The organism is Oxalobacteraceae sp. CFBP 8761, from assembly GCA_014841595.1.
Classification (GTDB): Bacteria; Pseudomonadota; Gammaproteobacteria; order Burkholderiales; family Burkholderiaceae_D; genus Telluria.
On the sequence record JACYUE010000001.1, the window covers coordinates 1,835,984 to 1,951,326 of the forward strand.

The 115,343-nt window shown below is 64.3% G+C and carries 97 protein-coding genes, 1 tRNA gene and 2 riboswitches (2 of these 100 running past the window's edge); of the genes, 75 read left to right on the top strand and 23 right to left on the bottom strand.

Features of this window, described 5'->3' with window-relative positions; all coding sequences use genetic code 11:
• From IFU00_08130 to IFU00_08145, 4 genes are all read left to right on the top strand, one after another.
• On the top strand, positions 1-1,139 hold the 3' portion of the coding sequence (locus IFU00_08130) for a bifunctional (p)ppGpp synthetase/guanosine-3',5'-bis(diphosphate) 3'-pyrophosphohydrolase (GenBank protein MBD8542245.1). Its footprint begins 1,102 nt before the window's first position; the window shows 1,139 of its 2,241 coding nt (coding positions 1,103-2,241); its start codon lies beyond the left edge, outside the window; the stop codon is at positions 1,137-1,139.
• Between the two features lie 89 nt (positions 1,140-1,228).
• Positions 1,229-2,035, top strand: a complete 807-nt coding sequence (locus IFU00_08135) for an ABC transporter permease (protein MBD8542246.1) — start codon at positions 1,229-1,231, stop codon at positions 2,033-2,035.
• A 19-nt stretch (positions 2,036-2,054) separates the two neighbouring features.
• Positions 2,055-3,002, top strand: a complete 948-nt coding sequence (locus tag IFU00_08140; protein ID MBD8542247.1) for an MCE family protein — start codon at positions 2,055-2,057, stop codon at positions 3,000-3,002.
• Positions 2,999-3,628 (top strand): hypothetical protein, encoded by a 630-nt coding sequence (locus tag IFU00_08145; GenBank protein MBD8542248.1) that lies wholly within the window; start codon positions 2,999-3,001, stop codon positions 3,626-3,628. Before IFU00_08140 ends, IFU00_08145 begins: the two co-directional genes overlap by 4 nt.
• Positions 3,629-3,639: 11 nt before the next feature.
• Here IFU00_08145 and IFU00_08150 read toward each other — a convergent pair whose 3' ends face one another.
• Both IFU00_08150 and IFU00_08155 read right to left on the bottom strand, forming a co-directional pair.
• Positions 3,640-4,569, bottom strand: a complete 930-nt coding sequence (locus IFU00_08150; protein ID MBD8542249.1) for an NAD(P)/FAD-dependent oxidoreductase — start codon at positions 4,567-4,569, stop codon at positions 3,640-3,642.
• Between the two features lie 107 nt (positions 4,570-4,676).
• On the bottom strand, positions 4,677-5,600 hold the full coding sequence (locus IFU00_08155) for a cation transporter (GenBank protein ID MBD8542250.1): 924 nt from the start codon (positions 5,598-5,600) through the stop codon (positions 4,677-4,679).
• A gap of 134 nt (positions 5,601-5,734) precedes the next feature.
• Between IFU00_08155 and IFU00_08160 the strand changes: the two genes are divergently transcribed.
• The 11 genes from IFU00_08160 to IFU00_08210 all read left to right on the top strand — a co-directional run bounded on the left by IFU00_08160 (position 5,735) and on the right by IFU00_08210 (position 16,460).
• Positions 5,735-5,811 (top strand) — tRNA-Val (locus tag IFU00_08160).
• Between the two features lie 205 nt (positions 5,812-6,016).
• Positions 6,017-7,927, top strand: a complete 1,911-nt coding sequence (gene thrS / locus IFU00_08165) for a threonine--tRNA ligase (GenBank protein ID MBD8542251.1) — start codon at positions 6,017-6,019, stop codon at positions 7,925-7,927.
• Between the two features lie 36 nt (positions 7,928-7,963).
• Positions 7,964-8,485, top strand: a complete 522-nt coding sequence (gene infC, locus IFU00_08170; protein ID MBD8542252.1) for a translation initiation factor IF-3 — start codon at positions 7,964-7,966, stop codon at positions 8,483-8,485.
• Between the two features lie 289 nt (positions 8,486-8,774).
• Positions 8,775-8,972 carry a 50S ribosomal protein L35 gene (gene rpmI / locus IFU00_08175; protein MBD8542253.1) on the top strand — a complete coding sequence of 66 codons (198 nt, stop codon included), beginning with the start codon at positions 8,775-8,777 and terminating at the stop codon, positions 8,970-8,972.
• A 20-nt stretch (positions 8,973-8,992) separates the two neighbouring features.
• The gene (rplT, locus tag IFU00_08180) at positions 8,993-9,352 is read left to right on the top strand and encodes a 50S ribosomal protein L20 (GenBank protein ID MBD8542254.1); all 360 of its coding nucleotides are present in this window, start codon (positions 8,993-8,995) and stop codon (positions 9,350-9,352) included.
• A gap of 137 nt (positions 9,353-9,489) precedes the next feature.
• Positions 9,490-10,503: a phenylalanine--tRNA ligase subunit alpha gene (pheS, locus tag IFU00_08185; protein MBD8542255.1), complete on the top strand. Its 1,014-nt coding sequence runs from the start codon at positions 9,490-9,492 to the stop codon at positions 10,501-10,503.
• Between the two features lie 23 nt (positions 10,504-10,526).
• Complete coding sequence (locus tag IFU00_08190; protein ID MBD8542256.1) at positions 10,527-12,953, top strand: phenylalanine--tRNA ligase subunit beta; 2,427 nt, start codon at positions 10,527-10,529, stop codon at positions 12,951-12,953.
• Between the two features lie 152 nt (positions 12,954-13,105).
• On the top strand, positions 13,106-13,474 hold the full coding sequence (locus IFU00_08195) for an integration host factor subunit alpha (protein MBD8542257.1): 369 nt from the start codon (positions 13,106-13,108) through the stop codon (positions 13,472-13,474).
• A gap of 7 nt (positions 13,475-13,481) precedes the next feature.
• Positions 13,482-13,889 (top strand): MerR family transcriptional regulator, encoded by a 408-nt coding sequence (locus tag IFU00_08200; GenBank protein MBD8542258.1) that lies wholly within the window; start codon positions 13,482-13,484, stop codon positions 13,887-13,889.
• 246 nt (positions 13,890-14,135) lie between these two features.
• The gene (locus IFU00_08205) at positions 14,136-14,768 is read left to right on the top strand and encodes a response regulator transcription factor (GenBank protein MBD8542259.1); all 633 of its coding nucleotides are present in this window, start codon (positions 14,136-14,138) and stop codon (positions 14,766-14,768) included.
• A gap of 201 nt (positions 14,769-14,969) precedes the next feature.
• Positions 14,970-16,460, top strand: coding sequence for a CHASE3 domain-containing protein (locus IFU00_08210; protein MBD8542260.1), 1,491 nt, complete (start codon positions 14,970-14,972; stop codon positions 16,458-16,460).
• A 4-nt stretch (positions 16,461-16,464) separates the two neighbouring features.
• Here the strand turns inward: IFU00_08210 and IFU00_08215 are convergent, their stop codons facing one another.
• Positions 16,465-17,268 (bottom strand): Crp/Fnr family transcriptional regulator, encoded by an 804-nt coding sequence (locus tag IFU00_08215; protein MBD8542261.1) that lies wholly within the window; start codon positions 17,266-17,268, stop codon positions 16,465-16,467.
• Positions 17,269-17,557: 289 nt separating this feature from the next.
• On the opposite strand from IFU00_08215, the gene IFU00_08220 reads away from it, so the two are divergent.
• The 9 genes from IFU00_08220 (at position 17,558) to IFU00_08260 (ending at position 29,504) form a co-directional block, all read left to right on the top strand.
• Positions 17,558-18,253, top strand: a complete 696-nt coding sequence (locus IFU00_08220) for a response regulator transcription factor (protein ID MBD8542262.1) — start codon at positions 17,558-17,560, stop codon at positions 18,251-18,253.
• A gap of 13 nt (positions 18,254-18,266) precedes the next feature.
• Complete coding sequence (locus IFU00_08225) at positions 18,267-19,583, top strand: sensor histidine kinase (protein ID MBD8542263.1); 1,317 nt, start codon at positions 18,267-18,269, stop codon at positions 19,581-19,583.
• A 206-nt stretch (positions 19,584-19,789) separates the two neighbouring features.
• Positions 19,790-20,206 (top strand): prepilin-type N-terminal cleavage/methylation domain-containing protein, encoded by a 417-nt coding sequence (locus IFU00_08230; protein MBD8542264.1) that lies wholly within the window; start codon positions 19,790-19,792, stop codon positions 20,204-20,206.
• Entirely contained in the window at positions 20,194-20,829 is a 636-nt protein-coding gene (locus tag IFU00_08235) for a prepilin-type N-terminal cleavage/methylation domain-containing protein (GenBank protein MBD8542265.1), read from the top strand. The genes IFU00_08230 and IFU00_08235 overlap by 13 nt, the downstream gene beginning before the upstream one ends.
• Positions 20,826-21,278, top strand: coding sequence for a hypothetical protein (locus IFU00_08240; protein ID MBD8542266.1), 453 nt, complete (start codon positions 20,826-20,828; stop codon positions 21,276-21,278). Before IFU00_08235 ends, IFU00_08240 begins: the two co-directional genes overlap by 4 nt.
• Complete coding sequence (locus IFU00_08245) at positions 21,275-22,444, top strand: PilW family protein (protein MBD8542267.1); 1,170 nt, start codon at positions 21,275-21,277, stop codon at positions 22,442-22,444. Before IFU00_08240 ends, IFU00_08245 begins: the two co-directional genes overlap by 4 nt.
• Complete coding sequence (locus IFU00_08250; protein MBD8542268.1) at positions 22,444-23,043, top strand: hypothetical protein; 600 nt, start codon at positions 22,444-22,446, stop codon at positions 23,041-23,043. The genes IFU00_08245 and IFU00_08250 overlap by 1 nt, the downstream gene beginning before the upstream one ends.
• Positions 23,044-23,071: 28 nt before the next feature.
• Positions 23,072-27,724 (top strand): PQQ-binding-like beta-propeller repeat protein, encoded by a 4,653-nt coding sequence (locus IFU00_08255; GenBank protein MBD8542269.1) that lies wholly within the window; start codon positions 23,072-23,074, stop codon positions 27,722-27,724.
• 94 nt (positions 27,725-27,818) lie between these two features.
• Complete coding sequence (locus IFU00_08260; protein MBD8542270.1) at positions 27,819-29,504, top strand: peptide chain release factor 3; 1,686 nt, start codon at positions 27,819-27,821, stop codon at positions 29,502-29,504.
• A gap of 38 nt (positions 29,505-29,542) precedes the next feature.
• Here IFU00_08260 and IFU00_08265 read toward each other — a convergent pair whose 3' ends face one another.
• Positions 29,543-30,583, bottom strand: a complete 1,041-nt coding sequence (locus IFU00_08265) for a hypothetical protein (GenBank protein MBD8542271.1) — start codon at positions 30,581-30,583, stop codon at positions 29,543-29,545.
• 162 nt (positions 30,584-30,745) lie between these two features.
• On the opposite strand from IFU00_08265, the gene IFU00_08270 reads away from it, so the two are divergent.
• Positions 30,746-32,458 carry a methyl-accepting chemotaxis protein gene (locus IFU00_08270; protein MBD8542272.1) on the top strand — a complete coding sequence of 571 codons (1,713 nt, stop codon included), beginning with the start codon at positions 30,746-30,748 and terminating at the stop codon, positions 32,456-32,458.
• A gap of 25 nt (positions 32,459-32,483) precedes the next feature.
• Here IFU00_08270 and gcvP read toward each other — a convergent pair whose 3' ends face one another.
• The 3 genes from gcvP to gcvT form a co-directional block, all read right to left on the bottom strand.
• Complete coding sequence (gcvP, locus tag IFU00_08275; protein MBD8542273.1) at positions 32,484-35,366, bottom strand: aminomethyl-transferring glycine dehydrogenase; 2,883 nt, start codon at positions 35,364-35,366, stop codon at positions 32,484-32,486.
• 95 nt (positions 35,367-35,461) lie between these two features.
• Positions 35,462-35,842: a glycine cleavage system protein GcvH gene (gene gcvH, locus IFU00_08280; GenBank protein ID MBD8542274.1), complete on the bottom strand. Its 381-nt coding sequence runs from the start codon at positions 35,840-35,842 to the stop codon at positions 35,462-35,464.
• Between the two features lie 58 nt (positions 35,843-35,900).
• Positions 35,901-37,019 (bottom strand): glycine cleavage system aminomethyltransferase GcvT, encoded by a 1,119-nt coding sequence (gene gcvT / locus IFU00_08285; protein ID MBD8542275.1) that lies wholly within the window; start codon positions 37,017-37,019, stop codon positions 35,901-35,903.
• Between the two features lie 46 nt (positions 37,020-37,065).
• Positions 37,066-37,162: riboswitch (glycine riboswitch) on the bottom strand.
• A gap of 17 nt (positions 37,163-37,179) precedes the next feature.
• Positions 37,180-37,264: riboswitch (glycine riboswitch) on the bottom strand.
• 407 nt (positions 37,265-37,671) lie between these two features.
• On the opposite strand from gcvT, the gene IFU00_08290 reads away from it, so the two are divergent.
• Positions 37,672-38,232 carry an ATP-dependent Clp protease proteolytic subunit gene (locus IFU00_08290; protein MBD8542276.1) on the top strand — a complete coding sequence of 187 codons (561 nt, stop codon included), beginning with the start codon at positions 37,672-37,674 and terminating at the stop codon, positions 38,230-38,232.
• Positions 38,233-38,283: 51 nt separating this feature from the next.
• Here the strand turns inward: IFU00_08290 and IFU00_08295 are convergent, their stop codons facing one another.
• Positions 38,284-38,583, bottom strand: coding sequence for a hypothetical protein (locus tag IFU00_08295; GenBank protein MBD8542277.1), 300 nt, complete (start codon positions 38,581-38,583; stop codon positions 38,284-38,286).
• 287 nt (positions 38,584-38,870) lie between these two features.
• Here IFU00_08295 and IFU00_08300 point away from each other — a divergent pair, with 287 nt between their 5' ends.
• The 7 genes from IFU00_08300 (at position 38,871) to IFU00_08330 (ending at position 50,795) form a co-directional block, all read left to right on the top strand.
• Positions 38,871-41,276, top strand: coding sequence for a DUF1631 family protein (locus tag IFU00_08300; protein ID MBD8542278.1), 2,406 nt, complete (start codon positions 38,871-38,873; stop codon positions 41,274-41,276).
• 91 nt (positions 41,277-41,367) lie between these two features.
• On the top strand, positions 41,368-44,880 hold the full coding sequence (smc, locus tag IFU00_08305) for a chromosome segregation protein SMC (GenBank protein ID MBD8542279.1): 3,513 nt from the start codon (positions 41,368-41,370) through the stop codon (positions 44,878-44,880).
• A gap of 207 nt (positions 44,881-45,087) precedes the next feature.
• Positions 45,088-46,506 (top strand): cell division protein, encoded by a 1,419-nt coding sequence (locus IFU00_08310; GenBank protein MBD8542280.1) that lies wholly within the window; start codon positions 45,088-45,090, stop codon positions 46,504-46,506.
• 40 nt (positions 46,507-46,546) lie between these two features.
• Positions 46,547-48,874 carry an NAD-dependent DNA ligase LigA gene (gene ligA, locus IFU00_08315; GenBank protein MBD8542281.1) on the top strand — a complete coding sequence of 776 codons (2,328 nt, stop codon included), beginning with the start codon at positions 46,547-46,549 and terminating at the stop codon, positions 48,872-48,874.
• A gap of 9 nt (positions 48,875-48,883) precedes the next feature.
• On the top strand, positions 48,884-49,777 hold the full coding sequence (gene galU, locus IFU00_08320) for a UTP--glucose-1-phosphate uridylyltransferase GalU (protein ID MBD8542282.1): 894 nt from the start codon (positions 48,884-48,886) through the stop codon (positions 49,775-49,777).
• Complete coding sequence (locus IFU00_08325) at positions 49,774-50,310, top strand: peptide deformylase (GenBank protein ID MBD8542283.1); 537 nt, start codon at positions 49,774-49,776, stop codon at positions 50,308-50,310. The genes galU and IFU00_08325 overlap by 4 nt, the downstream gene beginning before the upstream one ends.
• Positions 50,307-50,795, top strand: coding sequence for a hypothetical protein (locus tag IFU00_08330; GenBank protein MBD8542284.1), 489 nt, complete (start codon positions 50,307-50,309; stop codon positions 50,793-50,795). The genes IFU00_08325 and IFU00_08330 overlap by 4 nt, the downstream gene beginning before the upstream one ends.
• 310 nt (positions 50,796-51,105) lie before the next feature.
• On the opposite strand, the gene IFU00_08335 is transcribed toward IFU00_08330, so the two are convergent.
• Positions 51,106-52,902: a DUF885 family protein gene (locus IFU00_08335; GenBank protein MBD8542285.1), complete on the bottom strand. Its 1,797-nt coding sequence runs from the start codon at positions 52,900-52,902 to the stop codon at positions 51,106-51,108.
• 318 nt (positions 52,903-53,220) lie between these two features.
• Here IFU00_08335 and IFU00_08340 point away from each other — a divergent pair, with 318 nt between their 5' ends.
• The 5 genes from IFU00_08340 (at position 53,221) to IFU00_08360 (ending at position 58,156) form a co-directional block, all read left to right on the top strand.
• On the top strand, positions 53,221-53,604 hold the full coding sequence (locus IFU00_08340; protein MBD8542286.1) for a hypothetical protein: 384 nt from the start codon (positions 53,221-53,223) through the stop codon (positions 53,602-53,604).
• Positions 53,604-55,070, top strand: coding sequence for an AAA family ATPase (locus tag IFU00_08345; GenBank protein ID MBD8542287.1), 1,467 nt, complete (start codon positions 53,604-53,606; stop codon positions 55,068-55,070). The genes IFU00_08340 and IFU00_08345 overlap by 1 nt, the downstream gene beginning before the upstream one ends.
• Positions 55,071-56,375 carry a response regulator gene (locus IFU00_08350; protein ID MBD8542288.1) on the top strand — a complete coding sequence of 435 codons (1,305 nt, stop codon included), beginning with the start codon at positions 55,071-55,073 and terminating at the stop codon, positions 56,373-56,375.
• An 88-nt stretch (positions 56,376-56,463) separates the two neighbouring features.
• A complete protein-coding gene (locus tag IFU00_08355; protein ID MBD8542289.1) occupies positions 56,464-57,015 on the top strand; it encodes a TetR/AcrR family transcriptional regulator in 552 nt (183 codons plus the stop codon).
• A complete protein-coding gene (locus tag IFU00_08360; GenBank protein ID MBD8542290.1) occupies positions 56,990-58,156 on the top strand; it encodes an MFS transporter in 1,167 nt (388 codons plus the stop codon). The genes IFU00_08355 and IFU00_08360 overlap by 26 nt, the downstream gene beginning before the upstream one ends.
• 55 nt (positions 58,157-58,211) lie before the next feature.
• Here the strand turns inward: IFU00_08360 and IFU00_08365 are convergent, their stop codons facing one another.
• Complete coding sequence (locus IFU00_08365) at positions 58,212-59,585, bottom strand: beta-lactamase family protein (protein MBD8542291.1); 1,374 nt, start codon at positions 59,583-59,585, stop codon at positions 58,212-58,214.
• On the opposite strand from IFU00_08365, the gene IFU00_08370 reads away from it, so the two are divergent.
• Positions 59,585-59,989, top strand: a complete 405-nt coding sequence (locus IFU00_08370; protein ID MBD8542292.1) for a hypothetical protein — start codon at positions 59,585-59,587, stop codon at positions 59,987-59,989. The two genes, IFU00_08365 and IFU00_08370, sit on opposite strands and share 1 nt — an antisense overlap.
• Before the next feature lie 81 nt (positions 59,990-60,070).
• On the opposite strand, the gene IFU00_08375 is transcribed toward IFU00_08370, so the two are convergent.
• On the bottom strand, positions 60,071-60,586 hold the full coding sequence (locus IFU00_08375; GenBank protein ID MBD8542293.1) for a VOC family protein: 516 nt from the start codon (positions 60,584-60,586) through the stop codon (positions 60,071-60,073).
• Positions 60,587-60,768: 182 nt separating this feature from the next.
• Here IFU00_08375 and IFU00_08380 point away from each other — a divergent pair, with 182 nt between their 5' ends.
• A complete protein-coding gene (locus IFU00_08380; protein ID MBD8542294.1) occupies positions 60,769-61,686 on the top strand; it encodes a LysR family transcriptional regulator in 918 nt (305 codons plus the stop codon).
• 13 nt (positions 61,687-61,699) lie between these two features.
• Here the strand turns inward: IFU00_08380 and IFU00_08385 are convergent, their stop codons facing one another.
• Together IFU00_08385 and IFU00_08390 are read right to left on the bottom strand one after the other, a co-directional pair.
• The gene (locus IFU00_08385) at positions 61,700-62,896 is read right to left on the bottom strand and encodes a pyridoxal phosphate-dependent aminotransferase (GenBank protein MBD8542295.1); all 1,197 of its coding nucleotides are present in this window, start codon (positions 62,894-62,896) and stop codon (positions 61,700-61,702) included.
• A 45-nt stretch (positions 62,897-62,941) separates the two neighbouring features.
• Positions 62,942-64,444, bottom strand: coding sequence for an MFS transporter (locus tag IFU00_08390; GenBank protein MBD8542296.1), 1,503 nt, complete (start codon positions 64,442-64,444; stop codon positions 62,942-62,944).
• Positions 64,445-64,647: 203 nt separating this feature from the next.
• Between IFU00_08390 and IFU00_08395 the strand changes: the two genes are divergently transcribed.
• The 3 genes from IFU00_08395 (at position 64,648) to IFU00_08405 (ending at position 69,573) form a co-directional block, all read left to right on the top strand.
• Complete coding sequence (locus IFU00_08395) at positions 64,648-65,880, top strand: hypothetical protein (protein ID MBD8542297.1); 1,233 nt, start codon at positions 64,648-64,650, stop codon at positions 65,878-65,880.
• 107 nt (positions 65,881-65,987) lie between these two features.
• A complete protein-coding gene (locus IFU00_08400) occupies positions 65,988-68,408 on the top strand; it encodes a DUF4968 domain-containing protein (protein ID MBD8542298.1) in 2,421 nt (806 codons plus the stop codon).
• 85 nt (positions 68,409-68,493) lie between these two features.
• Positions 68,494-69,573, top strand: a complete 1,080-nt coding sequence (locus IFU00_08405) for a catalase family protein (protein MBD8542299.1) — start codon at positions 68,494-68,496, stop codon at positions 69,571-69,573.
• 11 nt (positions 69,574-69,584) lie between these two features.
• Here IFU00_08405 and IFU00_08410 read toward each other — a convergent pair whose 3' ends face one another.
• The 3 genes from IFU00_08410 to xth all read right to left on the bottom strand — a co-directional run bounded on the left by IFU00_08410 (position 69,585) and on the right by xth (position 71,715).
• On the bottom strand, positions 69,585-70,211 hold the full coding sequence (locus IFU00_08410) for a LysE family translocator (GenBank protein ID MBD8542300.1): 627 nt from the start codon (positions 70,209-70,211) through the stop codon (positions 69,585-69,587).
• A gap of 86 nt (positions 70,212-70,297) precedes the next feature.
• On the bottom strand, positions 70,298-70,873 hold the full coding sequence (locus IFU00_08415; GenBank protein MBD8542301.1) for a hypothetical protein: 576 nt from the start codon (positions 70,871-70,873) through the stop codon (positions 70,298-70,300).
• A gap of 59 nt (positions 70,874-70,932) precedes the next feature.
• Positions 70,933-71,715, bottom strand: a complete 783-nt coding sequence (gene xth / locus IFU00_08420) for an exodeoxyribonuclease III (GenBank protein MBD8542302.1) — start codon at positions 71,713-71,715, stop codon at positions 70,933-70,935.
• Positions 71,716-71,898: 183 nt separating this feature from the next.
• On the opposite strand from xth, the gene IFU00_08425 reads away from it, so the two are divergent.
• The 6 genes from IFU00_08425 (at position 71,899) to IFU00_08450 (ending at position 77,767) form a co-directional block, all read left to right on the top strand.
• A complete protein-coding gene (locus IFU00_08425) occupies positions 71,899-72,729 on the top strand; it encodes a transporter substrate-binding domain-containing protein (GenBank protein ID MBD8542303.1) in 831 nt (276 codons plus the stop codon).
• 2 nt (positions 72,730-72,731) lie between these two features.
• Positions 72,732-73,430 (top strand): amino acid ABC transporter permease, encoded by a 699-nt coding sequence (locus IFU00_08430; protein MBD8542304.1) that lies wholly within the window; start codon positions 72,732-72,734, stop codon positions 73,428-73,430.
• 16 nt (positions 73,431-73,446) lie between these two features.
• Positions 73,447-74,139, top strand: coding sequence for an amino acid ABC transporter permease (locus tag IFU00_08435; GenBank protein ID MBD8542305.1), 693 nt, complete (start codon positions 73,447-73,449; stop codon positions 74,137-74,139).
• A gap of 20 nt (positions 74,140-74,159) precedes the next feature.
• Positions 74,160-74,888, top strand: coding sequence for an amino acid ABC transporter ATP-binding protein (locus tag IFU00_08440; protein ID MBD8542306.1), 729 nt, complete (start codon positions 74,160-74,162; stop codon positions 74,886-74,888).
• Positions 74,889-75,067: 179 nt separating this feature from the next.
• The gene (locus IFU00_08445; GenBank protein ID MBD8542307.1) at positions 75,068-76,717 is read left to right on the top strand and encodes a response regulator; all 1,650 of its coding nucleotides are present in this window, start codon (positions 75,068-75,070) and stop codon (positions 76,715-76,717) included.
• Positions 76,718-76,786: 69 nt separating this feature from the next.
• Positions 76,787-77,767: an aldo/keto reductase gene (locus IFU00_08450; GenBank protein ID MBD8542308.1), complete on the top strand. Its 981-nt coding sequence runs from the start codon at positions 76,787-76,789 to the stop codon at positions 77,765-77,767.
• 269 nt (positions 77,768-78,036) lie between these two features.
• Here the strand turns inward: IFU00_08450 and IFU00_08455 are convergent, their stop codons facing one another.
• Genes IFU00_08455 through map form a run of 3 tightly spaced genes read right to left on the bottom strand, consistent with a single transcriptional unit; the run spans position 78,037 to position 82,267 of the window.
• Entirely contained in the window at positions 78,037-78,783 is a 747-nt protein-coding gene (locus IFU00_08455; GenBank protein MBD8542309.1) for an rRNA pseudouridine synthase, read from the bottom strand.
• 30 nt (positions 78,784-78,813) lie between these two features.
• Complete coding sequence (locus IFU00_08460) at positions 78,814-81,396, bottom strand: [protein-PII] uridylyltransferase (GenBank protein MBD8542310.1); 2,583 nt, start codon at positions 81,394-81,396, stop codon at positions 78,814-78,816.
• A gap of 10 nt (positions 81,397-81,406) precedes the next feature.
• Positions 81,407-82,267: a type I methionyl aminopeptidase gene (map, locus tag IFU00_08465; protein ID MBD8542311.1), complete on the bottom strand. Its 861-nt coding sequence runs from the start codon at positions 82,265-82,267 to the stop codon at positions 81,407-81,409.
• Between the two features lie 312 nt (positions 82,268-82,579).
• Between map and rpsB the strand changes: the two genes are divergently transcribed.
• The 17 genes from rpsB to IFU00_08550 all read left to right on the top strand — a co-directional run bounded on the left by rpsB (position 82,580) and on the right by IFU00_08550 (position 99,623).
• Positions 82,580-83,332, top strand: a complete 753-nt coding sequence (gene rpsB, locus IFU00_08470; protein ID MBD8542312.1) for a 30S ribosomal protein S2 — start codon at positions 82,580-82,582, stop codon at positions 83,330-83,332.
• 139 nt (positions 83,333-83,471) lie between these two features.
• Positions 83,472-84,380 (top strand): elongation factor Ts, encoded by a 909-nt coding sequence (locus tag IFU00_08475; protein MBD8542313.1) that lies wholly within the window; start codon positions 83,472-83,474, stop codon positions 84,378-84,380.
• A gap of 328 nt (positions 84,381-84,708) precedes the next feature.
• A complete protein-coding gene (locus tag IFU00_08480; GenBank protein ID MBD8542314.1) occupies positions 84,709-85,425 on the top strand; it encodes a UMP kinase in 717 nt (238 codons plus the stop codon).
• A gap of 25 nt (positions 85,426-85,450) precedes the next feature.
• A complete protein-coding gene (frr, locus tag IFU00_08485; protein ID MBD8542315.1) occupies positions 85,451-86,011 on the top strand; it encodes a ribosome recycling factor in 561 nt (186 codons plus the stop codon).
• A gap of 175 nt (positions 86,012-86,186) precedes the next feature.
• The gene (uppS, locus tag IFU00_08490; protein MBD8542316.1) at positions 86,187-86,939 is read left to right on the top strand and encodes a di-trans,poly-cis-decaprenylcistransferase; all 753 of its coding nucleotides are present in this window, start codon (positions 86,187-86,189) and stop codon (positions 86,937-86,939) included.
• Entirely contained in the window at positions 86,940-87,770 is an 831-nt protein-coding gene (locus tag IFU00_08495; protein MBD8542317.1) for a phosphatidate cytidylyltransferase, read from the top strand.
• 12 nt (positions 87,771-87,782) lie between these two features.
• On the top strand, positions 87,783-88,955 hold the full coding sequence (locus tag IFU00_08500; protein ID MBD8542318.1) for a 1-deoxy-D-xylulose-5-phosphate reductoisomerase: 1,173 nt from the start codon (positions 87,783-87,785) through the stop codon (positions 88,953-88,955).
• A gap of 17 nt (positions 88,956-88,972) precedes the next feature.
• On the top strand, positions 88,973-90,310 hold the full coding sequence (gene rseP / locus IFU00_08505) for an RIP metalloprotease RseP (protein MBD8542319.1): 1,338 nt from the start codon (positions 88,973-88,975) through the stop codon (positions 90,308-90,310).
• A gap of 81 nt (positions 90,311-90,391) precedes the next feature.
• Positions 90,392-92,740: an outer membrane protein assembly factor BamA gene (gene bamA, locus IFU00_08510; GenBank protein MBD8542320.1), complete on the top strand. Its 2,349-nt coding sequence runs from the start codon at positions 90,392-90,394 to the stop codon at positions 92,738-92,740.
• Positions 92,741-92,780: 40 nt separating this feature from the next.
• Positions 92,781-93,326 (top strand): OmpH family outer membrane protein, encoded by a 546-nt coding sequence (locus IFU00_08515; GenBank protein MBD8542321.1) that lies wholly within the window; start codon positions 92,781-92,783, stop codon positions 93,324-93,326.
• 57 nt (positions 93,327-93,383) lie between these two features.
• Positions 93,384-94,436, top strand: coding sequence for a UDP-3-O-(3-hydroxymyristoyl)glucosamine N-acyltransferase (lpxD, locus tag IFU00_08520; GenBank protein ID MBD8542322.1), 1,053 nt, complete (start codon positions 93,384-93,386; stop codon positions 94,434-94,436).
• Complete coding sequence (gene fabZ / locus IFU00_08525) at positions 94,433-94,945, top strand: 3-hydroxyacyl-ACP dehydratase FabZ (GenBank protein ID MBD8542323.1); 513 nt, start codon at positions 94,433-94,435, stop codon at positions 94,943-94,945. The genes lpxD and fabZ overlap by 4 nt, the downstream gene beginning before the upstream one ends.
• Before the next feature lie 9 nt (positions 94,946-94,954).
• A complete protein-coding gene (lpxA, locus tag IFU00_08530; protein ID MBD8542324.1) occupies positions 94,955-95,743 on the top strand; it encodes an acyl-ACP--UDP-N-acetylglucosamine O-acyltransferase in 789 nt (262 codons plus the stop codon).
• Positions 95,744-95,783: 40 nt separating this feature from the next.
• Positions 95,784-96,917: a lipid-A-disaccharide synthase gene (gene lpxB, locus IFU00_08535; GenBank protein MBD8542325.1), complete on the top strand. Its 1,134-nt coding sequence runs from the start codon at positions 95,784-95,786 to the stop codon at positions 96,915-96,917.
• Positions 96,918-96,925: 8 nt separating this feature from the next.
• Positions 96,926-97,594 carry a ribonuclease HII gene (rnhB, locus tag IFU00_08540; protein ID MBD8542326.1) on the top strand — a complete coding sequence of 223 codons (669 nt, stop codon included), beginning with the start codon at positions 96,926-96,928 and terminating at the stop codon, positions 97,592-97,594.
• Positions 97,591-98,376, top strand: coding sequence for an RNA methyltransferase (locus IFU00_08545; GenBank protein ID MBD8542327.1), 786 nt, complete (start codon positions 97,591-97,593; stop codon positions 98,374-98,376). Before rnhB ends, IFU00_08545 begins: the two co-directional genes overlap by 4 nt.
• 50 nt (positions 98,377-98,426) lie before the next feature.
• Complete coding sequence (locus IFU00_08550) at positions 98,427-99,623, top strand: EAL domain-containing response regulator (protein ID MBD8542328.1); 1,197 nt, start codon at positions 98,427-98,429, stop codon at positions 99,621-99,623.
• A 547-nt stretch (positions 99,624-100,170) separates the two neighbouring features.
• Here the strand turns inward: IFU00_08550 and IFU00_08555 are convergent.
• Positions 100,171-101,028, bottom strand: coding sequence for a kinase/pyrophosphorylase (locus tag IFU00_08555; protein MBD8542329.1), 858 nt, complete (start codon positions 101,026-101,028; stop codon positions 100,171-100,173).
• 197 nt (positions 101,029-101,225) lie between these two features.
• Between IFU00_08555 and ppsA the strand changes: the two genes are divergently transcribed.
• The 3 genes from ppsA (at position 101,226) to IFU00_08570 (ending at position 105,145) form a co-directional block, all read left to right on the top strand.
• Positions 101,226-103,658 (top strand): phosphoenolpyruvate synthase, encoded by a 2,433-nt coding sequence (ppsA, locus tag IFU00_08560; protein ID MBD8542330.1) that lies wholly within the window; start codon positions 101,226-101,228, stop codon positions 103,656-103,658.
• A 91-nt stretch (positions 103,659-103,749) separates the two neighbouring features.
• A complete protein-coding gene (locus tag IFU00_08565; protein MBD8542331.1) occupies positions 103,750-104,172 on the top strand; it encodes an NfeD family protein in 423 nt (140 codons plus the stop codon).
• A 52-nt stretch (positions 104,173-104,224) separates the two neighbouring features.
• Positions 104,225-105,145: a paraslipin gene (locus IFU00_08570; GenBank protein MBD8542332.1), complete on the top strand. Its 921-nt coding sequence runs from the start codon at positions 104,225-104,227 to the stop codon at positions 105,143-105,145.
• A gap of 6 nt (positions 105,146-105,151) precedes the next feature.
• Here IFU00_08570 and IFU00_08575 read toward each other — a convergent pair whose 3' ends face one another.
• Complete coding sequence (locus IFU00_08575) at positions 105,152-107,335, bottom strand: TonB-dependent receptor (protein MBD8542333.1); 2,184 nt, start codon at positions 107,333-107,335, stop codon at positions 105,152-105,154.
• A gap of 118 nt (positions 107,336-107,453) precedes the next feature.
• Between IFU00_08575 and IFU00_08580 the strand changes: the two genes are divergently transcribed.
• The 3 genes from IFU00_08580 (at position 107,454) to IFU00_08590 (ending at position 110,358) form a co-directional block, all read left to right on the top strand.
• A complete protein-coding gene (locus IFU00_08580) occupies positions 107,454-108,620 on the top strand; it encodes a PepSY domain-containing protein (GenBank protein MBD8542334.1) in 1,167 nt (388 codons plus the stop codon).
• Positions 108,617-108,808, top strand: a complete 192-nt coding sequence (locus IFU00_08585; protein MBD8542335.1) for a hypothetical protein — start codon at positions 108,617-108,619, stop codon at positions 108,806-108,808. Before IFU00_08580 ends, IFU00_08585 begins: the two co-directional genes overlap by 4 nt.
• 95 nt (positions 108,809-108,903) lie before the next feature.
• Positions 108,904-110,358 carry a Ppx/GppA family phosphatase gene (locus tag IFU00_08590; protein ID MBD8542336.1) on the top strand — a complete coding sequence of 485 codons (1,455 nt, stop codon included), beginning with the start codon at positions 108,904-108,906 and terminating at the stop codon, positions 110,356-110,358.
• On the opposite strand, the gene IFU00_08595 is transcribed toward IFU00_08590, so the two are convergent.
• Positions 110,355-110,822, bottom strand: coding sequence for a histidine phosphatase family protein (locus IFU00_08595; protein MBD8542337.1), 468 nt, complete (start codon positions 110,820-110,822; stop codon positions 110,355-110,357). The two genes, IFU00_08590 and IFU00_08595, sit on opposite strands and share 4 nt — an antisense overlap.
• A complete protein-coding gene (gene ppk1, locus IFU00_08600; GenBank protein ID MBD8542338.1) occupies positions 110,794-112,944 on the bottom strand; it encodes a polyphosphate kinase 1 in 2,151 nt (716 codons plus the stop codon). The genes IFU00_08595 and ppk1 overlap by 29 nt, the downstream gene beginning before the upstream one ends.
• A 156-nt stretch (positions 112,945-113,100) precedes the next feature.
• Between ppk1 and lepB the strand changes: the two genes are divergently transcribed.
• The 3 genes from lepB to IFU00_08615 all read left to right on the top strand — a co-directional run.
• Positions 113,101-113,772 carry a signal peptidase I gene (gene lepB, locus IFU00_08605; GenBank protein MBD8542339.1) on the top strand — a complete coding sequence of 224 codons (672 nt, stop codon included), beginning with the start codon at positions 113,101-113,103 and terminating at the stop codon, positions 113,770-113,772.
• Between the two features lie 131 nt (positions 113,773-113,903).
• Positions 113,904-115,097, top strand: a complete 1,194-nt coding sequence (locus IFU00_08610; protein ID MBD8542340.1) for a multidrug effflux MFS transporter — start codon at positions 113,904-113,906, stop codon at positions 115,095-115,097.
• Between the two features lie 30 nt (positions 115,098-115,127).
• Positions 115,128-115,343 carry the 5' portion of a hypothetical protein gene (locus tag IFU00_08615; protein ID MBD8542341.1) on the top strand. Its footprint extends 864 nt past the window's final position, so only the first 216 of its 1,080 coding nucleotides appear in the window; its start codon is at positions 115,128-115,130; its stop codon lies off the right edge, out of view.

Here is a 115,343-nt window from a genome sequence, read left to right on the forward strand (position 1 = left end):
TCAAGAGCCAGCAATACGACGAAAAGATCGCCTGGCTGCGCCAGCTGCTGGCGTGGAAGACCGACGTGTCCGATGCGGTCTCGGGTCAGGAAGAACTGCAGCGCGAATGGGTCGAAAAGCTCAAGGCCACGACGCTCGACGACCGCATCTTCGTGCTGACGCCGCAGGCGCGGGTGCTCGAACTGCCGGTGGGCGCCACGCCGATCGACTTCGCGTACCACCTGCACAGCGATGTCGGCCACCGCTGCCGCGGCGCGCGCATCGATGGCGTGATGGTGCCGCTCAATACGCAACTGAAAAACGGCCAGACCTGCGAAATCATCACGGCCAAGGGATCGAGCGGCAACCAGGGCCCGTCGCGCGACTGGCTCAGCCCCGGCTACGCGGTCAGCAGCCGCACGCGCTCGAAGATCCGCGCCTGGTTCCACGCGTTGGACCAGGCCGAAACGCTGGCCCACGGCCGCGCGCTCGTTGAAAAATCGCTCCAGCGTGAAGGCAAGACCGCCGTCAACCTGGAACTGCTCGCGCAGAAGCTGGGCTTTGCCAAGGTGGACGAACTGTTCATCGAAGTGGGCAAGGACAAATTCAGCCTGCGCCACGTGGAAGCGGCGCTGCACGATGGCGACGAACCGGCGCCCGTTGAGGAGCCGAAGTTCGACAACAAGAGCCGCGCCTCGAGCGTGGAGCAGGGCGCCAAGTCGGGTGTGCTGGTGCTGGGCACCGAAGGGCTGATGACGCTCTTGGCCAAGTGCTGCAAGCCGGCCCCGCCGGACCCGATCATCGGCTTCGTCACGCGCGGCAAGGGCGTGTCGATCCACCGGCTGACGTGCAAGAACTTCTCCGAGATGCAAGCCAAGTCGCCGGAGCGCGTCATCCAGACCGAATGGGGTTCAGCCGGGAACGAGACCGTCTACCCGGTCGACCTGTTTATCCTGGCGCAGGACCGGCAGGGACTGCTGCGCGATATCTCCGAAGTCTTCTCGCGCGAGAAGATCAATGTGATCGGGGTGAACACGCAAAGCGCCAAAGGGCAGGCGCGCATGATCTTCACGGCCGAAATCGGCTCCACGGCGCAGGCGCAGAAGGCGCTGGCGGCGATCATGGAAGTGGGCGGCGTGATGGAGGCGAAGCGGCAGTAGCAGTAGCATCATCCCCCTGTGCGGCGAGGTGACGTAATCATTTGTCACCGGGCCGCGCAGCCTGCCGCAACCGCAGTATCATTCAGCCCATGCCGCGCTCGCTTCCTTCCATTGCCCATCCCGAACTCTGGTTCGCGCACGTCAAACGCTACCTGCGCAGCTGGTGGTACATGATCCATCTGGGTGCGGTGGCCATCGTGCTGGCATTCTCGCCGTCCACCTGGCAGCGCGAGCGCTTCCACGCCACCGCGCGCCACATCCATGCCAGCACCTGGCAGGTGCTGCCCTGGTTCACGCTGGCCGCGTGCCTGGTGAGCCTCGTCATCATCCGCATCGTGCTGGTCACGGCCAAGAGCTACGGCTTGTCGGGCTTTGCGCTCGAGATGGTGGTGCGGGTGCTGGTGCTCGAACTGATTCCCCTGTGCGCGGCGCTGTTCGTCGCGCTGCGCGCCAGCATGGCGTTCGACGCGTCGGCGCTGGGTTTGGCCCGCCGCGCGCTGCCGGCACGTGGCGCCAGCGACGATGCGCTGCGCCGCATGCGCAGCGACCTGGTGCCGCAGTTGATCGCGAATGCGGTGTCGGTGCTGACGCTGGCGCTGGTTACATCCATCGTCGTGCTGCTGCTGGCCTATCTGAACGTGTACGGCATCTCGCCATGGGGCCTGGGCGACTATACCCGCACCGTGGGGCGCGTATTCGCGCCAACCGTCACGGCCGGCTTCGTGCTCAAGACGGTGCTGTTCGGCCTGGCCGTGGCGCTGATTCCGACGGCGGCCATTCTCGAATTGCAGCGTTATCCACGGCGCCTGGTCTCGACCGTGCAGCCGGGCGCACTGCGCCTGCTGTTCGTGCTGATCGTGATCGAAGCGGCCTCGCTTGCACTGAAATACATCTGATTGACAGGACCCACATTACATGACGGACCAGATTCCCGATAACGCGCTTCCCGACGAGCCGAAGCATGTCGAAACCAAGGCCGTGATCCTCCTCGTTTTTCTGGGGCTGATGATCTGCGGTTTCGTGTTCTATGTGATGTACGCGCGCGGCGTGTTCGAGCCGACCCAGCGCCTGACGCTCGTGGCCGACGATTCGACTGGCGTCATTCCCGGCATGGACATGACGTTTGCCGGCTTTCCGATCGGGCGCGTGCGCCAGGTCGAACTGGCCGATACCGGCAAGGTGAATATCCTGGTCGATGTCCAGAGCAAGGACGCCAAGTGGCTGCGCGCCTCGAGCGTGTTTACGCTGGAGTCGAGCATCGTCGGCGAAACGCGCCTGCGCGCCTACACGGGCGTGCTGACCGATGCGCCGCTGCCGGCCGACTCGACCCGCACCGTGCTGCGCGGCGACGCGACCGCGGAAATCCCGCGCATCGTCGCTACGGCGCGCGGGCTGCTGGAAAATCTGGAAACGATGACCTCGTCCGGCTCGGACGTGAACACCAGCCTGTCGAACCTGTCGGCCGTGACGGGCCGCATGTCGGGGCGCTATGGCGTGCTCGGTGGTGCACTCGGTGGCGACGAAGAAGCGAAGAAGCTGATGGAAGCGCTGGACCGCGTCAACGTGATCCTGGCCAAGGCCGACCAGCGCGTGTTCGGCCAGGCCGGCGTGATGGACGACGCCCAGACGGCCGTGCGTCAGCTCGATGTCGTGCTCAAGGACGCGAGCGCCACACTGAAAAAGGTCGACGCGGTGCTGGTCGAGGCGCAAGCCGTCGGCGCCAACACGCGCGAAGCGACCGAAGACCTGAGCGCATTGCGCGGCGACGTCGACGCCAGCCTGCGCAAGGTGAATCGCCTGGTCGAGGAAATCAACCGCAAGTGGCCGTTCGCGCGCACCAATCCGGAGATCAAGCTGCCATGAAGACCATTCCATTGTTGATCGCTGCCTTGCTGGCCGGCTGCGCGAGCAAACCGTTGCCGCCCGACTGGCAGGCGAACGCCAAGGGCGCGCTCGACGCGTCGGTGGACGACTACCTGAAAGGGCACACGGCCGCGTCGAATGCCGAGTTTCGCGAAGCGCGCGCCGAGACGACTGCCACTGGCCGAGCCGACCATGTGGCCCAGGTTGAGCTGGTGCGCTGCGCGGCGCAGGTAGCCAGTCTGGTGTTCGAGGATTGTCCGGGTTACGCGGCGCTGGCGCCGGATGCGACACCGGCGCAGCGTGCCTACGCAGCGTATCTGGCGGGGCAGTGGGATGGACTGGAGGTGGCGCTGCTGCCCGAGCAGCATCGGGCTGTGGTTGGCGGCGGCGCGCTGGAGAGCATTGCCGATCCACTGGCGCGGCTGGTTGCTGCTGGCGCGCAGTTCAAGGCGCGCCGCATCACGCCAGTGGGAATCGCACTGGCAGTCGACACGGCGTCGACCCAAGGCTGGCGCCGGCCGCTGCTGGCGTGGCTGGGTGTGCAGGCGCAACGCGCCGAGGCGGCGGGCGACACGGCCGCGCAGGCGGCGATCGAGCGGCGCCGCAAGCTGGCCGGCGGCCAGTAACGCTTAACCCGTCAGCGCAGCGCCCACGGCAGCGTGTTGTGGATCGTCGTTGCGGCAATCGCTGCCTGGCCGGTTGCCACCGTGATCTGGTTCAGCCCGCGCGTGACATCCCCAATGGCGTACAGCCCCGGCACCGCCGTGCGGCAATGGTCATCCACGGTCAGCGTGTCGCATTCAACCGTTTCGGCGCCCAGGTTGGCCGCCAGGGCCGAGCGCGCATTCTCGCCCAGCATCGGGTAGAACACATCGCATTCATAGGATTGCCCGTCGCGCGTGTGCAGGACGGGTTTCAGATCGTCGGTCAGTGTGACCCCGGCCAGCGGTGATGCGATGTGCTGCACGTTCGCCGCCTGCAGCTGGGCATGCTGGTCGGCGTCGACCACCGACTCGTCGGCCCGCTCGAACAGCAGCACGTCGCGGCTGAAGCTGCGCATGAAGAGGGCGTGGCCGACCGGATTGACTTCGGCCGTGGCCACGGCGATGCGCTTGTCGATCACATCGTAGCCGTCGCACACGGGGCACAGGCGCACCGCACCGCTGGCCACCGCTTCGTCCCAGCGCTCGACCGGCATGCCGACGTCGGCCACGCCCGTGGCCAGCAGCACCGTGTAGGCGCGCATTTCGGTGACGTCGCCCTCCGGGCTCGTGCAGTCGGCGATGAACAGGCCGTCGTCGATGCGCAGGTTGCTGATTTCACCGGGAATCACGTGGCCGCCATACTTGCCGAGCTGGCAGCGCAATTGGTCGAGCAGCAGCTTGCCGTTGATCCCGTCCGGGAAGCCCGGGTAATTGTGCGAGACGGGAATCCAGGCCAGACGGCTGTTGCCCTTGTCGACCAGGGCGACATTGCGGGTGAACCGGCGCAGGTAGATGGCGGCGGTCAGGCCACCCGGCCCGCCGCCGATGATGAGGGTATCAAATACGTTTGGTGTAAGGTCCATCGCTGCATTATGTCGCTGAATGCAGGATGGAGGTATCAGCGCACGCGCCCGTGCTGAGTCGGCCTGTGCTTACACGATTGGTTAGTTGACGATTGTCACGATCGGTTTCACAGCGATTTGCCGCCGGCCGCCTCCGGCTGCAGCGTCACGTGGTCGATGCCATGGCGCTCACGCAGCATCGCGCGCACGGCTTCCAGCACGGCTGGCCATTGCTCCAGGCTGCGGATCTCGATGTGGCCAATCAGCGCCGGGTGGCCGGGCGACATGTCCCAGACGTGCATGTCGTGCACGCCCAGCACGCCATCGACGGTGGCCATGTCCGCGCCGACCCGGACGAAGTCGATCTTGTGCGGCACACCTTCCATCAGGAAGTGATATGACTCGCGCAGGATGCCGCTCGTCGAGCGCAGGATCAGCAGGGCAACGAAAATCGACAGGATCGGGTCGGCCCGCAACCACCCGGTGAAATAGATGATGGCGCCGGACGCGATCGCGGCCAGCGAGCCGAGCAGGTCGCCCATCACATTGACGAGCGCGGCGCGCGTGTTGATGCTGTCGTTGTTGCGCGACAGGATCCAGGCAACGAGCAGGTTGATCGAGGCGCCCAGGGCAGCCACGACCAGCACGATGCCGCCCTTGACGGGCTCCGGATGGATCAGGCGCTGGATGGCTTCCCAGCCGATCCAGCCCACCAAGGCAAGCATCACCAGGCAGTTGACGAATGCGGCCAGGGCTTCGGCGCGCACGAAGCCGAACGAGTGGCGGGCCGAGGGTGGGCGCTTGGCGATCATCTGTGCGAGCAGGGCCAGGCCGAGGGCCGCGGCGTCGGTGACCATATGGCCGGCGTCCGAGATCAGTGCCAGCGAGTTCGACACGAAGCCGGTGATCACCTCGATCAGTGCGAACAGCAATGTCAGGCCCATTGCGAACGCCAGTGCCTTCTGGCTGCGCGCTTCGATGGAATGGGAATGGCTTGCGTCACCGTCGAGGTGGGCATGCAGGTGGGAAGGGTCGTGCGGCTTGTACGTCATCGCCAATGCATTCAATATGGGGCAGGATCAGCAGTGTAAATCATCTGGTGCATCCGCAGCATGACGGCCTGGTCAGCAATAAATTTGGTGCGAGGGTTGCGGTTCCCGCATCAGGTCCCTATAATGGCGGCATCGGGCGGTTAGTTCAGCTGGTTAGAATACTTGGTCGACATCCAAGGGGTCGCAGATTCGAATTCTGCACCGCCCACCAGAACATCAGTAAGAGCGAGAAAGGCACCACGGTTATGACACCGCGAACTACAACGACGTTGTGGGGGAATCGCTAGACGCGAAGGGGTGTGCTTTTGCTTAACACAACGAATCAACGCGGCTAGCCCGCGTTTTTTTTCGTCCAGATTTTACTATCCTTGATTCTTGTTATTTAACGGCGCGCGGCGCCACGATTGGAGTACAGCATGTTGAACGTCCGACTTCCCGATGGTTCCAGCCGCCAGTTTGACGGTCCCGTGACGGTGGCGCAGGTAGCGCAGAGCATTGCCCCGAGCCTGGGCAAGTCCGCGCTGGCCGGCAAGGTCAACGGCAAAGTGGTCGACACGTCGTTTCTGATTGATGCCGATGCCGATCTCGCGATCGTCACCGACCGCGATCCGGAAGGCCTGGACGTGATCCGTCACTCGACCGCCCACCTGCTCGCGCACGCGGTCAAGGAGCTGTTCCCTGAGGCGCAGGTGACGATCGGCCCGGTCATCGAAAACGGCTTCTACTACGATTTCTCGTACAAGCGCCCGTTCACCCCGGACGACCTGACCGCCATCGAAAAGAAGATGACCGAGCTGGCCAAGAAGGACGAGCCGGTCACCCGCAAGGTGCTGCCGCGTGACGAGGCCGTCGATTACTTCAAATCGATCGGCGAGCACTACAAGGCGGAAATCATTGCCTCGATCCCGGCGAACGAGGATGTCTCGCTGTACACCGAAGGCAGCTTCACCGATCTGTGCCGCGGCCCGCACGTGCCATCGTCCGGCAAGCTCAAAGTCTTCAAGCTGATGAAGCTGGCGGGCGCCTACTGGCGCGGCGACTCGAAGAACGAGATGCTGCAGCGCGTGTACGGCACCGCCTGGACCAAGAAGGAAGACCAGGAGCAGTACCTGCACATGCTCGAAGAAGCCGAAAAGCGGGATCACCGCAAACTCGGCAAGTCGCTCGATCTGTTCCACTTCCAGGAAGAAGCCCCAGGCCTCGTGTTCTGGCATCCGAAAGGCTGGACCATCTGGCAGCAGGTGGAGCAGTACATGCGCCACAAGTACCAGGTCGCCGGCTACAGCGAAGTGAAGGCGCCGCAGATTCTCGACCGCACGCTGTGGGAAAAGACCGGTCACTGGGAAAACTACCGCGACAATATGTTTACGACCGAGTCGGAGAACCGTTCGTACGCATTGAAGCCAATGAATTGCCCGGGCCACGTGCAGATCTACAATTCGGGCATGCGCTCGTACCGCGACCTGCCGCTGCGCTTCGGCGAATTCGGCCAGTGCCACCGCAACGAGCCGTCCGGCGCGCTGCACGGACTGATGCGCGTGCGCGGCTTTACCCAGGATGACGGCCACATCTTCTGTACCGAAGAGCAGGTCGAGCGCGAAGTCACGTCGTTCCATGCCCAGGCGATGGCCGTGTATGACGACTTCGGCTTTGCCAACATTGACGTCAAGCTGGCGCTGCGTCCCGACAGTCGCATCGGTTCGGACGAGGTCTGGGACCAGGCCGAAGAATCGCTGCGCTCGGCGCTGCGTGCCTGCGGCGTGACCTGGACCGAATTGCCGGGCGAGGGCGCGTTCTATGGTCCGAAGATCGAATACCACCTGAAGGATAGCCTCGGCCGTCCATGGCAGGTCGGCACCGTGCAGGTCGACTTCTCGATGCCGGGCCGCCTCGGTTCCGAGTATGTCGCAGAAGACAACACCCGTCGCGTGCCGGTGATGCTGCACCGTGCGATCGTCGGTTCGATGGAGCGTTTCATCGGCATCCTGATCGAAAACTACGCCGGTGCGCTGCCGCTCTGGCTGGCGCCGGTGCAGGTGGCGGTGCTCAACATCTCGGATGCGCAAGGCGATTACGTGAAAGAAGTCGAGGCCAAGCTGCGTGCGGCAGGCCTGCGCGTTCACGCTGATTTGCGCAATGAGAAGATCACCTATAAAATACGTGAACATTCCGTCCAAAAACTGCCGTACATCCTCGTTGTTGGGGATAAAGAAAAAGACGCGAATACCGTGGCTGTGCGAGCCCGAGGCAATGTCGATCTGGGCGTGATGTCCGTCGATGCACTCGTGGAACGTCTGGTGGGCGAAGTCGCCGCCAAGACCAAGTAATCCCGGCCAAATTTCAATACGTTCAAAGGAAACAACATAGCTACTGACAAGAATAATCGCATCAATGGCGAGATCACCCATCCCGAAATGCGTTTGAACGGTGTAGAGAACGAGCCATTGGGCATCGTTAGTCTGGCCGACGCGTTTCGCATGGCCGAAGAACTGAACGTCGACCTGGTCGAGATCGCGCCAAACGCGGTCCCGCCGGTCTGCCGCCTGATGGACTACGGCAAGTTCAAGTATTCGGAGCAAAAAAAGGCGCATGAGGCGAAGCTCAAGCAGAAGATCATCCAGGTCAAGGAAGTCAAATTCCGTCCGGGTACCGATGATGGCGACTACAACATCAAGTTGCGTAACCTCATCAAGTTCCTGGAAGAAGGCGACAAAGCCAAGATCACGCTGCGCTTCCGCGGTCGTGAAATGGCCCACCAGGATATCGGTATGCGTGTGCTCGAGCGTCTGCGCACGGATCTCGATGCAGTCGGTCAGGTGGAGCAGTTCCCGAAACTCGAAGGTCGCCAGATGATCATGGTGGTCGCGCCGAGGAAGAAGAAGTAATTCTTCGCCGGGAGCATCCAGAGCCGGGTCCGCGTTGCAGGCAGTGTCTGCAGCCCGGCCCGGCTTTATTGCGTCTGTACGCCCGGTGTCGCCTGCTAGCAGTGTTTCTTTCTGTCGGCTATCGCAGCGTGTAGAAGCTGTGCTACAATCTTCGATTCCTGTTTGCGACAAGCAGGTTGTAGCAGGCTCTGCGTCTGCTGCAAAACAAGTGAAAGTAGGCATCTAAGAGCAGCGTCGCTGCCACCTGCAATCCTGTTACATATGAGACTGTCCGCGAGGGCAGATGACTATGCCAAAAATGAAAACCAAAAGCAGCGCGAAGAAACGTTTTCGCGTGCGTCCAGGTGGTACTGTGAAATCGGGTATGGCGTTCAAGCGTCACATCCTGACCAAGAAGACCACCAAGAACAAGCGCCAACTGCGCGGCACCCGCAACATCAATGCAGCAGACGTCACGTCCGTCTACCGCATGATGCCATCTGCTTAATCTCACACTAAGGAGCTACTATGCCTAGAGTTAAACGTGGGGTTACAGCACGTGCCCGTCATAAGAAGGTTCTTGACCTTGCCAAAGGTTACCGCGGTCGTCGCAGCAAGGTATATCGTGTTGCCAAGCAAGCAGTCATGCGCGCTGGCCAATACGCGTACCGTGACCGTCGCAACAAGAAGCGCGTCTTCCGCGCACTGTGGATCACCCGTATCAACGCGGCATCGCGTTCGCACGGCATGACCTACAGCGTGTTCATGAACGGCCTGAAGAAGTCCGCGATTGAACTGGACCGTAAAGTCCTGGCCGACATGGCTGTGCATGACAAGCCGGCATTCGCCGCGATTGTCAGCGCCGTCAAGGCCAAGCTGGCTGCTTGATTCGTTAAGCTGCTAAGCAAGTTGGTGCCGCGCCCTTTATCGGGCGTGGCGCACAAAGAAGCGGGGCAAGGTTCACACCTGTGCCCCGTTTTTGATTCTGGCGTCTCCCGCCAACGAAAAACAGGAAAAGAACAAGCATGAACCTGGAAGAACTCGTCGTCGCGGCCTGTGCCGATTTCGCGGAGGCACCAGACGCTGCCGCGCTTGAAAATGCGAAAGCCAAATACCTGGGCAAGACCGGCCAGGTGACCGACCTGATGAAGGGTCTGGGCAAGCTCGACCCCGATGCGCGCAAGGCGCAGGGCGCCCTGATCAATGCCGCCAAAGAACAAATCGAACAGGCATTGACCGCGCGCCGCGATGCGCTCGCCGAGGCGCAGCTGCAGGCGCGCCTGTCCATGGAAGCCATTGACGTGACGCTGCCCGGCCGTGGCCGCTCGAAGGGTGGCATCCACCCGGTGATGCGCACCTGGGAACGCGTCGAGCAGATCTTCCGCTCAATCGGTTTCGACGTGGCCGACGGCCCCGAGATCGAAAACGACTGGACCAATTTCACGGCACTGAACAGCCCCGAGAATCACCCGGCGCGTTCGATGCAGGACACCTTCTACATCGACGGCAACGACAGCACCGGCAAGCCGCTGCTGCTGCGCACGCACACGAGCCCGATGCAGGTGCGCTACGCCCGCACCCACACGCCGCCGATCAAGGTCATCGCGCCCGGTCGCACCTACCGTGTCGACAGCGACGCCACCCACTCGCCGATGTTCCACCAGGTCGAAGGCCTGTGGATTGGCGAAAACATCAGCTTCGCCGACCTCAAGGGCGTGTACCTGAACTTCGTCCAGGCCTTCTTCGAGACCGACGACCTGCAAGTGCGCTTCCGCCCGTCGTATTTCCCGTTTACCGAACCGTCGGCCGAGATCGACATCGCGTTCGGCTCCGGGCCGCTCAAGGGCCGCTGGCTCGAGGTGTCGGGCGCCGGTCAGGTGCACCCGACGGTGGTGCGCAACTTCGGGCTCGACCCGGAAAAATTCATCGGCTTCGCGTTCGGCTCCGGCCTCGAGCGCCTGACGATGCTGCGTTATGGAATCAGCGATTTGCGCCTGTTCTACGAAGGCGACCTGCGTTTCCTGAAGCAGTTCAATTAATTCGACGCTGAGGCACAAAGATTATGCAATTCTCCGAAAACTGGCTCCGCTCGATCGTCAATCCGCAGATCGACTCCGGCGCGCTGTCGCACCTGCTCACCATGTCGGGCCTCGAAGTCGAAGAGGTCGAAGCGGTCGCACCACCGTTCTCGAACGTCGTCGTGGCCGAGGTCAAGGAAGTGGTCAAGCACCCGAACGCCGACCGCCTGAACGTGTGCCAGGTCGATGTCGGCACCGGCACCTTGCTCAATATCGTGTGCGGCGCGCCGAACGTGCGTGCCGGCATGAAAGCGATCTGCGCGAAAGCCGGCGCCGTGCTGCCGCCAGGCGCCGATGGCAAGCCGTTTGAAATCAAGGTTGGCCAGCTGCGCGGCGTCGAGTCGCAGGGCATGATGTGCTCGAGCAAAGAGCTCGGCATCTCCGAAGAAAGCAATGGCTTGATGGAACTGCCGGCCGACGCGCCGGTGGGCCAGAGCATCCGCGACTACCTGGGCCTGGATGACCTGAAGTTCACGATCAAGCTCACGCCGAACAAGGCCGACTGCCTGTCCGTGCTGGGCGTGGCACGCGAAGTGGCAGCCCTGACCGGCGCACCTTTGATGCTCGAGCCGACCCGCACGGTGGCCGTCAACAGCGATGAGATCCTGCCTGTCAAGGTGTCGGCGCCGGACCTGTGCGGCCGTTTCGCCGGCCGCGTGATCCGCGGCCTGAATGCGCGCGCGGCCACACCTGACTGGATGAAGCGTCGCCTGGAACGCAGCGGCCAGCGCTCGGTATCGGCCCTGGTCGACATCTCCAATTACGTGATGCTCGAAGTCGGCCGTCCGTCGCATGTGTTCGACCTGGCCAAGATCCACGGCAGCCTCGACGTACGCTGGGGCAAGGCCGGTGAGTCCCTCAAGCTTCTCAATGGCAACACCGTTGCCGTCGACGAGTGGGTCGGCGTGATCGCCGATGAAGCACAGATCGAATCGCTGGCCGGCATCATGGGCGGCGATTCGACCGCCGTGTCCCTCGACACCACCGATATCTATCTGGAAGCAGCATTCTGGTGGCCGAGCGCCATCCAGGGCCGTGCCCGCCGCTTCAATTTCTCGACCGATGCCGCGCACCGCTTCGAGCGTGGCGTCGACTACGCGACCGTGCCCGAGCACCTCGAGCGCATCACGGCGCTCCTGATCGACATCTGCGGCACGCCGGACAGCAAGGTTGGCCCGATCGACGACCAGATCGTCAACCTGCCGGTGCGTGCGCCGGTCGTGCTGCGCACGGCGCGCGCCGCTCAAGTGATCGGCGTGCCGCTGACCGATGCCGTGATCGCCGACATCTTCACGCGCCTGCATTTGGGCTTCGTGCAAGAAGAGGGCGTGTTCCACGTGACGGCGCCGACCTACCGCTTCGACATCGAGATCGAGGAAGACCTGATCGAGGAAGTCGCGCGCGTCTATGGCTTCGAGAACATTCCTACCCGGCCGCCCACCGCGCCGAGCGCGATGCTGATCGAGCCGGAAAACACCCGCTCGCTGTTCGCGATCCGCCACCAGCTGGCCGACCTGGGCTTCCAGGAAGTGGTCAACATGAGCTTTGTCGAAAGCACGTGGGAACAGGATTTCGCCGGCAACCTCGAGCCGATCCGCCTGCAGAACCCGATTGCCAGCCAGCTCAGCGTGATGCGTTCGTCGCTGATCGGCAGCCTGGTCGCCAACGTGCGCTACAACATCAACCGCAAGGCTGGCCGCGTGCGCGCGTTCGAAGTCGGCGGCGTGTTCAAGCGCAACGCGTCGGTCATGGATGGTCCGCTGACGGTGGCCGGTTACGACCAGCCAAAGCGCGTCGCCGCGATTGCCTACGGCCCTGCGCTCGACGAGCAGTGGGACGTCGCCACGCGCGCCGTCGACTTCTTCGATCTGAAGGCCGATCTCGAAGCACTGTTCGCGCCGCGCCAGCTGCGTTTCTCCACTGCCGAACATCCAGCGCTGCACCCGGGCCGCTCGGCCAACGTCATGCTCGACGACCAGCAGATCGGCGTGATCGGCGAGCTGCACCCGCGCTGGCTGCAAAAGTATGATCTGCCGCAAGCACCGGTCGTGTTCGAGGTCGATGCTGAAGCATTGCGCGGTCGCGTCGTGCCGGTCTATGCCGAGATTTCCAAGTTCCCGGGCGCCACGCGCGACCTCGCGCTGGTCGTAAAACAGGACGTGCCGGCCCAGTCCGTAATGGATGCTTTTACTGCTGAAATCGCAGTAAATCCTATGGGAAAGATCGTGCAAGCCGTTGTTTTGTTTGATGAATATCGCGGCAAGGGTCTCGAAGCGGATGAAAAAAGCCTTGCTTTCCGCTTTAGCTTGCAAGATACTCAATCGACACTGCAGGACGATGCGGTCGACGCCATCATGGCGGCGGTGCTCGCCACTGCTTCAACCAAACTGAACGCGAAGCTGCGTGCATAATATGCATCTCCAGGCTGACAGCACACGGGTCCCAAGCCGTGTTGCTGTCGCCGCGGCATCGTTTGACTTACGGGCAGGGCCTCAAAATTAACAATAACGACGTTGATTCGACCGTGTTCCAGGAAGCCCTCGTGGCCGACCTGGATCGTGCAATGCTGGTGGCGCGCGTGCGTAAAGAGGCAGAGCAGTCATTGCCCACGCTGACCAAAGCCGAGTTGGCCGAACTGCTGTTCGAACAGGTCGGGCTGAACAAGCGCGAAGCCAAGGACATGGTCGAGACCTTCTTCGACGAGATCCGCAATGCACTCGAGCGCGGCGAAGCCGTCAAGCTGTCGGGCTTTGGCAATTTCCAGCTGCGCGACAAGCCGCAGCGGCCTGGCCGCAATCCGAAAACCGGGGAAGAAATTCCCATTACGGCACGCCGCGTCGTGACGTTCCACGCCAGCCAGAAGCTCAAGGCCATGGTCGAAGAAGCCGGGCCGGGCAATTCGGGCTCGGGTTCGATGGCGCGCGCAGCCTGATTAAACGATGAACGACCGACCAAACAAGACCGAACTGACCGTGCTGCCACCTATTCCGGCCAAACGTTATTTCACGATTGGGGAAGTCAGTGAGCTGTGCGGTGTCAAACCCCATGTGTTGCGCTACTGGGAGCAAGAATTCACCCAGCTCAAGCCTGTCAAACGTCGTGGCAACCGCCGCTATTACCAGCACCACGAAGTGCTGTTGATCCGGCGCATCCGCGAATTGCTGTACGAGCAGGGCTTCACCATCAGCGGCGCCCGCAACCGGCTCGACCACCGCGCCACCGTAGTGGCTGAGCTCGACGAAGAGCGCCTGCGCGACGCCCCACCAGCCATCGATGGCGACAAACTGCGCGCCGGCTTGCTGGATATTCTCGATCTGCTGAAACACGGATCGCAGCCAGCGCCATAGTGCAGTCCAGCACCTCACGCCATCGACCAGATTGCCGCACCAGATTGCGCCGGTTCGCTCGGGACCCCGCAGGCAGCGGGTCGTCGCCGGGTCAAGCACCACGTTTGAATCACTCATGCATTCGTACGCTGTTGAAGGCAGGCCGCGGAGTGTTAAAATGTCACTCGCGCGATGCTGAATGACACGCATCAACCGGGCGGAGCAGATCCGGCACTTTCCTGCGCAAGGAAAATTTAAGGGAAGACAATGATACGCGTTGCCATTTGTGACGATCACCAGATAGTACGAGCAGGTTTCAAGCAGATTTTTTCGTCGTCGGGCGACTTCGAAGTCGTGGCCGAAGGCGCTACGGGCCGTGAGGCACTGGATATCGCGCGCCGCGAGATTTGCGACGTGCTGCTGCTCGACATCGCCATGCCAGACCAAAGCGGCATCGACATCCTGCGCACGATTCGTCAGGGCCAGCCCAACCTGCCGGTGTTGATTCTGTCGGGTTATCCGGCGCAGCAATACGCGCTGAACCTGTTCAAGATGGGTGCGAACGGTTACCTGAACAAGGAATGCGAAGCGGACGAGCTCAAGACGGCCGTGCGCACCGTATTCCAGGGCCGGCGTTACGTGTCGTCCACCGTCGGTGAATTGCTGGCCCAGAGTTTTGACCGCGATCCGAACACGGCGCTGCACACCGAGCTCTCCGATCGCGAGTTCCAGGTGTTCCTGCGTCTGGCGAAGGGCGCCACCGTGTCCGATATCGGCAATGCGCTGTCGCTGTCGATCAAGACCGTGTCGACCTACCGCACCCGGATCATGGAAAAAATGGGCCTGCAGTCCAACTCAGACTTGACCTACTACGCTATGAAGAACAATCTGCTCGACTAAGCGCGCGCTGATGTTTCGTATCGGATTGGTCCCACAACGCGCTTCGGCGCGTTTTGTCATTGGGGCGGCGGTAATACGAAGTCAGCACTATTCAACAGCATCAACTGCAACAAATAGTTACGTCAGGCCATTTTGCGGCGCAACAATACGTCCTTACAGGTAGAATGCGAGGCCGCGTTGTCAGCGTGAAAGGATGTCTGGATGTATTTTTCTACCACCTGGGCGGACCGCCCGGCCCGTCGTCTTCCTCTTCACAAGTCGGTGCTGTGCCTCGTCTGCGTGGTGCTGCTTGTGGTCAATGGCGTATTCTTGCTGCGCAATCTCGATGATTTGCGCGACGCCAATCTGCTCCAGGCGCAGACTGCCCAGGTCTCCGACGAGCTGCAATACCTGAATCTCCTCGTTACGGATGCCGAATCCAGTCTGCGTGGCTATTTCCTTTCAAACGATCCGGTGTATCTGAGCCCGCTGCGCGGCGCGCCACAGCAGATCGATGCCCAGTTGCGCGCACTTGGCGTGCTGCTTGCCGATAATCCTTCTCAAACCCGCAATCTGGCGCAATTGCGCGCGCTGGTCCAGCGCAAGCTCGCCTTGCTGAATCAGTCGCTCGACGTATTCCGCCACGGTGGCCTGGATGACATCGTTGCGAATGCTGCGTCACCGGACGAGCGCGCGGAAATGGATGAAATCCGCCTGCAAGTGGTGATCATGGCGCGTGAACAGAATGAGTTACTCAAGTCGCGCACCGCCGGTTTTTATCAGCAGTATCGGCATGCCGCCCTGTTCGGTGTCAGCATCAATGTCGCGGCCATCATTATCCTGCTGCTCTTTTACAAGCTGGTGCAGCGTGCCTTCGGGGCGCGCCTGGATGCCGAGCATGCGTTGCAGCAGACGAACGACGGTCTCGAGCACATTGTTGCGGAACGTACGGCGCAATTGTCGGTCCTGTCGCGCCACCTGATTCGCGTGTCGGAAGAAGAAAAATCACGGCTTGCACGCGAACTGCACGACGAAATGGGCGCCAACCTGACGGCAATCGGCATTGACCTGGCCACCGTCATTGATCGCTTGCGGGCGAATGAACCGGATCTGGCGGATAAGCTGGGCCGTGCGCGCCGCACGCTGGTCGACACCGTGCAGCTCAAGCGCCGCATCATCGAAAACCTGCGACCGAGCCTGCTCGACAATATGGGCTTGTCGGCGGCGCTGCAAAGTTATTGCGCCGATTATGCGCACGTGACGTCGCTCGATTGTGATGCGCTGATCGATGCCGATGTCGATGAAGCTGGTCCGACGCAGGCCATCGCCCTGTTCCGCATCACGCAGGAGGCGCTCAACAACATCGCCAAGTATGCGAAGGCGCGCAATGTCATCGTGAATCTGACGCGCGAGCCGACTGGATGGGGTCTGGAAATTACCGACGATGGGATCGGCATCCCTGATGGCATGCTGACCGGAACCAAATCCCATGGCTTGCTTGGCATGCGTGAACGCGCCTTGCTATTGGGCGGTACGTTAGTGGTGGAGCGGGGAGTGAATGACGTTGGAACGTGTGTTCGCGCGCTGATTCCGGCATTGGCGCCGGGCGGCAATGAGGTGGCAGGCACCGTTTACACACCGCCGGCCCTGACGCAGAGTGCAGGGCCGGAATATCAGGATTCGTTACCGCACGGGGCAGCGAACCCGGGTTGATGACTTAGCGTGCGACGTCCGACAGCAGGCGGTCGTATTCCGACTTGGCAACCTTGTAGCATTCGCCAGCGTAGTCTTCCAGGCCAGCACGGTCGAGTACGGTGATGTTGCCGCGACGGTACTGGATCAGGCCTTCGTCTTGCAGCTTGCCTGCGGCGGCAGTGATGCTCTCGCGGCGCACACCCAGCATGATCGAGATCAGTTCCTGGGTCACTTTCAGCTCGTTGCTTGCTGAACGATCCAGACGATCGAGCAACCAGCGGCACAGCTTCTGTTCGATCGAGCTGTGACGGCCGCCGACTGCGTTCTGTGCCATCTGGGCGAACAGGGCATTGGTGTAGCGCATCAGCAGTTGTGGCAGGGCGCCGCCGCGGTTGAAGGCGTCACGCAGGTACTGGGTGCGCAGGCGATAACCGTAGCCAGCGCTTTGTACGACAGCCGAGCAGGTAGCGCGCTCACCCATGAACAGCGACACACCGACTGCACCTTCGTGGCCGACGACAGCGATTTCGGTCGTGGCGCCATCTTCCATCACGTACAGCAGCGACACGATTGCCGTTGTCGGGAAATACACGTATTCCAGTTTGCTGCCATACTCGAACAGTTCTTTACCGAATGGCATCGCCACCAGTTCGAGGTGGTCGAACATTTCTTCGAGATCCATGCGTGGCAGTGCTGCCAGCAATTCATTTTGTTGGGTGCCGCTGTAGCTGACGATCGGTTTAGACTGGGACTTCATTGCCTCACTCGTGGCAGGGGTCTGGCTTTTTGCTTTTTGTGTGATACCAGCAAGTTGAGTGTTGTTCATTTTATGTCCTCTTAGGTCTATCGTGCGTCGGGTGCAAGTCAGAAGGCGTATGGTGCTTGCCTCGTTGCGATGTGTGTACTTTACGTCTACCGTCTGTTGCCGCACATAAGACATGTAGTCGCCCCGGTGTAGGTTGCAAGCATCATCACGTGTCAGCCCAGTCCTACTGGGAGAAATGCCTGTTTTGCCCCGGAATGGCGTTGTATTTTGTTATGGAAACAAAAAATAACGCATAATTCGGGGTGCCGGCGGTGATGTTCATCGTCCACAAAACAGGATATTCCTACAAATGGGGCTGCAAATCGGGCTGCATATATTGCTGGTCGAAGACGATACCGTGCTCGCCGACGGTTTGCTGCGCGCACTCGATGCGCAGGACATGACCGTTCACCTGGTGCGCGACGGCCTCGCCGCTGACACCGCCTTGCAACGTGCCGAGTCCACCCCCACATTCGACGTTGCTGTGCTGGATATCGGCCTGCCCGGGATCGATGGTTTCGAGGTGGTACGCCGCCTGCGCGCGCGCGGTGGCGCAATCCCCGTCCTTCTGCTGACCGCCCGCGACGCCGTCGAAGACCGCGTCCGCGGCCTGGAAACCGGCGCCGACGACTATCTGGTCAAACCCTTTGCTACTGCCGAACTGGTCGCCCGCATCCGCGCGCTGGCCCGCCGTCATGCGCCGCCGTCGTCTGTTCTGACCCTGGGCCGCCTGAGCCTCGACAGTGCTACCCGCCGCGCACGCATCGGCGAAGGCGCTATCGAATTGTCCGTGCGCGAGTGGGGCGTGCTCGAATACCTGCTGCAGCAGGCAGGCCGCGTCGTCTCCAAGCAGCAGATTCTCGACGCCATCCTGCCGTGGGGCGACGATGTCACGCTCAATGCCGTGGAAGTCTATGTCTCACGCCTGCGCCTGAAGCTCGATGGCGCCGACGTGGCGATCCGCACCATCCGCGGCTTCGGCTACCTGCTCGAAGCGGTTGCATGATCGAGTCCTCCCGATGAACAGCATTCGCCTGCGCCTGCTGAAATGGCTGCTCGGGCCGATTCTGCTTGTCAATCTCGTGCTCGCCGCGCTCGTCGCGGGCCTGGCCTGGACACCCGCCCAGGTGGCGTTCGACGCCGGCCTCATGGACACGGCCACCGCGTTGGCGGGCCGCGTGGCCGCTGGCAGTGCTGCCAGCCTGCCGCCTGTGACCCCTGCTGCGACGGGTGAGCGCGCCTGGTTCGTCGTGCGCGACGTGGGAGGCCGGCATCTCGAAGGAAGCAGGACTTTTCCGCCATTGCGCCCCGGCGCGCCGGCATATGACGCCGAGGTTGACGGCGAGCCGGTGCGCGTCGTCGCGCTGGCCGTGGCCACGCCGACCGGCGTACGTCACGTCGGCGTCGCCCACACATTGCGCCAGCGCCTCGAGGTGCGCGCCGCCATCGTGCGCTCTCTCGTCGTGCTGGTCTCGCTCGGCACGCTGACGCTGGTTGGCGTCGTCTGGCTTTCTGTTGGCAATGGCTTGCGGCCGCTGGCACGCATCCGCGCCGAGCTGGCCAGGCGTGGACCGGGCGACCTCGCCCCCATTCCCGCCGACGGGGTGCCCTATGAAATCGCGCCCGTGGTCAGTGGCTTCAACGACCTGCTGGACAAAGTCGAGGCCGGCGCGCGGGCCCAGCGCGACTTTCTGGCCGACATGGCGCACCAGCTCCGCACGCCGCTGGCCGGCGTGCAATTACAGCTCGAATGGCTGCATGCCCGTCACGCGCAGGACGCCGACACCGTGGCGTCGCTCGCCATGATGGGCCTGGCCAACGAGCGCATGATCCGCCAGGTAAATCAGTTGCTGGCGCTGGCGCGGGCGAGGGAAGGGCGGCCAGGTGACCATGTCGGCCCGCTCGACCTGGCGCTGCTGGTGCAGGAATCGATCCAGTTTTTCGTTGACAAGGCGGCGCGCAAGGAGATCGATCTGGGCTTCGAGCTGGCACCGGCGCCAGTCACGGGCGACGCCTTTCAATTGCGCGATCTGATCGACAACCTGGTTGACAATGCACTGCGCTATACGCCGGAGGGCGGACAGGTGACGGTCGGTTGCGGAGTAGATGGCGGGGCGACGCAGTTTTCTGTCGTCGATTCCGGTCCCGGCATCCCCGTCGCCCGGCGCGCCGCCGTGTTCGAGCGCTTCGTGCGGCTCGATGACAAGTCCACTGGCAGCGGCCTGGGGCTGGCGATCGTGCGCGACATCGCACGTGCTCACCGCGCGGACGTGGCGATTGGCGGGGCAGCGGGCGGTGGCACGCACGTCGTTGTGCGTTTTGGCACATCGGGCTGACAACCTGTCCGGTGGCTGCGGCAAACGCGGCAATCTCCGAAACAATGTTGTTGCGTCAAGCAAGCAGCGCATTTTTGCGCAGTTGTCAGGGATTTGTCAGCATTCCCTCAGGGAAATGACAGCTACATGATTTATGATTCCACCTGGAAACATGCTGAGCAACAAATGTAGCCCGGCCATCAGCGCCCGGCGCCCAGGAGAATTTCATGCAGCAACGTCAATCCGGTTTTACGCTCGTCGAGCTCATGGTCGTCGTGGCCGTCATCGGCATCCTGAGCGCCATTGCCTTACCTTCTTACAATAGCTACATCCTGCGCGCGCGCCTGGCTGAAGCCCATGGCGACCTGGCGTCGACCCAGCCGCGTCTTGAGCAGTACTGGTCCAACGAACGCACGTACGAGGGCTTTGCCGGCAAGCCCGCCGACACCAAGAACTTTACCTACGCGCTGACGAGCGCCAGCGCCAGCGCTTATGTGCTGACCGCAACCGGCCGCGCGGGCGCTGCCGAGTTCGTTTATACCATCGACCAGGCCGGTACTCGCGCCACCACCGGCGCACCGGCCGGCTGGACCAAGAAAGACACTTGCTGGGTCGACCGCAAGGATGGCGCATGTACCCAATAAGCCCACCCCGGCGCCTTGCAGGCGGCTTCACGCTGATCGAGTCGATGGTCGGCCTGGTCGTGCTGGGCATTCTGCTGGCCGTGGGCGTGCCGCAGATGACGGGCTGGCTGGCCAGTACGCGCGCCACCGGCGCGGCGCAGTTCTACGCCGACGGCTTCGCGCAGGCGCGCAACCTGGCCATGACGCACAACAGCCAGAGCCGGCTGGTGTTTGCTCCCGGCGCCAATGGCCAGCCAGGCTGGCAGATCGATGTGTGCCTGCGTAACAGCGACAACCCCTGTACCGATGGCAGCAACGACTGGTCGACCGCCACCACGGTGGCCAAGGGGGCAACCGGCCCGACGGCAGACTACCGCTCGCTAGTACGCAGCGCCGACACGCTGCCCCCGACCACCATGCTGACCATCACATTGGATCCGGCCGACGATGACGCCGTGTATTTCACGCCGCTGGGCTGGATCGATGCCGGCCAGCAGAATCAGGTGCGCCGTGTCGACCTCGCGCCAGCCGGCACGCTCGTGGGTGAATTCAAGGCGTCAGCCGTCGTGCTGACCCTGGGCGGCATGGCGGTGACCTGTGTGCCGGGCGCCGCCCCCGGCGATTCACGCAGGTGCCCGCAATGATCCGCACTTCAACGATTCGCACCTCAGTGATTCGCCGTGCCGAACACGGTGTCGCGCTGCTCGAGTCGCTGCTTGCCGTGATGATCCTGGGTATCGCCCTGGTCGGCACGCTGGGTCTGCAGGCGCGTTCGATCGCGGCGCTGTCGGATGCCGGAATGCGGGCCGAGGCGACCGTCGCTGCCAACGAACTGCTGGGCATCATGTACAGCGACATGCCGCACGCCGCCGACTATGCGCTGGCTGCCGGCGGCACCCCGGGTGCGCGCCTGGCCGCCTGGCATGCGGCCGTGCAGGAGCGGATTCCGGGCGCCGGCGTCGTGGTGGGCGTGGCCACCAATGCGGCTGTCGGCCGCACCGAAGTGAATATCGCGATCGGCTGGCAGCGCACCAGCGACAGCCAGCGCAATACCCATCGGATCAAATCCTACCTGACGGCATCGAAACCATGAGCGCCCCGTCCCCGTCCCCATCTATTCTTCGCGCCGGTGGCTTTTCGCTGGTCGAACTGATGGTCAGCGTCGTCATCGGTCTGCTGGCAGTGCTGTTTGCGACGAGGATCATGACCGACAGCGAGCGCAACAAGGACGCCGCACTGGGCGGCTCCAACTCGATGCAGAACGGCATGCTGGCCATGTTCCAGATCAGCAGCGACGCTGAGCAGGCCGGCTTTGGACTGAACGATCCGTTGATCACCGGCTGCAACACCATGTTTGCCGACAGCCAGGGCTACGAGCTGGCGCCGGCCAAGCGCGGCGCGGCCACGATCCGGCCGCTGGCCGCTGCCGTGATCGAGCCGGGCGGCACGGGCCCGGACCGCCTGACGCTGTACGCAGGCGGCGCTCCTGGCGGCACGTCGACGATGCGCGTGATCAAGAATTACATGGGCGGCACCAGCGTCGAGGTCGATCGCGATCCATGGGGTTACTTCACGCTCGGTGACGTGATCGTCGTCGCGCCCGAAAACATCGGGGCCGATTGCGCGCTGGCGCAGATATCGAGCGTTCCCGACAAGCCTGAACTGGCCTTCGGCGCGACCAGCCAGCGCTTCAACCGCGGCGCGCTGGGCGCGAATTACACGGGCAATACGACCCGCCTGTTCAATCTCGGACCGGGCGCGCGCCTGGCGTTTCATACCTGGTCGGTCGAGGGTGGCTACCTCCGTCTGCGCGCCACCGACATGGCCAATGCTGCCACAACTGCGCAGGCGGTGACCGGCGACATCGTCTCGCTCAAGGCGCAGTACGGTTTCGACCGGCGTCTTGGCGCCGCCTTTGCACTGGAGAAGGGCACCGCCATCAGTGCCTGGTCGTCCACGATGATCGATGCCGACGGCGATGGCGTGACCGGCAGTCCCGGCGACTATGGCCGCATCGTGGCGCTGCGCATCGCCGTGGTGGCGCGCGGGAAAAACCCCGAGCGGCCTGCCGCTGACGGCACGTGCACTGCCACGACCACCGCGCCGACGCTGTTCGCGCGCGCGCAGCCGAGCGAGGCCACGGCGGAAGAAGTGGAGATCGACCTGGCGGTGGAGAACGATCCAGTCGACTGGACGTGCTATCGCTACCGCGTATTCGACACCATTGTCCCGCTGCGCAATGCGGGATGGAGGCCATGATGGCGCATCGTCCGCAACCGTTGTTCCGGGCAGCCCAGCGCGGCATTGCGCTGCCGGTCATGCTGATCATGATGCTCGTGATGCTCGTGACGAGCATCTATCTGCTCAAGTCGAGCAACAGCACGACGCTGAGCGCATCGAGCCTCGCCTACGACGCCACGCTCAGCCGCGCTGCCGATTTCGGGCTGCACAAGGGCTTCGAGTGGATCGACCAGAAAGCCAAGACCGACAAGGGCGCGCTGACGGCGCACCAGCCGGCGGAGGGTTACCGCGCCACCATGGCGCCCGGTCTGTCCACCCGTGAAGAAGAGTTCTGGAGCGACAGCAAGAAGGTCACGGATTCGGGCGGCACCGAGGTGGAATACGTGATCCACCGCCTGTGCAAGAGCACCGGCACGTTCGACGACAAGAACGCCTGCGTGCAGACCGCTGCCAACACGGCCGGCCTGGGCAACGCGACCGCCATCGGCGAGAGCATCCGCACCGATGGCGTCGTGTACGCCGCCAGCCCGCAACTGCACTATGTGATCACCGCCCGCATCCACGGTGCGCGCGGCGGCACCGTGGTGAACCAGATGGTAGTACTGATCGGCGTCTGATGGCGCCGTACAAACGAACGGATTGCCCATGAACTTCTTGACGACCCCCACGCGTGCCGCCGGCCGCATTGGCCGGCTGGCACAGTTGGTACCGCTGGCATTGCTGGCGCTGCTCCTGGGCGCGCCACTGGCGCAGGCAGAACCCACCGCCATCGCCCAATTGCCGCTGCTCAATATCAGCGGCAGCGGCACCGTCAAGCCGAACCTGATGCTGCTGTACGATAACTCGGGGTCGATGAATTTCAATTACACGCCCGATTACATCAACGTCACCGATACCTGCCGCGCCGGTACCACGATGTCGGCCGGCACGCGTGCCTGCAAGATTGGCGATCCGCCATTTGCCAGTGCCGGCTTCAACCGCCAGTACTACGACCCGGCGGTGCGGTATGTCCCGCCGGTCAAGGCCGACGGCACGTCGTATCCCGATCTCGACGCCGGGCGCACGGGCGACTGGAAGCGCGTGCCGACTGACGTGTATGGCGTCAACAAAGCGGACTTTCTGGGCACCAGGACGGACACCAGCAATCTGGTGGATGGCTTCTACGATATCGAATGGTGCGACGGTAACATGAACAACTGCGTGCGCAATACGGGTGGCTATGCCTACCCGACCAACGCCCGCTACCGTTCACGCTATGTCTACAGCACCCCGTACTACTACACGAACAACGTCGCCGAATACTGCACCAATACCAACCTGACCGATTGCCGCGCCGCGACCGCCAACGGCACGTCGCCGGCATCAGGCTACACCGTCGCGGCGCGCGTGCGCTGGTGCGACTCGAGAGCATTGACCAAATGCCAGGCCAAGTTCGTCGGCAACTACAAGTATCCGCGTTTCGGCGCCGAGAACGTGGTGGCGCCGTGGTACGGCACGATCACCATCGGGGCTTCCAATACCGCCAGCACGCGCTCGATCCCCGAGGTAACCGCCGTCGGTCCGCTGGGCACGCAGGTGATCACCAACAGCGCCGTGACTGCGGCAGCCGGCACCAACACGGCCGACAAGCAGGCTGCCCTGGCCCAGGCGCTGGCTGTGTCGATCAATAACAAGGTCGGCGACGCCGACAGTTACTTCGCCTGCGTGCGCTCCCCGAGAAACGGCGCGGTGCCCAGCTGCAGCAGCCTGGGCGTGGCGCTCGGCGCCGACAATGTGGTGGGCGTCGTGCCGGTTTCGTGCCCTGCGAATTCGACCACCAAGTCGCTCAGCGTGTGCAGCCTGGTGTCCGACAACAGCCGCGCCGGCACCGGCCTGATGGTCGCGGACGGCACCGGCGCGACCGCCTTGTTGCGCGTGAGCGGCACCACCAACAACAGCAACAACAACCGCGACAGGCAAGTAATGAGCCGCCTGAACTTTGCCGGCAGCGGCATGCTGGGCGGCGACATCACGTTCAACCGCAGCACGGGCGCGAGCGCGGTCGTGGCTGCACTGCAAGCCCGGATCGGCACCCGGGGCAATGTGACCGCCTATGTTGGCGGCACCCCGAATTCGTCGCCGGTCTGTGCGAACGAGCCCAACACGACGCTGTGCCTGGTGGAAAGCTCCGGCCAGGCCGAAGGGTTGGGCATCGACTACACCATTCCCAGCAATAACACCTACAGCAACCGCACCTGGCTGACGATGAGCGCTGTCAACGCGATCTCGGACATCGTGCCGACGTCGGCTACCGGCCTGGGTGGCTCGGTGTTCGTGCGCACCGACATCGTTCCCGGCCGCACCATCTACCCACGCGCCATTGGCCGCACCGACTGCACCAGCGGCTCCTGCTCGTATGCGCAGGAGATGACCAACTTCGCCAACTGGTATGGCTACTACCGCACCCGCAACCAGATGATGAAGACGGCCGTTGGCCAGGCGTTCTCGCCCGTCACCGACAAGTACAACGTCGGGCTGGTCGCGTTGTCGGTTGCCGCGGTCGAAGGCGCCATGAACAAGCCCAGGCCGTTTGCCGGCGCTGACCGCAACAGCTGGTATGACGCGCTGTACGCGATGGATACGGAGGGTTCAACCCCGGTCCGCCAGGCCCTGCACGCGATCGGCAAGATGTACGCCAACCAGAGTCCGTACAACTACGCGGCCGGCGAGGAAGTCGTGAAGTTCCCGTGCCAGCAGAACTTCACGTTCATCACCACCGACGGCTACTGGAATGGCAAGGCGCCGCTCGGGGTGGCCAGCAACGACGAAGTCAACAATCCGGCGCGCTTCTGCCTGCAATCGAAGGGCTGCGTGGATCCGCGCGGCCAGGGCAAGCCATCGCTGGCTGACATCGCGCTGTACTGGTACAACGGCGGCTCGGCCGACAAGACCGTGTCACTGCGCCCGACGCTCGAGGACTACACCAAACCCGGCGCGGTGCCGGCTGGCACCGGCGAGAACAACCGCCTGCACATGCGCACCTATGCCCTCGGCCTGGGCGTGGACGGCATCATGAACTACGAGGCGAAATACGACACTGACCCGGATCCGAACGGCGACTTCTACAAGCTGGTCAGCGGAGCGCTCAACTGCCCCTGGAACAATCAGGGGCGCTACGTCTGGCCCGATCCGGACGTCGACGAAGACAGCGGCTCGGCTGCCCTGCAATCGCGCGTGGACGATCTGTGGCATGCCGCGATCAATGGCCATGGCAAGTACTTCTCGGCGTCCGATCCGATGCAGGTGGTGGAAGGGCTGCGTACGGCCCTGTCGAACATCGAAGTCAAGACCGGCGCAGCAGCGGCGGCGGCCACCTCGACCCCGAACATCTCGCAAAGCGACAATGACATCTTCTCGGCGACGTTCACCACCGTGCACTGGTACGGGCGCCTGTCCAAGCGCAAGGTCAATACCATCACCGGCGACGTGGCAGCAACCGAGGACTGGAATACATCGAGCCTGCTCGGCAGGCAGGTCGAGGTGGGTGACGATGGCCTGGACGGCCGCTCGATCTACATGCTCAAGGATGGCGCGCTGGCCACGTTCAGCTACGACACGATGGACACGGGCACGCGCGCCTGGTTCGACAACAAGTGCAATGCACTGACGCAGTGCGCCAATATGTCGGTGGCCAACCGCGCGCTGGTCAACGATGGCCGCAACATCGTCAACTGGCTGCGCGGTCGCCAGCAGTACGCCAACGACAACGTCCTGCGCGCCTTCTCGCGCCAGGAAGTGGGCACCGACAAGACGACGATCCCGATCGTGCTGGGCGATATCGCCTCGTCCAAGCCGGCGTACCTGCGCGAACCGCGCCGCAATTTCGACCGGCCCGGCTACGGCGCCTTCAAGACCACCCATGCAAGCCGAAAGGCAACCGTGTTCGCCGCCGCCAATGACGGCATGCTGCACGCGTTCGACGCGAACTCGGGCGAAGAATTGTGGGCGTACGTCCCGCGCATCACGATGAAGAAACTGCACCAGCTGGCCAGCACCACCTACGGCACCAACCATATCTTCTCGGTCGACGGCTCGCCCGAGATTGCGGACGTCCAGATCGGCACCGAATGGAAGTCGGTACTGGTGGCGGGGCTGAACGCGGGTGGGCGCGGTTACTACGCGCTCGATGTCACCGACCCGGCCGCACCGAAAGCGCTGTGGGAACTGTGCGCCGACGCCAGCGCCTGTGCCGGCAACGTCGACACGCGCCTGGGCCTCACGTTCGGCAACCCGCAGTTCGGCACCATCGTCGACAGCGCCGGCGTGGAGAAATGGGTCGTGTTCCTGACCTCGGGCTACAACAATATTCCGGGTGTCGACGGCGTCGATGGGGGCGACGGCAAGGGCTATCTGCTGGTGGTCGACGTTGCCACCGGCAAGGTGATCGAATCGCGCTCGGCGACGACCGGCGTGGGCAGCGTCGCCACGCCGTCGGGCCTGGCCAAGATCTCGGCGATCACGAATGACCCGAACAACGATCCGCGGGTCACGTATGTGTACGGCGGCGACAATACCGGCAAGATGTGGCGCTTCGACTTCACCGGCGCCGGCACACCGGCGCGCGTGCTGATGGGCGACGCCGGCGTAAACCAGCCGGTCACCACCCGCCCTGAAGTCACCCTGTGCCGGGTCGACACCACCGTCGACAACAAGACTGTCGCGTCGGCGCAGCGCGTGGTGCTGTTCGGGACGGGCCGCCTGCTCGACCTGGTCGACGTGACCAGCACCGAGGTGCAGAGCGCCTATCTGCTCAAGGATGACGGCGAGGGCATCAGCACGGCCGCATGGCGCCAGTCTTCGGCCATGGTCAAGCGCACGCTGGCGCGCGTGGCCGGCGACGACACGGGCAATGCGCCCTATACGATCGATGGCGGCGACGTGAACCTGGCCAGCAAGAAGGGCTGGTTCACCGACTTCAACCTCAATACCGGCGAGCGCGTCAACCTCGACCCGCAGGTGGTGGCCGGCACCATCAACGTGGTCACCAACTTGCCAAGCTCGTCGACCGACTGCAAGGTCGGCGGCACCAGCAATATCTACCAGCTCAATGTCTGCACCGGTCGCGCGGCCTCGCCGGACGGGCTGGCCGGGTATCCGCTGGCCAGTTCGGCCGCGGTGGGCTTCATCGTGATCCGCCTGCCGTCGGGCGCACTCAAGACGATCACCACCACCGCCGACGGCACCATGGTGACCGGCAAATTCCCGCCGTCGGAAACGATCGAGGCACACCGCGCCGGCTGGCGCCGGGTGCGCGACTGAGGGATGGCATCGGGAGCGAAGAGAGTTCACACGGCGCCTTGCGAAAACGGTAAAATCGAGGGTTTTCGACAAGGGCCGTTTGAAGGGCTCGACTATGGCCAACGATACCGACACCTCCGCCGCGCAGGACATGCCTGACGCGCGCGATGACAGCACCACCACTACCACCAACTCGGCCGCACCGGCCGGCGTGATCGCGCGCGAAGTGGGGCGCCGCCGCACCTTCGGCATCATTTCCCACCCGGATGCCGGTAAAACCACGCTGACCGAAAAGCTGCTGCTGTTCTCGGGCGCCATCCAGCTGGCCGGTACCGTCAAGGGCCGCAAGAGCGGGCGCCATGCGACGTCCGACTGGATGGACATCGAAAAGCAGCGCGGCATTTCGGTTGCCTCGTCGGTGATGCAGTTCGATTTCCGCGACCACGTCATCAACCTGCTCGACACCCCCGGCCACCAGGACTTCTCCGAAGACACCTACCGCGTGCTGACGGCGGTCGACTCGGCGCTGATGGTGATCGATGCGGCCAAGGGCGTCGAAGCGCAGACGATCAAGCTGCTCGAGGTGTGCCGCATGCGCGCCACGCCGATCGTCACGTTCATGAACAAGATGGACCGCGAAACACGCGATCCGCTCGAACTGCTCGACGAAGTCGAATCGGTGCTCAAGATCGAGTGCGCGCCGGTGACCTGGCCGATCGGCATGGGCAAGAACTTCCGCGGTGTGTATCACCTGCTGAAGGACGAGATCATGCTGTTCAAGGCCGGTGAAGAAAAAGCCGATGGCGCCTTCGAGATCGTCAAGGGCATCGACAATCCGCGCCTGGCCGAGATGTTCCCGCTCGAGATCGAGCAGCTCAAGATGGAAGTCGAGCTGGTGCACGGCGCCTCGCACGTGTTCGATCTCGAGCGCTTCCTGTCCGGCGTGCAGACCCCGGTGTTCTTCGGCTCGGCGATCAACAACTTCGGCGTGCGCGAAATCCTGTCGGCGCTGGTCGACTGGGCGCCGGCGCCGCGCGAGCGCGACGCCACGGTGCGCTCGGTCCTGCCAAGCGAAGTGCCGTTCTCCGGTTTCGTCTTCAAGATCCAGGCCAATATGGACCCGGCGCACCGCGACCGCATCGCGTTCCTGCGCGTGTGCTCGGGCCGCTTTGAAAAAGGCATGAAGGTCAAGCACCTGCGCCTGGGCCGCGACGTCAAGCTGTCGTCAGTCGTGACGTTCATGGCGTCGAGCCGCGAGCAGGTCGAAGAAGCCTTCGCCGGCGACATCATCGGCTTGCCGAACCACGGCAATATGCAGATCGGCGACAGCTTCACCGAAGGCGAAATGCTCAGCTTCACCGGCATTCCTTACTTTGCGCCAGAGCTGTTCCGCTCGGTGCGCATCCGTAATCCGCTCAAGATGAAGCAGTTGCACAAGGGCCTGCAGCAGCTGGGCGAAGAAGGTGCGGTGCAGGTCTTCAAGCCGGTGCTGGGCAGTGAGCTGATCCTGGGCGCCGTCGGCGTGCTGCAGTTCGAGGTGGTTGCCAGCCGCCTGCTCAACGAGTACGGCGTCGACGCCGTATTCGAAAGCGCCAGCATCAGCAGCGCCCGCTGGGTCTCGAGCGACGACAAGAAGGCACTGGCCGACTTCGAAAACTCGCTCGGTCACAATGTGGCCTACGATGCGGCCGGCAATATGGCGTATCTGGCCACCTCGGGCGTCAACCTGCGCCTGACGCAGGAACGCTGGCCCAAGCTGACGTTCCACGCAACCCGCGAGCACGCGGTCAAGCTGGCCTGATTCAAGGCCTGAGCCCGCGTCTTCCTGACGCGGGCTTTTTACTCCTGTGGTGTCGGGCTGGTGTCGATCGCAATCGATGCCAGCGTTTGCGTGCGCGAGGCGCCCAGCGCGTCGGTCACGCGCAGCTGCACTGGCAGCCAGGCGTGCTGCGGCGCCAGCCACAGTTCCAGCACGGGCGCGCCCGGCTCGCCCAGGCGCACCAGCCGCACGGTCTCGAGCGGCCCGGCGGCCGTGTCGATCCGGTCCGGCCCCATCACCTGGTAACGCTCGATGCCGGCGCCGCCCGCGCCGCCGACCCAGAATTCCAGCATGTCCTTGATCTGGCCGGCGTCGCCCACGCCCATGCCGGCCAGTTGCAGCAAGACCGACGCCGTGTCCTGGCTTCCTGGCACGAGCGGGAAGGGTTGCCCCTGCGGCCCGGCGCCGATGGTGCCGCTGCCGCGATCGAACACGGTGGTCAAGGCGCCAGTGCCCATCCCGGTCAAAGCCCGTTGCGGCGCGATGCCGGCATCGTCGACCTGGCCTTCGCTGGAGATCGTGCCCAGCACACCATCGAGTTCGACCCCATAGCGCGTGCCATCGCTGCGCCAGACCATGCGGGCCGAGCCGGCATCCCGCGACGGCGCGTCCAGGCTGCTGCGGGTGACGACGGTGTAGTCGATGCGGCCGGACGGCGGTGGCTTGACGCGGTAGGTGCCCGGCATCTGGATCGGGGCAGCACTGCCGCCGCTGGCGGTGGGGAGCGCGCTCTCGCCAGCGGCGGAGGGCGGCGCGGCGGACGGCATCGCAACAGGGCCCCCATCGGCCATGGCGATGGGAGCGGGCGCCAAGGGCGGTGCTGGTGCAGGAGGTTCCGGAGGTGCAGGTGCGGCAGGTGCGTCGACCGCCCTGGATGGTGCATCCACGATGCCCCGCTCGGACGAGGCCAGCCGCACCGTGAACTCCGGCATGCCGATGATGGCGGGGCGCTGCGTCAGGCGCGCGTCGATCCAGGCGATCACCAGTGCATGGAGCAGAAGCGACAGCACGCAGACCAGGAGCAGGCGCCGGTTTCGGTGCAGTGGAGCAAGAAAGATCATGCCGCTAGTGTAGCGCGCGCTTTGCGCCATCACAAAGGCTGGCTTGTTCTGCGGCGTACATTCAAGAGTGCACTCAAGAAATATTGCATTCTAAAGGGGATACCATCATGACGATACCGCCGCGCCGCCCGTTCGTTCCACCTGCCATGACGGCGGCCTGACATGCTGGCCCGTCTTCGCATCGGCCCCAAGCTCCTGCTGGCCCCAGGCGCCGTGCTCGTGCTGCTGCTGGTGCTGTCCTGCGCAGCCTATGTCGCGCTGGCGCGCCAGAACGCATCGCTCGAATCGATCGTCGGCCAGCGCGCTGCCAGCCTGCACGCTGCCGCCAGCCTGGGCACGCAATCGCACAAGGCGCATGCCGACATCTACCGTTACCTGAGCTGGATGGGCGGCAGCTTTCCGCCGGCCCGCACCGAGCCGCTGCGGCGCGACATCCTGGCGCAGCACGGACGCATCGCGGTTGGCCTCACGACGCTGTCGGCCGGCCCGCTGACTGGCGCCGAGTTGCGCCACGTCGAGCAGGCCGCGCAGGCGCAGCGGCGCTATGCGCGCGCGGTGCGCGACGTCATCGAACTCGCGCCACTGGACGGCTCGATCAGCGCCAACGCGATGCAGAAGGCCGAAGCCGCCTACGCGCTGGTCGACCAGCGCCTGGCTGGCCTCAGCGCACTGGAAGACACGCTGGCGCGCCAGGCTGCCGCAGGTGCCAAGGCCGACTTTCGCATGGTCTCGCTGCTGATGCCGGCCGTACTGGTGCTGGCGATCGGGCTGTCGCTGGCCATCACGTTCGCCGTGCGCCGGATCCTGCTCGGTGAGATCCGTGGCATCGGCATGGCCGCCAGCAGCCTGGCCAGCGGCAACTTCACGGTACAGGAGCGTGACTACGGCAGCGACGAAATCGCCGACACGTCGCGCCTGCTCGATGCGAGCATCCGCAATCTGAATGGCATGTTGTGCACGGTGGTCGAGGCGGCGCGCACGATCGGTGCAGCGTCGCGCGACATCAAGCTCGGGAGCCTGAGCCTGGGCAGCCGCGCCGTATACCGCGCCGAGGCGCTGGCGGAAACCGAGGATACGCTGCAGGCGCTGGCGGCAAACGTGCGCGACAACGTCGACGATGCCCGGGCCGCCAACCGCCTCGCCGCTGGCGCCGGTGACGTGGCGCAGGACGGGGGCGGTGTGGTCGAGCGGCTCGTCAACACGCTCGACGCGAGCCGGCGCAGCGCGCAGCAGGTGATGGCGATCGTCGATGCGCTGGAGGTGGCGGCTGGCGAGTCGGGTACGCGGGTGTTGAATGCGGCGCTGGACGCCTCGCGTGCGCCAATGAACGCCACGGATCTGGCGGCGGTGGCCACCGAGGTGCGCTCGCTGGCAAGGCGGGTGGCCGCGGCCAGCCAGGAAATCCGCGCCGTCATTGCGCAGTCGGTGGCGCAGATCGACGGCGGCACGGCGTGGGCGCTGCACGCCGGCAGCAATATGCAGCGCATCGCCAGTTCGGTGCGCGATGTCGAACATCTCGTCGGGCGGATTGGCTCGACCGGCGATGGCCAGACGAAGCAGCTGCAGGGCGTCAGTCAGGCGATCGTGCAGATGGACCAGGTCACGCGCCAGAACTGCACGCTGGTCGAGGAAGCCGCCAGCGCCGCCTGCATGCTGCAGATGCAGGCGATTGCGCTGGCGCGCACCGTGGCCGGGTTCCGGCTCGAAGAGGGAGAGGGCAGCCACGGGGCGCCAGCGGCGCCCTTGCCGGCACCGCCAGGCCCCAACGAAAACAGCGGCGTCCCCGGCGAACCCACGCGCGAACGGCGTGGATCAAACCGGGAACGCCGCCGTCACTCGGCATCGCATTTGCGGCTCGCATCGAGCCGCAAATGATGCCGCTGCCAGGGCAGGTCAGCGATTATTCGTAATCGCTGATCGGCGCGCAGCCGCAGAACAGGTTGCGGTCACCGTACACGTTGTCGGCACGGCCGACCGGTGGCCAGTACTTCTTCTTGCGCAGGCTCGCGACCGGGAACGCCGCCACTTCACGCGTGTAGCCGTGGGCCCAGTCGTCGCTCGTGACCACTTCGGCCGTGTGCGGCGCACCCTTGAGCGGATTGTCCATGCGGTCGTACTCGCCGCGTTCGACCTTGACGATTTCGGCGTGGATCGTGATCATCGCCTCGATGAAGCGGTCGATCTCGGCCTTCGATTCCGATTCGGTCGGCTCGATCATCAGGGTGCCCGGGACCGGGAAGCTCATGGTCGGCGCATGGAAACCGAAGTCCATCAGGCGCTTGGCCACGTCTTCGTTCGAGATCCCGGTCTTGTCCTGCAGCGGACGCAGGTCGATGATGCACTCGTGCGCCACCAGGCCGTCGTGGCCCGCGTACAGTACCGGGTAGTGCGGCGCCAGGCGACGTGCGATGTAGTTGGCGTTCAGGATCGCCACTTCGGTCGCTGCCGTCAGGCCATCCGCGCCCATCATCGCGATGTACATCCACGAAATCGGCAGGATCGAGGCCGAGCCGAAGGCCGCAGCGCTGACCGCGCCGATACCCTGTTCGTCACGCACGTAACCGGTGGAGAGCTGGTTTGGCAGGAACTTCGCCAGGTGCGCGCCGACGCCGATCGGGCCGACGCCCGGGCCGCCACCGCCGTGCGGGATGCAGAAGGTCTTGTGCAGGTTCAGGTGGCTGACGTCGCCGCCGAATGCGCCCGGCGAGGCCAGGCCCACCAGTGCGTTCATGTTGGCGCCGTCGACATACACCTGGCCGCCGTGCTGGTGCACGATCTCGCACAGTTCCTTGATGCCTTCTTCAAACACGCCGTGGGTCGACGGGTAGGTGACCATCACGCAGGCCAGATTTGCGCTGTGCTGCTCGGCCTTGGCTTTCAGATCGACCAGGTCGACGTTGCCGTTTTCATCGCAGGCAGTGACGACGACCTTCATGCCGACCATGCTGGCCGACGCCGGATTCGTGCCGTGGGCCGACGACGGGATCAGGCAGATGCTGCGGTGGCCTTCGCCGCGCGCCTGGTGGTACTTCTGGATCACCAGCAGGCCCGCGTACTCGCCCTGCGAGCCCGCGTTCGGCTGCAGCGAGATCGCGGCGTAACCGGTGGCGGCGCACAGCATCGCCTCGAGCTGCGTGATCATTTCGCGGTAGCCGACGGTCTGGTCGTTCGGCGCCAGCGGGTGGATGTTCGAGAACTCGGGCCAGGTGACCGGCACCATCTCGGACGTCGCATTCAGCTTCATCGTGCACGAACCGAGCGGGATCATCGTGCGGTCCAGCGCCAGGTCCTTGTCGGCCAGTGCGCGCAGGTAGCGCAGCATTTCGTGCTCGGCGTGGTAGCGGTTGAAGGTCGGGTGGGTGAGATAGGCGCTGGTGCGGGCCAGGGCCGTCGGCAGTGCATCGCTGGCGTCGGCGTCCAGTGCGTCGAGGTCGACCGACTTGCCGTCACCGAAGATGGCCATCAGCGTGGCCAGGTCGTCGCGGGTAACGGTTTCGTCCAGCGCGATACCCACTTGCGTGGCGTCGATCTGGCGCAGGTTGATGCCGTGCTCAGTGGCTGCGGCGTGGATCGCGCCGGCGTCCTTGACGCGCACGGTCAGCGTGTCGAAGTAGGTCTGGTTGACCAGTTCGAAGCCCAGTTGCTGCAGGCCGGCGGCCAGGATCGCGGTCTGGCGGTGCACGCGGCGGGCAATGCGCTCGAGACCCTGCGGGCCGTGGTAGACCGTGTACATGCCGGCCATCACGGCCAGCAGCACTTGCGCGGTGCAGATGTTCGACGTCGCTTTTTCGCGGCGGATGTGCTGCTCGCGCGTCTGCAGCGCCAGGCGGTAGGCCTGGTTGCCCTGCGCGTCGATCGTCACGCCGACCAGACGGCCGGACATGCTGCGTTTGAATTCGTCGCGGGTGGCCAGATAGCCGGCGTGCGGGCCGCCGAAACCGAGCGGCACACCGAAGCGCTGGCTATTGCCCACGACGACGTCGGCGCCCCATTCGCCCGGCGGCGTGAGCAGGGTCAGTGCCAGCAGGTCGGCAGCCACGATCACCATGCTGCCGGCGGCGTGCAGTTTCTCGACGGCGGCGCGGTAGTCGCGCACTTCGCCATTCACGCCCGGGTATTGCAGCAGCACGCCGAAGCAGGTTTCGTCGAGCGACTCGACGTCGGCCGCAGCGATGGTGCGCACTTCAACGCCGATCGGCAGCGCGCGCGTTTCGATGATTTCGCGGGTCTGCGGCAGCACGTCGTCGGCGACGTAGAACACTTTCGATGCCGATTTGCCGACGCGCTGGATCAGCGTCATGGCTTCGGCGGCGGCGGTGCCTTCGTCCAGCATCGACGAGTTGGCGATGCCCATGCCGGTCAGGTCGGTCACGGCCTGCTGGAAGTTCAGGATCGCTTCCAGGCGGCCCTGCGAAATCTCTGGTTGGTAGGGCGTGTAGGCGGTGTACCAGGCCGGGTTTTCGAAGATGTTGCGCAGGATGACCTTCGGCGTGAAGGTGCCGTGGTAACCCTGGCCGATCAGCGACTTGAGCACCTTGTTCTTCGAGGCCAGGCCCTTGAGGGTGGCCAGTGCTTCTTCTTCGGTGCGTGGCTCGGCGAACTGGCCCAGGTCGATCTTGTCCTTGCGGCGGATATTGGCTGGCACGACGGCGTCGATCAGCGCGGCGCGGGTCTCGTAGCCGAGGGCCGACAGCATCGCTGCCTGGTCGGCGTCGGACGGGCCGATGTGGCGCGGGATGAATGAATCACGTGCTTCGAGTTGGGTGAGGCTTGGTCGGGTCATGTTGGGGGACACAGTCTGCGGCGACGTTGAAGGAGAATGGCGGGTAGTGCAGGGCAGTGCGCCGCGGCGGGGCCGGCGGCGCACCTGGCGGCGGATCAGTGGTCGGTGGTCTTGCCGTAGGCGTCAGCGTCGAGCAGATTGTCGTACGAGCCGGCGTCGCTTGGCGCGAGCTTGAACAGCCAGCTGCCGTAGGCATCCTGGTTGATCGAGTCCGGCGCATCGGCCACTGGCTGGTTCACGGCGGTGACGGTGCCGTCGACTGGCGCGTAGATGTCGCTGGCGGCTTTCACCGATTCCACGACGGCGGCGTCGCTGCCGGCGGTGAAGGCCTTGCCGACCTGCGGCAGTTCGACGAACACGATGTCGCCCAGCGCGTCCTGCGCGTACTCGGTGATGCCGACGGTCAGGGTGCCGTCTTCTTCGCGGCGAACCCACTCATGGGATTCGGTGTATTTCAGGTCGGTAGGGATGTTCATGAGGACTCCGGGTAGTTGGGTGGATAGCAGTATAGGTGTTCTGGATGCAGGGCAGCGCTCAGGCGGCCAGCACTTTACCGTTGCGCACGAACGGCAGCTTGACGACGCTGGCGGCCAGGCGCTTGTCGCGGATGATCACGTGGACGGTGTCGCCGATGGCCACGTCCATCGGCACGCGTGCCAGGGCGATCGCCTGCTGCATGCTCGGGCTGAAGGTGCCGCTGGTGATCTCGCCTTCCAGGCCGGAGGCCGCGACCACTTTCTGGTGCGCACGCAGGATGCCGCCTTTTTCGCGCAGGATCAGGCCGACGAATTGCGCGCCCTGGCCCTTGGCCTGCAGGGCCGCCTTGCCGATGAAGTCACGCTCGGAGACCAGGTCGATCGTCCAGGCCAGGCCGGCGTCGAGCGGGTTCACGGAGTCGTCCATGTCCTGGCCGTACAGGTTCATGCCGGCTTCCAGGCGCAGCGTATCGCGCGCACCGAGACCGGCCGGCTTGATGCCGACGGCGACAAAGGCATTCCACAGCGCTTCGGCTTGCGAGGCCGGCACGCCGATCTCGAAACCGTCTTCACCCGTGTAGCCGGTGCGGGCAATCATCGCTTCGCCAAACGCCGTATCGGGAACGATGACGGCGTTGAACGGCTTGAGGTTTTCCGATGGCGCCTGGGTGGTCGGCAGCACCTGCCACACCTTGGCGCGGGCGTTCGGGCCCTGCACGGCGATCAGCGCGATCGGATCGTTGCCGTCGCGGCGCGCGGTGATCGTCACGCCGCTGTTGGTGGCGGTGTTCTGCTGGTTCATCCAGGCGACGTCTTTTTCGGCGGTGCCGGCGTTGACGACGATGCGGAACCATTCTTCGGACAGGAAATAGACGATCAGGTCGTCGATGACGCCGCCTTCAGGATTGAGCATGCACGAGTACAGGGCCTTGCCCGGCACTTGCAGCTTGTCGACGTTGTTGGCCAGCAGACCACGCAGGAATGTGCGCACGTTGGCGCCCTTGACGTCGACGACGCACATGTGGGACACGTCGAACATGCCGGCGTCGCTGCGCACCGCGTTGTGCTCTTCGATTTGCGAACCGTAGTTGACGGGCATGTCCCAGCCACCGAAATCGACCATCTTGGCGTTGGCGGCGCGGTGAGCGGAATTGAGCGGGGTCGCTTTGAGCGTCATGGAATCCTCAGGCAGAAATAGGGGTACAGCACGGTCGTCGTGCGCTGTCGACCCCTCTGTCCTTGGTACCTGAGAGATAGCGGCTGTGCGCCGCTTGCCCCTTCGGTGGACCGCTACCGCGGCCGCTCTCCAGAGTTGAACCGCCGCGCGTCGCGCCGCCGTCCCTTGACCGGTCCTTTTGCCTGAGAGTTTATGGGTGAGTGCCCCTTCGGCGGCAGCATGCTGCGCTCTCCCGATCAAGACTGCGGAGGATATTCCACCCTTTGCCGACTGTCAACCGCATACCCCCAAACTCATAATTAGGGTCAGAGTCGAATTGTTTGACAACTTTTGACAATTGCCCATTAAATCGACTCTGACCCTCATTATTTTTGACCGTCGCGGCAATAAAAACGATGCACTCAGAAAACTAGATGACGAACAGAATCAAACCCGGATTTTGGTAGCGCTAAATTAGCAAATAATAATGAGGGTCAGAGTCGAATTGTTTGACAACTTTGGGGAATTGCCCATTAAATCTACTCTGACCCTCATTGTGATTTGACGTGGAAGTGCTCTTAAACATTGCTTTGCACTATTGGTGGTCGGTTGTGGAGGGCGTGCGAGGGGATTTGCTACACTTGGTTCACTTACTTTGTAGGCGGAACAGACTATGAATCAAGCCAAAGTGCCGCAGGAGAAAGATGGGTGGTTTACGCTGTCTGGCGATGTCAACAGTGATATGGTGCACCGGATGTTCGAGGCCGTGGCTCATATGACGGAAGATGGCATCGATACTGCCCACGTACTGCTGCAATCCAACGGTGGTTATGTCAGCGATGGGCTGTGCCTGTATAACTTCATGGCCAATTCGCCCATTAAATTTGTCATGTACAACGCCGGGGCGGTGGCGTCGATTGCCGTCGTCGTGTATTTGGCCGGGTCGCGCCGCTACGCCAGCGAGACGGCGCGGTTCATGATTCACAAGTCGCATGCGACGGCGTCGCCCGGTTCACGACCGGACGCGCTCAATATCATCGTCGAGGGCCTGCGCGCCGACGATGCGCGCACCGAGGCAATCCTGCGCAAGGAGATCGAGCTCACGCCCGAGCAGTGGAGCGTGCATCAGTACGGCGACCTGCACATGACGGCGCGCGATGCCAAGCTGGCCAGGATGATTCATGAAGTGAAAGACTTTGCGCCGCCCAAGGGCGCCATTCTGCGCAATATCTGACTGTCGTCCGGCCCTGCTGGCGCGCAGTCTGCCTCAGCGCCTGGTGTCGCTCTAGTCGCTCTGGCGCCCTGCGTTTGCGTGCTGCCCGGGAATGCCGCCCTGGACGTCAGCAGCGGAGAGCGAGCCAGGTTCATGCGATTCATTCACACGGGTATCCGGTTGCTGGACCGGCGTGGGCTGACACGCCGAGTTCACCGATGCATCGGTCGCCAAATCCGGTTGCTGGTTCGACAAGGCATCGGACTGCCCGGCTGGATTGTTCTCGCGATGCTGGCGTTCGGCGTCGATATGCGGTGCCTGCGCGCTGCTCTGATTGCCTGTGCCTGCATCAGCGTTGTTTTTCTCGACCATGATGATTCCTTTCAATAGTGTCGACAGATCGTACTCCTGCCGCCGATATGGCGTTGTTCGTTTCCGCGAACTGCTACCCGGCAAAGCCCGGCGCCGCAGGCTCATTGGACAGCGGCCTCAGCCTCTGTAGACAGGCGCCTGCCTGGGAAGCTACTATCGACGTTGGCAAGCGCTGTACTGGCGCCCGCCTGCGCAGTGCCGCTCTGCCTCTGGCCCGCTGTGTTTGCTCATTGCTGACTGGCAAGAGTGTGGCAAAATAGAGGCTCGCCTTACTTCGCCGAATCGTCATGGCCACCCCATCCGCCCAGACCAACGCCGCGCGCAATGCCGCCGCCCAGCAGGCAACGCTTGCCGAGCTGGTCGCCATCGCCTGCCGCCAGGCCGGGGCGGATCTGGGCGACGTGGTCCGGCGCATCGTGTCGGTTTTGCTCGACCTTACCGCAGCTGGTCCTGATCCGCGCGCCGTGATGCGTCGGGTCAAATCCGGCAACCTCCTCAAAAATAACGATTACGCCTTCGTCCACCTCGCTACCAGCGCGCTCGAAGCCGCGCTGGAAGCCGAGATCGCACTGCTGGCGCCGGGCGCCACGGCCGCGCAGGCCGCCCCCGTGGCGCTGAGCCTCGTGCCGCTCGAGCAGATCGACCAGCAGATGGCGCTGGACGCCGTCAGCCGCCCGTTCGACCTGCAGTACTCGGAGCAGCTTGCGACCCTCGGCGTGCGCCTTGGATTGCTGCTCGGGCGCGACCTCGTGCGCGCCGCCCATAACCCGTTTCGGCCTGCCGTGTTCCTGGGCGCGCTGCACGCGGCGTGGTGCGAGTTCGAGCCCGACCCGGAGGCGCACGTCCTGCTCGCGCCGCTGCTGCGCCCGGGCCTGATGATCGACCTCGGCCCGCTCTACGAAGCGTTGACCGAAGCGCTCAAGGCCGCGCGCAAGGGCAGGGGCGATGACACACGTTTTGCCAAGACCGATGACCGGGCCGCGCGCCGCGCCGAACGTGCACGGCGCGAAGCGTCGTTGTCGGACCAGCTGCGCCAGCTGTTCGACCCGGCGCTGGCCGTGCCGGAGATTCCGAATCTGCCGCAGGGCAGCGGTGGCTGGCGGCCCAGCACCGCGTCGGGCTTTGCCGTCGCGCCGCCGGAACGGGGGACGGATGCGGCACCGGCAGCGAGTACGCCGGTCAGCACGGAGGCTGGCGTCCAGGCCGGCGCGCAAGCCGGCGCCCAAGCTGCCTTCCACCCAGGCGCATCAGGCCACGCCATGTCGACGCCCGCCCACGGATTCACCTATGGCGCCGCCAGCGGATCACCCGTGCCTGGCGCGCTGCCGCTGATCGACCTGCTCGGCCGCCTCGGCACCGGCGCCGCCATCCCCGGCATGCCGGACCTTCCCCAGTTTGCCGGCAGCGCCGGTGCCCCAGGGGCCACCAGCACGGGGCACAGCACTCACAGCAGCGTCCCGCACGGCGCCTTCTACCTCCCGCGCCTGCGCGCCAGCCTGCCGCCGGGTGCACTCTCGCGCGGCGACGCCACCACGCTCGATCTGCTGTCGCGCGTGTTCGAAGGCGTGCTGCAGGACGACGGCGTCGCGCCCGAGACGCGCGAGCTGCTGGCATTCCTGCAGGTGCCCGTACTCAAGGCGGCCCTGCGCGACCGCAGCTTCTTCTACGAGGAAGCCCATCCCGCCCGGCGCCTGCTCGACCTGCTCTCGCAGACGGGCTGGGAGCAGCCGGCCGACCAGGACGATCCCGTCTACCACGCCATGCGCCGCAGCGTCGAACGGGTCCGCGATGCCGAGCAGCCCGAATTCGAAGCCGCCGTGGCCGAACTCGAAGCCGGCCTGGCCGCACGCGAAGCCGCCGAACAGGCGGCTATTGCCGGCCCGATCGCCAACGCCACGCGCCAGGAAAAGCGGCTCGCCGCCGAGCGCTCGGCCCAGCGCGCCGTGGCCTTGCGCCTGACCGGCGAGCAGCTCGTGCCAGCGGTGGCGGGCTTTCTCGAACAGCGCTGGAGCGCCGCGCTGGCGCTGGCCTACACGATCGAAGACAGCCGACCCGGTGCAATCGAGAATGCCACGCGCACGATGGAAGACCTGATCTGGAGCGTCAAGCCCAAGGCGACGCAAGAGCAGCGCAAGACCCTGATCGCGCGCCTGCCTGCGCTGCTGGCAAGCCTGAACAAATGGCTCGACGCCACGCGCTGGCAGGACGCCGAGCGGCTCCAGTTCTTCGCCGAGCTGGCCGAATGCCACGCGTCGATCGTTCGGGCACCGATCGAGCTGGCGCCCGAACGCCAGCTCGAACTGGCGGTGGAAGCAGCGCAACAGGATGCGCTGCGCCGGGTGGCGCAGGAGCAGGCGCAGGCCGAGGATGAAGCACACGCCAGTCAGGGTCCGGAAGCGGACACCCTGGCCGGCCTGGAGCGCGGCATGCGTCTCGAACTGGCCGAAGGGGATCGCATCCGCAAGGTGCGCCTGGCCTGGGTCAGTCCGCTGCGCACGCTGTACATCTTCTCCGGCGCCGCGCGCCAGGAAGCGTTCTCGCTGCCGGCCGGGCGCCTGGCCGATCTGCTGCGCGCCGGCGCGATCCGGGTCGTGCTGGCCGAAGGGGTCGTCGGCCGTATCCTCGGCGCTGCCGTTGGCAGCGAGGCGGTCAACGATGCAGGCCCGCCAGCCGGCCATCACGCCGCCGAGTAAGCGCTTGTTTGTCGGCCTCCCGGCCATGGCCTTCGCCATCCCGGCGATGGTATGATGATCGCTTCTTCGCTACCTTCTTCTCCCACGCAACGTGCGCCTCTCTTCCATCAAATTGTCGGGATTCAAATCGTTCGTCGATCCCACCAATTTCCAGGTGCCCGGCCAACTGGTCGGCGTGGTCGGCCCCAATGGTTGCGGCAAGTCGAACATCATCGACGCCGTGCGCTGGGTGCTGGGCGAATCCAAGGCCTCCGAGCTGCGCGGGGAGTCGATGCAGGACGTGATCTTCAACGGCTCCACGCATCGCAAGCCCGCCGGGCGCTCGTCGGTCGAACTCGTGTTTGACAACAACGCCGGCAAGGCCGCTGGCCAGTGGGGGCAGTACGCCGAGATCGCGGTCAAGCGCACGCTCACGCGCGACGGCACCTCCACTTATTACATCAACGGCCAGCCGGTGCGCCGGCGCGACATCCAGGACATTTTCCTGGGCACGGGCCTGGGCCCGCGCGCCTACGCCATCATCGGCCAGGGCATGATTTCGCGGATCATCGAGTCGCGCCCCGAAGAACTGCGCGTGTTCCTCGAAGAGGCAGCCGGCGTCTCCAAATACAAGGAACGCCGGCGCGAAACCGAAAACCGCCTGTCCGACACGCGCGAAAACCTGCTGCGGGTCGAAGACATCCTGCGCGAACTGAACGCCAATCTGGAAAAACTCGAAGCCCAGGCGGCCGTCGCGCGGCGCTTCCAGCAGATGCAGTCCGACCAGGAAGAAAAGCAGAAGCTCCTCTGGCTGCTGCGCAAGAACGACGCCAACGCCGAGCAGGTGCGGTTCTTCCGCGAGATCGAAGACGCGCAGACCGGGCTCGAAGCGCAGACCGCACAACTGCGCGGCGTGGAGCTCGACCTCGAACACCTGCGCCAGGCGCACTTCGCGGCGGGCGACCGCCTGCACACGGCGCAGGGTGCGCTCTACAGCGTGAATGCGGAAATTGGCAGCCTCGAAGCGCAGATCAAGTTCGTCGTCGAATCGCGCACGCGCCTGCAAAACCAGATCGCTACGCTGAGCGCCCAGCGTGATGGCTGGGCAACCCAGGCTGAAGAACACCGCGAAGGCCAGGAAGAAGCCGAGATGCAGCTCGAGGAACTGGCCGCGCGCGCCGAAGGCGCCCAGATCGCGGTCGAAGTGCATGGCGAGCGCCTGCCCGAACTCGAGGCGGCCTGGCGCGCCGGCCAGGATGCGGCCAATGCGGCGCGCGCGCGCATTATGGCGGTCCAGCAGCGCATCGAGCTGGCAGCCGCCCACGGGCGCCATGCCGGCGGCATCCTGGCCAACCTGGTCGTGCGGCGCGAGCGCCTGCAGCAAGAGCGCAATACGCTGAACCTGCCCGACAGCGCCACGCTCGACAACCTGCGCTTCCAGCTCGAAGAAAAGCAGCTGGCGCTCGAAGAACAGACGCAGGTGCTGGAAGACGCCACCTCACGCCAGGACACCGTCGAAGCCGAGCGCCGCCAGGCCAACGGCGACGTCCAGCGCGAGAGCGCCGCCAACACGCAGCTCGAAGCGCGCCTGGCCGCGCTGCGCCAGATGCAGGACCGCGTGCAAACCAAAGGCAAGGTCCAGCCCTGGTTGCAGAAGCACGCGCTGGCCGACCTGCCGCGCCTGTGGCAGCAGCTCGATGTCGAGGCGGGCTGGGAAACCGCGCTCGAAGCCGTGCTGCGCGAACGCGCCGGCGCGCTCGACGTGTCTGACCTCGACGCCACCAAGGCCTTTTTCAATGATCCGCCACCGGCGCGCCTGGCGCTGTATGCGCCGCAACCGGGTGCTGCGCGCGATGCGGCACCGGCCGGCCTGACGCCGTTCGCGAGCCTCCTGCGCATCAACGACGCTGGCGTGCGCGGTGTGCTCGACGACTGGCTGCACGGCGTGTATATCGCGCAGGATGCATCGGAAGCGTTCGATGCGCGCGCCCGCCTGCCGCATGGCGCCAGCTTCGTCACGCGCCAGGGGCACGTGATCACGCGTTCGAGCGTGCGCTTCCATGCGCCCGACGCCGAGCAGGATGGCATGCTGGCGCGCCAGCACGAGATCGACAACACCGACAAGCAGGTGCGCGCCCAGGCGCTGCTGGCGAATGAGGCGCGCGAGCGCGCCGCCCGTGCCGACGCCGCCGTTCTCGATCTGGCGCGGCGCGTGCAGGATGCGCGCGCCCGCGTCGCGACCCTGCAGCGCGAGGTACACGCGCTGCAGATCGAGGTGCTCAAGCAAAGCGAGATCGAAGCGCGCTTCAACCAGAGGAGCGGCCAGATTGCGGCCGACCTGACCGAGATCGCGGCGCAGGAGGCCGAACAGCGCCAGGCGCAGGTGGAAGCTGAGCAAACGTTCGAAGAACTCGAGATGCAACTGGCCGAACTGCAGGACGCCAGCGAAGTCGACCAGGCCGCGTTCCAGGACCAGGAGCAGGCGCTGGCCCGCGCGCGTGAACACCTGCGCGACCTGGAACGCGGCGCGCAGGAAGCGCAGTTTGCCGAGCGCGCACAGCGCAGCCGCATCGACGAACTGCGCCGCACGATCGCCACCGCCGCGACGCAGGCCGAGCAGGTTGGCGCCAGTCTGGCGCAGGCGCGCCTGGAACTGGCAGCGCTCGAAAGCGGGAGCGCCCACGAAGGCCTGCAGGTGCTGCTCGACCAGCGCACGACGCAGGAGGCGGCATTATCAAGCGCCCGCCATGAACTCGATCAGGTCGCGCAGCAACTGCGTACGGCCGAAGAGTCGCGTATGCAGACCGAGCGCAGCCTGCAGCCGCAGCGCGACCGCATTACCGAGCTGCAACTGAAGGAGCAGGCGGCGCGCCTGAACCAGGAGCAGTTCGCGGAAGCGCTGGCCGCCACCGGTGCCGACGAGGCGGAGTTGCTGGCCAAGCTCGCCCCGGATCTGAAGCCGCAATTCCTGCAGGGCGAAGTCACGCGCCTGACCAATGCCATTGCCGGCCTGGGCGCCGTCAACCTGGCGGCGGTGGACGAACTGGCGCAGGCCAGCGAGCGCAAGCACTTCCTTGATTCGCAGAATGCCGACCTGAGTGAAGCCATCGCCACGCTGGAAGACGCAATCGGGCGCATCGACCGCGAAACGCGCGACCTGCTGCAAGACACGTTCGACCGCGTGAACGGGCATTTCTCTGAGCTGTTCCCGATCCTGTTCGGTGGCGGCAATGCGCGCCTGGTGATGACGGGCGACGAGATCCTCGACGCCGGCGTGCAGGTGATGGCGCAACCGCCGGGCAAGAAGAATGCGACGATCCACCTGCTGTCGGGCGGCGAGAAGGCCCTGACCGCCACGGCGCTCGTGTTTTCGATGTTCCGCCTGAACCCGGCGCCATTCTGCCTGCTCGACGAAGTCGATGCGCCGCTGGACGACGCCAACACCGAGCGGTTTTGCCGCATGGTCAAGCGCATGTCGGAGCACACGCAGTTCCTGTTCATCTCGCATAACAAGATCGCGATGGAGATGGCCAGCCAGTTGATCGGCGTGACGATGCAGGAGCAGGGCGTCTCGCGGATTGTCGCGGTGGACATGGAAGCGGCGGCGGATCTCGTCGCCGCGTGAGCGTGCGGACTTCGCGTGCGGCCTTCGCGTGCGGCCCTGCCCGTGTCAGAATGCTAATAAATGACATTCACGCGGGGGAGTTGGTATCATTGCATGCCTTCGCGTGGGGACTGCCCGCACACGTGGCATTTCGATTGAATCACCCAGTTCGCGGCAAGACCAGGACCGTGCGTCCGGCGCGACTTTCGCTATTGAGGCACAAGCAGCATGACTGATCTCCAAATGAGCCTGATCGCAGCCGGCGGCGTGTTCGTCGTCGGTGTCGTCACTTACAACAAATGGCAGGAGTACAAGGCCAGGAAAAGCGTCGAGCGCGCGTTCGCATCGGACCACGACGACGTGTTGATGCGCACCGGCGAAGGCGCGCCGGCCGCCGAACGCAGCGAGCCGATGTTCGACCTCGGCGTGCCGCCAGCGACGCTGCCAGCCAACCCGCCAGCGGCCCCTGTCACCGGCGCCGCCGCGTCCGTGAAGGACACCGAATTCACCTACACGCGTGTGAACGAGCCGACGCTCGATGCAGATGCGTTCACGGTCGCCGACACCAAGCCCGAGCCGCAGCTCGATGCGCCGGTATTGGGCGACACGCCGGCGCCGGTTGCCGCGCCAGCAGCCGAAGAAACACCTGTGCCTGTAACAAAGCCGGCACCTGCACCAGTCACGCCGGCGATGCCACCCGCGCCAGTTGTGCCGGCTGCACCAGCCGCACCAGCCGCACCCGTCGCGCCGCCGTCCTACCGCGCCGCCGGTTCCACCGCCGCGCAGGATGCCGTGGCCGCATCGCTTCCGGGCACCCGTCCTGGCATGCCACCCGCCGAACTGGCCGAATGCCTGGTCGATCCGCTGATCGACTGCATGATCCCGCTGGCGCTGGAGGCGCCGGTCCGCGGCGACAAGATCCTGCCGACGCTGCACGGCCTGCGCCGCGTGGGCAACAAGCCAATCCACTACATCGGCTTTGCCGTCAGCGGCGAGTGGGAACCGATCGTGCACGGCGGCGTGTACACCAAACTGCAGGCGGGCGTCCAGATGGCCACGCGCACCACGGCGCTGAATGAGCTCGAATACTCCGAACTCGTCACGCGCCTGCGCGCAGTGGGTGACGACATCGGCGCCGAGCCGCACGTGCCCGACATGATCGAAGTGATGAGCGAAGCACGCACGCTGCACCGTTTCGTCGCCGGTCACGACGCGCAGCTGAGCGTCAACCTGGCCGCCAACGGCGCGCCATGGGCGATGTCCACGCTGATCGGCGCGCTCGAGAACGCGGGCTTCGACGTGCGGCCCGACGGGCGCTTTGCAATGCCGGACCGCGACGGCCCGGGCAACAGCGTGCTGTTTACGCTCTCGACCAACGTCACGCTGGGCGCCGACACCACGTCGCGCCTGACGCTGCTGCTGGACGTGCCATGCGTGGCCCCGGCGCGCGATCCCTTCGGCCGTATGGTCGATACCGCGCGCGCACTCACGCAGCGCCTGGACGCGACCATCGTCGACGATAGCAACCAGCCGCTCGAAGCCGAAGCACTCGACGACATCAAGGGCCAGGTAGTCGAGTTCTACGCCGAAATGGACGCCGCCGACATCGCCGCCGGCTCGACCCGGGCACTGCGCCTGTTCTCCTGAGGACCGTGCCGTGACCGAGCAACACGATGCCCCGGCCCGGATGGCCTGGCTGGTCGCGGAACTGAACCGCGCCAGCTACAACTACCACGTGCTCGACGCCCCGATGATTCCGGACGCCGAGTACGATCGCCTGTACCACGAGCTTGCCGCGCTCGAGACGCTGCACCCCGAAGCGATCGCGCCCGATTCACCGACCCAGCGCGTGGGCGATGCGCCGATCGCCGAATTCGACCAGGTCACGCATGCAGTGCCGATGCTGTCGCTGAATAACGGCTTCGCCGACGAGGATGTCGACAACTTCGACCGCCGCGTGCGCGAAGGGCTCGAGACGCGCGAGGTCGCCTACAACGCCGAACTCAAATTCGACGGCCTGGCCATCAGCCTGCGCTATGAAAACGGCCGCTTCGTGCAGGCCGCCACGCGCGGCGACGGCTACACGGGCGAAGACGTCACTGCCAATATCCGCACCGTGCGCGTGATCCCGATGCGCCTGCATGGCGAGGCCGTGCCGGCCGTGCTCGAGGTGCGTGGTGAAGTGCTGATGTTCAAGCGCGACTTCGAGAGCCTGAACGAACGCCAGCGCGCCGCCGGCCACAAGGAATTCGCCAATCCACGCAACGCCGCCGCCGGCAGCCTGCGCCAGTTAGATGCGCGCATCACCAGTGCGCGCCGGCTGCGCTTTTTCGCCTATGGCGTCGGCCAGCTTGAAGCTGCGCAGGATGCGCTGCCCGTATCGCATTCGGCCATGCTCGACTGGCTCGATGCGCTCGGTCTGCCGGTCGCCAAGGAACGCCAGGTGGTCACTGGCCGCGATGGCCTGCTCGGGTTCTACCGCGACATCGGCGAGCGCCGCGCGTCGCTCCCGTACGAGATCGACGGCGTCGTCTATAAGGTCGACCGGCTGGACGATCAGCGTACGCTGGGCTTTGTTTCGCGCGCGCCCCGTTTCGCGCTGGCGCATAAATTCCCGGCCGAAGAAGCCTTGACCACGGTCCAGGCGATCGAGGTCCAGGTCGGCCGCACCGGCGCCATCACGCCGGTCGCGCGCCTGTTGCCCGTATCGGTCGGTGGCGTGACCGTCACCAACGCCACGCTGCACAATGAAGACGAAGTGCGGCGCAAGGACGTGCGGGTGGGCGACACGGTCATCGTGCGCCGCGCCGGCGACGTGATTCCCGAGGTGCTGGGTGTGGTGCTCGAACGCCGCCCGACGCCGGAACCTCCGGTCTACACCTTGCCGGCAACCTGCCCGGTGTGCGGCTCGCATGTCGTGCGCGAAGAAGGCGAAATCGTCGCGCGCTGCTCCGGCGGCCTGACCTGCGCCGCGCAGCGCAAAGAGGCGATCCGCCACTTCGCCGGCCGCCGCATGATGGACATCGAAGGGCTGGGCGACCGCTACATCGACAGTCTGGTCGAAGCGGACCTGGTCACCGGCGTGGCCGACCTGTACAAGCTGACGCAGGACGACCTGCTCAAGATGAAGCGCCTGGCCGACGAGGCCGACGCTGCAACCCCGGAAACCGTCCGGCAGGGCAAGGTGCCGACCAAATGGGCCGACAATCTGCTGGCGGCGATTGCCGCCAGCAAGGCGCCGCCGCTCGAACGCTTGCTGTTCGCACTGGGCATCCGCCACGTTGGCGAGTCCACCGCCAAGACACTGGCCGAGTATCTCGGTAGCCTGGCGCTGGTGCGCCGTGCCCCCGCCGCGCTGCTGCGCGTGCTGCCCGATATCGGCGGCACGGTGGCGCAGTCGATCGCCGACTTCTTCGCTGAACAAAAAAATCAGATTGCGCTGGATGCCTTGCTGGCGGCCGGCGTGGCGCCCAAGGGCGAGCATCCGCCCAAGGCCCAGCTGCGCGAGAAGCTCGACGAGATCAAGCTGCTGGCCGCGCTGGACATCCCGAAACTGACCGAGCCGCGCGCGCGCCAGATCATCGCCGCGGGCCAGACCCTGGACGCCATCGCCACACGTACCGACTTCGGGATCTTCGGCTTGCCGGCCACGGTGGCCAGCGCGCTCGAAGGCTGGCTGGCGGACGCGGCCAACCGCGATCTGGTGACGGCGCTGGCGGCCATGCGGCGCGAACTGCTCGATGCGGTGCCCGAAGCCGCGCCGACGCCTGAAGGCCCGTTGACCGGCAAGACGTTCGTGTTGACCGGGACGCTGCCGACCATGAGCCGCGACGCGGCCGGCGCGCTGATCGAAGCGGCCGGCGGCAAGATCGCCGGCTCGGTATCGAAGAAGACCTCGTACGTGGTGGCCGGTGCGGAGGCGGGCAGCAAGTTGGCCAAGGCCGAAGAACTGGGCGTCGCGATCCTGGACGAAGCGGCGCTGCTCGCGCTGCTCGGCCAATCATCCCCAACCTGACTGAACCCGATGACCCTGATCCGCAAAGCCGTATTTCCTGTGGCCGGCCTTGGCAGCCGCTTCCTGCCCGCGACCAAGGCGCAGCCGAAGGAAATGCTGCCGATCGTCGACAAGCCGCTGATCCAGTACGCGGTCGAAGAGGCGGTCGCCGCTGGCATCACGGAGCTGATTTTCATCACGGGCCGCAACAAGCGCGCGATCGAAGACCATTTCGACACCGCCTACGAGCTCGAGGCCGAACTGGAAGCGGCTGGCAAGCAGGCGCTGCTCGAGACGGTGCGCAATGTCATTCCGAAGAACGTCAACTGCATCTACATCCGCCAGTCCTCGCCTCTGGGCCTGGGCCACGCGGTGCTGTGCGCGCGCCCGGTGGTGGGCAACGATCCATTTGCCGTCCTGCTGGCCGACGACTTCATGGACACGGCCGCCGGCCACAAGCCGGTGCTGGCGCAGATGACCGACCTCTACACGTATGAGCGCAGCAGCATCCTGGCCGTACAGGACGTGCCACGCGAGCAGACGCGCCAGTACGGAATTGTCAGCGCCTCGCCATACCGTCCGAACCTCGAACTGGTGTCCGACATCATCGAGAAACCGCAGCCGGCCGATGCCCCGTCGACGCTGGCCGTCGTTGGCCGCTACGTGCTGTCGCCATCGATCTTCGGCTACCTCGAGACGATCGGCAAGGGCGCCGGCGGCGAAATCCAGCTGACCGACGGCATCGCCGCGCTGATGCAGGCCGAGCGCGTGCTGGCCTACCGCTACGCCGGCCAGCGCTACGACTGCGGCTCCAAACTTGGTTACCTGCAGGCGATGACGGCCATGGGCCTGAAACACCCCGAGACCGCCGAAGGCTTCCGCGCGTCGCTGACCGCGCTGCTGGCAGGAGAGGGGGCGCAATGACCGTACGAGCCATCCTGCGCATGGGCGATCCGCGCCTGCTGCGCGTGGCCCCGCCGGTCACGCAATTCGACACGCCCGAGCTGCACGCCCTGGTGGCGGACATGTTCGAGACCATGCATGCGGCCAAAGGCGTGGGCCTGGCCGCGCCGCAGATCGGCATCGATCTGCAGCTGGTGGTCTTCGGCTTCGCCAGCAACCAGCGCTATCCGGACGCGCCGCCGGTGCCGGAAACCGTGTTGATCAATCCCGTGCTCACGCCGATCGGCGAGGCGATGGAAGAGGGCGTCGAAGGCTGCCTGTCGATACCGGGCCTGCGCGGCAGCGTTCCGCGCTACGCGCGCCTGCATTACGAAGGCTTCGACCAGTTCGGCAAGCGCATCGCCGTTGACGCCGAAGGATTCCACGCGCGCGTGGTGCAGCATGAAGTCGATCATCTGCTGGGCATCCTGTACCCGTCGCGTATCCGCGACTTCAACCGCTTCGGCTTCACCGACGTGATGTTCCCTGACCTTGACCAGAAAGCCGACGCTTGATGCGCACCCTTTATCTGCTGGCGCTCCTGGGCGCGGCCCCGCTGGCGCACGGCGCCGACTTCTTCACGAAGATCGACCCGGCGCCAAAAAGCGAATTGTGGATCGACACAGGCTTTTACACGGCCCACTTCGACGGCGACAAGGACCTGAACAATAACAACAAGGGCCTGGCGCTCGAATACCGCTTCAGCGGCACGCTGGCCGCCACCGGCGGTCGCTTCTACAACAGCGACCGCGCCTGGTCGAACTACGCAGGCGTGATCTGGCAGCCATACGCAGTCGGACCGGTGCGCGTGGGCCTGGCGCTGGCGGCGTTCGACGGCTACCCGAAGACGCGCGACGGCGGCTGGTTCCCGGGCGTGATCCCGACGCTGACCTACGAGTACGAGCGCGTGGGCGTGAACGTCGGGATCATCCCGAACTACAAAGACCGCCTGTACGGCGGTATCTCGTTCCAGCTCAAGTTCAAACTGTTCCAACGATAAAGGCAAAAAGCGGGGGTCAGGTCTGACATTCGGACACGATCTCGACAGTCAGGTAGCCGAAACTCGCTGGCCGGTGCAAAAAGCGGGGGTCAGGTCTGACATTCGGACACGATCTCGACAGTCAGGTAGCCGAAACTCGCTGGCCGGGGCGATGCTAATCCCATGCAAGACACTAATGGAGGTGGCTAAAGCTGAGGCCGTGTCCGAATGTCAGACCTGACCCCGGCTGTGCTAAGGCAAAGGCTGAGGCCGTGTCCGAATGTCAGACCTGACCCCGGCTGTGCCGTTCACGCGTTCAGCGCCGGAGCGATCAGCTTTCCTTCGGATACGGACTCGGTCCGCCATCGGCGATGAATGCGTCGATCCGCTGCTGCAGCACTGGCAGAGGCACGGATCCCATGTGCAGCACGGTGTCGTGGAAGTTGCGGATATCGAACTTCGGCCCCAGCGCCTTTTCGGCCCGCGCGCGCGCTTCCTGGATCGCCATCTGGCCCAGGTAATACGACAGCGCCTGGCCCGGCCACGAGATGTAGCGATCCACTTCGGTTTCGACTTCGTGTTTCGACAGCGCTGTGTTCTCCATCAGGTAGGCCTGCGCCTGTTCGCGCGTCCAGCCCTTCGCATGCACGCCGGTATCGACCACGAGGCGTGACGCGCGCCAGGCCTGGTAGCTGAGCATCCCGAACACTTCATACGGCGTCTCATAGATGCCCATTTCGGCGCCCAGGCGCTCGGTGTACAGTGCCCAGCCTTCGCCATAGGCCGAGATGTACGCGCGGCGAAACGGTGGCACGCCTTTCTGCTCCTGCGCCAGCGGAATCTGGAAAGCATGGCCCGGCGCCGATTCGTGCAGCGTCAAGGCCGGCAGGCTGTAGAGCGGGCGCGCCGGCAGGTTATACGTGTTCACCCAATACATGCCTGGCCCGCCGCGGCCCGCAGTCCAGAATGGTGCCTGATCGTCCGGGACCGGCACGATCGCAAAGCGCCGGCGCGGCAGGTGGCCGAAGTACTGGTCGGCCTTGGCGTCGAAGCGCTTGGCGGTCCACGCCGCGCTCTTGAGCAGCTCTGCGGGCGTCTTGGCATAGAACTGCGGATCGGTGCGCAGGAATTGCAGGAAGGCCTGCAAGTCACCCTTGAACCCGACCTGCCGCATGATGTCATGCATCTCGGCGCGGATCTTTGCCATCTCGGCCAGGCCGATCGCATGGATCTGGTCGGCCGTCAGGCTGGTCGTCGTGAATTCGACGATCTTCGACTGGTAGTAATCCTTCCCGCCCGGCATGTCCTGGGCGGCCAGCGTGGTGCGGGCTTTTGGGACGTATTCGTCGCGGAAGAAGGCGAGGGTCTTGGCATGCGCCGGCTGTACCTTGCCGGCGATGATGGCGACGGCCTGGCGGCGCAGCGCTTCCTGCTCGGCCGCGGGCATGGTCGACGGCATCTCTTTGAACGGGCCGTAGAACACCGTGTCCTGCGGCGTTTTTGCCTCGGTTACCGACAGCAGCGTGCTTTCGCGGCCGGCCAGCGTGACCTTCGGCGGCGTGAAGCCGCGCGCCAGGCCCGCGCGCATATTGCCGATCTCCTCGTCGAAGTACGCCGGGATGCCTTCGAGCTGGTCAAGATAGGTGCGGTAAGCCTGCGTGGTCTTGAGCGGGCGGCGCGCGCTGTAAGTAACGCCGGTCCAGAACGCGCTGTCGGCATTGACCGGCTGCTCGAACTCGCGAAACACCTGGGCATCGTGCAGCGAGGCGATCTGCGCGCGATACACGGCGAAGTTGATGCGCTCTGCTGGCGACAGGCTGGCGGGCTTGATCGCATCGAGCTGTTTCAGGATGCCGGCCCAGTACACGCGGCGCGCTTCCTGCGCTGGCGCGTCGACCCGGGCGAAGCCGCGGCTGGCGTCCGGTGCATCCTCATCGCGTTCGAGCTTTTCGGCGACGCGCCACTTCCATTCCCGCGTATAGATGTCCTTGAAGCGCGCATCGGCTGGCGTTGCCTGCGCAGCCTTGCCCGCTGCAGGCACCGCCGCTATCGCTGCTGCTGGCGCCATGGCCAATCCCATTACCACGAAGGCCGTCGAGACGACGGCGCTGAGCTTCTTCTTTTCCATTGAATCCCAATCCATGAATGTGCATGATGCTCGGGAGCATGTTCGCCCGGCGCATGCCATCTTAGCGGGGAATGCCGGGAATGCCTACTGCATGCAAGCCGCCTCGTCACCGCGTATTGACGGGCTGCGGGTCGGCTTCCACGCCGTCTTTGTCCCCACCATCTACATGGGCTTTCAAAAGAAACGGTCGAAAGCCACGATATAATGTTGCCAACCTATCGCCGGGCACCACACGACGCGGGCGTACGACCAATCCGCACCGCAGCGTGCATGGACCTTTCATGATGATAACGGCCGCAATTGCTTTTCGATCCAGACATGATGACGAGTAAGGGTGATCCCGGCCGCTCTGTCGAGCACCTGTTACTCATTCAATCCTGGCGGCGTCTAGCCGACCAGTTGGGCCCACTCATTGGCGACAACGGTTTCTGCGCGCTGTATGGCCGGGCTCTGCGCCTCGTCGGTCCCGATTACACATGGCTGGCCTCCACTGCGCCGTGCCAGACCCGCGCCGCCCAAATCGACGCGCTGGACGACATGCTCGCCAGCGTTGCACCCGACCTCGCACAAGCGGCCCATGCGGCCCTGCTCCAGACGTTTACCAACCTGCTGGCGTCGCTGATCGGGCACGCACTTGCGCGGCGCCTGCTCGATGCCGCGGCAGTTGACGGAGAAGAGAAGAAAGTACAGGATCACAACTAATGAGCGACAAAGTATCACTTGGGAAATTGAGCACTGGTGTGCAAGGGCTCGATGTCCTGCTCGGTGGTGGACTGAGCGAGTTTTCGTTCAACCTGATCGCCGGGCCACCGGGTTCAGGCAAGACCACGCTGGCGCACCAGATCATGTTCTCCCTCGCGACCACCGAGCGGCGCGCCCTGTTCTTCACCGTGCTGGGCGAGCCGCCGCTGAAGATGCTGCGCTACCAGCAGCAGTACAGTTTCTTCGACATGCAGAAGGTCGGCACTGTGGTGCGTTACGTGAACCTGGCCGAAGACCTGCGCGCTGGCGACTTCAGCACCGTGCTGGCGCGCATGATGAAAGAGGTCGAGGACTTCGCACCGAGCCTCGTGTTCGTCGATTCGTTCCGCTCGGTCGCGCAGACGGCGCGCAGCGGCAATGAGGGCGTGGCCGACCTGCAGCACTTCATCCAGGATCTCGGCACGCGCATGACCAGCTGGCAAGCGACCACCTTCCTGATCGGCGAATATGCCAACAGCGATGCCGAGGCCAGTCCGATCATGACAGTGGCCGACGGCATGATCTCGCTGACGCCCGTCCATGACGACAATTCGGTGGTGCGCAAGATGCGCGTGGTGAAGATGCGCGGCCAGGCCCACATGAACGGCTCGCACACCTTCCGTATTACCAGCGACGGCATCCGCGTCTACCCACGCATGCTGCCGCCGCTGGCCCACGACCATCACGACGGCGCGCCGACCGACCGCGATCACAAGCGCATTCCGACCGGCACGCGCGACCTCGATGTACTGCTGCATGGCGGCCTGCCGCAGGGGCATTCGTTGCTGGTGACCGGCCCCAGCGGCTGCGGCAAGACCATCCTGGCCACGCGTTTCCTGCAAGAGGGCGTGCGCCAGGGCGAGAAGGGCGTGGCCCTGTCGTTCGAGAAAGGCACATCGCGCTTGCGCAATGCCGAACTGGCTGCGATGGTGGACGCGGGCGACGTGGTGGTGCTGGAAAGCCGGATGATCGACCTGACGGTCGACGAGGTACTCGAGGCGCTGAACGAAGCAATCGACCGCACCGGTGCGCGCCGGGTAGTGGTCGATTCGCTGTCCGAGCTGTCGTTGTACCTGGCGCCGGAAGGGCGCAACCAGTTGCGCTCCACCGTGTTCCAGATGCTCACGTCGCTGGTCAAGCGCAACGTCACGGTGCTGGTGACGATGGGGATGGACGACGACTTCACGCATCTGCGCTTCAGCCAGTCCGAAATCGCCTACCTGACCGATGCGGTCGTGCTGATGCGCTTTGGCGAAAGCGCCGGCCAGCTGCGCCGGTTCATTTCGGTGGTCAAGGTACGCGGCAGCAGCCACAGTCACGACCTGCGCGAATTCCATATCGACGACGCCGGCATCCACATCGATGCGATCAGCACCGCGCACGAGGGTGTGCTGCACGGGTTGCCGACCACACGCGGCGCCACCTGAGTGACTTCCATGCCGGCGCTTCCTGGCAACGAACCCGTCACGGCCGAGAGCCGTCTCGCGCAGCTCGAGCGCGAGAACGCGCAGTTGCGGCGCGAGCTGTCAGCCAGCACGGCGCTGGCTGACAGCCTGCGCGAGGCCAACGAACACCTGGTGCTGGCGGCGGTCGATGCGCAAACCTCGCGCGACGATGCCGAGGACAACAACCGGCGCCAGAACGAGTTCCTTGCCATGCTGGCGCACGAACTGCGCAATCCGCTGGTACCGATCAGCGTCTCGGCAGGCCTGCTCGAACGGGGCCCGGTCGCCTCGTTACCGCTGGCGCGCCTGACGGCCGTGATCCAGCGCCAGGTGGACCATATGGCGCGCCTGCTCGACGATCTGCTCGATGCTGCGCGCCTGAGCAGCGGCAAGATCACGCTGGCGATCGAGCCATTGCGCCTGGCTGAAGTGCTCGAACACGCCGCCGAGACGATCATGCCGCGCGTGCGCGAGCGCAGGCAGAGCCTCACGATCACCCACGACGAGCGCAATCTGGTCGTCGACGGTGACCGCGTGCGCCTGACGCAGGTCTTCACCAATCTGCTCAACAACGCCTCGAAGTACACGCAGGATGGTGGCCGCGTTGCCGTCTGCGTGCGCTGCGGCGAGGGCATCGCGGTCACGATTGCCGACAATGGCGCCGGCATGTCGGACGAGACCATCGGGCGCGCGTTCGAGCTGTTCACGCAGGGACCGCGCACGCTGGCGCGCTCGGAGGGCGGACTGGGCGTGGGCCTGAACGTCGTGCGCAATCTGGTGAGCATGCATGGCGGCAGCGTGACTGCCGGCAGCGACGGCCCGGGGCAGGGCAGCACCTTCATCGTGAGGCTGCCGCAATCGTCGGCCGCTGCCCCGCTTGCTCCCACCACGGCGCCATCGCATGCGGCCAGCGCCACGCGCCGCATCCTGGTCATTGAAGACAATGGCGACGCCGCCGACGTGCTGCGCATGTTGCTCGAGCTCGAGGGCCACCAGGTCGAGATCGCGGCCGAGGGGCACGCTGGCCTGGCACTCGCACTTGAAGGACGTTTCGACGCCATCGTCTGCGACATCGGCCTGCCCGGCATCGATGGCCTGGAGCTGATGACGCGCCTGCGCGCCGCGCAACCGGTCCCGCGGCCGCTGACGGTGGCGCTGTCGGGCTATGGCCAACCGAGTGACCGCGCGCGTGCGCTGGCCGCCGGGTTCGATCGTTACCTGGTCAAGCCGGTGGCGCCGGCGACGCTCGTCGAGGCGCTGGCTGGCGTGTCGGCCGCCTCAGCGTAAATAGACTTCATTCCCCATGCATCATGAAACAAATCACGTGCAGACCCTGCACGCTTGACATGTAAAACGATCGTTGTACACTTGAGTCATGGACAAGAAAACTACGATGGCTGCAGCAGCAGCACAGCTGTTCGCGCGGGAAGGCTTGCGCGGCATCGGCGTTGATCACATCGGCGCCACGGTCGGCGCATCCACCCGTACGCTCTACAAGCATTTCGGTTCGCGCGATGGGCTGGTCATGGCAGCGCTCGAATCGCGGCATGCGGCATTCATGGCTCTCCTGAATCATGACGACGCAGAGACCGGTACCGTTGAATCGCTGTTCGATACGCTCGAACAATGGTCGGACAAATTCGGTGCCTCGGGCTGTCTGCTGCTGCGGGCGGGCAATGAATACTTGGGTGCGAACGACGACATCGTGGCCCTGGTGCGCGGACAAAAAGCCGCATTTTTCAGGGAAATCACCAGGCGCGTCAATCACGCGCTGGGACATGATGACGCGCTGTTGTCCTCCCAGATCTGGATCCTGTTCGAAGGCGCCACGGCCATCGCCAGCCTGGACAATACGGCGGTGATTCGCGCTGCCAAGGCTGCCGCCAAATCCCTGATGGCCCATGCTGGCAAGCACAGTGAAGCATAACGTCAACCTGCTGGCGGCGGCTTTCGCGCTGACTGCCGTCTCGTACGGGCTCGCGCGCTTTGCCTTCGGGCTGCTGCTGCCGCAGATACGCACTGAGCTATCCCTCGATATCGGCACCACGGGCTGGATCGGCAGCAGCGCGTTCGTCGCGTATTGCATTGGCGTGTGCATCACCGCCGCGTTGAACCGTGTGTGCTCGCCACGGGCGCTTGCCTTTGCCGCGGGATTGGCGTCGACCATTGGCATGGTCATCATCACGTTGTCTGCGAGCGGGATAGTCCTGGGACTGGGTGTCGCGCTGGCAGGCCTGAGTACCGGCCTGACCTCGCCGCCACTGGCGACGGCGGTGTCATTGCAATTTGACGATGCACACCGGCCGAAGGCCAATGCCATCATCAATGCGGGCACCGCAGCGGGCATCGTGTTGTCAGGCCTGGCGAGCCTGCTCGCATTCGGTGGCTGGCGCGAACTGTATATCCTTTTTGCGGCGATCAGCTGCGCAGTCGCGGTGTGGGTGTTGTATGCCGTGCCAACGGGGCACGAACGCACCGCGAGCGAGCCCATTTCATTTGCCATCTTCAAGCGCCCCGGCATGCTGGCGCTCTGCACGGGCAGCTTTTTGATGGGCTTGTCGAGTACTGCAATCTGGACATTCGGCGGCAGCCTGTTGCGGGACGAATTCAACTTCACGCAAACCGATATCGCCTGGGTCTGGGTGGCGCTTGGTCTGGCTGGCGTAACTGGCGCGATGACGGGCGTCTTCGTGCAGCGGTTCGGCCTCGTGCGGGTTCATTGGGTTTCCCTGGCCGGCATGGCGGCGGGGATGATTGGCCTGTCCTTCACGTCGGTCTCGGTGGCATTCGCTTTCATCAGCGTCGCGCTGTTCGGCGCTTCATATATCACGTTGTCCGGCGCGTTTCTGATCCAGGGCATCCGGCTGCTTCCGGATCGGCCCGATCTGGGACTGGGTATCCCGTTTCTGATTCTCGCCGCAGGCCAGAGCGCGGGATCGCCATTGTTTGGCGCATTGTTGACCGGTTGGGGCGTGGGCATTGCGTTGCCTGTCTTTGCAGGGGCGGCTTTGCTGTCGGGTTGTATTCGTCCATGGCACTCTGCGGATAACGCCTTTGTTGCGCCTTGACGTTCATTCCAAAACCAGGCGTGTGCCGATTCTGCGCGTTGCCCATGCCGGGAGGCTATTCCAGCGAGACGCCCAGCTGCTTGATCAGCCCGTCGCGGTCTTGCTCCAGCGCCACCAGCACGGTCTCGTTCTCGAACAAAAAACGATAGCGTGCCTGCTTGCCGTTTCCTTCGCTGCTGCGTGCCAGCACGTCGACGTTGCGTAATGGCCCGTAATCACGGAACTCGGTGGCAATCTGCGTGACCCATCGCTGATTGAATCGGCCGCGTTCGCTTTCGGACAGGCCTGCGGGAATCTGTCCTGCAGCCAGCTCGCCAATCACCTTGCGCGCGCCGGCGGTGTCGGCAGGCGCGCGGTCTGCAATGGCCGGCGGGCGCGGATCAGCCAGTGCGGGCACGTAGTGCGCGGCGATCATGTCCGCGATCTTGCCCTGGCGTGCAGCAGCCGAATTGGCCAGTACCACCACCGTGAGGCGTTCATCGGGGTAGCGCGCGAGGGCTGCCTTGAAGCCTTGCCAGACGCCGCCATGCTGGACAACACGGTGGCCCTGCTGGCGGCCCACGTACCAACCCAGGCCGTAGGGAGCACTGCTGCCGTCATTCAGGCGCGCCGGCGTCCAGCTGGCGGCCTTGGCATGGGCATCGAGAACGGCATCGCCGTCGAGCGCCATGCTCCAGCGCGCCAGGTCGCGGGCGCTCAGCTGGATCGTGCCGTCGGCAGTGCGGTTCTGACTGGGCGCCACCCAGCGCTGATTCTGCAGTTTGCCGTCGATCCGCTCGTAGCCCGCGGCGCGGCCCGGTACGATGTCCGATTCGCTGATCACGCCCGCGGTCGTCATGCCAAGCGGCGCAAAGATGCGTTCTTCAAGCTGGTCGCCGAAATATTTACCGCCAACCCGGTTGCAAATGAAGCCGAGCAGGTGGTAGCCGGCATTGCTATAGGCAAAGCGCTCTCCGGGGGCAGATAACAGGGGCAAGGACGCCTCCAGTGCGATCAGTTCATCATCGCTGTAATCCTTGCGCAGGTCGATTTTCGTGTAGGGGTCGCCGAGGCCGGACGTGTGCGTGAGCAGGTGGCGAATCGTGATGCCCTTCCAGGCGATCGGCGTGTTGTCCAGGTAGCGCGAGATCGGGTCGTCGAGTGTCAGCTTGCCGTCTTTCTCGAGCAGCAGCACCAATGCAGCCGTGAACGTCTTGCCGGTCGACGCGGACTGGAAAACGGTGTCCGGCGTGACCGGCACGCGGTGCTCCACGTTGGCCAGGCCATAGCCCCGTTCACGCACGATCTTGCCGTCCTTGACCACGACCACCGCCAGACCCGGTACCTGACGTGCCAGCATCATGCGTTCAATGGCAGCGTCAAGGGCGTCGGCATGGGCTGTACCCGCCGAGAACGCGGCCAGCAGGACGACTGAAATCGATATGCGCATTGTGCATTCACCTCTTTGAGTGGAAACAGCGGGCATTACAAACGGCTTGGAATGGTACCAATGGGCCGCCTTTTGAAGATGGCATAATACGGGATGCACGTGCTGGACTGCAGACCTTATTCGCGGATAGACCCAGCCTGAATATTCATGACGGGCTGCAGAAAATTAAACGGAGCAATATGCAAGACGTTTCCTGGTATTGGATTGCTTCAGCTGGCCTGATTGGCATGACCGCACTCTATCTCGCTTTCCGCCTTTCCAATCAGCGATGGCCGCGAGTAATGGCCGCGACAGCGGCTGGTGTAGTCGTTTGTGTTTATGCCGGCGACGTCAGCGCACTTCGGGCTATTTTGCTGTCTGGTGCCATTTTGACGATCTGCAGTGCGACAGCCCAGCGCAAATAGCCGTGCCGCTCCCTGAACATGGCGTGACATGATCAGGCGATGTCGGCCATGACTATCGGCTATGCCCAGCTCAAGCCTTTTTCAGGGCAAAGCATTCGTGCCTTGACCCGGAGATTCAGGTTGATTTGCAGCTTGAATGTTCAACAGAGGCTGCGTCAGTTCGATCAGATTGCCCCATGGATCGCTGAAAAAAGCGAAACGCAGCGCCAGTCCGGGTGCGTCGCGCGGTTCGCTGACAATCCTCACATCACGACGTCTCAGTTCACCGATCGCGGCATCGACATCCTCGACGCGCAGGCACAGATGGTGCCATCCGGCGACCGCATGGGTATCGATCAGCTGGTCGTACCCGGGACGCGGCGCGCAGCCGGGCCCTGCAATCAACTCGATGCGAAAACCGTCGTCAGCAGCAGGAGCAAGAAAAGCCAGTGTCTTTTCACCCAGTGCCATGGTGCGCATCAGGCGGAAATCGAGCGTGCCGGTGTACCAGGCTGCAGCGGCTTCAAAGTCCGGCACGCGCAGTCCGACATGGTCGCCTCGCCATGAGGTAAACGGGCTCGTTGGATTGGTCGACGTGACGTCGTTGGATGCTGGCATGGCGTTCTTTCAAAAGGGTCGCAAACGAATCAGCCAGAAGAACGGCGCTATTTGTGCGTTCTCTCCAGCGATCACTGGGCGCCTGGATACGCCGCCTGTCGAGCGGTCGGATCCGGCGCAACCCAGTGTAGAAGAGGCCAGCCAGTTTGATAAGACGGCGGTTTCAGAATAGACTGATCGCCATGAAGAACAATCGCGAGCCATCCCTGGACGATCTTGCCGTATTTATTGCGGTGTGCGATGCGAAGGGATTCCGCGCCGCCGCCAAACGGCTGGGACTGGCCCCGTCGAATGTCAGCGACACCATCACGCGTCTGGAAAAGCAGCTTGGCTTGCCCCTCCTGACCCGAAACACGCGCAGCGTGACGCCAACCGAAGCAGGGCGCGAGCTGGAAGCCCGCTTGGGCCCCTTGTTATCCCAGACGCGCGCTGCCCTGCAAGAGCTCAGCGCCGCGTCGACGTCAGTGAGCGGATTGCTGAAACTGAATGTGGCCGGTTCGGTCATGGTCGATATCCTGCCGCCGTTGATCGACCGCTTTCTAGCCGCGCACCCTGCAGTGCGCGTGGAGCTGGTCGTGGACGACCGGCTGACGGATACGATTGCCCAGGGTTGTGCTGCCGGCATCCGCTATCCCGAACATCTTGCGAAGGACATGATTGCGGTGCCCATCGGGCCGCGCTACCAGGAGCTGGCGCTGGCCGCGGCGCCAGCGTATCTGCGGGCGCATGGCCACCCCGGGCATCCCCGCGACGTCATGGGACACCAGTGCGTGCGCCTGCGTTTTGCCAGCGGCGCGCTCACTGCCTGGGACTTCGAGCGCGATGGCGAAAAAATCACCGTCGATCCTGCGAGCCGATTGATCATCGGCGTCGATGCAGCTGCTGCCGCTATCGAACTGGCGCGTGCCGGGCATGGATTGATCTGCACTTTCAGGAACTGGCTCGATCCGTATTTCGAGAACGGCAGTCTCGAACCTGTCCTGACAACGTGGTGGCAACGATTCGATGGCCCCAAGCTGTATTTCCCGAGCCGACGCATGCCGGCGCCGTTGCGCGCCTTCATCGACCTGGTCGCAGCATCGCCGGTGTCCGAGGGTTGACGGTGCCGGGCCTTCAGCGCCCCAGCTGCCGCGCCAGCCGCGCCACCGCTTCCTCGATCCGCTCATATTTCGTCGCATACGAAAAGCGCACATGCTGCGCAGGAGCCGCTACACCAAAATCGTCCCCCGGCACGATCGCCACGTGCGCGTCATTGAGCAGCGCCATGCTCAGCGCCGCACTGTCGCCGCGCAGCGGATGGTCGAGCGCGCTGATGTCGGCGTACACATAGAACGCACCGTCGGGCATCACCGGCACCCCGAACCCAAGCTCGCGCAAGGCGGGCACCAGATAGTCGCGGCGGCGCTGGAATTCCTGGCGGCGTGCTTCGAAGATCGCCAGCGCTTCGGGCTGGAAGCAGGCCAGCGCCGCATGCTGGGCGATCGTCGGCGCGCAGATGAACAGGTTCTGGGCCAGCTTTTCGAACACGGGCACCAGGCTGTCGGGCACCACGAGCCAGCCAAGGCGCCAGCCGGTCATGTTGAAGTATTTCGAGAAGCTGTTCACGGTGATGACATCCGGGTCCAGCGCCAGCGCGCTGACCGGCACGTGGTCGTACGACAGACCCTGGTAAATCTCGTCGACGATGGCAAAGCCGCCCCGTGTGCGCACGGCAGCGAGCATGTCGCGCAGCTGCGCCGGTGTCATCGACGTGCCCGTGGGGTTGGAGGGCGAGGCCACCAGCACGCCGCGCGTGCGCGCCGTCCAGCGCTCGTGCACATGGTGCGCGCCGAGCTGGTAGCGGTCCTCGAACGAGGAGGGCACCAGGATCGGCGTGCCGCCGAAGCTGGTCACAAAATGGCGGTTGCACGGGTACGAGGGATCGGGCATCAGGACCTCGTCGCCCTGGCCGACCAGCGCGGCGCAGGCCAGCAGCAGGCCGGCCGAGGCGCCAGCGGTGATGACGATGCGGCGTGGATCGATGGTCAGGCCCTGTGTGGCCGCGTAGTGGCCCGAGATGGCGGTGCGCAGCTCGGGCAGGCCGAGCGACTCGGTGTATTGGGTGACGCCGCCGCGGATCGCGGCCACGGCCGCATCGGCGACGATGTCGGGCGCCGTGAAATCGGGCTCGCCGACGCTCATGCTGATGATGTCGTGGCCCGCGCGCCGCAGCAGCGCGGCGGCCTTGACCATCTCCATGACGCGAAACGGTTCGATGGCGTGCACGCGCTGTGCGACCTGCAGATTGGTGTCGAGGGAATTGGAAGACATGATGGCCGGATCGGAAAAGAACAATCCGGCCATCTTACAAGAACGCTAGCGGTGCGTGTGGTGCTCAGCCGTCAGGCGGCGCATCAGTGGCAGTGCGGCCAGCGCGATCAGCGTGCAGGCGATGGCGGCCAGCCCCAGCTTGTTGAACAGGCTTGTGTAGATCGGCAGCGTTTGCAGCGGGTCGGTCATCCCTTGCGGCACGCTGGCCATCGTGGCCACCAGGCCGCCCAGGTATTGCGAAATGCCGACCGCAACGAAGTAGGCGCCCATCATGAAGCCGCCCATCCGTGCCGGCACGTAGCGCGCGATCATCGCCAGTCCGAGGCCGCTCACCAGCAGTTCGCCCAGCGAATACAGGCCGTAGCCCGCGATCATGATCCACGACGACGTCAGGCCGTTGACCGCGAAGGCGCCGGCGAAGCCGTATGTGAAGAAGCCCGCCGCGACGACGGCAAAGCCCAGCGCGAACTTGGCGGCGATCGACAGGTCGCGCCCGGCATTGCTGGCGCGCGTGTAAACCCAGGCCAGCACGGGGCTGAGCAGCATGATCCAGATGGCGTTGAGCGCCTGGAACTGCGCCGGCGACCAGGTGAACAGGTGGTTGCCGAACAGGCTGAAGTCCAGGTCGACATTCCGCAGCGCGAACAGTGACAGCGACGTCGACATCTGCTGGTAGAAGATGAAGAAGAACACCGTCTGCAGCGTCAGCACGAGCGCGGCGACGAGGCCCGAGCGTTCGCTGGTCTGGCTGGTACGGATCAGGTGGATGAAGATGCCCAGCACGACGAGGCCCGCCAGGTACACGAACAGGCGCGCGAGCCAGCCGTATTCGAGGATGAAGGCCGATGCAATCACCGCCAGAACGCCGCCGCCCAGCACCAGCGCGAGCTTGCCCCAGTTGAGCGGCAAGTTGTCCGGGGGCGAACCGATATGCCCGATCGTACGGCGCAACAGGCCCACGGTGATGAGGCCCACCCACAGACCCACGCTGCAGAATGCGAACGCCACGTGCCAGCCCAGTTCACCGGCGTAGTTGGCGTTGACGTAGTCCTTGATGGCCGGCGTGGCCAGCATCGAGACCGTGGAGCCGACATTGACGGCCATGTAGTAGATGGTGAAGGCGCTGTCGATCTTCGAGTCGTTGCCTTCGTAGATCTTGCGCACCAGGTTCGCGGTATTGGGCTTGAACAGGCCATTGCCGACGACGATCACGCCCAACGCCGAAAACGTCAGCCAGGTATTGGTCGTCGGGATGCCCATCAGCGCGTAGCCGAGCGACAGGATGATGGCGCCGATCACCATCGAGCGGCGCGTGCCGAGCACCTTGTCGCCGATCCAGCCGCCGATCGCCGGTGCGACGTAGATCAGTGCGGCGGCTGCACCCCATACGAGCGTCGCGCGGGTGTCGTCGAATCCCAGGCGCTGCACCATGAAGTAGACGATCAGCGCCTGCATGCCGTAGTAGCCGAAGCGCTCCCACAACTCGATCAGCGCGATCGTGGCGAATGAGCGGGTCTGGCTGACCGGGCGCCCGAGTGTCGTGTCCATACAAATCCTCTGCGACTGCGCCCCGGTCAGGCCGGCGCGCAAAATCCGACGATTCTATGCGATTTGGGTGAAAGACGCATCGTCGGGGCACTGCGCGGTGCTTACAGTTTCACGACAGTCGACGGACAATAAACCCGCAAGCGAGCGCCGGTGATTGCCTAGAATCGCGCACTGACAACATCCACAAGATCCGAAAGACTCGCATGATTGACCACACCAGGCCCATGGCCGTCCGCATCGCCTGCGCATTGCTGCTCGGCGCCTTCGTCACCGCTTGCGGCGGCTCGGACAACCCGGCGCTGCCGCTCCCGCCACCAGTGGCCGTCACGCCGGTCGCAACAAAGCTCGAACTGCTGTCGTCGACCGCGCGCGCGATGGACACGGTCGTGTTCCGGGGCGACAGCGCCTACCTGTCGCTGGCCAACAGCGCGACCGAAGGCTCGGCCGTCCTGCGCACCGCGCTGCCCCTGACTGCCGCCTCGAACTGGCGCCCGGTGGCGCTGGGCGCATGCGCCATGGCGCCCATTGGCGACTTCATCGGGCGTTCGCCGAAGATCAAGCTGGTAGGGCATGACGTGTGGCTGATGCAGCCGTGGGCAGATACGCCCGAGACCAGCAACGAACACTCGACCTGCACATTGGGTCCAACAGCTGCCAGCTTCGCGCCGCGCGACCAGGATCTGCGCACCTGCAACGACTACTTCTGCGAAACGCTGTCCATGCAGGACCTGAAACTGGCCGGCAACCGGCTGTACAGCAACGCGGGCGGCGGCAACAACCTGCTCACGTCAAGCGACGGTGGCACGACCTGGCAGGTGATCCGGGGCTCGAAGGATTCGCAGATGTGCTACGCGACCAAGTTCCACGTGCTGGGCGACCGCGTGCTGGTCGGCGGCGAATGCCCGCTCGACATGGCCTTCGTCGAGGCCTATCGCCTCACCGCAGACGGCGGCGCGCTGGCCGGCGACGCCAAGCTGCCACTGACCTTGCCCGAGCTGGAAAACCGCAATGTCCAGTTCATCGAATCGGTGCCGGGCACCGAGATCGTCTACGTCGGTGTCGAAGGCGGCCTGCTGCGCAGCCTCGATGATGGCCGCAGCTTCCGGTTCGTACTGCGCGAGCCGCTGACGAGCGCCAAAAGCTATCCGTACATCGGCGCCTTCCTGCCGCTGCGCGACAAGCCGGGTACGCTGGTCATCGGCGGCTTCGACAAACTGCATGGCCGACCTTATCTGGCGTGGTCGGAGGACAGCGGCAACTCGTGGAAGGACATCTCGGCGCTGGTGCCGGGCTTCGACAAGAAGACCGACGACGAATTCTCGACGCCGTCGGTGTCGGCGCTGAGCCAGGATCCGGAAGGCCGCATCATCGTCGTGACCAACGAGCGCGCCGATGGCCAGGGCCGCCTGATGCTGCTGACGCTCGGTACCCGCTAGTGGGCGACCGGTCTTCAGGTTTCATGTAGGGCAAGGCTGTTGGTGGCGGCCGAATTCTGTCATGCTTCGGCTGCAGCCGCACAACCTGACATAACGACAACCACGCCATGACAACAGCCACGATCGCCCGCCTTGCCCTGTGCATCACCGCACTCCCACTGGCCACCAGCACGTTCGCATTTGCGCAGAACGTCGAGCGCCAGTTCAAGAGCGTCACGCAGAACGGCAACACACTCGAGATCGCGACGGCCGACGGGCGCTACCTGATCAAGCCGTATTCGAGCGCGATCGTCGAGACCACCTTCATCCCGAACGGCGAACAGCTGGACCCGGCATCGCATGCGGTGATCCTGGCCCCGGTCCAGGCCCCGGCGACCTTCAAGGACGACGGCGCGCGCATCACCTACGCGACCGACGGCATCGCGGTCACGGTCGAGCGCAAGCCGTTTCGCATCGCTTATACGTACAAGGGCAAGCCGCTCGTGGCCGAGAAGCGTGGCTTTGGCCGCGTCGACGGCATGGACACCATCGAATTCGGACTGGACGACGGCGAAGCGCTGTACGGTGGCGGGGCGCGTGCGCTCGGCATGAACCGGCGCGGCAACCGCCTGCGTCTGTACAACAAGGCCGACTACGGCTACGCCGAACGCTCCGAACTGCTCAACTTCACGATTCCGGTGGCGCTGTCGTCGAAAAAATACGCGATCCACTTCGACAATCCGCAGGTCGGCTGGCTCGATTTCGACAGCCGCAAGGACGGTACGCTGCGCTATGAAGTCATCGGCGGGCGCAAAACGTACCAGGTCGTCGCAGGCGACACCTGGGACGCCGTCATGACCGGCTACACTGACCTGACGGGCCGCCAGCCGCTGCCGCCGCGCTGGGCCTTCGGCAACTTCGCCAGCCGCTTCGGCTACAAGACCGAGGCCGAGACGCGCGCCATCGTCGACAAGTTCGCGCAAGAGAAGATTCCGCTCGACGCGGTCGTGCTCGACCTGTACTGGTTCGGCAAGACGGTGCAGGGCACGATGGGCAATATGGACTGGGATCGCGACACGTTCCCGTACGCCGAGAAAATGATGGCCGACTTCAAGGCCAAGGGCGTCAAGACGGTCGTCATCACCGAGCCGTTCGTCTTGACCACGTCCAGGCGCTGGCAGGAAGCCGTCGACAAGAACGTGCTGGCGCTGGACGGCAAAGGCAAGCCGGCCACGTATGACTTCTACTTCGGTAACACGGGCCTGATCGACCTGTACAAACAGGAAGGGCGCGACTGGTGGTGGAACATCTACCGCGACCTGAAAAAGGGCGGCGTCACGGGCTGGTGGGGCGACCTGGGCGAGCCGGAGCTGCATCCGTCGAACCTGGTGCACGGCACCGGCACGGCGGACCAGGTCCACAATATCTATGGCCACGACTGGGCGCGCCTGATCGCCGAAGGCTACGGGCGTGAATTCCCGGCCGAGCGCCCGTTCATCCTGATGCGCGCAGGTTACTCGGGCTCGCAGCGCTTCGGCATGATCCCGTGGTCGGGTGACGTCAGCCGCAGCTGGGGCGGCCTGCAGTCGCAGATGGAAATCTCGCTGCAGATGGGCATGCAGGGCCTGGCCTACATGCACTCGGACCTGGGCGGCTTTGCCGGCGCAGTGCTCGACGACGAACTGTACGTGCGCTGGCTGCAGTACGGCGTGTTCCAGCCGATCTTCCGCCCGCATGCGCAAGAGGCGGTGGCGTCCGAACCGGTGCTGCGCTCGGAGCGCACCAAGGTGCTGGCGCGCGAAGCCGTGTGGTTGCGCTACGCGATGCTGCCGTATAACTACACGATCGCGTTCGACAACCAGCAGACCGGCATGCCTTTGATGCGCCCCCTGATGTTCGTCGAAACCGATCCGGCCCAGCCGATCGAGCGCTCGTCGACCTATCTGTGGGGCCCGGATTTCCTCGTCACGCCGATCGTCAAGCCGGGTGCCACGCGCGCCGAGGTGTACTTCCCGACCACGGGCAGCGTGTGGTTCGACTTCCATACGGGCCAGGCGCACAAGGGCGGCATTCTCGAAACCGTGCGCCCGGTCGATGCCAACATCCCGGTCTACGTGCGCGCCGGCGCCTTCGTGCCGATGGCGAAGGTGGTACAGACCACGCGCGATTACACTGGCCGTCACATTGACCTGCACTACTACCACGATGCCTCGGTCAAGACGTCCAGCGGCAAGCTGTATGACGACGATGGCGAGACGGCTGGCGCCTTCGCTGCGGGCAAGTACGAGATCGTGCGCTTCACCAGCAAGCTGGCTGACGCAGACGGCAAGGCGCAGCTCGAGATCGGTTTTGCCACCGAAACCGGCAAGGCGATGACCGCCGTCCCAAGGGGCTTTTCGCTCAAGGTGCACAATGTGGCGGCCAAGCCGCGGGCGGTGACGGTGGACGGGCGCGCCGTGCGCTTCGTGTTCAACGCCCAGCAGCACCTGCTGGAAGTGCCGGTCGCGGCGAAGGCGGGCCAGGCGGCGCAAGTGGTGGTCACGCTGTAACGGCGCGTGGCAGGGACGGTGGTCTGGCGAACATCGCAGGTTGCCGAAATTCGCTACATTGGGTGCTTCATTTCAGGAGCCACCCATGACGACCACCGCACCAGCCAATCCCCTCGTGTTTCGCAGCGAGTTCGAACACGTCGGCCTCGACGAATCCGAGACCATCCACGCCCTTCAAACCGTGTTTGCCAACATGGCCAAGAAGGTGGCAGACGCTGAGGGCCACGCCAGCCGCGCCGTCCACGCCAAGGGCCACGCCCTGGTGCGCGGCAAACTGACCGTGCTGGACAACCTGCCGCCGCAACTGGCCCAGGGCCTGTTCGGCAAGGCCGGTACCTATGACGTACTGCTGCGATGGTCGTCGCCACCGGCCGAGCAGCTGCCGGATGGCGTTTCGACCCACCGCGCCGTGGCGATGAAGGTGCTGAACGTGCCGGGCGAGCGCTTCGACACGGCCAAGAGCGGCAACTCGCAGGACTTCCTGATGGTGAACGGTCCGGTGTTCTCGGCGCCCGATCCGCAGGGGTTCCTCAAGAGCGTGAAGATGCTGGCAGCGACCACCAACGCATCCGAAACCGGCAAGAAGATCATCTCTGCGGTGCTGCGCACCGCCGAAAATGCGCTAGAGGCGGTCGGTGGCGAGAGCGGCATGCTCAAGGCGCTGGGCGGCGAGCCGCAGCACCATCCGCTGGGCGAAACCTACTTCAGCCAGACGCCGTACCTGTATGGCCAGTACATGGCCAAGCTGTCGCTGGCGCCGGTCGCGCCTGAACTGCTGGCGCTTGATGGCGCATCGATCAAGACCGAGGACGACGCGCAGCGCCACGCGATCGGTTCGCACTTTGCGTCGCAGGGCGGCGAGTGGGAACTGCGTGTGCAGCTGAACGTCGACGTCGAGAAGATGCCGATCGAGGATGCCTCGGTCGAGTGGCCACAGGAACTGAGCCCGTTCATCGCCGTGGCGCGCGTGCGCCTGGAGCCGCAAACGAGCTGGGACGCGTCGCTGGAAAAGCTGGAAGACGAAATCGCCTACGATCAGTGGAACTGCCTCGTCGAACACCGCCCGCTCGGGTCGGTGAACCGCGCGCGGCGCCAGGTGATGGCCACCTCGCGCGAATTCCGCTCGGAGTTCAACCGCTGCCCGATTCACGAGCCATCGGCATAACGATGCTGTGACTACCGGGCCACGATCAAGCGCAGGCCCAGTCCGATGAACACTGCCCCCGCGATCCGGTCAAGCCACATGCCTGCCGTGGGGGTGCGGTTCAGCCATCCGCCGATCGTGCCCGAGAAGTAGCCGAGCAGTCCGAAGATCACGGCCGCCTGCAGCGTGAAGACCAGTCCCAGCACGCCGATCTGCAGATTGGCGTCGCCACGCGCCGCGACGACGAACTGCGGCAGGAACGACAGGAAGAACAGCACCACCTTCGGATTGATCGCCGCAGCCACCAGGCCTTTGGCGAACAGGCGCCGCGCCGGTTCGTTCGACAATCCCTCACCAGAGACGCGCGCGCCGCCACGGCTGCGAATCGCGCCCCAGCCCATCCAGATCAGGTACAGGCCACCCGCGACCTTGAGCGCCGTGAACGCCGTCGGCGACGCCGCGATCAGCGCACTCACGCCAATGACGGCCAGCAGCGTGTGACTCAGGCAGCCGAAGGCACAGCCAAGCCCGAAGGCCACGCCGCGCAGGCGCCCTTTGGCAATGCCGGTGCTGAGCACCATCAGGTTATCCGGTCCCGGCGAGAGCGTGATCAGGATGGCGGCGGCGAGAAAGCCGAAGAGCTGTTCGGGCGAAAGCATGGTGGCGGTAAGATGAAGAAAGGGCGAACAGCATAGCGCATGTTCGCCCTTCGTCAAGCATCCCGCGGCGCGGGGTCAAGCGCTCATCACGCCTTCTTGCAGCTCAGTTCCTTGGCGTTTTCGCCCCACTTGATGGTGACCTTGCCATTCTGTTCCTTGAACTGTTCGCCGCGGTTGCCGTAGGCGACGCCGTTGTCGCTTGGCTCGCCGCGCAGCAGCACGTGTTCCTTGTTGCGCGCTGCGACCATCGACGCTGGCGTGGTTTCGAGGAAGAAGGCGGTGATCTTGCTCTTGTCGCTGCACGTGTACTTTACCGGGCCCTTGGCCTTGGTGACCTTGTAGGCGGTCTGCAGCTGCATGGCGCGGGTGCCATAGGCATTGTTGATGCAGCTAGTCATGTCCTTGGCATCGGCGCATTGCTTGACGCCGTCCCACCACTTGGTGTGCTGTTCCTGCAGCGTCTTGCCGGCGCCGGCATCGATTTTTTCCAGCGCTGCGCGGTACATTGCGTAGATCAGGCCTTCCGATTCGGCGGAGCCGGGATGGCCGCAGACCTTGGCTTCGGCCGAGCCGATGCCCTTGGCGCAGAAGCCCGGCATCGAGACAGCTTGCGCGCCGATCGGCAGGGCGAGGGCGGCAGCAAGAACGAGAAGTTTTTTCATGAGGATTCCTTATGGTGGTGGTCGCGGCGCATCTAGTTGGGGCGCCGTCGTGAATTGATTCAGGAGAGTTTGCTCAGGTCGAGTTCAACCCAGGTCGGCGTGTGGTCGCTGGGCTTTTCGCGCCCGCGCATGAATTTGTCGACACCGGCCGCCTTGAGCGCCGGCGCCAGCGCAGGGCTCAGCAGCAGGTGGTCGATGCGCAGGCCAGCGTCGCGGCCGAACGCATTGCGGAAGTAATCCCAGAACGTGTAGATCGTCTCGTCCGGATGCAGCGCGCGCAGCGAATCGAGCCAGCCCTGTTCCATCAGGCGCCCGAAGGCAGCGCGGGTCTCATCACGGAACAGCGCGTCGTCGACCCAGCGTTCGGGCTTGTAGACATCGCGCTCGGTCGGGATCACATTGAAGTCGCCGGCCAGAACGGCCGGCACGCCGGCGGCCAGCAGCTCGAGGCCGCGCAGGCGCAGGCGCTCCATCCAGGCCAGCTTGTAGTCGTATTTGGGGCCGGGCGCCGGATTCCCGTTTGGCAGGTACAGGCAGGCGATCAGGATGCCCTGGTAGGCCACCTCGAGGTAGCGGCTTTGCTCGTCGGCGTCGTCGCCCGGCAAGCCGCGCTGCACTTCCTGGGCCGGCTCGCGCGTGACGATCGCGACGCCATTCCAGCTTTTCTGGCCTTGCCACAGCGCGTGGTAGCCGGCCGCTTCGATTGCGGCGATCGGGAATTTCTCTTGCGGCGCCTTGAGCTCTTGCAGGCACACGACGTCGGGCTGGCGCTCCTCGAGATAGTGCAAGAGGGCGTCCAGCCTGCTGTTGATACTGTTGACGTTGTAGGTGGCGAGCAGCATGGGGTGTTCCGCATTCGTAGTAGGTAATTATGACAATATTGCGTGGAATCAGTCGCACGTCTCATTGGGCGCGCTTCGGTACATATACGCAAAACAGTATTATCTTATGGCGAATTGTTCGTTTTCTCATATAAGTGTTTGTTCTATACTTCGATCATCGAATATTGTTGCTGGAGATTTTGCATGATCAACCGCCGTTCCCTCATCCTGTGCGCCGTTGCGCTGGGTAGTTCGCTCACCATGGGTCTGGCTAAAGCCGACCAGCTGGCCGATATCAAGAAAAAAGGCCAGATCGTGTTCGGAGTGCTCGGCACCGACGAGCCGAACAGCTTCATCGACCCCAAGACGCGCCAGCTGGTGGGCTACGAGATCGACGTCGCCACGGCCGTGGCCAAGAAAATCGGCGTCAAGCCCGTGTTCAAGCAGCTGGCCGTGTCGGCGCGCATCCCCGAGCTGCAGCAGGGCCACGTCGACATCCTGGCCGCCACGCTCACACACAATAAAGAGCGCGAAGCGCAGGTCGATTTCGCGCTGACGCACTTCGTCACCGGTTCGAAGGTCATGGTGCGCAAGAACAGCGGCATCACGGCGCTGCCGCAACTGGCGGGCAAGAAGGTCGTCACCGTCCGCGGCGGCACCCAGGAAACCAATATGAAGAAGGCCGTACCGACGGCCAGTATCGTCACCTTCGAGAATACCCAGCAAGCGTTCCAGGCACTGCGCCAGGGCAAGGGCGCGGCCTACGTCAATGACGAGTCGTCGCTGCTGGCCGACTACGGCAAACTGGGCCCGGCTGCGAAAGACTTCGTGATCCTGCCGCAGTCGATCGGCGTCGAGCCGATTGCCCTGGGCCTGCGCAAGGGTGAGGCGGGCCTCAAGACGGTCGTCGACCAGGCGCTGCGCGAGCTCGAAGCGAATGGCGCGGCCGAAGACCTGTTCGTTAAATGGTATGGCCCCGGCACGCGTGCCAATATCGCCAAGCGCACCTTCAAGATCAGCACTGACAAGATCTGACCTTGGCGCTGTTCGATCCGACCATCCTGCAATCCGGCGAGTACCACGACTGGCTGGTGCAGGGCTTCATCCTGTCGATCCAGCTGACCGTGATCAGCTTCGCCTTCGCGCTGCCGTTCGGCGCGCTGGTGGCGGTGATGCGCACCTCGACGTCCAGGCTGCTGCGCGCGGTCGGCACCACGCTCGTCGAATCGATCCGCAACGTGCCGCTGCTGGCGCATCTGCTGTTCTGGTATTTTGCCTTTCCCGAGCTGCTGCCCGAGGGACTGCGCGAGATCCTGTACGCGAACAATCCCGAAGTGGTGTGCGCCGTCATCGCGCTCACGCTCTACAGCGGCGTGCACATGGCCGAGGATATCCGCAGCGGTATCCGGGCGGTGCCCGCGACCCAGCTCGAAGCAGCCCGTTCGCTGGGCCTGGGGCGCGCCGCGGCGGTGCGCCTCGTGCTGCTGCCGCAGGCGCTGCGCGCTTCGGTGCCGCCGCTGCTGTCGCAGACGGTCAATCTGTGGAAGGACACCAGCGTGGCCACCGTGATCGGCGCGGCCGAGATGATGTACCAGGCCGCGCGTGTCGAGACGGCGAGCTTTCGCAGCCTCGAAGCGTTCACCTTCGCCACGCTGGCCTACCTGACCGTCTCGCTGCTCATTTCAGCGGCAGCCTATCTGTTCCAGCGCCGCTATCCGGTGCGCACGGCGGCCTGACCATGAAAGCGTCCCGATGCTGGAACTGATCGATACCTACTGGCTGTACTTCCTGGTCGGCCAATACCCTGACGGCCCGCTGGGCGGCCTGGTGCTGACCATCCTGCTGTCCGGCGCCGCGCTGGTGCTGGCCATGCCGCTTGGCCTGATGCTGGGCATTGCGCGCGTGAGCCGCCGGCGCGCCATCAGCCTGCCGGTGGGCGGGTTCGTGCAGCTCGTGCGCGCCGTGCCGCTGCTGCTGGTGCTGTTCTGGGTGTACTTCTTCTTGCCCGCCGTGACCGGCGTGAAGACCTCGCAGGCGATGACGATGCTGATCGTGCTGGTGGTGTTCGACAGCGTGTACCTGGCCGAAATCGTGGCAGCGGGCATTCGCGCGCTGCCGAAGGGGCAGCTGGAAAGCGCCCGCTCGCTGGGCCTGGGATACGGCCAGGCGCTGCGCCATGTCGTGCTACCGCAGACCTTGCGCCACGGCCTGCCGTCGATCGTGAACCAGCTGGTCTCGACGATCAAGGCGACCTCGCTCGGCTACATCATCGGCCTGTCGGAAGTCTCGTTCATCGCAACGCAGATCAACACGCTCGTGTTCACCCGATCGGTGGAGGTGTACCTGATCCTGGCGCTGACCTATTTCATCCTGTGCTTCGGCCTGTCCCGCCTGGCCTTCCTGCTCGAACGGCGCCTGCAGCGGCGGCCGGTCGGCGCGCACTGAATTCCTGAAAGAAGCGAACGATGATCGTTCTCGATAACGTCAACAAGTATTACGGTGACTATCACGCGCTGGTGGGGATCACCGAGCGCGTGGAAAAAAATGAAGTCCTGGTCGTGTGCGGGCCATCGGGGTCGGGCAAGTCGACGCTGATCCGCACGCTCAACCGGCTCGAAGACATCGACGGTGGCCATATCGCCATCGACGGGCGCGACATCCACGCCAAAGGCTTCGACGTGAACGCGCTGCGCGCCGGCATTGGCTTCGTGTTCCAGCAATTCAACCTGTTTCCGCACCTGACGGCGCTCGAGAACTGCATGCTCGCGCCGGTGCAGCTGAAGCGTGCCAGCAAGGCAGAAGGCAGGGAACAGGCGATGGCGCTGCTCGACCAGGTGGGCCTGGCCCACAAGGCCGACGCCTATCCGGACGCGCTGTCGGGCGGCCAGCAGCAGCGCGTAGCGATTGCCCGTGCGCTGGCCATGCGGCCTTCGATCATGCTGTTCGACGAGCCGACCAGCGCGCTCGATCCGGAGATGGTGGGCGAGGTGCTGCAGGTGATGCGCGCGCTGGCAAAACAAGGGATGACAATGGTCTGCGTGACCCACGAAATGGGGTTTGCGCGCGACGTGGCCGATCGCATCTGGTTCATGGCCGAAGGCAAAATCCTCGAGAAGGGCACGCCCGGCGACTTCTTCGCCAACCCGCAGCATCCCCGCGCCATCCAGTTCCTCGCCGATCGCAACCGCAACTAGCGCCCCGCCACGGAGGGCATGCACAGTTTCGTGGACGCCATGCACATGCAGGACAGCGGTTTGGTATTTATAATGGCTGGCCGACAGGCAGGTCTGGGCCTGCCGATCATGCTTTCCCTGTGCCTTTCCCTTTGCCGATTGCGGCTTCCTTTTACCGTGCCACTTGAAGCTTTCCCGCGATGACGTCCAATTCTGCCAACTTCGATGAAGATGCACGCCTCGCCGTCCTCGATTCCTTCGGCATCCTCGATACGCCGCCGGAACGCTCGTTCGATGACGTGGTGCGCCTGGTCAGCCAGCTGCTCGATGCCCCGATTGCCGCCGTCAACCTGATCGCGCGCGGACGCCAGTGGTTCAAGTCGGAGATCGGCCTGGGCACGCGCGAAATGCCGCTCGATAACTCGATCTGCCGCCACGCCCTGCTGCAGCAAGAGCAGATGATCGTGACCGACACCCAGAACGATCCCCGCTTCAGCTGCAATCCGCTCGTCACGGCCGATGGCGGCCTGCGCTTTTATGCCGGCGCCGTGCTGCGTACGCGCGACGGCGTGCCGCTCGGGACCCTGTGTGTGCTCGACAAGAAACCGCGGCCGGAAGGGTTGACCGAGCAGCAGCAGTTCATGCTGACGACATTGGCGCACCAGGTGATGAGCCAGATCGAGCTGCGCCAGGCGCTCGCCGAGCAGGAAGCGCTGAACGAGGCGCTGCGCCGTGCGGACCAGCGCAAGGATGAATTCCTCGCGATGCTGGCGCACGAGCTGCGTAATCCGCTGGCGCCGATTGTCTCTGCCGCCACGATGCTGTCGAATTTCGAGCTCCAGCCAAGCATGGTGCAGCGCGCTGCCGACATCATCGCGCGCCAGGCGGGCCACATGACCTCCCTGATTGACGACCTGCTCGACGTGTCGCGCGTCACGCGCGGCAAGGTGGAGCTCGAATTCGTCGAACTCGATCTGAAGGATGTTCTGGCCGACGCGGTCGAACAGGTGCGGCCGCTGATCGAGAAGCACGGCCACCGGCTGGTGCAGGAGGCGGCGCCGACGCCGGCACTGGTCGTGGGCGACCGCAAGCGCCTGGTGCAGGTCATGACCAATTTGCTCAGCAACGCGGCCAAGTACACGCTCGAGGGCGGGCGCATCGAGGTGCGCATGGCCACGCGCGGCGCGCTGATCGACCTGACGATCCGCGACGATGGCATCGGCATGTCGCCCGAGCTGATCGCCAGCGCGTTCGACCTGTTCGCGCAGGGCACGCGCGGGCTGGATCGCAGCCAGGGCGGCTTGGGCATCGGCCTGGCGCTCGTGCGCAGCCTGCTCAAGCTGCACGGCGGGGAGGTGACTGCCGCCAGCGACGGCCCGGGTTGCGGCAGCACGTTCCGGGTCACGCTGCCGCTGTCGTCGCGCGCTGGCGCCGCCGCGCCGGCTATTGGGACGGATGCATCGCAGGGCAATCCGGCCGCGCTGCGCATCGGCGTGGTGGACGACAACGAAGACGCCGCCGTGACGCTGGCGCTGCTGCTCGAGACGCTGGGCCACACGGTGTCGGTTGCCCATTCGGCGCGCGCCGCGCTGGAAGCGCTGCCGGCGTTCGAGCCGGACGTGTGCCTGCTCGATATTGGCCTGCCCGAGATGAATGGGTTCGAGCTGGCACGGGCGCTGCGCGCCAGGCCCGGGACCGACCATGCAATCCTGATCGCGGTTACCGGCTACGCGCAGGAGAAAGACCGCGCCGAAGCACGCGCCGCGGGCTTTCACGACCTGTTCGCCAAGCCGGTCGACCTCGAGGTGCTGGGCGCAGCGCTGGTGCAGATCGAACGGCGTCGCCGCTAGCCTGCGGTGCGACGGGGTCCGCGTGCGTCAGGCAGAATTTGTGTCTGATTCACGCACAAAGGACACACCATGACGCAACGCTATCAACCGATCACCCGCCTGGGCCTGGGCGGCACGGGCTTTGGCGACATGTACCACGCCACCAGCGACGAAGCAGCCCAGGCGACCGCCGACGCCGCATGGGACGCCGGCATCCGCTACTTCGACACCGCGCCGCACTACGGCGCCGGCCTGTCCGAACACCGCTTCGGGCACGCACTGCGCCGCCGCCCGCGCGCCGACTACACGCTCTCGACCAAGGTCGGCCGCCTGCTGGTCCCATCCAGCCCGGGCGAAATCGCCGCGCCGTTCGTCGGCGCCTTGCCCTTCAAGCGGGTGATCGACTACACGGCCGACGGCGCGCGCCGTTCGGTGGAAGACAGCCTGCAGCGCATGGCGCTGGCATCCATCGACATCGTCTACGTGCATGACCTGTCGCCCGACATGTTCGGCGACCAGTTCGACCACTACTACCGGATCGCATCCGGCCCGGACGGCGCCTTCGAGGGTTTGACGAAGCTGCGCGAGGAGGGCGTCATCAAGGCCTGGGGCCTGGGCGTCAACACGGTCGAGCCTTGCCTGCGCGCGCTGCGCGATGCCGACCCCGACATCTTTTTGCTGGCCGGGCGCTACACGCTGATGGAAACGACGCCGCTGGCCGAGCTGTTCCCCCTATGCGCCGAGCGCGGCGCAAAGGTCGTCATCGGCGGGCCATTCAATTCGGGCTTCCTGGCGGGCGGGCCGAACTACGATTACGGTCCGGCCGATGCGGGCAAGCTGGCACAACGCGAACGCTTGCGCAAAGTCGCGGTCGACCACGGCGTCGACCTGGCCGCGGCTGCGCTGCAGTTCGGCCTGGCCCATCCGGTGGTCGCCGCGACGATCCCGGGCGCAAGCAGCCCCGAGCACCTGCGGCGCAATGCGGTGTTGATGGAGATGGCGATCCCGAAGGCATTCTGGGAAGCGCTGCGCACCGAGGGCCTGGTGGCCGAGGACGCGCCGCTGCCATAACCTGCCTGCAGCAAAAAAAGCCGGGGTCAGGTCTGACATTCGGACACGGCCTCGGCAGTCGGCTAGCCGGGTTAGTCGGAAGTAGCTGTCAGACTGCAATACTAATGCTGGTCAAGACACTATAGGAAGTGACTAAGGCTGAGTTCGTGTCCGAATGTCAGACCTGACCCCGGCTGTGCAGCTGAGTTCGTGTCCGAATGTCAGACCTGACCCCGGCTGTGCAGTTGTGATCTGGCCGCGCGATATCGGCCAGCATTGCATCTTACGGCTTAGAAACCTTCTTCCGGCGTCAGATAACGCCATTGACCCACGGGCAGGTCGCCCAGCTTGACGCGGCCGATTCGTACGCGCTTCAGGCCTAGCACCTTCAGCCCCACCATGTCGCACATGCGCCGGATCTGGCGTTTGCGGCCTTCCTTCAGCGTGAAGCTCAGCTGGTCTTCGTTCTGCCAGCGCACCTTGGCTGGCAGCAGCGGTTTGCCGTCCATCCACAGGCCGTGCTTGAGCTTCTTGAGTTCACTGTCGGGCAGCGTGCCCGGCTTCGTGTACTCCACGCGCACGAGGTATTCCTTCTCGATGGACGTCGTCTCGCCAATCAGCTGCTTGGCGATGCGGCCATCCTGCGACAGCACCAGCAGGCCCACCGAGTCGATGTCCAGGCGGCCGCACGGGACCAGGCTGCGCAACTGGGTCGGGTGGAACTGCTCCGTCGACGGATCATCGGCCCAGCGGTTCTCGGGCCGGATCAGCGCTACGGCCGGCGTGTAGCCGTCTTCGGCCTGGCCGCTGACGTAGCCGACCGGTTTGTGGATCAGCACCGTGACGCGCTTGGACTGCTCGGCGGCGGCCTGGCGCTCGACCGTGATGCGCTGCGTTGGCAGCACCTTGCTGCCCAGCTCCGCCACCACCTGGCCATCCACCCGCACCCAACCGCGCGCGATCCATTCATCGGCTTCGCGGCGCGAGCACAGGCCCAGTTCGGACATTCGTTTGGAGAGGCGGAGCGGTTCGGTCATTGTCAAAGCTTTTCGTTGAAGGAGTAGTTATCAGATCTTGAGCGCGTCGAGCAGATCCGTTTCAAGCTGGACCTGGATGCGCGGGTTGTTCAGGGCAGGGCCGTCGACGAGGAACACGTCTTCGACACGCTCGCCCAGCGTCATGATCTTGGCGGTGTGCAGGTTGATACGGTAGCGCGTCAGCACGCTCGATACCGCATACAGCAGGCCCATACGATCATTGGCAGCGATCGACAGCACGTGGAACTGGCCCCGTTCATCGGGCCGCACTTCGACTGTCGGCGTGATCGGGAACGTGCGCGACATGCGCGACAGGCGTCCGCGGCACGGCGGCGGCAGCGGTTCCTGCGACACGAGCAGGGCACTCAGTTCGTGCTCGATCAGGTTGATGATGTCGCGGTAGCTGCCGGCGAAGTGTTCGTCGGCCACCATGAAGCTGTCGAGCGCATAGCCGTGGCGCGTCGTGTGGATCTTGGCGTCCAGGATCGAGAAATCCTTGCGGTCGAAGTAGCTGCAGATGCGCGCGAACAGGTCGGGTTGATCCTTGATGTACACGGCCACCTGCAGCCCTTCGCCGATCGGCGCCAGGCGCACGCGCACGATCGGCTTGTCGCTGTCGACCTTGTCGTGCAGGGCGCGCGTCTGCCAGGCGATGTCGGACGCGTCGTGGCGCAAAAAGTACGCCACATCCAGCTGCTTCCACAATGCCTCGTGCGCATCGATTGGCAGGCCAAACAGGCGCAGCGTGGCCAGCGCTTCTTTCTGGCGCGCGCGCAGCTCGCGGTCGGCCGAATGCGGCTCGCCGCCCAGCACGCGCAGCGTCGTCTTGTACAGGTCCTCCAGCAGCTTGGCCTTCCATGCATTCCAGACCTTCGGACTGGTGCCGCGGATGTCGGCCACGGTCAGCAGATACAGCGCCGTCAGGTGACGCTCATCCTTGACCACCGCAGCAAACGCCGCGATGACGTCAGGATCGGACAGGTCCTGCTTCTGCGCGACCTGCGACATCGTCAGGTGCTGCTCGACGAGGAACACCACAAGTTCAGTGTCGGCCTCGGTCATGCCATGGCTGCTGCAGAACTGGCGCGCGTCGTCCATGCCGAGTTTGGAGTGGTCGCCACCACGGCCCTTGGCGATATCGTGGAACAGCGCGGCCACGTACAGCACCCAGCGATCGCGGAAGTCGGCAATCAGCTGGCTGCAGAACGGGTATTCGTGCGCATGTTCGGGCATCGTGAAGCGGCGCAGGTTACGCACCACCATCATGATGTGCTGGTCGACCGTGTAGGCGTGGAACAGGTCGTGCTGCATCTGCCCGACGATCTTGCGGAACGCCGGCAGGTAGCGGCCCAGGATGCCGAATTCGTTCATGCGGCGCAGCGCGTGCACCATGCCGCGCGGCGCCTGCAGCACGCGCAGGAACAGCGCCTTGTTGACCGGATCGGCGCGGTACGCGTCGTCGATGCGGGTGCGGGCATGCCACAGCGCGCGGGTGGCGCGCGCCGTCATGCCCTTGATGTCGTGGCGCTCGGTCATCACGACGAACAGTTCGAGGATCGCCGTGGGCGTCTGCTCGAACGTGTCGTCCTGCGCGATGTCGATCAGGTTCCCCATCTGCAGGAAGTGGGCGCTGATCGGGAAAGCGACGGCGGGCTGCGGGAACAGCTGGGCCTCGATATTCTGCAGCAGGATCGTGTTGAGCTGCGTGACAGTCTTGGCGGCCCAGTAGTAGCGCTGCATCAGTAGTTCACTTGGACGGCGCACGTTCGGGCCATCGTCGGTGGCGACCAGGCCCAGCGTATTGGCAATCGCCGTCTGCACGTCGAACACCAGACGATCTTCGCGCCGCTTGGTGTGCAGGTGCAGGCGGATGCGGATGTCCTTGAAGGCGCTTTCCTTTTCCATCAGCTGACGCGCTTCCATGCGCGTGATCATGCCGCGCGTGGCAAGCTGGCCCCAGCTGTCGGCCAGGCCCGCCGCCTTGGCCACCCACATGATCACCTGCAGGTCGCGCAGCGCGCCCGGGCTTTCCTTGACGTTCGGTTCGAGCGCGAAGGCCGTGTATTCGTGCTTGGCGTGGCGCAGGCGCATCTCGGCCGTCTTGGCCCGGAAGAACGCCTGCGGGTCGAGCGCCTCACGGTAGCGCTGCTGCAGCGTGTCGAACAGCGGCTCGTTGCCGGTGACCAGGCGCGCCTCGAGCAGGCTCGTTTGCACGGTGATGTCGGCCGCGGATTCGATCAGGCATTCGTCGACCGTGCGGATGCTGTGGCCGATCTCCAGGCCCAGGTCCCATAGCAGCTGGACCAGGCCTTCGAGGCGCGCCTGCGTGATCGCATCCGGCGGGGCGGCCAGCAGGATCAGGAGGTCGACGTCGGAATACGGAAACAGCTCGCCGCGCCCGTAGCCGCCCACGCCCACGAGCGCGGTGCCGGCGGGCAGGCCGGCCGCCTGCCAGGCATCGATCAGTACCGCATCGACGACCTGGCGCAGGTTGCGCAGCAGTTTTTCGGGCATGCCGTCTTCCTGGAATGCCTGGAACACGAGCTGGCGCTCATTCTTGAGGCGCTGGCGCAGCGTGGTGCGGACGGTGTCCAGGTGTTCGGCGTGACCCATGGCCGGCTCCTTATGCCGCTGCGGCAGCAGGGGCAGGCGCCGACCAGACAAAGTCCGGCCCGAGCAGCGGCAGGGCGATCGCCGGCGGTGGCGGGCTGCCGGCCGACAGCGTCAAGACTTCGACGCCGGTCTCGGTGACCAGCACCGTGTGTTCCCACTGCGCCGACAGGCTGCGGTCCTTCGTCTTGATCGTCCAGCCGTCCGGCATTTCCTTGATGTCGCGCTTGCCGGCATTGATCATCGGCTCGATCGTGAAGATCATGCCGGGTTGCAGGACTTCGAGCGTGCCCGGGCGGCCATAGTGCAGCACTTGTGGCTCTTCGTGGAACGAGCGGCCCACGCCGTGGCCGCAGAATTCGCGCACGACGCTGTAGCCGTTCTTTTCGGCGTGCTGCTGGATCGCGTAGCCGATGTCACCCAGGTGCTTGCCCGGCTTGACGGCGGCGATGCCCAGCCACATGCACTCGAAGGTGACTTCGGACAGACGGCGCGCCATGATCGACGGTTCGCCGACCAGGTACATGCGGCTGTTGTCGCCGTGGAAACCTTCCTTCGTGATCGGCGTGATGTCGATGTTCAGCGCGTCGCCGCTCTTGAGCACGCGGTCGCCCGGGATGCCATGGCAGATCACGTCGTTGAGCGAGGCGCAGATCGAGCCCGGGAACGGCGGGTAGCCGGGCGGGGCGTAGTTGAGCGTGGCCGGGATCGTGCCTTGCACGTTGACCATGTACTCGTACGCCAGGCGGTCGAGCTCGCCGGTGGTGATGCCAGGCTTGATGAACGGAGTGATATAGTCCAGCACTTCCGAGCCGAGGCGGCAAGCGACGCGCATGCCGTCGATTTCTTCGAGGGTCTTGATGATGGTGGCCATAGGAGAGTCGTATCCTGCGTGGTATCGGGTGAGCGCCCGGCGACCGGGGTGGCAATGGTCGGGGCAGTATGGCCGCCATTATAAGGGATGTCGCGGCACTGCTGTAAGGCAGGGGAGGCGCCTGCCTGGCCGGGCTGCGATTGCACGCTTGAATAATGCTGACAATTCCGCTAGAATCTCGGGTTGCTCGGATTCACATCGTGCAACGTTGTAAAAATAAAGTTTTTTAATTGATAGAAATCGCGAATGTGGCCCTAAAAGGGTGCCTGCTTGGTGACTGGCCACATTCAAGACCTAACCCTGGAGAATTACATGTCCGTTACTATGCGCGAAATGCTGGAAGCCGGTATTCACTTCGGCCACCAGACCCGTTTCTGGAATCCAAAGATGGCACCGTTCATCTTCGGTCATCGCAACAAGATCCACATCATCAACCTGGAAAAAACCATGGCGATGTATCAGGATGCGATGAAAACCATCAAGCAGATCTCCGCCAACCGCGGCACGATCCTGATGGTCGGTACCAAGCGTCAGGCTCGCGACATCATCGCAGCTGAAGCGCAACGCGCCGGCGTCCCATACGTCGACCAGCGCTGGCTCGGCGGCATGCTGACCAACTTCAAGACCATCAAGACGTCGATCAAGCGCCTGAAGGAAATGGAAGTCCTGGTCGAAGACGGCTCGGTCGAGAAGATGTCGAAAAAAGAAGCGCTGATGTTCTCGCGCGAAATGATCAAGCTGCAAAAGTCGATCGGCGGTATCAAGGATCTGGGCGGCGTGCCAGACGCGATCTTCGTCGTTGACGTCGGCTACCACAAAGGTACGATCACCGAAGCCGGCAAGCTGGGCATCCCGGTCATCGGCATCGTCGATACCAACCACTCGCCAGAAGGCGTCACCCACATCATCCCGGGCAACGACGACTCGTCGAAAGCCATCAGCCTGTACGCACGCGGCGTTGCCGATGCGATCATCGAAGGCCGCGCCAGCGCGACCAACGAAGTGGCTGACATGGTCAAGGCAGCCGGCGGCGACGACTTCGTCGAAGTTTCCGAGCAGGCATAAGTGATGGCAGGCCATGTGCCTGCTGCCACATAGAAGGGGGCGCCGGACTGTCGAGCCCCCCTTTTTTTAAGCTAAATACTTGCAGGACGCTCAACTTGAGCGGACTGCACCCCTGGATACACATTTAGGAGAACACACTATGGCAGCTATTACTGCAGCAATGGTTGGCGAACTGCGCGCCAAGACCGATGCACCAATGATGGAATGCAAAAAAGCACTGACCGAAGCCGACGGCGACATGGGTCGTGCTGAAGAAATCCTGCGCGTCAAGCTGGGCGGCAAGGCATCGAAGGCATCGGCACGCGTGACCGCTGAAGGCGTTGTTGCTACCTATATTTCGGGCAACGTCGGCGCGCTCGTCGAAGTCAACAGCGAAACCGACTTCGTCGCGAAGAACGATGATTTCCTGGCCATGGTCAACCTGGCAGCACGCCTTGTCGCCGAAAACAACCCGGCTGACGTCGCTGCACTGGCAGCCCTGCCACACGAAGGCGGTACCTTCGACGACGTCCGTACTGCCCTGATCGGCAAGATCGGCGAGAACATGACCGTGCGTCGTTTCCAGCGTTTCGAAACCACCGGCAAGCTGGCATCGTACCTGCACGGCACCCGTATCGGCGTCATCGTCGATTTCGAAGGTGCAGACGAGCAAGTCGGCAAGGACCTGGCCATGCACATCGCTGCCATGAAGCCAGTCGCTCTGTCGTCGGAGCAAGTGCCAGCAGAAATGATCGAAAAAGAGCGTTCGGTTGCTGAACTGAAAGCCAAGGAAGATGCCGACAAGGCCGTCGCCGAAGGCAAGCAGCCACAATCGGCTGACATCGTCGCCAAGCGCGTCGACGGTTCGGTGCAGAAGTACCTGAAAGAAGTCTCGCTGCTGAACCAGGCGTTCGTCAAGAACGACAAGCAGTCGATCGAACAGATGATCAAGGCGGCAAACACCACCGTCAAGGGCTTCACCATGTACGTGGTGGGTGAGGGCATCGAGAAGAAGGTCGACGACTTCGCAGCTGAAGTCGCAGCACAGATGGCTGCCAACAAGCAGTAATCAAACAAACGGGCCGTGAGGCCCGTTTTTGTAGGGCGGACAGCTTCGCTGTCCGCGCGGTGATGGTTGGCGGCGCGGTGATGAGGCAGCAAGCGGAGCCGGTTCGGTTTGGTATCCGAACGTAAGTTTTGCAGGATGAATATTGCGCCTCCGTTATCATTCCGGATGAGCGTAAAGCCAACAATCGTCGCGTCCGCCATGCGTAGCGCGCCCCAAGCCGTACCCGTTTTACAATCCCATCCGTCCCGGCACGGATGAGACCCGCCCACGAGGCGTTGGTCAGACCCGAATTCGATCCACAGCAATATCTTAAAGGAGCCGCTTCATCATGACAAAACCAGCTTACCAACGTGTCCTTCTGAAACTGTCTGGCGAAGCACTGATGGGCGACGATCAGTTCGGCATCAACCGCGCCACCATCGAACGCATGGTGGCCGACGTGGCCGAAGTGGCCAAGCTGGGTGTGCAGATCGCGGTCGTCATTGGCGGTGGCAATATCTTCCGCGGCGTCGCCCCCGGCGCCCAGGGCATGGACCGCGCGACCGCCGACTACATGGGCATGCTGGCCACCGTCATGAATGCGCTGGCACTGGCGGACGCGATGCGTCACGTCGGCATCACCGCCCGCGTCATGTCGGCCATCGCCATCGAGCAGGTCGTCGAGCCCTACGTGCGTCCGAAAGCGCTGCAATACCTCGAAGAAGGCAAAGTCGTCGTGTTTGCCGCCGGTACCGGCAACCCGTTCTTCACGACCGATACGGCTGCTGCCCTGCGCGGCGCCGAAATCTCGGCCGAGATCGTCCTGAAAGCCACCAAGGTCGACGGCGTCTACAGCGCCGATCCTAACAAGGATCCAACCGCGACCCGCTACGAGAGCATCACGTTCGACGAAGCGATCTCGAAGCACCTGCAAGTGATGGACGCCACCGCGTTCGCACTGTGCCGCGACCAGAAACTGCCGATCAAGGTGTTTTCCATCGTCAAGCCCGGCGCGCTCACGCGCGTGATCATGGGTGAAGACGAAGGTACACTGGTCCACGTCTAAATTAACTGAACAACAGGAGAGCAGCATGTCCTTAGCTGACGTCAAGAAAAACGCACAAGACCGCATGGTCAAGTCCATCGAAACCCTGCGCGCCGATCTGGCCAAGGTCCGTACCGGCCGCGCCCACACCGGCATTCTGGATCACGTCACGGTCGACTACTACGGTTCGCCAACGGCGCTGCCGATGGTCGCCAACCTGACCCTGGTCGATGCCCGCACGATCGGCGTCCAGCCATTCGAAAAGAAGATGCTGGCAGCCATCGAAAAGGCCATCCGCGATGCCGACCTCGGCCTGAACCCGTCGTCGCAGGGCGAAATGATCCGCGTGCCGACCCCGCCGCTGACCGAAGAGCGCCGCAAGGAAATGGTCAAGCTGACCAAGTCCGAAGGTGAAGACGCGAAAATTGCCGTGCGCAATATCCGTCGCGACGCCAACGAAGCGCTGAAGAAAATGGTCAAGGACAAGACCGCCTCGGAAGACGACGAGCGCCGTTCGTCGGACGAAATCCAGAAGCTGACCGACAAGGCCGTGGCCGACATCGACAAGCTGCTGGGCGAGAAAGAAAAAGAAATCCTGACGGTGTAAGCAGGTATTTCATCGGCAAGCCCTCGGGCTTTCCTGCGGACCGGCCCCGGCAACTTGCCGCGGCCGGTCCGCGTGCCTTATGATTGGCCAATTGCGCAATGCCAGGTGCAATTCTGTAGCGCAGTTCTCTGGCGACGTTTTATGGCGCAGTTGTATGGCGCAGTTTTATGGAATCATGATGTTCAAAAGCTCGACCACCGCCGTCCCCGTCACGTCCGCCGTGCCACGTCATATCGCCATCATCATGGACGGTAATGGCCGCTGGGCAACCAAACGCTTGCTGCCGCGCGTGGCTGGTCACGTCAAGGGCGTCGAAGCCGTGCGTGGCGTGGTGGAAGCCTGCGTCGAGCGTGGGGTCGAGTACCTGACGCTGTTCGCGTTCTCGTCCGAGAACTGGCGGCGGCCGGCCGACGAAGTCTCGCTGCTGATGCGCCTGTTCGTGACGGCGCTCGAGCGTGAAGTCGCCAAGATGCACGCCAATAATATCCGCCTGAAAGTGGTGGGTGACCTGAGCCGCTTCGACGCCAAGCTGCAGGACATGATCGCCAATGCCGAGCGCCGCACGGCGGGCAACACGCGCCTGACGGTCACCGTGTGCGCGAACTATGGCGGCCGCTGGGATATCATGCAGGCAACCGGCAAGATGGTGAAAGCCAACCCCGGCGTCACCGAGTTCAGTGAAGAGATGCTGGCGCCGCACCTGGCGATGGCGTATGCGCCTGAGCCCGACCTGTTCATCCGCACCGGCGGCGAAGAACGCATTTCGAATTTCCTGTTGTGGCAGCTGGCATATGCCGAGCTGCACTTTACCGACACCTTCTGGCCTGACTTCACGCCGAAGGCGCTGGACGAGGCGATTGGCTCCTACCAGGAGCGCGAACGGCGCTTTGGCCAGACCGGCGCCCAAGTAGCGAAGAAGACCAACTAAATGCTCAAGACCCGGATTCTCACCGCACTCGTCCTGCTGGCAGTCCTGCTGCCGGTTCTGTACTCCAACAATTACACGGCGTTTGCGGTGGTGGCCTGCGTCTTTTTCGGCGCCGCGATCTGGGAATGTTTTCGCCTGTTCAATCCCGGCGCCCGTAGCGCGCTCCTGATCGCCGGCGCCTGGACGCTGGCCTTTGCCTACGCGTTTTTCGTGCGTGAGCAGGGCAATCCAACCTTCTGGTTCGGTATCGGTGTCCTGTTGTGGGCGCTGCGCTTCGCGCCCACGCTCAAGTTCGGCCTGCCGCCGCTGTCGAGCACGCCCAACACCTTGCTGAGCCTGCTCTATGCGATCTCGCTGGTGGCCTGCTTCGTGGCCATCGTGTACCTGTTCAATTACTCGGCCGTGCTGCTGCTGTCGGTGCTGGCGATCGTCTGGGCCGCCGACATCTTTGCCTATGTATGCGGCAAGACCTTCGGCAAGCGCAAGCTGGCGCCGAGTATTTCGCCCGGTAAATCGTGGGAGGGCGCCATCGGTGGCGGACTCGTTACGCTGGTGCTGGCTGCATGCACCGTGCTGTTTGGTGGCGAAGCCTTCGCCGGCACGTTCGCCGTGCGCGTCCAGGCGGGCCTGGGCTGGCTCGGCCTGTTCGCCGTGATTGCCCTCATCGTGGTTGCCAGCGTCGTTGGCGACCTGTTCGAATCCCAGCTCAAACGCCGCGCCGGCGCCAAGGACAGCAGCAATCTGCTGCCGGGCCACGGCGGCGTGCTGGATCGGATCGACGCACTCGTGCCGGTCCTGCCACTGGCGGCGCTGATCGCCACCTGGCTCTAGAAGGAAGTTCACATGCAACGCATTACCATTCTGGGCGCCACCGGCTCGATCGGCGCCTCGACCCTCGACGTGCTGGCGCGCCATCCGGAGCAATACCAGGTCTACGCGCTGAGCGCCCACACCCGCGTGGAAGAGCTGGCCGCCGCCTGCCGCAGCTGCCGTCCCGCACGTGCCGTGGTCGGTAGCGCCGACGCGGCCGCGCGCCTGGCGGCGCTGATTGCCGACCTGCCCACCAGTGTGGAATACGGCGAGCAGGCGCTGTGCGATATCGCGTCAAGCGCCGATACCGACACCGTGATGGCTGCCATCGTCGGCGCCGCCGGCCTGGCCCCCACGCTGGCTGCGGCCCGCGCCGGCAAGAAGGTCCTGCTGGCGAACAAGGAAGCGCTGGTCATGTCCGGCCAGCTGTTCATGGACGCCGTGCGCGAGCACAACGCCACGCTGCTGCCGATCGACAGCGAACACAATGCCATCTTCCAGTCGCTGCCTGCGGCCTTTGGCCGCGTGCCGGCAGCGGCCGGCGTGGCCAAGATTTTACTCACCGCATCGGGCGGCCCGTTCCTGAACCGCGCCGTCGAAACGCTTGGCGACGTGACCCCGGACGAAGCCTGCAAGCACCCGAACTGGGTCATGGGCCGCAAGATTTCGGTAGATTCTGCGACCATGATGAACAAGGGTCTCGAAGTGATCGAAGCCCACTGGCTGTTCGGCGCGCCGGCCGACCAGATCGAAGTCGTGATCCACCCGCAAAGCGTGATCCATTCGATGGTGTCGTACGTCGACGGCTCGGTGCTGGCACAACTGGGTAACCCCGACATGCGGACGCCGATCGCGCACGCGCTGGCGTACCCGGACCGGATCGCATCCGGCGTCGCCCAGCTCGACCTGACGCAGATGGCAGCGCTGCAGTTCTTCCCGCCTGATTTTGCGCGTTTCCCGTGCTTGGCTTTGGCGTTCGACGCGCTGCGCGCGGGCGGCACCGCCCCGGCGCTGCTCAACGCCGCCAATGAAGTGGCGGTGGAGGCGTTCCTCGAACGCCGCATCGGTTTCCGCGACATTGACCGCGTCATCCGCCATGCACTCGACGCCGTCGAACACGGCCCGGCGCCGTCGATCGAGGCCGTGCTGGCCCAGGATGCGCGTGCCCGCGAGGCCGCAGCGCATGCGGTCGCCAGCCTGCACTGATTGACGGATACCGCCCAATGACCCTGCTTTACACCGTGCTGGCGTTCGCGCTGGCGCTCGGCCCCCTGATCGTGATCCACGAGCTGGGTCACTACCTGGTGGCGCGTGCCTGCGGCGTCAAGGTGCTGCGTTTTTCGATCGGCATGGGCCGCGTCGTCTGGTCGCGCCGCTTCGGCCGCGACCAGACCGAGTGGGCAGTGTCGCTGCTGCCGCTGGGCGGCTATGTCAAGTTCCTGGACAGCCGCGATCCCGACGCCGGCCCGATCGACAAGAGTGAGCTGGCCCGCGAATTCACGCGCCAGAATGTCTGGAAGCGCATCGCCATCGTCGCCGCCGGGCCGCTGTCGAACTTCGCGCTGGCGATCGCCCTGATGGCGGCACTCTTCATGCATGGCGTGGACGAGCCGTCGGCGCGCCTGCGCGCCGTGGCCGAATCGACCGACGCCTACCGCGCCGGCGTGCGCGGCGGCGAGACCGTGGTTGCCGTCAATGGCAGCGCCGTGCGCTCGTGGTCCGAGCTGCGCTGGCAGATCATGCACGCGGCGGTCGACAAGACCGATGCGCGCCTGGATCTGCGCAGCACCGGTGGCGGCACCTACGCCGTGGTGCTGCCCGCGTCCGTCATCGGCAAGCTCGATGTCGACAGCGACGTGATGGCCACGCTCGGCCTGGACCTGTGGCGCCCGCAGCCGCGCATCGACAAGGTCATCGCCGATGGGGCCGGGCAGCGCGCCGGCCTGCAGGCCGGCGACCTCGTGCTGCGCCTGAACGGCGCGCCGGTGGTGGATGGCATCGCCTTCATCGAGGCAGTGCGCGCCGCGCCTGGCCGCGCGCTGCAGGTCGAGGTGCAGCGCGCCGGCACCCCGCTCACGTTGTCGCTCACGCCCGAGGCGGATGCCAGCGGCCGCGGCGTGATCAAGGCCATGGTGGCGCAGGCGCCCGAGATGGTGACTGTGTCGTCAGGTCCATTTGACGCCATCGCGCGCGGTGCCGAGCGCACCTGGGAAACGTCCACGATGACGCTGAAAATGATCGGCAAGATGATTACCGGCGAAGCGTCATTGAAAAATGTGACCGGTCCGATCACGATCGCCGATTACGCCGGACAGACCGCCCGCATTGGGCTCGTCAGCTATTTACAGTTTATTGCCTTTATTAGTATCAGCTTAGGCGTCATGAATTTGTTACCAATTCCCGTTCTGGATGGTGGCCATTTACTGTATTATTCGCTGGAAGTTTTGACCGGGCGTCCTGTTTCTGTGCGCGTCGTCGAGTTCGCACAGCGCGCCGGGGTCGGCCTGCTGTTCATGCTGATGGCGCTCGCCGTCTTCAACGACCTGGGACGCTTACTCTAGCCGCCCGCGGTTCGCTCCCCGGGAGCCCAGTCAAATCACCAAGCAATCGTTGTCCAAATGAGTGACCCTTTGATCCAGCCAATGAAATCACAACCAGATCGTTTCGCCTTGCCGTTCATTCGCCGCAGCCTGATTGGCTCCGCCGTCGTGGCGCTGTGCGCCACGCTGTACGCAAATAATGCCATGGCCGTCAACCCGTTCGTCGTCAAGGACATCCGGGTCGAGGGCATCCAGCGTACCGAGGCAGGCACCGTGTTCAGCTACCTGCCGGTGCGCGTGGGCGAGACCTTCGACGACGTCAAGGCCTCGAGCGCGATCAAGGCGTTGTACGCAACCGGCTTCTTCAAGGACATCCGCCTCGAAGAAGAAAACGGCGTGCTGGTCGTGCTGGTCGAAGAGCGTCCGGCGATTTCGTCGGTCGACTTCACGGGCACCAAGGAATTCGAAAAAGACATGCTGGTCAAGGCGCTGTCCGAAATCGGCGTGGCCCAGACCAAGATCTTCGACAAGGCGTCGGTCGACCGCGCCGAGCAGGAACTCAAGCGCCAGTACCTGTCGCATGGCCTGTACGGCGTCAAGATCACCACCACCGTGACCCCGATCGAACGCAACCGCGTCACGATCATGTTCAACGTGGACGAAGGCGATGTCGCCAAGATCAAGGGCATCAACATCATCGGCAACAAGGCGTTCAGCGACAAAGAGCTGCGCCAGCTGCTCGAACTGCGCCCGTCGGGCTGGTTCACCTGGTACTCCAAGGCCGACCAGTATTCCAAGCAGAAGCTCACCGGCGACCTGGAAAAGATCAAGTCGTGGTATCTGAATCACGGCTACCTCGAAGCCAACGTCGAATCGACGCAAGTGTCGATTACGCCGGATAAACGCGACATCTACCTGACGCTCAACATCACCGAAGGCGAGCAGTACACCGTCTCGAGCGTCAAGCTCGAAGGCGAGATGTTCGGCCGCGAAGAAGAGCTCAAGCAGCTGATCCTGCTCCAGCCGGGCAAGACCTACGTGGGCGACCTGCAAGAGGGCACCAACAAGCTGATCTCCGATCGCCTGGGCACCTTTGGCTACGCATTTGCCAACGTCACGGCCAACCCGGAACTGAACCGCGAAAAGCGCGAAGTGGCCTTCACGTTCTTCGTCGATCCGGGCAAGCGCGCCTATGTGCGCCACATGAACATCTCCGGCAACACGGTGACCCGCGATGAAGTCATCCGCCGCGAATTCCGCCAGTTCGAGAGCTCGTGGTACGACGCCAACCGCGTCAAGCTCTCGCGCGACCGCGTCGACCGCCTCGGCTACTTCAAGGACGTCAAGGTTGAAACGCCCGAGTCGCCAGGCACGTCCGACCAGGTCGACGTGAACATCGCGGTCGAAGAAAAACCGACCGGTAACTTCATGATCGGCGGCGCTTTCTCGCAGTCCGAGAAGTTCACGTTCACCGCGTCGATCTCGCAGGCCAACTTCGCCGGCAGCGGCAACACGGTCGGCATTGAACTCAATACCAGCAAGTACAACCGGACGATCGCGTTCTCGCAGACCAATCCGTATTTCACCGATGACGGCGTCTCGCGCGCGTTCTCGCTGTACCTGCGTACGTCGCGCCCACCGGCGCTGAACATCGGTTCGTACACGGTGCGTCAGACCGGCGGCAACATGACGTTCGGCGTGCCGTTCTCCGAGTCCGATACCGTCTACTTCGGCGCGGGCCTGGAACGCACCGAACTGGAAACCGACGAATCGTCGCCAAGCATCTACCAGACGTTCGTGCGCCAGAACGGTGGCCCGGCCAGCGGTGTCGGTTCAGCCACCACCAACGCGATTCCATTGACGGTGGCGTGGGGCCGCGACACGCGCGACAGCGCCGTGACCCCGAGCCGCGGCCGCTTCCAGCGCGCCAACTTCGAAGTCGATGCGATCGGCGACGCCAAGTACTACCGCCTCGTGTACGAACACCAGTGGTGGAAGCCAGTCACGCGCTGGATGACGCTGGCCCTGCGCGGCGAGTTCGATTACGGCAAGGGCATCGGCGGCAGCGCCTACCCGGTCTTCAAGAACTTCTATGCCGGCGGCATCGGTTCGGTGCGCGGCTACGAGAGCTCGTCGCTGGGCGTGGTCGACCAGCGCTACTACGATGCGATCGGCGGCTCGAAACGTATCATCGTCAACGCCGAACTGCAGTTCCCGTTCCCGGGCAGCGGCACCGACCGCAGCCTCCGCTGGTTCACCTTCGCCGACGGCGGCCAGGTGTTCCAAGAGGATGCGAAGATCCGCTTCGGCGAGTTCCGCTACTCGGCTGGTATCGGTCTGTCCTGGATTTCCCCGGTCGGTCCGCTCAAGTTGAGTTATGCTAAGCCGCTGAATTCGCTGCCGGGTGACCGCCTGGAGCGCTTCCAGTTCCAGATGGGTACCGGTTTCTGACCGGCCCACTGCGTCCTGAAGAACGATTGCGAGAGACTTTATGTTGAAAAATCTGATTGCCTCGCTGCCTGACGGCTTCAAGCCCACCGTGGCGCCAGCCTTGCTGCTGGCCGCGGTGTGCGCGTCGCCGCTGGCACAGGCGCAGGCGCAGGTGGCGACGGGCCGCATCGGCTTCGTCTACACCGAGCGCCTGATGACCGACTCCAAGATGGCCAAGGCGGCGGACGCCAAGCTGGCGGCCGAATTCTCCAAGCGTCAGAAGGCCGTCGAAGAGATGGTTGGCAAGTTCAAGGGCGCGTCCGAGAAGTTCGATGCCGAAGGCAGCAGCCTGGCCGAGCTGGAACGCACGCGCCGTGCGCGCGAGCTGTTCAACATGCAGAAAGATGTTGAGCGCATGCAGCGCGAGTTCCAGGAAGACCTGCAGCAGCGCAAGAACGAAGAACGCGCCGCGATCGCCCAGAAGGCCTACAAGCTGGTCGAACAATACGCCGAAGCCGAAAAGCTCGATGCGGTGCTGGTAGAGGCGGCATGGGTGAATCCGCGCGTGGACATCACCGACAAGATCCTCAAGCTGCTCGACAAGTAACACCTGTCGGCAGTGTTTTCCTGCTTTACCGATTTTGACTCACACTGAAAGACCGAGATGGGCATTCGACTAGGCGATTTGGTCGAGCGCTTCGGCGGACAGCTGGTGGGCGACCCGAACCTCGAGGTTACGGCGATTGCTCCCCTGGACACGGCCGGCGCTTCGCACATCAGCTTCCTTTCCAACAGCAAGCTGCGCGCACTGGCGGCGCAAAGCGGGGCCGCGGCCCTGATCCTGTCGCCGCTGGACGACCCGACGGTGGCCGCGACCTATGAAGGCGCGCGCATCGTCACCACCAACCCCTACGCATACTTTGCCCGCGCGGCGCAGTATTTCGCTTCGCTGACCGACCATGTGCCGCCCGCGGGCGTGCACCCGAGCGCCGTCGTTGCCGAAACCGCCGTGATCGACCCGAGCGCCCATATCGGGCCGCACGTGACGATCGACGACGGCGCCGTGATCGAGGCGCAGGCCGTCATCGACGCCGGCTGCTACGTCGGGCGCAATGCCGTCATCGGCGAAGGCACGCACCTGTTCGCGAACGTCACGTTCCACGCCGGCTGCCGGATCGGCAAGCGGGGCATCCTGCATTCGGGCGCCGTGATCGGCACCGACGGCTTCGGCTTTGCCAACGAAGGCGGCGTGTATATCAAGATTCCGCAGACCGGCCGCGTGCTGATCGGCGATGACGTCGACATCGGCGCCAACACGACGATCGACCGCGGCGCACTCGAAGACACGATCATCGAAGATGGCGTCAAGCTCGACAACCAGATCCAGATCGGCCACAACACCCGCATCGGCGCGCACACTGCGATGGCCGGCTGCGTCGGCGTGGCCGGCAGCGCCAAGATCGGCAGCCGCTGCACGTTCGGCGGCGCCGCCATGGTGCTGGGCCACCTCGAGATCGCCGATAACGTGCATATCTCATCGGGCAGCATGGTCTCGCGCTCGGTGCTCGAACCGGGCCAGTACACGGGCTTTTACCCACTGGCCAAGAACGCCGAATGGGAACGCAGCGCAGCGATCGTGCGCAACCTGGGCTCGATGCGCGAAAAACTGCGCGCGCTCGAGAAAACCATCAAAACCCTCACAGAACAACAACAATGACTACGCCAGAACTCACCACCCTCGACATCAACCAGATCAAGGAATACCTGCCGCACCGCTATCCGCTGCTGCTGGTCGACCGCGTGCTGGACGTCGAACTGGGCAAGCGCATCGTCGCGATCAAGAATGTCACCATCAACGAAGAATTCTTCAACGGCCACTTCCCGCACAAGCCGGTGATGCCGGGCGTCCTGATGATCGAAGCGATGGCGCAGACCGCCGCGATCCTGTCGTTCATGACCATGGGCGTCAAGCCCGATGAAAACTCGGTCGTGTACTTCGTCGGCATCGACAATGCGCGCTTCAAGCGGCCAGTGGAGCCGGGCGACCAGCTGCGCATGGAAGTGGAAATCGTGCGCGTTTCGCGCGGCATCTGGAAGTACAAGGCCGTGGCCACGGTCGACGGCAAGGTCGCTGTCGAAGGCGATTTGATGTGCACGATCCGGGGCGCTGCCGAAGCGCCGATGAAAGGCGCCGAGGCGGCACCGGCTGCGTCCACGCCCGAGTAAGGAGACGTGATGAGCAAGATTCATCCAACCGCGATCGTCGATCCGCAGGCGCAGCTCGACAGCTCGGTCGAGGTCGGGGCCTACTCGATCGTCGGCCCGAACGTGCGCATCGATGCCGGTACCGTCATCGGGCCGCATGTCGTCATCGATGGTCACACGACGATCGGCAAGGACAACAAGTTCTTCCAGTTCTGCTCCATTGGCGCCGCGCCACAGGACAAGAAGTGGCAGGGCGAGCCGACCCGGCTGGAAGTGGGCGACCGCAATACGGTGCGTGAATTTGTCAGCTTCAACCTGGGCACGGTGCAGGATGAAGGCGTCACGCGCCTGGGCAACGACAACTGGATCTCGGCCTACGTCCACCTGGCGCATGACTGCCAGGTGGGCAGCAACACGATCTTCTCGAACAATGCGCAGCTCGCGGGCCACGTGCACGTGGGCGACTGGGCGATCCTGTCCGGCTTCGTCGGCGTGCACCAGTTCTGCAAGATCGGCGCCCACGCGTTCATCGGCATGTACACGAGCCTGACGCAGGACGTGCCGCCGTACGTGCTGGTGTCGGGCAATCCGGCCGGTGCGCGCGGCGTCAACCTCGAAGGCCTCAAGCGCCGCGGCTTCACGCGCGAGCAGCTCGACGGCATCCGCAGCGCCTACAAGCTGCTGTACCGGAATGGCCTGACGCTCGAAGAATCGAAAGCGGCGCTGCAGGCCGAAGAAGAACGCCTGCCAGCGGCGGCAAACGACATTCGCCTGCTGCGCGATTTCCTCGGCACCGCGAGCCGTGGCATCGTTCGCTGACGGCGTGCCGTCCGCCGCGGCCCGCGATGTGTCGCTGGCCCTGGTGGCCGGCGAAGCGTCCGGCGACATGCTGGCGGCGCGTCTGCTGGCCGGCCTGCGGCCGCACCTGCCTGACGCGCGTTTCCACGGCATCGGTGGGCCGCGCATGATCGAGCAGGGCATGGTCAGCGACGTCCCGATGGACCTGTTGACTGTGCGCGGCCTGTTCGAAGTCATTCCCCGCTACCGCGAACTCAAGGGCATCCAGAGCCGCCTGCGCGATCGGCTGATCGCCGAGCGGCCGGCTGCCTTCATCGGCGCCGACTACCCTGGCTTCAACCTGGGCCTGGAAGAGCAGTTGCGCGCGGCGGGCATCCCGACGGTGCACTTCATCGGGCCGCAGATCTGGGCCTGGCGCGGTGGCCGCATCAAGAAGATCCAGCGCGCCGTCTCGCACATGCTCGTCATCTTCCCGTTCGAAGAAGCGATCTACCGCGCTGCCGGCGTGCCGGTGACGTATATCGGACACCCACTGGCCGAGACGATTCCGCTCGAGCCTGACGTGGCCGGTGCGCGCCGCGCGCTTGGTTTGCCGGTCGATGCGCGCGTGGTCACCGTCATGCCGGGCAGCCGGATGGGCGAACTGAAATACCTGGCCGAGCCATTCGTGCGCGCCGTGCAGCTGCTGGCGGCGCGCGATCCCGGGCTGCGCTTCGTTGTGCCGATGGTTGGCGAGCGCCAGCGCGCGTACTTCGACCAGATCGTCACCGCAGCCGGCCTGCAGGGCGTGGAACTGATCGTGACTGCCGAAGGCTCGCACATGGCGATTGCCGCCGCCGACGCCGTGCTCGTCGCCTCGGGCACGGCGACGCTGGAAGTGGCGCTCTTCAAGAAGCCGATGGTCATCGCCTACAAGGTCATGCGCGCCTCGTGGGAAATCATGCGGCATATGGGTTACCAGCCGTGGATCGGCCTGCCGAACATATTGGCGCGCGAATTCGTCGTGCCGGAATTGCTGCAGCATGCGGCCACGCCTCAAGCAATGGCCGACGCCGTCTGGCACCAGCTGGAAGACACCGCGGGGCGCGAGCGCCTGGCGCAGCGCTTCCTCGACATGCACCACAGCTTGCTGCGCAACAGCGCCGAAGAGAGCGCGCAGGCGGTGCTGCAGATTATCGGGCGCACGGCGCCCTGAACACGTAGATGACAAAAACCAGAATCAATCTGTATCCCGGCCTGCCCACCAGGGGCCGGCCGTTCACCGCACTGGACATCGTGTGCGGCGTCGATGAAGCGGGCCGCGGCCCGCTGGCGGGGCCCGTGTTTGCAGCCGCCGTCATCCTCGATCCGCGCCGCCCGATCGACGGCCTGCGCGATTCGAAAAAGCTGACCGCCGCGCGGCGCGACGAACTCGCGCCGCTGATCCGCGCCCAGGCGCTGGCCTGGGCGGTGGCGGAATGCTCGTGCGAAGAAATCGACAGCATCAACATCCTGCAGGCGACGATGCTGGCGATGCGCCGCGCCGTGGAGGCGCTGCAGCACGCGCCGACGATCGCGCTCATCGACGGCAACCGCTGTCCCGAGCTGACGGTGCGCGCTCATGCGATCGTCAAGGGCGACGACAAGGTCAATGCGATTTCGGCCGCGTCGATCCTGGCCAAGACCGCGCGCGACGCGGCGCTGGTGCGGCTGCACGAACAATATCCGCAATACGGCTTCGACCAGCACAAGGGCTACGGTACCGCGCTGCACCTGGAACGCCTGGGCGCGCACGGGCCGTCGCCCGCGCACCGCCGCTCGTTCGCACCGGTGCGCGGGATGCTGCAGACCGACCTGTTCGGCGGTCTGGTTGACAACGCGGTGAGCGCATGAAGACCATTACCTCGCGCGACAACGCGTTCTACAAAGAGATCAAGGCGCTCGCCACCAGCTCGCAGGCGCGCCGCAAGGCCGGCCACAGCCTGTTAGACGGCGTGCACCTGTGCCAGACCTGGCTCGACCTGCGGGGCGCACCGCGCCACTGCGTGGTGTCCGAGGGCGCACTGGGCAATCCCGAAGTGCAGGCCATCGTCGCGCGCTGCGGCGCCGTGAACGCGCCGGTGACGGCGCTGCCCGATGCGCTGTTCAACGCGGTCAGCCAGGTCGAGCATGGCGTGCACCTGCTGTTCGTGATCGACACGCCGCAGCCGGCAACGGCGCCGGCGCTGGTGATGGCCAGCGTGCTGCTCGATGGCGTGCAGGACCCGGGCAACGTCGGCTCGATCCTGCGCAGCGCTGCCGCTGCCGGCATCAGGCAAGTGTACTGCAGTCCCGGCACCGCATTCTGCTGGTCGCCGAAAGTGCTGCGCGCGGCGATGGGTGCGCACTTCGTGCTCGAGATTTTCGAGCACGTCGAACTGGCGGACCTGGTGCGCACGGCGCAGGTGCCGGTGCTGGCCACCAGCGGCTATGCGGCCGAGGGCCTGTATACGCTGGACCTGCGGCTACCTGTGGCGTGGGTGCTGGGACACGAAGGGCAGGGCGTATCGACCGAGGTGCTGGAGCTGGCCACGCACCGTGTCGCGGTGCCGCATCTTGGCCAGGTCGAATCGCTCAACGTCGCCGCCTGCGCCGCCGTGTGCTTCTTTGAAGGCCTGCGCCAGCAACAGGCATAGACGGCGCCTGCGCCATCCAGTAGGCTAGCGGCTTGTAACGTGGAGTAACGATGGACATCGCGCATTTGCATTTTCTGGTGGCGCAAGCCGACCTTTCCGAGCGCCGGGCGCTGGTCGCCTTGCTGGGACAACTCGGCGCCGGCCAGGTCACCGACGTCGCCGACGGCGCGGCTGCGCTGCAGGCGCTGGAAGCGGGGACTACGCCGCTCGTCAACGTCGCACTGATCGACCTGGACTTGCCCGGCATGGACGGCTTGACGCTGCTGCGGCGCCTGGGCGAGATCAAGTGCGCCGCGCGCCTGATCGTGACCGGCGCGCAGCCGGCCGGCCTGCTGTTCTCCGTCGAAACGCTGGCCGAAGCCTTCGGCATCGAGCTGCTCGGCGCCATCGCCCGGCCGGTCACCGCCGTGGCGCTCAAGCCGGTGCTGGAGAACTACACGCCGCTGCCGCGCTTCACGCAGGCGCCAGCCGAGCCGCGCTTCACGTTCCAGCAAGTGGGCATCGGCCTGCAAAAGCGTCAGTTCGAGCCGTACTTCCAGCCGAAGATCGAGCTGGCGACGGGGCAGGTCAAAGGCCTCGAGGTGTTCGCACGCTGGAACCATCCTGAGCACGGCGTGCTGGGGCCAGCCTCGTTCGTCGATGCGCTGGCCGAGAGTGGGCGCATCGACTTCCTCGACTGGAGCATGATCGAGTTGTCGGTGGAGCGCCGGCGCTGGCTGCAGGACCAGGACATCGCCATCCCGATCTCGCTGAACATCGCCTCCGAGACGCTCGCTCACCCCGCATTCGTGCGCCAGATGTCGGCGTGCCTGGAGCGCCATGGGGTCGCTGCTACCGACGTGACATTCGAGATCTCGGAATCGTCGGTGCTGAACACGGACCCCGACTTCATCGAGCGCCTGGTCCGGCTGCGGATGATGGGTTTTGGGCTGGCCATCGACGACTACGGCACCGGTCGCTCAAACCTGCAGCTGCTGGCCCGTATCCCGTTCACCGAACTGAAGATCGACCGCAGCTTCGTCGACGGCGCCTCACGCCGCTTGCCGCTGAGCACGCTCCTGCGCTCCTGCCTGAGCCTGGCCCACAGCCTGGACCGCAAATCGGTCGCCGTCGGCGTCGAAACCCGCCGCGACTGGGACTTCCTGCAAGCCCTAGGCTGCACCTACGCCCAGGGCTACCACATCGCCAATCCCATGCCCTCCGCCGCCTTCCCCGCCTGGCTAAGCGACTGGCGCCAATACTTCTAGCCCCACCCAATAGCCCAACAATTAGGGTCAGAGTAGAATTGTTGGGCAATTTCCTTTTTAATGAGCTCTAACAATTAGGGTCAGAGTAGAATTATTGAGCAATTTATCTTTGAATGAGCAGTCTCATCCTATCAAGGGTGTTTAATTCGAGAAAGTTGTCAAACAATTCGACTCTGACCCTCATTGTTTATTGCCAGTCCGCTTCGGTCTAATTGTCGGCCCGACTGTTAATGTTGGTCTTCAACAGCAGCTCGGCCGATCGGCGTCGGGTGACACCGCCGATTTATGGCGCAAGTCCTTCTATTCTCAATCCTGAGCTCCAATCAATTAATCGGCAATTAGGGTCAGAGTCGAATTGTTGGGCAATTTCCCACTAAAAAAGCGACCTCATCTGATTGAGGTCGCTTTGATTTCAAAAGTTGTCAAACAATTCGACTCTGACCCTAATTGGGATTCAAGAGCTCTGGCGCAAGTTGAAGTTATCCCGGCTTGAATCCGCCGGGATAAAAAAGAAATTGCTCAATAATTCGACTCTGACCCTAATTGTTCAGTATTCGCGGCGGTCGGGGGCGATTTCTTGGAGGATCGTTGTGGCGATTTCTTCGATGGATTTCGTCGTTGACGAGAGCCAGCGGATGCCTTCGCGGCGCATCAGGAGCTCGGCTTCGTTGACTTCGTAGCGGCAGTTTTCGATGGACGCGTATTTGCTGCCCGCGCGGCGTTCGTTGCGGATCTGCGAGAGGCGTTCCGGCGTGATCGTCAGGCCGAACAGCTTGGCCTTGTACGGCGGCAGGTTGCTCGGCAGGCGGCCGCGTTCGAAGTCGTCCGGGATCAATGGGTAGTTGGCGGCCTTCAGGCCGTATTGCATCGCCAGGTACAAACTTGTTGGCGTTTTCCCTGAGCGTGACACCCCGACCAGGATCACATCGGCATCGGCCAGGTTCTTGTGCGACTGGCCGTCATCGTGCGCTAGCGAGAAGTTGATGGCTTCGATGCGGTTCTTGTATTCTTCGCTGTCGACCGCGTTGTGGATGCGGCCAATCGTGTGCGTCGACTTGACGTCCAGTTCTTGCTCGAGCGGCGCGACGAAAGTCTGGAACAGGTCCATGTGCATGCCCTTGGCCGAGCGGATCACGCTCGACAGGTCGTGCTTGACCAGCGTCGAGAACACGATCGGGCGCTGGCCGTGCAACGCGAAACTGTCGTTGATGCGGCGCGCGGCGTCGTGCGCTTTTTCGATGGAGTCGATGAAGGGCAGGCGGATCTGCCGGAAACGCATCTCGAACTGGCTCAGGACCGCGTGACCGAACGTCTCCGCAGTGATGCCGGTGCCATCGGAGACGAAGAACACGGTGCGGGAGGGGGCCGGCGCCAGTGCGGGCAGGGACTGGGGATCGTCGATCATGGTCGGTTTGTTAAGCTTTGCTGACAGAGTTGCATGTAAAGTGCGCTGCACATCCCCGACTTGCGGGGTAGAATGCTCGGCAACGGATTTTGCATTGTGCTGCACGCGGGCGAGAATAACAAGAATACGCGAATCGCGCCCCCGCCTTGCACCGATGCACCCACAGGTTTCCATCATCAAGTAAGGTGTTTTTTATCATGACCAATCCAGCTACTGCAGCGATCCAACCGGGGCAGGCCGACCGCGTCTACGTCGCGTCGTTCGAAGACTTGCGCATGACCGACGTCGAGTCGGTCGGCGGCAAGAACGCGTCCCTCGGCGAAATGATCAGCCAACTGGCAGGCGCCGGCGTGCGCGTGCCGACCGGCTTTGCCACCACGGCCGATGCCTTCCGCGACTTCCTCGATCACAGCATCGACGGCGGCGCGTCGCTCGGCGAGCGCATCGCGCGCCGCCTCGACAACCTCGACATCGACGACGTGCGTTCGCTGGCCGTCGCCGGCGCCGAGATCCGTGAATGGATCGTCGCCACGCCATTCCAGCCGCGTCTCGAACAAGAGATCCGCAACTTCTACGAGCGCCTGTTCGCCGACTCGGAAACCGAAGTCTCGTTCGCCGTGCGTTCGTCGGCCACCGCCGAAGATTTGCCGGATGCGTCGTTCGCCGGCCAGCAGGAGTCGTTCCTGAACGTCGTCGGCATCGACAACGTGCTCGAGGCGATGAAGCACGTCTTCGCCTCGCTGTACAACGACCGCGCGATCTCGTACCGCGTGCACAAAGGCTTCACCCACGCCGAAGTCGCGCTGTCGGCCGGCGTGCAGCGCATGGTGCGCTCGGACACCGGCGCCGCCGGCGTCATGTTCACCATCGACACCGAATCGGGCTTCAAGGACGTCGTCTTCATCACGTCGAGCTACGGCTTGGGCGAGACCGTCGTGCAGGGCGCCGTGAACCCGGACGAATTCTATGTCCACAAGCCGATGCTCGAAATGGGCAAGTCGGCCGTCATCCGCCGCAATATCGGCTCCAAGCTGATCAAGATGGAATTCACCGCCGAAGCCAAGGCCGGCCGCTCGGTCAAGACCGTCGACGTGCCGATCGAAATGCGCAACCGCTATTCGCTGGTCGAAGAAGAAATCATCGAGCTGGCCAAGTACGCTGTCATCATCGAAAACCACTACGGCCGTCCGATGGACATCGAGTGGGGCAAGGATGGCCGCGACGGCAAGCTGTACATCCTGCAGGCGCGTCCAGAGACCGTCAAGTCGCAGCAGAAGTCGACCGATGCGCAGCAGCGCTTCCACCTGAAGGACACGGGCACCGTGCTGACCCACGGCCGCGCGATCGGCCAGAAAATCGGCGCGGGCCGCGTGCGCGTGATTACCGACCCGTCCGAAATGGACCGCGTCCAGCCGGGCGACGTGCTGGTGGCCGACATGACCGATCCGAACTGGGAACCGGTCATGAAGCGCGCCGCAGCGATCGTCACCAACCGTGGCGGCCGTACCTGCCACGCAGCGATCATTGCGCGTGAACTGGGCGTGCCGGCCGTCGTTGGCTGCGGCGACGCGACCGACGTCCTCAAGGATGGCACGCTGGTTACCGTCTCGTGCGCCGAAGGCGACGAAGGCATGATCTACGACGGCCTGCTGGAAACCGAAGTGACCGAAGTCGCGCGTGGCGAACTGCCACCGATCAAGACCAAGATCATGCTTAACGTCGGCAACCCGCAGCTGGCCTTCGACTTCCAGTCGGTACCAAACAGCGGCGTGGGCCTGGCGCGCGTCGAGTTCATCATCAACAACAATATCGGCGTGCACCCGAAGGCGATCCTCGAATACCCGAACATCGACGCCGACCTGAAAAAAGCCGTCGAATCGGTCGCCCGTGGCCATGCATCGCCACGCGCGTTCTATGTCGACAAGCTGGTCGAAGGCGTCTCGACGATCGCTGCCGCGTTCTGGCCAAAGCCGGTCATCGTGCGCCTGTCCGACTTCAAGTCGAACGAGTACAAGAAGCTGATCGGCGGTTCGCGCTACGAGCCGGACGAAGAAAACCCGATGCTGGGCTTCCGCGGCGCGGCGCGTTATCTGGCCGATGATTTCGCCGAATCGTTCGCGATGGAGTGCACGGCCATGAAGCGCGTGCGTAACGAGATGGGCCTGACCAACGTCGAGCTGATGATCCCGTTCGTGCGCACGCTCGGCCAGGCCGAGGCAGTCGTGAACCTGCTCGCCAAGAATGGCCTGGTGCGCGGCGAGAACGGCCTGCGCCTGATCATGATGTGCGAAGTGCCATCCAACGCCATCCTGGCCGAGCAGTTCCTCGAGTTCTTCGACGGCTTCTCGATCGGTTCGAACGACCTGACCCAGCTCACGCTGGGCCTGGACCGCGATTCGGGCATGGAGCTGCTGGCCAAGGACTTCGACGAGCGCGATCCGGCCGTCAAGGCGCTGCTGTCGATGGCGATCAAGGCTTGCCGCGCCAAGGGCAAGTACATCGGCATCTGCGGCCAGGGTCCATCGGACAATCCTGATTTCGCGCAGTGGCTGGTGGAAGAGGGCATCGAGTCGATGTCGCTCAATCCTGACTCGGTGATCGACACCTGGCAAAAGCTGGCGAAGATGTAAGCAAGGGTGGGCACACAGTGCTCGCAAGGCCCCTGCTATCCATTTCGGGTAGCGGGGGTTTTTTTTCACCACAATAAAAAGGAGACACACCATGGCCGACTGGACCTACTGGCTGATCGGGGCCGGGCTACTCATCGTGGCCGAGCTGTTCATCGGGACGTTCTACCTGCTGATGATTGCACTTGGCCTTGTCGCCGGCGCCCTGGCTGCCTGGCTGGGCGCGAGCGGCGCGCTGCAGACGCTCGTTGCGGCGGCAATCGGGATCGCGGCAACGCTGGTCCTGCGCCGCACGCGCTTTGCCCGCAGCGGCCGGCGCCCGGCGGCGAATGACCCGAGCATCAACCTCGACATCGGCCAGCGCGTCAGCGTGCCGCAGTGGCATGGTGGGCGTGCCCGCGTCATGTACCGGGGCGCGCTGTGGGACGTCGAACTGCAGCCCGGCCAGGACGCGCAGCCGGGCGAACACGAAATCGTCGAAGTGCAGGGCAATCGCCTGATCGTGGCGCGCCAGTAGGCCTGCCCCGTTTCAACCAATCCGGATGTAATCCAACTCCAAAGGGAACCCCATGGAATCGACCTTCAGCATCGTTGCACTGATCATCTTCGTCATCGCGCTGGTCTTCGTCTTCAAGACTATCAACGTGGTGCCGCAGCAGAACGCCTGGGTCGTCGAGCGCCTCGGTAAATACCATGCCACGCTGGCGCCGGGCCTGAACATCGTGGTGCCGTTCGTCGACCGCGTCGCCTACAAGCACAGCCTCAAGGAAATCCCGCTCGACGTGCCGCCGCAGGTCTGCATCACGCGCGACAACACGCAGTTGCAGGTCGACGGCATCCTGTACTTTCAGGTCACCGATGCGATGCGCGCGTCGTACGGTTCATCGAACTATCTGCAGGCGATCACGCAACTGGCCCAGACCACGCTGCGCTCGGTGATCGGCAAGATGGAACTGGATAAAACGTTCGAAGAGCGCGACCATATCAACACCCACATCGTCAACGCGATCGATGAATCGGCCGCCAACTGGGGCGTGAAGGTGCTGCGCTATGAAATCAAGGACCTCACGCCACCGGCAGAGATCCTGCATGCGATGCAGGCCCAGATCACGGCCGAACGCGAAAAGCGCGCACTGATTGCGGCGTCGGAAGGCCGACGCCAGGAACAGATCAATATCGCCAGCGGTGAACGTGAGGCGTCGATTGCGCGCTCGGAAGGGGAGAAGCAGGCGGCCATCAACCGCGCGATGGGCGGGGCGACGGCGATTGTCGCGCTGGCCGAAGCCAGCGCGTCGGCGCTGCGGCAGGTGGGCGATGCAATCCAGTCACCGGGCGGGATGGACGCCGTCAGCCTGCGCGTGGCCGAGCATTATGTGGACGCCTTTGCCAACCTGGCCAAGACCAACAATACGCTGATCGTGCCCGCGAATATGGGCGACATCAGCACCGCCATCGCCAGCGCCCTGCAGATCGTCAAGGCGCAGCGATAACGTGCTTTAGAAGCCGACGGTTACTGACACCGCCACGGTGCGCGGCGCCGCCAGCACCAGGTAGCCCGAACCCGGGTAGCCGCCGGCCGAGGCCCAGTAGTTCTTGTCGGCGACGTTGTCGACACGGGCGCGCAGCGTCAGGTCACGGTCCATGAAGCTCGTGCGGTAGGTTGCGCCCAGGTCGACGCGGGTCCACGACGGCAGCTTCTGCGTGTTGGCGCCATCGGCGTACTGGGTCGCCGTGTAGACGGTGCGGGCATTCAGTGCCAGGCCCTGCACACCCGGCACGTCCCAGTCGGCGCCGATGTTCAGCTGCGTTTTTGGCACGCCGATCGCATCCTTGCCCTGGTTGATGCCGCCGGCCGTGACGCGCTGTTCGGCGTCGATCAGCGTCAGGCCACCCAGCACGCGCAGGCCGCGCACCGGATTGCCGAACACCGACAGCTCCAGGCCACGGTTGCGCTGCTCGCCGAACACGCCAAACACGCGGTTCTGCACATAGCCGCTCGGCTGGCTGGTCGAGAACACGGCGGCGCTCAAGCCATAGCGGCCGCTGTCGAACTTGACGCCCGCTTCACGCTGGCGCGATACGTACGGTGCGAAGACCTGGCCCTGGTTGATGATCTCGGTGCCCGAGGCAACCGCGCCGCGCTGCAAGCCTTCGCTGTAGTTGGCGTACACCGACAGGTCCTTGCGCGGCTTGTAGACAACGGCGGCGAACGGGGTATTCTCGCTGGCCTCGTAGGCCGAGTTTTCCAGACCGGTGCCATAGTCGTAGCCGTAGTCCTTGAGGCGCTGGTGGCGCAGGCCCAGATTGACCAGCACCGTGTCGTCCAGCAGCGACAGCGTGTCGGCAATCGCGAGGCTCGACAGGATTGCCTTGGACGTCACGAGTGGATTGCCCATGTCGCCGCCCGTGAAGAACGATGACGATGGCGCTGCCACGTCACGCGGCATGTAGACGTTCGACGCGAAGCCGGCGAAGTCACTGAGGGCATAGGCGTTGCGCGACTCGCTGTGGAAGCCCGAGGCCGAGGCGCTGAGCATGTGCTTGATGAAGCCGGTGCGCAGTGCGCCGCGCACGCCCACTTCGCCAGTGCGGACCTGGTCCTTGCGGATATTGTCGAAGCGGGTCATGGTGCCGTCGCCATTGGCGTTGTTGACCGTGATCGACGACAGAATGTTGTATTCCTGGCCGCTGCGCGCGCCCAGTGCGGCCCAGGCGACGGCGCCGCCAGCCAGGTCGACTTCAGCGCGCACGGTGCCGAAGGTGTGGCGTTCTTCCGAGATGGTCCATGGCTGCGCGAAGTTGCGGTCGGCGCTTGGCGCGGCAATCATCGGGGTGGTCGCGCCCAGCGTCACGCTCGGGCGTGCATTGGTCAGTTCGTGGTCCTGCGCGCCGATGTCGGCCGACAGGCGGAAACCACGGCCGCGGTAATCGACGCCCAGCGAATACACGCTCAGTTCACGGCCTTCGCGATCGACTGCGGTGTCGCCCTTGCGGTGCGCAACGTTGACGCGCACGCCGGCGCGGCCCTCCGGTCCGAAGCGGCGACCCAGGTCGATGGCGCCGTAACCCTGGCCGCCCGTCTCGACGCCAAGCGTGACTTCGCTCAGGTCCTGATTCGGGGCGCGCTTGGGCAGCAGGTTGATCGAGCCGCCGATGCTGCCGCCGGCAGGGGCCGCGCCGTTGATGAAGCTGTGGGCGCCGCGCAGTACTTCGACGCGTTCGACCAGTTCGGTCGCGACGAACTGGCGTGGCAGCAGGCCATACAGGCCGTTGTACGCGGTGTCGTCCGAGCCGACCGCGAAGCCGCGGATCATGTACAGCTCCTGGTAGTTACCAAAGCCGCGCGCCACGCGCACCGACGGATCGTTCTGGACGACGTCGGCGACGCTGCGTGCCTGCTGGTCCTGGATCAGCGCATGCGTGTAGTTGGTGCTGTTGAACGGCGTGTCCATGATGTCGACGTTGCCCAGCAGGCCCAGACGCCCGCCGCGCGCGACCTGGCCGCCCGCATAGACAGCCGGCAGGCCCTGGGCCGATGCGTCGGCCGACGCGCTGATGACGACGGTCGGGACGGCGCTGTCGTCCGTGGCCGGCGCGCCGTCCTGGGCAAATGCGGTACCTGCGACGAGGAGGGCGGCGGCGAATGCGGCCGGGGTCAGGGCGAAACGGCGAGTGTTCATGTGATGCAGTCTGGGTGAATAGGGTAGCGCGCATTCTATCCTCGCGCCTTGCAAATGTAAATGAGAACGATTATTATTCTGGACTCAACGATTTTTGCCATAGGCACGCGCAACCATCATGTCACCCGTCTCCCTGCGCCGCTGGGGCTGGATCCACAAGTGGAGCAGCCTGATCTGCACCATCTTCATGCTGCTGCTGTGCCTGACCGGTCTGCCGCTGATCTACCACCACGAAATCGGCCACTTGCTCGGCACCGAGGTAGAGCCGCCTGTGCTGTCGAGCCCGATGCCGCAGGGGAACGTCGACGCCGTGATCGCGTCGGCGAAAGAGCTGTACCCGACCAAGAAGCCGATGTTCATCTCGCAGGAAGCCGACGTGCCCGAGATCTGGAACGTCACGCTGGCCGACCACATGCACGACCACGACTACAAGCCGATCGCGGTCGATGCGCGTACCACGAAAGTGATCACCGAGCCGGCCTTCGAGGGCGGCGTGTTCATGTCGACGATGCTGGCGTTGCACGTCGACCTGTTCATGGGCTTGCCGGGAATGCTGTTCCTGGGCTTCATGGCCTTGCTGCTGCTGGTGGCCATCGTCAGTGGCGTCGTGCTGTATGCGCCGTTCATGCGCAAGCTCGATTTCGGCACCGTGCGCAAGGAGCGCAGCGCGCGTCTGAAGTGGCTCGACATGCACAATATGCTGGGCATCGTCACGCTGGTCTGGCTGTTCGTCGTCGGCGGCACCGGGATGATCAACACCTGGGCCGACCTGATGTACAAGTACTACCAGAAGAACGAGCTGGCGCAGATCCTCAAGCAATACGAAGGCAAGAAGCCGCTGCCGCATACCGCGTCGGTGCACGATGCGATCGAGACGGCCAAGGCGGCGCTGCCGGGCATGCGCGTGGCCTTCGTCGCCTTCCCGGGCACCGATTTCAGCAGCGAGCATCACTATGGCATCTACATGAATGGCAACGAGGCGTTCAGCTCGCGCATGTACCGGCCGGTGCTGGTCGATGCGAACACGGGCCAGCTGACGGACGCCCCGGTACTGCCGTGGTATCTGAAAGCCCTGCTGGTGTCGCAGCCGCTGCACTTTGGTGACTACGGCGGGCAGGCGATGAAGCTGCTGTGGGCGCTGCTGGATATTGCCACCATCATCCTGCTGGGCACGGGCCTGTACCTGTGGCTCAAGCGCGGCAAGACGGGCAACGCCACCACCAAGGTGGCCGCGCACGCGCACCCGCTCCCCACAACGACGACACTCACCGGAGAACGCTCATGATCCGCACACCATCACAAATCTGGGGCGCGCCGATCGTGCTCGGCATCCTCACCACGATCGGCCTGATCTCGGCGCTGCTGGGCGACGGCATCTGGGACGCCGTCTCGGCCGTCGCACTCGGCATCCCGTGCCTGCTAGGCGTCTGGTTCGGCATGCGCCGTACGCCGGCGCAGCGCAGCGCGCTCTAGGCGCACACCGGCCCAGGCTGTATACTCGGTCCAATGAAGATACCTGGCGCGGCGCCTTGCCCGCCCAGGCATCCGGTCATCATCGAAAGGACCTCATGTTTGCAGCAGTCGACCTCGGGTCCAACAGCTTCCGCCTTCACATCGGCGAGCCCGCCGGTGGCCGCATCCACATCGTGCGCACCGCGCGCAATCCGATCCGCCTGGCGGCCGGTCTCGATGCCGACAATATGCTCAGCGAAGCGGCAATGCGCAGCGCGATCCACTGCCTGCAAGAGTTCCGCAAGATCCTCGACGAATACCAGCTCGACGCCATGCGCGTGGTCGCCACCAACACGATGCGCGTGGCGAAGAACGCCGACCTGCTGCTGCCGCTGGCCGAGAACGCGATCGGGCACCCGATCGACATCATCTCGGGCGAAGAAGAAGGGCGCCTGATCTACATGGGCGTGGCGCGCGCGATCGAGCGCCATGACGAACGGCGCCTGGTGATCGACATCGGCGGCGGCTCGACCGAAGTCATCGCCGGCACCGGGGGCGACATTGGATTGGTCGAATCCTTCGGCATCGGTACCCAGCCGCAAACGCTGGCGTATTTCCCGGATGGCCGCATCACCGAGCACAATTTCGACGCCGCCGTCACGGCCGCGCGCGCGCGCTTTGAAGACGCTGCGTCGCTGTACCACGCCAAGGGCTGGGACACCGCCTACGGCTCGTCGGGCACGATGCGGGCGATTTCCGAAGTCATCTCGCGCAATGCCATCGGCGACGGCACGGTCTCGCAGCACAGCCTGCAGGCACTGCGCGCCATCCTGCTCGACCTGGGTCACGTGGATGCCTTCGTGCTACCGGGCGTCAAGCGCGAGCGCGTACCCGTGATGGTCGGCGGCCTGACGGTGTTGATCGGCGCGATGCAAGAGCTCAAGGTCGAACGGCTTACCGCCATCAATGCGGGCCTGCGCCTGGGCGTGCTGTCCGATCTCGAACTGCGCGCGAACCGGCGCGACCGGCGCGACGCCGCGATCCGCGCCTGCATGGGGCGCTTCCGCGTCGACAGCGGCCGCGCGCTGCGCACCGTGGGCATCGCGACGCAGCTGTTCGAACGCCTGCAGCCGCAGGGCGACACGCACCGGCCGTACCTGGCCTGGGCCGCGATGCTGCACGAAATCGGCCTGGCGATCTCGATGAGCGGCGCGCACAAGCACGGCGCCTACATCGTCGAACACGCTGATCTGGGTGGCTTCACGACGCGCGAGCAGCGCATGCTGTCGACGCTGGTCCTGGGTCAGAAAGGCAATCTGCGCAAGATCCGCGAAACGCTGGTGGAGGCCGATCTGGCCAAGGCCGTGCTGGCGCTGCGCCTGGCGATCGTGCTGATGCATGCACGCGCGGACGACGACATCGCCGGCCTGCGCCTGCGCATGCGCTCACGCATCGACCTGGATCTGCCGGCGGAGCTGATGCGCAAGCACCCGACGCTCGCGCCCTGGCTCGAGAAAGAAGTGCAGGCCTGGGGTGAGGTCGGGGTGCCGTTCCAGGTGCGCCAGGGTTAGCGCAGCTTGCCGATGACATCCGGTCCGGCGACGAGCCGGATGTACGGCATGCCATCGCTGGCCTTGTGCTCGATCCAGAACACGCCGCCCTTGCGGATGCGCCAGTCCTGCTTTTGTCCGCACAATAACAGCGAGGCTACGTCGCCCAGCAGTGGCTGGTGCCCCACGACCAGCACCGGCTGCCGGTGCGCCGGCCAGCCGCAGGCCTCGATGATCGCTTCGGCGCTCGACGCCGTGCTCAATGCTTCCACCACCTTGTAACGCCGTCCCAGCGCATCGGCCGTCTGCACGCAGCGCGTGGCGGGGCTGACGAGGATGCGGCATTCGTGTGGCAGTGTGCGTTCGAGCCACGCACCCATGCGGGCCGCGTGGCGCTGGCCTTTGGGTGTCAGCGCGCGCAGTTCGTCGGGCAGGTCAGGCGTGCCCGGTTCGGCTTCAGCGTGGCGCCAGAGGATCAGTTCCATTGTCGATTTCCTTGTTGGGGGCGCTTTCAGCGCCGAGCATGTCCATCAGCGCCTGCTGCGCGCTGAAGCCAACCTGTTTGCCGCGCGGCCGGCGGCGGCGGTAGCGCCCATCGCTGCCCAGTTCCCACGCATTCACGTTGTCCTTCAGGTAGGGCAGCAAGCCTTCGCGCATGATGCGGCGCTTGAGCAGCGGCGCGCGGATCGGGAATGCCACTTCGACCCGGCGGAACAGATTGCGGTTCATCCAGTCGGCGCTGCTCAGGTACGTATCGTGTTTCAGGTCGTTGCGGAAGTAGTAGATCCGCGTGTGCTCCAGGAAGCGCCCGACGATCGAGCGCACCTTGATGTTCTCGGACAGCCCTTCGACACCCGGGCGCAGCGCGCAGGCGCCGCGGATGATCAGGTCGATCTTCACGCCCACGCACGACGCGTCGTACAGCGCCTTGATCACCGATTCATCGGTCAGTGAATTCATCTTGGCGATGATGCGCCCCGGCTTGCCCTGTTTCGCGAGCTCGGTCTCGTTGCGGATCGCGCGCACGATTTCCTTGTGCAGCGAGAACGGCGCCAGCCAGATGCTGGCCAGCTGCTTGGGCCGCGTCATGCTGGTCAGGTGGATGAACACTTCGTTCACATCCGACGTCAGGTCGTCGTCGGATGTGAGGATGCCGAAGTCGGTATAGAACCTCGCCGTGGTGGGGTTGTAGTTGCCGGTGCCGAGGTGCGCGTAACGGCGCAGGCCACTCGGTTCGCGGCGCAGCACCAGTGCCATCTTGGCGTGCGTTTTCAATCCGACGACGCCATACACGACCTGGGCGCCGGCCTTCTCGAGCTTTTCGGCCCAGTTGATATTGGCCTCTTCGTCGAAGCGCGCCATCAGTTCGACGATGACGGTGACTTCCTTGCCCCGTTCGGCGGCCGTGATCAACGCCTCGACCAGTTCGGAATTGCTGCCCGCCCGGTAGATGGTTTGCTTGATCGCCACCACGTTGGGATCGGCCGCCGCGCACTGGATGAAGTTGATCACCGGCTGGAACGATTCGAACGGGTGGTGCAGCAGCACGTCCTGCTTTCTCAGCGCGGCGAACATGTCGGCGCCTGACAGCTTGCCCGGATAGCCCGACACATACGACGGGAATTTCAGGTCTGGCTGGTCGTGCTGGTTGACGATTTCGAGCAGGCGCCCCAGGTTCACCGGGCCGTCGACGGTGAACAGGCGGCTGCGGTCGATGTGGAACTGGTTCAGCAAGAAATCGGCCAGGTGCGCCGGGCATGAGCGGCCCACCTCAAGGCGCACGGCAAAGCCGTACTGGCGGCCATGCAGCTCGCTTTGCAGCGCCTGGCGCAGGTTTTTCACTTCTTCTTCGTCCACCCACAGGTCGCTGTTGCGCGTGACGCGGAACTGCGAGTACGAGACCACTTCCCGGCCTGTGAACAGATCGGCCATGTGCGACTGGATCACGGATGACAGCAGGCAGTACGAGCTGCCCGGCTTGTCCGACAGGTCGTCCGGCAGGCGGATCACGCGCGGCAGCACGCGTGGCGCCTTCATGATGGCGATGCCCGAGCCGCGGCCGAACGCATCCTTGCCACTGAGTTCAACGATGAAGTTCAGGCTCTTGTTGATCACGCGCGGGAACGGGTGCGCCGGGTCCAGGCCAATGGGCGTGAGCAGCGGGCGCACTTCGCGGTCGAAATACTGCTTGACCCACGCGCGCTGCGCGGGATTACGTTCGCTGCGGTGCAGGAGGTGGATGCCTTGCTCGGACAGCTGCGGCAGGATCTCCTGATTGAACAGCGCGTACTGGCGCGCGATCAGGTGGCGGCACTCGGCGCTCGCGCGTTCGAGGTCGGTGGCCAGGGTCTCGGGCAGCTCGCTGTCGTTGCGGTCGATCTGGTAGGTGGCGAGCAGGCTGGCCACACGCACTTCGAAGAATTCGTCCAGGTTGCTCGCGACGATGCATAAAAAACGCAGGCGCTCGAGCAGTGGTACGGTCGGGTCTTCCGCCTGTGCCAGCACGCGGCGATTGAATTCGAGCAGCGATAGCTCGCGATTCAAATAGGCGCTGCCGTCGGAAAATTGTTTCAAGTCAGCCTCGGTGGCCTTTTTCTTCATATCCATGGTCTGCGGTCGTAGTCGTCCCGCAATCAGTCTAGTTGTCGAATATGACAGCGTGGTGACACTGCTGTCAGGATTGCGTGGTTAACGAACAGCTAAGCATTGACGTTTGATCGACAATTACTATTGACGACTCCACCACCCAATCAGGAGCAGTCTGTGATCAATCTTGTCCGCGCCAACAAAGGTTTTCTGCTGTTTCTGCTGCTGTTCGGCGTATTTCGTACCGCAGTCGCTGATTGGAGCCCGATTCCATCCGGGTCGATGCGGCCCAATCTGCTCGAGGGCGACGTGGTGTTCATCAACCGCCTGGCATACGACCTCAAGATACCACTGACTGAACGGCAAGTGGCGCACCTCGGCGATCCTGTGCGCGGCGACGTGGTCGTGTTTTATTCGCCGCTCGACGGTAAGCGCCTGATCAAGCGTGTGCTGGCGATGCCGGGCGACCTGGTCGAGATGCGCAATGACCGCTTGAGTATCAACGGGGAAGAGGGTGCCTACGCGCTGGTCGGAACCGCACGCGAGCCGGCCGGCGGGCGCGAGGTCGACGCCGTCCGGCTCAGCGAATCCGTGGGCGGTGCGCATCAGCGCGTACAACTGCTTCCTGGCGTACCCGCGCTGCGTGACATTGCGCCGCTGCGCATACCGCCCGGCCAGTATCTGATGCTTGGCGATAACCGCAACAACAGCGCCGATTCGCGCGTGATCGGCCTGGTGCCGCGCGCGAAGCTGCTTGGCCGCGCCGAACGCATCCTTGTTTCTGCCGACTACCAGCACGACTGGATGCCCCGTTTCGAGCGTTTCGGCATGGCGCTGAGCGCCGATTGAAAACAGGGCAGCGGCAGATCGGGAAGACCGAAATCGATTACAATCGCAGCCCTCCAATGCCTGTCATCCGGCCCCATGCATCGTGCATCGCGCACCGTGCAGCGCCGGCAGGTTTTCCGAAAGCGCCGTTCATGCAAAAACTCCTCACCGTCATCCTCGCCTGCCTCGGCATGGTCGGGGCCCTGGCCATCGACACCTACCTGCCGTCGATGCCGGCCATCGGCGCCGAATATGCAGTCGGCCCGGTCGCGGTGCAGCAGACGCTGAGCGTGTTCCTGTTCACGTTTGCGTTCATGATGCTGTTCTACGGGACGCTGTCCGATTCGTTCGGCCGCCGTCCCGTGATCCTGACTGCGCTGACGGTCTACACGCTGGCCTCGATTGGCGCGGCGTGGGCGCCAAGCTTCGGCTGGCTGCTCGTGTTTCGCGCGCTGCAGGGCCTGTCGGCAGGCGCGGGCTCGGTGATCGGCCAGGCCATCGTGCAGGACCGCTTCTCGGGCGCGCAGGCGCAGCGCATGATGTCGCACATCATGATGGTGTTCGGCCTCGCGCCGGCGATCGCGCCGGTCCTGGGTGGCTGGCTGCACGTCACCTTCGGCTGGCGCTCGTCGTTCGTGTTCCTGGCGGTGTTCGGCGCGCTGCTGATCCTCGTGTGCCTGAAGTTCCTGCCCGAAAGCCTGCCGCGTGAAAAGCGCCAGGTCTTCCATCCCGGGACCATCGGCCGCAACTACGTCAAGGTGCTGCGCCATCCGCAGTTCGTGCTGCTCTCGCTGGCGCTGGGCCTCGCGTTTTCGGGCCTGTCGCTGTACATCGGCTCGGCCTCGAATTTCGTGATGGTGATCCTCGGCCTGCCCGAGACGGCGTTTGCCTGGATGTTCATCCCGCTTGTCGGCGGCATGGTGGTCGGCTCGGCCTGGGGCGGCAAACACGCGCACAAAAGCACGCCGACCCGCATGATGTGGCTGGGTTTTGGCGTGATGGCGCTGGGCGCGGCCTTTAACGTCGGCTACAACGCGTTGCTCACCGCCGCCGTGCCGTGGGCCGTGCTGCCGCTGTTCGTCTACACGTTCGGCCTGTCGGTCGCGATGCCGGCGATCCAGATCACGGCGCTGGGCCTGTTCCCTGACAACCGGGGCCTGGCCTCGTCGATGATCGGCTTCATCCAGATGATGTCGTTTGCGCTGGTCTCGGGCCTGGTGGCGCCGCTGCTGTTCCATAGCGCGCTTCACCTCGCGCTGGGCGTGGCAGCCGGGCTTGCGCTGAGCTTTGGCGCGTGGCGCCTGTCGGTCATGATGGCGGTCAAACCTGCCAGCGTCGCGGCCTGAGTGATGGCGGTGCGGCGCTGGCGGGCAGCGGTGGCCGAACCTTTCGGTACCCTGTTCCTGCTGCGCCGCCGCTATTTCGCCGCGAAGTCGCGGGCGCTGTATGCGCGCTATGCGCATGCACTGGTCATCTGCCTTGCCTTGTTTGGCCTTGCGCTGGTCGAGCGGCCCACGCTGCTGGCTGCGCCGATCCTGCACTTCTGGCGTGATCCCGCCGACTGGCGTACCAGCTTGATGTACGTCGCCGGC

What these genes read in the sequence shown, in the direction of transcription:
- xth (MBD8542302.1), bottom strand. Translation starts at nt 71,715, where the DNA reads ATGCTGCTCGCCACCTACAACGTCAACAGTATCAACAGCAGGCTGGAC.
- map (MBD8542311.1), bottom strand. Translation starts at nt 82,267, where the DNA reads ATGGCCACCATCATCAAGACCCTCGAAGAAATCGACGGCATGCGCGTC.
- IFU00_08265 (MBD8542271.1), bottom strand. Translation starts at nt 30,583, where the DNA reads ATGATCTTTCTTGCTCCACTGCACCGAAACCGGCGCCTGCTCCTGGTC.
- IFU00_08585 (MBD8542335.1), top strand. Translation starts at nt 108,617, where the DNA reads ATGATCCGCACACCATCACAAATCTGGGGCGCGCCGATCGTGCTCGGC.
- IFU00_08385 (MBD8542295.1), bottom strand. Translation starts at nt 62,896, where the DNA reads ATGTCTTCCAATTCCCTCGACACCAATCTGCAGGTCGCACAGCGCGTG.
- IFU00_08345 (MBD8542287.1), top strand. Translation starts at nt 53,604, where the DNA reads ATGAGCGACAAAGTATCACTTGGGAAATTGAGCACTGGTGTGCAAGGG.
- IFU00_08360 (MBD8542290.1), top strand. Translation starts at nt 56,990, where the DNA reads ATGCTGGCAAGCACAGTGAAGCATAACGTCAACCTGCTGGCGGCGGCT.
- galU (MBD8542282.1), top strand. Translation starts at nt 48,884, where the DNA reads ATGACCCTGATCCGCAAAGCCGTATTTCCTGTGGCCGGCCTTGGCAGC.
- IFU00_08440 (MBD8542306.1), top strand. Translation starts at nt 74,160, where the DNA reads ATGATCGTTCTCGATAACGTCAACAAGTATTACGGTGACTATCACGCG.
- IFU00_08300 (MBD8542278.1), top strand. Translation starts at nt 38,871, where the DNA reads ATGGCCACCCCATCCGCCCAGACCAACGCCGCGCGCAATGCCGCCGCC.
- IFU00_08515 (MBD8542321.1), top strand. Translation starts at nt 92,781, where the DNA reads ATGTTGAAAAATCTGATTGCCTCGCTGCCTGACGGCTTCAAGCCCACC.
- ligA (MBD8542281.1), top strand. Translation starts at nt 46,547, where the DNA reads ATGGCCTGGCTGGTCGCGGAACTGAACCGCGCCAGCTACAACTACCAC.
- IFU00_08390 (MBD8542296.1), bottom strand. Translation starts at nt 64,444, where the DNA reads ATGGACACGACACTCGGGCGCCCGGTCAGCCAGACCCGCTCATTCGCC.
- rplT (MBD8542254.1), top strand. Translation starts at nt 8,993, where the DNA reads ATGCCTAGAGTTAAACGTGGGGTTACAGCACGTGCCCGTCATAAGAAG.
- IFU00_08570 (MBD8542332.1), top strand. Translation starts at nt 104,225, where the DNA reads ATGGAATCGACCTTCAGCATCGTTGCACTGATCATCTTCGTCATCGCG.
- IFU00_08395 (MBD8542297.1), top strand. Translation starts at nt 64,648, where the DNA reads ATGATTGACCACACCAGGCCCATGGCCGTCCGCATCGCCTGCGCATTG.
- IFU00_08135 (MBD8542246.1), top strand. Translation starts at nt 1,229, where the DNA reads ATGCCGCGCTCGCTTCCTTCCATTGCCCATCCCGAACTCTGGTTCGCG.
- IFU00_08415 (MBD8542301.1), bottom strand. Translation starts at nt 70,873, where the DNA reads ATGAAAAAACTTCTCGTTCTTGCTGCCGCCCTCGCCCTGCCGATCGGC.
- ppsA (MBD8542330.1), top strand. Translation starts at nt 101,226, where the DNA reads ATGACCAATCCAGCTACTGCAGCGATCCAACCGGGGCAGGCCGACCGC.
- IFU00_08460 (MBD8542310.1), bottom strand. Translation starts at nt 81,396, where the DNA reads ATGGGTCACGCCGAACACCTGGACACCGTCCGCACCACGCTGCGCCAG.
- frr (MBD8542315.1), top strand. Translation starts at nt 85,451, where the DNA reads ATGTCCTTAGCTGACGTCAAGAAAAACGCACAAGACCGCATGGTCAAG.
- ppk1 (MBD8542338.1), bottom strand. Translation starts at nt 112,944, where the DNA reads ATGGATATGAAGAAAAAGGCCACCGAGGCTGACTTGAAACAATTTTCC.
- IFU00_08565 (MBD8542331.1), top strand. Translation starts at nt 103,750, where the DNA reads ATGGCCGACTGGACCTACTGGCTGATCGGGGCCGGGCTACTCATCGTG.
- thrS (MBD8542251.1), top strand. Translation starts at nt 6,017, where the DNA reads ATGTTGAACGTCCGACTTCCCGATGGTTCCAGCCGCCAGTTTGACGGT.
- IFU00_08405 (MBD8542299.1), top strand. Translation starts at nt 68,494, where the DNA reads ATGACGACCACCGCACCAGCCAATCCCCTCGTGTTTCGCAGCGAGTTC.
- IFU00_08270 (MBD8542272.1), top strand. Translation starts at nt 30,746, where the DNA reads ATGCTGGCCCGTCTTCGCATCGGCCCCAAGCTCCTGCTGGCCCCAGGC.
- IFU00_08495 (MBD8542317.1), top strand. Translation starts at nt 86,940, where the DNA reads ATGCTCAAGACCCGGATTCTCACCGCACTCGTCCTGCTGGCAGTCCTG.
- IFU00_08245 (MBD8542267.1), top strand. Translation starts at nt 21,275, where the DNA reads ATGAGCGCCCCGTCCCCGTCCCCATCTATTCTTCGCGCCGGTGGCTTT.
- gcvP (MBD8542273.1), bottom strand. Translation starts at nt 35,366, where the DNA reads ATGACCCGACCAAGCCTCACCCAACTCGAAGCACGTGATTCATTCATC.
- bamA (MBD8542320.1), top strand. Translation starts at nt 90,392, where the DNA reads ATGAAATCACAACCAGATCGTTTCGCCTTGCCGTTCATTCGCCGCAGC.
- IFU00_08155 (MBD8542250.1), bottom strand. Translation starts at nt 5,600, where the DNA reads ATGACGTACAAGCCGCACGACCCTTCCCACCTGCATGCCCACCTCGAC.
- IFU00_08250 (MBD8542268.1), top strand. Translation starts at nt 22,444, where the DNA reads ATGGCGCATCGTCCGCAACCGTTGTTCCGGGCAGCCCAGCGCGGCATT.
- IFU00_08210 (MBD8542260.1), top strand. Translation starts at nt 14,970, where the DNA reads ATGTATTTTTCTACCACCTGGGCGGACCGCCCGGCCCGTCGTCTTCCT.
- gcvH (MBD8542274.1), bottom strand. Translation starts at nt 35,842, where the DNA reads ATGAACATCCCTACCGACCTGAAATACACCGAATCCCATGAGTGGGTT.
- IFU00_08410 (MBD8542300.1), bottom strand. Translation starts at nt 70,211, where the DNA reads ATGCTTTCGCCCGAACAGCTCTTCGGCTTTCTCGCCGCCGCCATCCTG.
- IFU00_08190 (MBD8542256.1), top strand. Translation starts at nt 10,527, where the DNA reads ATGCAATTCTCCGAAAACTGGCTCCGCTCGATCGTCAATCCGCAGATC.
- IFU00_08290 (MBD8542276.1), top strand. Translation starts at nt 37,672, where the DNA reads ATGAATCAAGCCAAAGTGCCGCAGGAGAAAGATGGGTGGTTTACGCTG.
- IFU00_08340 (MBD8542286.1), top strand. Translation starts at nt 53,221, where the DNA reads ATGATGACGAGTAAGGGTGATCCCGGCCGCTCTGTCGAGCACCTGTTA.
- IFU00_08545 (MBD8542327.1), top strand. Translation starts at nt 97,591, where the DNA reads ATGAAGACCATTACCTCGCGCGACAACGCGTTCTACAAAGAGATCAAG.
- IFU00_08475 (MBD8542313.1), top strand. Translation starts at nt 83,472, where the DNA reads ATGGCAGCTATTACTGCAGCAATGGTTGGCGAACTGCGCGCCAAGACC.
- IFU00_08425 (MBD8542303.1), top strand. Translation starts at nt 71,899, where the DNA reads ATGATCAACCGCCGTTCCCTCATCCTGTGCGCCGTTGCGCTGGGTAGT.
- IFU00_08310 (MBD8542280.1), top strand. Translation starts at nt 45,088, where the DNA reads ATGACTGATCTCCAAATGAGCCTGATCGCAGCCGGCGGCGTGTTCGTC.
- IFU00_08150 (MBD8542249.1), bottom strand. Translation starts at nt 4,569, where the DNA reads ATGGACCTTACACCAAACGTATTTGATACCCTCATCATCGGCGGCGGG.
- IFU00_08255 (MBD8542269.1), top strand. Translation starts at nt 23,072, where the DNA reads ATGAACTTCTTGACGACCCCCACGCGTGCCGCCGGCCGCATTGGCCGG.
- IFU00_08295 (MBD8542277.1), bottom strand. Translation starts at nt 38,583, where the DNA reads ATGGTCGAGAAAAACAACGCTGATGCAGGCACAGGCAATCAGAGCAGC.
- IFU00_08220 (MBD8542262.1), top strand. Translation starts at nt 17,558, where the DNA reads ATGGGGCTGCAAATCGGGCTGCATATATTGCTGGTCGAAGACGATACC.
- rnhB (MBD8542326.1), top strand. Translation starts at nt 96,926, where the DNA reads ATGACAAAAACCAGAATCAATCTGTATCCCGGCCTGCCCACCAGGGGC.
- lpxD (MBD8542322.1), top strand. Translation starts at nt 93,384, where the DNA reads ATGGGCATTCGACTAGGCGATTTGGTCGAGCGCTTCGGCGGACAGCTG.
- IFU00_08205 (MBD8542259.1), top strand. Translation starts at nt 14,136, where the DNA reads ATGATACGCGTTGCCATTTGTGACGATCACCAGATAGTACGAGCAGGT.
- IFU00_08355 (MBD8542289.1), top strand. Translation starts at nt 56,464, where the DNA reads ATGGACAAGAAAACTACGATGGCTGCAGCAGCAGCACAGCTGTTCGCG.
- IFU00_08235 (MBD8542265.1), top strand. Translation starts at nt 20,194, where the DNA reads ATGTACCCAATAAGCCCACCCCGGCGCCTTGCAGGCGGCTTCACGCTG.
- uppS (MBD8542316.1), top strand. Translation starts at nt 86,187, where the DNA reads ATGATGTTCAAAAGCTCGACCACCGCCGTCCCCGTCACGTCCGCCGTG.
- IFU00_08455 (MBD8542309.1), bottom strand. Translation starts at nt 78,783, where the DNA reads ATGACCGAACCGCTCCGCCTCTCCAAACGAATGTCCGAACTGGGCCTG.
- IFU00_08225 (MBD8542263.1), top strand. Translation starts at nt 18,267, where the DNA reads ATGAACAGCATTCGCCTGCGCCTGCTGAAATGGCTGCTCGGGCCGATT.
- IFU00_08400 (MBD8542298.1), top strand. Translation starts at nt 65,988, where the DNA reads ATGACAACAGCCACGATCGCCCGCCTTGCCCTGTGCATCACCGCACTC.
- fabZ (MBD8542323.1), top strand. Translation starts at nt 94,433, where the DNA reads ATGACTACGCCAGAACTCACCACCCTCGACATCAACCAGATCAAGGAA.
- IFU00_08500 (MBD8542318.1), top strand. Translation starts at nt 87,783, where the DNA reads ATGCAACGCATTACCATTCTGGGCGCCACCGGCTCGATCGGCGCCTCG.
- IFU00_08195 (MBD8542257.1), top strand. Translation starts at nt 13,106, where the DNA reads ATGCTGGTGGCGCGCGTGCGTAAAGAGGCAGAGCAGTCATTGCCCACG.
- IFU00_08240 (MBD8542266.1), top strand. Translation starts at nt 20,826, where the DNA reads ATGATCCGCACTTCAACGATTCGCACCTCAGTGATTCGCCGTGCCGAA.
- IFU00_08260 (MBD8542270.1), top strand. Translation starts at nt 27,819, where the DNA reads ATGGCCAACGATACCGACACCTCCGCCGCGCAGGACATGCCTGACGCG.
- rpmI (MBD8542253.1), top strand. Translation starts at nt 8,775, where the DNA reads ATGCCAAAAATGAAAACCAAAAGCAGCGCGAAGAAACGTTTTCGCGTG.
- IFU00_08230 (MBD8542264.1), top strand. Translation starts at nt 19,790, where the DNA reads ATGCAGCAACGTCAATCCGGTTTTACGCTCGTCGAGCTCATGGTCGTC.
- IFU00_08140 (MBD8542247.1), top strand. Translation starts at nt 2,055, where the DNA reads ATGACGGACCAGATTCCCGATAACGCGCTTCCCGACGAGCCGAAGCAT.
- IFU00_08335 (MBD8542285.1), bottom strand. Translation starts at nt 52,902, where the DNA reads ATGGAAAAGAAGAAGCTCAGCGCCGTCGTCTCGACGGCCTTCGTGGTA.
- rpsB (MBD8542312.1), top strand. Translation starts at nt 82,580, where the DNA reads ATGTCCGTTACTATGCGCGAAATGCTGGAAGCCGGTATTCACTTCGGC.
- IFU00_08375 (MBD8542293.1), bottom strand. Translation starts at nt 60,586, where the DNA reads ATGCCAGCATCCAACGACGTCACGTCGACCAATCCAACGAGCCCGTTT.
- IFU00_08580 (MBD8542334.1), top strand. Translation starts at nt 107,454, where the DNA reads ATGTCACCCGTCTCCCTGCGCCGCTGGGGCTGGATCCACAAGTGGAGC.
- IFU00_08595 (MBD8542337.1), bottom strand. Translation starts at nt 110,822, where the DNA reads ATGGAACTGATCCTCTGGCGCCACGCTGAAGCCGAACCGGGCACGCCT.
- IFU00_08480 (MBD8542314.1), top strand. Translation starts at nt 84,709, where the DNA reads ATGACAAAACCAGCTTACCAACGTGTCCTTCTGAAACTGTCTGGCGAA.
- IFU00_08215 (MBD8542261.1), bottom strand. Translation starts at nt 17,268, where the DNA reads ATGAACAACACTCAACTTGCTGGTATCACACAAAAAGCAAAAAGCCAG.
- lpxA (MBD8542324.1), top strand. Translation starts at nt 94,955, where the DNA reads ATGAGCAAGATTCATCCAACCGCGATCGTCGATCCGCAGGCGCAGCTC.
- rseP (MBD8542319.1), top strand. Translation starts at nt 88,973, where the DNA reads ATGACCCTGCTTTACACCGTGCTGGCGTTCGCGCTGGCGCTCGGCCCC.
- gcvT (MBD8542275.1), bottom strand. Translation starts at nt 37,019, where the DNA reads ATGACGCTCAAAGCGACCCCGCTCAATTCCGCTCACCGCGCCGCCAAC.
- IFU00_08450 (MBD8542308.1), top strand. Translation starts at nt 76,787, where the DNA reads ATGACGCAACGCTATCAACCGATCACCCGCCTGGGCCTGGGCGGCACG.
- pheS (MBD8542255.1), top strand. Translation starts at nt 9,490, where the DNA reads ATGAACCTGGAAGAACTCGTCGTCGCGGCCTGTGCCGATTTCGCGGAG.
- IFU00_08555 (MBD8542329.1), bottom strand. Translation starts at nt 101,028, where the DNA reads ATGATCGACGATCCCCAGTCCCTGCCCGCACTGGCGCCGGCCCCCTCC.
- IFU00_08145 (MBD8542248.1), top strand. Translation starts at nt 2,999, where the DNA reads ATGAAGACCATTCCATTGTTGATCGCTGCCTTGCTGGCCGGCTGCGCG.
- IFU00_08380 (MBD8542294.1), top strand. Translation starts at nt 60,769, where the DNA reads ATGAAGAACAATCGCGAGCCATCCCTGGACGATCTTGCCGTATTTATT.
- IFU00_08435 (MBD8542305.1), top strand. Translation starts at nt 73,447, where the DNA reads ATGCTGGAACTGATCGATACCTACTGGCTGTACTTCCTGGTCGGCCAA.
- IFU00_08365 (MBD8542291.1), bottom strand. Translation starts at nt 59,585, where the DNA reads ATGCGCATATCGATTTCAGTCGTCCTGCTGGCCGCGTTCTCGGCGGGT.
- IFU00_08200 (MBD8542258.1), top strand. Translation starts at nt 13,482, where the DNA reads ATGAACGACCGACCAAACAAGACCGAACTGACCGTGCTGCCACCTATT.
- IFU00_08575 (MBD8542333.1), bottom strand. Translation starts at nt 107,335, where the DNA reads ATGAACACTCGCCGTTTCGCCCTGACCCCGGCCGCATTCGCCGCCGCC.
- IFU00_08610 (MBD8542340.1), top strand. Translation starts at nt 113,904, where the DNA reads ATGCAAAAACTCCTCACCGTCATCCTCGCCTGCCTCGGCATGGTCGGG.
- IFU00_08445 (MBD8542307.1), top strand. Translation starts at nt 75,068, where the DNA reads ATGACGTCCAATTCTGCCAACTTCGATGAAGATGCACGCCTCGCCGTC.
- IFU00_08325 (MBD8542283.1), top strand. Translation starts at nt 49,774, where the DNA reads ATGACCGTACGAGCCATCCTGCGCATGGGCGATCCGCGCCTGCTGCGC.
- IFU00_08590 (MBD8542336.1), top strand. Translation starts at nt 108,904, where the DNA reads ATGTTTGCAGCAGTCGACCTCGGGTCCAACAGCTTCCGCCTTCACATC.
- IFU00_08550 (MBD8542328.1), top strand. Translation starts at nt 98,427, where the DNA reads ATGGACATCGCGCATTTGCATTTTCTGGTGGCGCAAGCCGACCTTTCC.